75 protein-coding genes, 2 tRNA genes, 4 pseudogenes and 1 riboswitch (2 of these 82 running past the window's edge) are annotated in these 115,343 nt (G+C 66.8%); of the genes and pseudogenes, 50 read left to right on the top strand and 31 right to left on the bottom strand.

Annotated features, from left to right (window positions below):
• The 4 genes in view from LPC10_RS01575 to LPC10_RS25645 are tightly spaced (each overlapping or abutting the next) and all read left to right on the top strand, a layout consistent with a single transcriptional unit that may run on beyond the window.
• Nucleotides 1–2,911 carry the 3' portion of a DEAD/DEAH box helicase gene (locus LPC10_RS01575; RefSeq protein ID WP_231345142.1) on the top strand. The gene continues 2,354 nt to the left of window position 1, outside the view, so the window shows 2,911 of its 5,265 coding nt (coding positions 2,355–5,265); its start codon lies beyond the left edge, outside the window; its stop codon occupies nucleotides 2,909–2,911.
• Nucleotides 2,908–5,667 (top strand): DEAD/DEAH box helicase, encoded by a 2,760-nt coding sequence (locus LPC10_RS01570; protein WP_231345141.1) that lies wholly within the window; start codon nucleotides 2,908–2,910, stop codon nucleotides 5,665–5,667. Before LPC10_RS01575 ends, LPC10_RS01570 begins: the two co-directional genes overlap by 4 nt.
• Nucleotides 5,667–9,662, top strand: a complete 3,996-nt coding sequence (locus LPC10_RS01565; protein ID WP_231345140.1) for an N-6 DNA methylase — start codon at nucleotides 5,667–5,669, stop codon at nucleotides 9,660–9,662. The genes LPC10_RS01570 and LPC10_RS01565 overlap by 1 nt, the downstream gene beginning before the upstream one ends.
• Entirely contained in the window at nucleotides 9,662–10,453 is a 792-nt protein-coding gene (locus LPC10_RS25645) for an HNH endonuclease (RefSeq protein ID WP_370644627.1), read from the top strand. Before LPC10_RS01565 ends, LPC10_RS25645 begins: the two co-directional genes overlap by 1 nt.
• Here LPC10_RS25645 and LPC10_RS01555 read toward each other — a convergent pair.
• The 7 genes and pseudogenes from LPC10_RS01555 to LPC10_RS01525 form a co-directional block, all read right to left on the bottom strand.
• Nucleotides 10,450–11,277, bottom strand: coding sequence for a hypothetical protein (locus LPC10_RS01555; RefSeq protein WP_231346940.1), 828 nt, complete (start codon nucleotides 11,275–11,277; stop codon nucleotides 10,450–10,452). The two genes, LPC10_RS25645 and LPC10_RS01555, sit on opposite strands and share 4 nt — an antisense overlap.
• A gap of 46 nt (nucleotides 11,278–11,323) precedes the next feature.
• Nucleotides 11,324–11,623: pseudogene (locus LPC10_RS01550) on the bottom strand (DUF4113 domain-containing protein); the annotation flags it as partial.
• Between the two features lie 120 nt (nucleotides 11,624–11,743).
• The gene (istB, locus tag LPC10_RS01545; RefSeq protein ID WP_003596510.1) at nucleotides 11,744–12,586 is read right to left on the bottom strand and encodes an IS21-like element ISMdi7 family helper ATPase IstB; all 843 of its coding nucleotides are present in this window, start codon (nucleotides 12,584–12,586) and stop codon (nucleotides 11,744–11,746) included.
• Entirely contained in the window at nucleotides 12,583–14,082 is a 1,500-nt protein-coding gene (istA, locus tag LPC10_RS01540) for an IS21-like element ISMdi7 family transposase (protein WP_012778770.1), read from the bottom strand. Before istA ends, istB begins: the two co-directional genes overlap by 4 nt.
• A 92-nt stretch (nucleotides 14,083–14,174) precedes the next feature.
• Nucleotides 14,175–16,268: a calcium-binding protein gene (locus tag LPC10_RS01535; protein WP_231345139.1), complete on the bottom strand. Its 2,094-nt coding sequence runs from the start codon at nucleotides 16,266–16,268 to the stop codon at nucleotides 14,175–14,177.
• Nucleotides 16,265–18,031: a type I secretion system permease/ATPase gene (locus LPC10_RS01530; RefSeq protein ID WP_231345138.1), complete on the bottom strand. Its 1,767-nt coding sequence runs from the start codon at nucleotides 18,029–18,031 to the stop codon at nucleotides 16,265–16,267. The genes LPC10_RS01535 and LPC10_RS01530 overlap by 4 nt, the downstream gene beginning before the upstream one ends.
• Nucleotides 18,032–18,091: 60 nt before the next feature.
• Nucleotides 18,092–28,771, bottom strand: coding sequence for a peroxidase family protein (locus LPC10_RS01525; protein ID WP_231345137.1), 10,680 nt, complete (start codon nucleotides 28,769–28,771; stop codon nucleotides 18,092–18,094).
• A 660-nt stretch (nucleotides 28,772–29,431) separates the two neighbouring features.
• Here LPC10_RS01525 and LPC10_RS01520 point away from each other — a divergent pair.
• From LPC10_RS01520 to LPC10_RS01510, 3 genes and pseudogenes are all read left to right on the top strand, one after another.
• Nucleotides 29,432–29,746: pseudogene (locus LPC10_RS01520) on the top strand (ArsR/SmtB family transcription factor); the annotation flags it as partial.
• 318 nt (nucleotides 29,747–30,064) lie between these two features.
• Complete coding sequence (locus LPC10_RS01515) at nucleotides 30,065–30,490, top strand: YeeE/YedE family protein (protein ID WP_231345136.1); 426 nt, start codon at nucleotides 30,065–30,067, stop codon at nucleotides 30,488–30,490.
• 3 nt (nucleotides 30,491–30,493) lie between these two features.
• Entirely contained in the window at nucleotides 30,494–30,934 is a 441-nt protein-coding gene (locus tag LPC10_RS01510; protein WP_231345135.1) for a DUF6691 family protein, read from the top strand.
• A gap of 230 nt (nucleotides 30,935–31,164) precedes the next feature.
• Here LPC10_RS01510 and LPC10_RS01505 read toward each other — a convergent pair whose 3' ends face one another.
• From LPC10_RS01505 to LPC10_RS01495, 3 genes are all read right to left on the bottom strand, one after another.
• Nucleotides 31,165–31,839: a hypothetical protein gene (locus LPC10_RS01505; protein ID WP_231345134.1), complete on the bottom strand. Its 675-nt coding sequence runs from the start codon at nucleotides 31,837–31,839 to the stop codon at nucleotides 31,165–31,167.
• A 65-nt stretch (nucleotides 31,840–31,904) separates the two neighbouring features.
• Nucleotides 31,905–32,972, bottom strand: a complete 1,068-nt coding sequence (locus LPC10_RS01500) for a YeiH family protein (protein ID WP_370644711.1) — start codon at nucleotides 32,970–32,972, stop codon at nucleotides 31,905–31,907.
• A 572-nt stretch (nucleotides 32,973–33,544) separates the two neighbouring features.
• Complete coding sequence (locus LPC10_RS01495) at nucleotides 33,545–33,763, bottom strand: hypothetical protein (protein WP_231345132.1); 219 nt, start codon at nucleotides 33,761–33,763, stop codon at nucleotides 33,545–33,547.
• Between the two features lie 484 nt (nucleotides 33,764–34,247).
• On the opposite strand from LPC10_RS01495, the gene LPC10_RS01490 reads away from it, so the two are divergent.
• Nucleotides 34,248–34,790, top strand: a complete 543-nt coding sequence (locus LPC10_RS01490) for a gamma carbonic anhydrase family protein (RefSeq protein ID WP_231345131.1) — start codon at nucleotides 34,248–34,250, stop codon at nucleotides 34,788–34,790.
• A 142-nt stretch (nucleotides 34,791–34,932) separates the two neighbouring features.
• On the opposite strand, the gene LPC10_RS01485 is transcribed toward LPC10_RS01490, so the two are convergent.
• Together LPC10_RS01485 and LPC10_RS01480 are read right to left on the bottom strand one after the other, a co-directional pair.
• Nucleotides 34,933–37,158 (bottom strand): molybdopterin cofactor-binding domain-containing protein, encoded by a 2,226-nt coding sequence (locus tag LPC10_RS01485; protein WP_231345130.1) that lies wholly within the window; start codon nucleotides 37,156–37,158, stop codon nucleotides 34,933–34,935.
• 14 nt (nucleotides 37,159–37,172) lie between these two features.
• The gene (locus LPC10_RS01480; RefSeq protein ID WP_231345129.1) at nucleotides 37,173–37,643 is read right to left on the bottom strand and encodes a (2Fe-2S)-binding protein; all 471 of its coding nucleotides are present in this window, start codon (nucleotides 37,641–37,643) and stop codon (nucleotides 37,173–37,175) included.
• A 136-nt stretch (nucleotides 37,644–37,779) separates the two neighbouring features.
• Here LPC10_RS01480 and LPC10_RS01475 point away from each other — a divergent pair, with 136 nt between their 5' ends.
• From LPC10_RS01475 to LPC10_RS01465, 3 genes are all read left to right on the top strand, one after another.
• Nucleotides 37,780–38,376, top strand: a complete 597-nt coding sequence (locus LPC10_RS01475; protein ID WP_231345127.1) for a hypothetical protein — start codon at nucleotides 37,780–37,782, stop codon at nucleotides 38,374–38,376.
• A gap of 134 nt (nucleotides 38,377–38,510) precedes the next feature.
• Nucleotides 38,511–38,708, top strand: a riboswitch (cobalamin riboswitch).
• 122 nt (nucleotides 38,709–38,830) lie between these two features.
• Nucleotides 38,831–41,047, top strand: a complete 2,217-nt coding sequence (locus tag LPC10_RS01470; protein ID WP_231345126.1) for a TonB-dependent siderophore receptor — start codon at nucleotides 38,831–38,833, stop codon at nucleotides 41,045–41,047.
• 80 nt (nucleotides 41,048–41,127) lie between these two features.
• Entirely contained in the window at nucleotides 41,128–42,591 is a 1,464-nt protein-coding gene (locus LPC10_RS01465; RefSeq protein WP_231345125.1) for a PepSY domain-containing protein, read from the top strand.
• 30 nt (nucleotides 42,592–42,621) lie between these two features.
• Here the strand turns inward: LPC10_RS01465 and LPC10_RS01460 are convergent, their stop codons facing one another.
• Nucleotides 42,622–46,140, bottom strand: a complete 3,519-nt coding sequence (locus LPC10_RS01460) for a PAS domain-containing protein (RefSeq protein ID WP_370644710.1) — start codon at nucleotides 46,138–46,140, stop codon at nucleotides 42,622–42,624.
• Between the two features lie 871 nt (nucleotides 46,141–47,011).
• On the opposite strand from LPC10_RS01460, the gene LPC10_RS01455 reads away from it, so the two are divergent.
• From LPC10_RS01455 to LPC10_RS01445, 3 genes are all read left to right on the top strand, one after another.
• Complete coding sequence (locus LPC10_RS01455) at nucleotides 47,012–47,950, top strand: pirin family protein (protein ID WP_231345123.1); 939 nt, start codon at nucleotides 47,012–47,014, stop codon at nucleotides 47,948–47,950.
• A gap of 117 nt (nucleotides 47,951–48,067) precedes the next feature.
• Nucleotides 48,068–49,834, top strand: coding sequence for a monovalent cation:proton antiporter-2 (CPA2) family protein (locus LPC10_RS01450; protein WP_231345122.1), 1,767 nt, complete (start codon nucleotides 48,068–48,070; stop codon nucleotides 49,832–49,834).
• Between the two features lie 31 nt (nucleotides 49,835–49,865).
• Nucleotides 49,866–50,585, top strand: coding sequence for a cytochrome c biogenesis CcdA family protein (locus tag LPC10_RS01445; RefSeq protein ID WP_231345121.1), 720 nt, complete (start codon nucleotides 49,866–49,868; stop codon nucleotides 50,583–50,585).
• Between the two features lie 43 nt (nucleotides 50,586–50,628).
• Here the strand turns inward: LPC10_RS01445 and LPC10_RS01440 are convergent, their stop codons facing one another.
• From LPC10_RS01440 to LPC10_RS01415, 6 genes are all read right to left on the bottom strand, one after another.
• Nucleotides 50,629–50,898, bottom strand: a complete 270-nt coding sequence (locus LPC10_RS01440; RefSeq protein WP_133088753.1) for a hypothetical protein — start codon at nucleotides 50,896–50,898, stop codon at nucleotides 50,629–50,631.
• On the bottom strand, nucleotides 50,882–51,556 hold the full coding sequence (locus LPC10_RS01435; protein WP_231345120.1) for a hypothetical protein: 675 nt from the start codon (nucleotides 51,554–51,556) through the stop codon (nucleotides 50,882–50,884). The genes LPC10_RS01440 and LPC10_RS01435 overlap by 17 nt, the downstream gene beginning before the upstream one ends.
• A gap of 10 nt (nucleotides 51,557–51,566) precedes the next feature.
• Entirely contained in the window at nucleotides 51,567–53,015 is a 1,449-nt protein-coding gene (locus LPC10_RS01430; RefSeq protein ID WP_231345119.1) for an APC family permease, read from the bottom strand.
• Complete coding sequence (locus LPC10_RS01425; RefSeq protein WP_162940405.1) at nucleotides 53,015–53,185, bottom strand: hypothetical protein; 171 nt, start codon at nucleotides 53,183–53,185, stop codon at nucleotides 53,015–53,017. The genes LPC10_RS01430 and LPC10_RS01425 overlap by 1 nt, the downstream gene beginning before the upstream one ends.
• A gap of 84 nt (nucleotides 53,186–53,269) precedes the next feature.
• Entirely contained in the window at nucleotides 53,270–53,665 is a 396-nt protein-coding gene (locus LPC10_RS01420; protein WP_231345118.1) for a hypothetical protein, read from the bottom strand.
• 1 nt (nucleotide 53,666) lies between these two features.
• The gene (locus LPC10_RS01415; RefSeq protein WP_108938347.1) at nucleotides 53,667–53,960 is read right to left on the bottom strand and encodes a hypothetical protein; all 294 of its coding nucleotides are present in this window, start codon (nucleotides 53,958–53,960) and stop codon (nucleotides 53,667–53,669) included.
• 230 nt (nucleotides 53,961–54,190) lie between these two features.
• Between LPC10_RS01415 and LPC10_RS01410 the strand changes: the two genes are divergently transcribed.
• Nucleotides 54,191–54,805, top strand: coding sequence for a DNA-3-methyladenine glycosylase (locus LPC10_RS01410; protein WP_231345117.1), 615 nt, complete (start codon nucleotides 54,191–54,193; stop codon nucleotides 54,803–54,805).
• Nucleotides 54,806–54,810: 5 nt separating this feature from the next.
• On the opposite strand, the gene LPC10_RS01405 is transcribed toward LPC10_RS01410, so the two are convergent.
• Nucleotides 54,811–55,080 (bottom strand): hypothetical protein, encoded by a 270-nt coding sequence (locus LPC10_RS01405; RefSeq protein WP_231345116.1) that lies wholly within the window; start codon nucleotides 55,078–55,080, stop codon nucleotides 54,811–54,813.
• Between the two features lie 329 nt (nucleotides 55,081–55,409).
• Here LPC10_RS01405 and LPC10_RS01400 point away from each other — a divergent pair, with 329 nt between their 5' ends.
• The gene (locus tag LPC10_RS01400) at nucleotides 55,410–55,628 is read left to right on the top strand and encodes a hypothetical protein (protein WP_231345115.1); all 219 of its coding nucleotides are present in this window, start codon (nucleotides 55,410–55,412) and stop codon (nucleotides 55,626–55,628) included.
• 137 nt (nucleotides 55,629–55,765) lie between these two features.
• On the opposite strand, the gene LPC10_RS01395 is transcribed toward LPC10_RS01400, so the two are convergent.
• Nucleotides 55,766–57,463 (bottom strand): methyl-accepting chemotaxis protein, encoded by a 1,698-nt coding sequence (locus tag LPC10_RS01395; RefSeq protein WP_231345114.1) that lies wholly within the window; start codon nucleotides 57,461–57,463, stop codon nucleotides 55,766–55,768.
• Between the two features lie 380 nt (nucleotides 57,464–57,843).
• On the opposite strand from LPC10_RS01395, the gene LPC10_RS01390 reads away from it, so the two are divergent.
• Nucleotides 57,844–59,466 carry an ABC-F family ATP-binding cassette domain-containing protein gene (locus LPC10_RS01390; RefSeq protein ID WP_231345113.1) on the top strand — a complete coding sequence of 541 codons (1,623 nt, stop codon included), beginning with the start codon at nucleotides 57,844–57,846 and terminating at the stop codon, nucleotides 59,464–59,466.
• 7 nt (nucleotides 59,467–59,473) lie between these two features.
• Here the strand turns inward: LPC10_RS01390 and LPC10_RS01385 are convergent, their stop codons facing one another.
• The 3 genes from LPC10_RS01385 to LPC10_RS01375 form a co-directional block, all read right to left on the bottom strand.
• The gene (locus LPC10_RS01385; RefSeq protein ID WP_231345112.1) at nucleotides 59,474–59,830 is read right to left on the bottom strand and encodes an MmcQ/YjbR family DNA-binding protein; all 357 of its coding nucleotides are present in this window, start codon (nucleotides 59,828–59,830) and stop codon (nucleotides 59,474–59,476) included.
• A 9-nt stretch (nucleotides 59,831–59,839) separates the two neighbouring features.
• A complete protein-coding gene (locus tag LPC10_RS01380) occupies nucleotides 59,840–60,079 on the bottom strand; it encodes a hypothetical protein (RefSeq protein WP_231345111.1) in 240 nt (79 codons plus the stop codon).
• Nucleotides 60,080–60,279: 200 nt separating this feature from the next.
• Nucleotides 60,280–68,670 (bottom strand): ExeM/NucH family extracellular endonuclease, encoded by an 8,391-nt coding sequence (locus tag LPC10_RS01375; RefSeq protein ID WP_231345110.1) that lies wholly within the window; start codon nucleotides 68,668–68,670, stop codon nucleotides 60,280–60,282.
• An 821-nt stretch (nucleotides 68,671–69,491) separates the two neighbouring features.
• Here LPC10_RS01375 and LPC10_RS01370 point away from each other — a divergent pair.
• From LPC10_RS01370 to LPC10_RS01360, 3 genes are all read left to right on the top strand, one after another.
• Complete coding sequence (locus LPC10_RS01370; protein WP_231345109.1) at nucleotides 69,492–71,786, top strand: ATP-binding protein; 2,295 nt, start codon at nucleotides 69,492–69,494, stop codon at nucleotides 71,784–71,786.
• Nucleotide 71,787: 1 nt separating this feature from the next.
• Nucleotides 71,788–72,249, top strand: coding sequence for a response regulator (locus tag LPC10_RS01365; protein WP_231345108.1), 462 nt, complete (start codon nucleotides 71,788–71,790; stop codon nucleotides 72,247–72,249).
• Nucleotides 72,250–72,311: 62 nt separating this feature from the next.
• Nucleotides 72,312–73,970, top strand: coding sequence for a response regulator (locus tag LPC10_RS01360; protein WP_231346939.1), 1,659 nt, complete (start codon nucleotides 72,312–72,314; stop codon nucleotides 73,968–73,970).
• 333 nt (nucleotides 73,971–74,303) lie between these two features.
• Here LPC10_RS01360 and LPC10_RS01355 read toward each other — a convergent pair.
• A pseudogene (locus LPC10_RS01355) lies at nucleotides 74,304–74,429 on the bottom strand (transposase); the annotation flags it as partial.
• Between the two features lie 336 nt (nucleotides 74,430–74,765).
• On the opposite strand from LPC10_RS01355, the gene LPC10_RS01350 reads away from it, so the two are divergent.
• Together LPC10_RS01350 and LPC10_RS01345 are read left to right on the top strand one after the other, a co-directional pair.
• Nucleotides 74,766–75,534, top strand: a protein-coding gene (locus LPC10_RS01350; RefSeq protein ID WP_231346938.1) for an IS5 family transposase whose coding sequence is annotated in 2 segments (ribosomal slippage) — nucleotides 74,766–75,062 and nucleotides 75,064–75,534 — 768 coding nt in all. Because the reading frame shifts where the segments join, the coding sequence is not laid out codon by codon here.
• A gap of 390 nt (nucleotides 75,535–75,924) precedes the next feature.
• Nucleotides 75,925–77,208 (top strand): sodium:proton antiporter, encoded by a 1,284-nt coding sequence (locus LPC10_RS01345; protein WP_231345107.1) that lies wholly within the window; start codon nucleotides 75,925–75,927, stop codon nucleotides 77,206–77,208.
• Nucleotides 77,209–77,594: 386 nt separating this feature from the next.
• On the opposite strand, the gene LPC10_RS01340 is transcribed toward LPC10_RS01345, so the two are convergent.
• A protein-coding gene (locus tag LPC10_RS01340) for an IS3 family transposase (protein WP_231345106.1) occupies nucleotides 77,595–78,946 on the bottom strand; the annotation gives its coding sequence in 2 pieces (ribosomal slippage) (nucleotides 77,595–78,608 and nucleotides 78,611–78,946; 1,350 coding nt in all).
• A gap of 260 nt (nucleotides 78,947–79,206) precedes the next feature.
• Nucleotides 79,207–79,281 (bottom strand) — tRNA-Glu (locus LPC10_RS01335).
• 146 nt (nucleotides 79,282–79,427) lie between these two features.
• Here LPC10_RS01335 and rlmB point away from each other — a divergent pair.
• The 13 genes from rlmB (at nucleotide 79,428) to LPC10_RS25640 (ending at nucleotide 94,200) form a co-directional block, all read left to right on the top strand.
• Complete coding sequence (gene rlmB / locus LPC10_RS01330) at nucleotides 79,428–80,237, top strand: 23S rRNA (guanosine(2251)-2'-O)-methyltransferase RlmB (RefSeq protein WP_231345105.1); 810 nt, start codon at nucleotides 79,428–79,430, stop codon at nucleotides 80,235–80,237.
• Nucleotides 80,238–80,549: 312 nt separating this feature from the next.
• Nucleotides 80,550–82,259, top strand: a complete 1,710-nt coding sequence (gene rpsA, locus LPC10_RS01325; RefSeq protein WP_231345104.1) for a 30S ribosomal protein S1 — start codon at nucleotides 80,550–80,552, stop codon at nucleotides 82,257–82,259.
• A 97-nt stretch (nucleotides 82,260–82,356) separates the two neighbouring features.
• A complete protein-coding gene (locus LPC10_RS01320) occupies nucleotides 82,357–83,679 on the top strand; it encodes a putative sugar O-methyltransferase (protein ID WP_231345103.1) in 1,323 nt (440 codons plus the stop codon).
• Nucleotides 83,680–84,010: 331 nt separating this feature from the next.
• Complete coding sequence (sppA, locus tag LPC10_RS01315) at nucleotides 84,011–84,979, top strand: signal peptide peptidase SppA (protein ID WP_231345102.1); 969 nt, start codon at nucleotides 84,011–84,013, stop codon at nucleotides 84,977–84,979.
• Nucleotides 84,980–85,025: 46 nt separating this feature from the next.
• The gene (gene ihfB / locus LPC10_RS01310; RefSeq protein WP_003600667.1) at nucleotides 85,026–85,334 is read left to right on the top strand and encodes an integration host factor subunit beta; all 309 of its coding nucleotides are present in this window, start codon (nucleotides 85,026–85,028) and stop codon (nucleotides 85,332–85,334) included.
• A gap of 187 nt (nucleotides 85,335–85,521) precedes the next feature.
• On the top strand, nucleotides 85,522–85,887 hold the full coding sequence (locus LPC10_RS01305; protein ID WP_231345101.1) for a LapA family protein: 366 nt from the start codon (nucleotides 85,522–85,524) through the stop codon (nucleotides 85,885–85,887).
• A gap of 22 nt (nucleotides 85,888–85,909) precedes the next feature.
• Complete coding sequence (locus LPC10_RS01300) at nucleotides 85,910–86,557, top strand: phosphoribosylanthranilate isomerase (RefSeq protein WP_231345100.1); 648 nt, start codon at nucleotides 85,910–85,912, stop codon at nucleotides 86,555–86,557.
• 129 nt (nucleotides 86,558–86,686) lie between these two features.
• A complete protein-coding gene (trpB, locus tag LPC10_RS01295) occupies nucleotides 86,687–87,928 on the top strand; it encodes a tryptophan synthase subunit beta (protein ID WP_231345099.1) in 1,242 nt (413 codons plus the stop codon).
• Between the two features lie 103 nt (nucleotides 87,929–88,031).
• Nucleotides 88,032–88,108: transfer RNA gene (locus tag LPC10_RS01290), tRNA-Met, on the top strand.
• 1,114 nt (nucleotides 88,109–89,222) lie between these two features.
• Nucleotides 89,223–90,257, top strand: coding sequence for a nucleoid-associated protein (locus tag LPC10_RS01285; RefSeq protein ID WP_231345098.1), 1,035 nt, complete (start codon nucleotides 89,223–89,225; stop codon nucleotides 90,255–90,257).
• On the top strand, nucleotides 90,223–91,674 hold the full coding sequence (locus LPC10_RS01280; RefSeq protein WP_063988381.1) for a hypothetical protein: 1,452 nt from the start codon (nucleotides 90,223–90,225) through the stop codon (nucleotides 91,672–91,674). The genes LPC10_RS01285 and LPC10_RS01280 overlap by 35 nt, the downstream gene beginning before the upstream one ends.
• Nucleotides 91,675–91,971: 297 nt before the next feature.
• Entirely contained in the window at nucleotides 91,972–93,561 is a 1,590-nt protein-coding gene (locus LPC10_RS01275; RefSeq protein ID WP_063988380.1) for a Fic family protein, read from the top strand.
• Between the two features lie 255 nt (nucleotides 93,562–93,816).
• Nucleotides 93,817–94,200 (top strand): helix-turn-helix transcriptional regulator, encoded by a 384-nt coding sequence (locus LPC10_RS25640; RefSeq protein WP_345968862.1) that lies wholly within the window; start codon nucleotides 93,817–93,819, stop codon nucleotides 94,198–94,200.
• 603 nt (nucleotides 94,201–94,803) lie between these two features.
• On the opposite strand, the gene LPC10_RS01265 is transcribed toward LPC10_RS25640, so the two are convergent.
• Complete coding sequence (locus LPC10_RS01265) at nucleotides 94,804–95,352, bottom strand: hypothetical protein (RefSeq protein WP_165608638.1); 549 nt, start codon at nucleotides 95,350–95,352, stop codon at nucleotides 94,804–94,806.
• A gap of 236 nt (nucleotides 95,353–95,588) precedes the next feature.
• On the opposite strand from LPC10_RS01265, the gene LPC10_RS01260 reads away from it, so the two are divergent.
• The 7 genes from LPC10_RS01260 (at nucleotide 95,589) to LPC10_RS01235 (ending at nucleotide 106,804) form a co-directional block, all read left to right on the top strand.
• Nucleotides 95,589–96,422, top strand: a complete 834-nt coding sequence (locus tag LPC10_RS01260; RefSeq protein ID WP_231345097.1) for a hypothetical protein — start codon at nucleotides 95,589–95,591, stop codon at nucleotides 96,420–96,422.
• A gap of 71 nt (nucleotides 96,423–96,493) precedes the next feature.
• The gene (locus LPC10_RS01255; RefSeq protein ID WP_231345096.1) at nucleotides 96,494–98,566 is read left to right on the top strand and encodes an AAA family ATPase; all 2,073 of its coding nucleotides are present in this window, start codon (nucleotides 96,494–96,496) and stop codon (nucleotides 98,564–98,566) included.
• Complete coding sequence (locus LPC10_RS25635) at nucleotides 98,554–99,456, top strand: DUF6634 family protein (protein WP_370644624.1); 903 nt, start codon at nucleotides 98,554–98,556, stop codon at nucleotides 99,454–99,456. Before LPC10_RS01255 ends, LPC10_RS25635 begins: the two co-directional genes overlap by 13 nt.
• A gap of 78 nt (nucleotides 99,457–99,534) precedes the next feature.
• Nucleotides 99,535–101,574 (top strand): recombinase family protein, encoded by a 2,040-nt coding sequence (locus LPC10_RS01250; RefSeq protein ID WP_231345095.1) that lies wholly within the window; start codon nucleotides 99,535–99,537, stop codon nucleotides 101,572–101,574.
• Nucleotides 101,575–102,007: 433 nt separating this feature from the next.
• Nucleotides 102,008–104,104 carry a recombinase family protein gene (locus LPC10_RS01245; RefSeq protein ID WP_063987225.1) on the top strand — a complete coding sequence of 699 codons (2,097 nt, stop codon included), beginning with the start codon at nucleotides 102,008–102,010 and terminating at the stop codon, nucleotides 104,102–104,104.
• 496 nt (nucleotides 104,105–104,600) lie between these two features.
• The gene (locus LPC10_RS01240) at nucleotides 104,601–105,635 is read left to right on the top strand and encodes a hypothetical protein (RefSeq protein ID WP_063987224.1); all 1,035 of its coding nucleotides are present in this window, start codon (nucleotides 104,601–104,603) and stop codon (nucleotides 105,633–105,635) included.
• Between the two features lie 2 nt (nucleotides 105,636–105,637).
• Nucleotides 105,638–106,804: a hypothetical protein gene (locus LPC10_RS01235; RefSeq protein ID WP_131801306.1), complete on the top strand. Its 1,167-nt coding sequence runs from the start codon at nucleotides 105,638–105,640 to the stop codon at nucleotides 106,802–106,804.
• Here LPC10_RS01235 and LPC10_RS01230 read toward each other — a convergent pair.
• Together LPC10_RS01230 and LPC10_RS01225 are read right to left on the bottom strand one after the other, a co-directional pair.
• Nucleotides 106,772–107,428 carry a hypothetical protein gene (locus tag LPC10_RS01230; protein ID WP_231345094.1) on the bottom strand — a complete coding sequence of 219 codons (657 nt, stop codon included), beginning with the start codon at nucleotides 107,426–107,428 and terminating at the stop codon, nucleotides 106,772–106,774. The genes LPC10_RS01235 and LPC10_RS01230 overlap by 33 nt on opposite strands.
• 535 nt (nucleotides 107,429–107,963) lie before the next feature.
• A complete protein-coding gene (locus LPC10_RS01225; protein WP_231345093.1) occupies nucleotides 107,964–108,149 on the bottom strand; it encodes an ATPase, T2SS/T4P/T4SS family in 186 nt (61 codons plus the stop codon).
• Between the two features lie 195 nt (nucleotides 108,150–108,344).
• On the opposite strand from LPC10_RS01225, the gene LPC10_RS01220 reads away from it, so the two are divergent.
• The 8 genes from LPC10_RS01220 (at nucleotide 108,345) to LPC10_RS01185 (ending at nucleotide 115,140) form a co-directional block, all read left to right on the top strand.
• Nucleotides 108,345–108,653 carry a hypothetical protein gene (locus tag LPC10_RS01220; RefSeq protein ID WP_131801314.1) on the top strand — a complete coding sequence of 103 codons (309 nt, stop codon included), beginning with the start codon at nucleotides 108,345–108,347 and terminating at the stop codon, nucleotides 108,651–108,653.
• Between the two features lie 156 nt (nucleotides 108,654–108,809).
• Nucleotides 108,810–108,890, top strand: a complete 81-nt coding sequence (locus tag LPC10_RS01215) for a hypothetical protein (RefSeq protein WP_231346937.1) — start codon at nucleotides 108,810–108,812, stop codon at nucleotides 108,888–108,890.
• A 452-nt stretch (nucleotides 108,891–109,342) separates the two neighbouring features.
• A complete protein-coding gene (locus LPC10_RS01210; protein ID WP_063987372.1) occupies nucleotides 109,343–109,768 on the top strand; it encodes a helix-turn-helix domain-containing protein in 426 nt (141 codons plus the stop codon).
• Nucleotides 109,765–111,078, top strand: coding sequence for a type II toxin-antitoxin system HipA family toxin (locus LPC10_RS01205; RefSeq protein ID WP_063987395.1), 1,314 nt, complete (start codon nucleotides 109,765–109,767; stop codon nucleotides 111,076–111,078). Before LPC10_RS01210 ends, LPC10_RS01205 begins: the two co-directional genes overlap by 4 nt.
• A gap of 326 nt (nucleotides 111,079–111,404) precedes the next feature.
• A complete protein-coding gene (locus LPC10_RS01200) occupies nucleotides 111,405–112,343 on the top strand; it encodes a LysR substrate-binding domain-containing protein (RefSeq protein WP_063987371.1) in 939 nt (312 codons plus the stop codon).
• Nucleotides 112,344–112,526: 183 nt separating this feature from the next.
• Nucleotides 112,527–113,714 (top strand): MFS transporter, encoded by a 1,188-nt coding sequence (locus LPC10_RS01195; RefSeq protein WP_231345092.1) that lies wholly within the window; start codon nucleotides 112,527–112,529, stop codon nucleotides 113,712–113,714.
• Nucleotides 113,714–114,688 carry a serine aminopeptidase domain-containing protein gene (locus tag LPC10_RS01190; protein ID WP_231345091.1) on the top strand — a complete coding sequence of 325 codons (975 nt, stop codon included), beginning with the start codon at nucleotides 113,714–113,716 and terminating at the stop codon, nucleotides 114,686–114,688. The genes LPC10_RS01195 and LPC10_RS01190 overlap by 1 nt, the downstream gene beginning before the upstream one ends.
• Nucleotides 114,685–115,140, top strand: coding sequence for a cupin domain-containing protein (locus LPC10_RS01185; protein ID WP_063987368.1), 456 nt, complete (start codon nucleotides 114,685–114,687; stop codon nucleotides 115,138–115,140). The genes LPC10_RS01190 and LPC10_RS01185 overlap by 4 nt, the downstream gene beginning before the upstream one ends.
• 4 nt (nucleotides 115,141–115,144) lie before the next feature.
• On the opposite strand, the pseudogene LPC10_RS01180 reads toward LPC10_RS01185, so the two are convergent.
• A pseudogene (locus LPC10_RS01180) lies at nucleotides 115,145–115,343 on the bottom strand (transposase); its annotated part runs 17 nt beyond the window's last position; the annotation flags it as partial.

Here is a 115,343-nt window from a genome sequence, read left to right as displayed (position 1 = left end):
CATGCGCGGGGAACTCGCGGTCGAGAGCGACTTCCTAAAGAAGGCGACGACCGAGAGCCTGGGCCGGTCCTCGCGCGACAACCTGCGCGCGCCTTGGGCCATCTCGGAGCAGGAGGCAGTCTCCAACGCCGGGCTGCTGATCGTCCCGGAGGGGGCGGGCGGCAAGGCTCAGCCGAGTGGACGCGGGCCAGACAGCCGCCTGATCACGGCCGGGCCCAACAGCCGCGTCGGCAAGAAGCTACGGCACGGCCACCTCTGGGGTGGTCGACGCCTCACGGTCCACGAGTACAACGAACTTTTGGAGAGCGTCGTCCGGATCGCCAAGGCGCAGAACTGGGTCCGGGAGGTCTCAGGATACGGGATTACCGGCCTGCGGCTGCTGCCCTCCGCCATTCGGCTCGTCGCCGACGCTCCCAAGACGGACGTGAACACCTACTTCACGCGCCTCTACCGCGAGACCGCGAACATCCTCACAAGCGACGACGACAGCCTGCTCGGCTTCGAGAGCCGTGAGCATACGGCGCAGGTCGACAAGGATCTGCGGCTCTGGCGCGAGGCGCGGTTCCGCTGGGGCGATGCCGGCAAGCGCAACCTCGACGTGATGCGCGCGGATCAGACCAATCCGTTGGAAGCTGACTCCTTCCTGCCGGTGCTGTTCTGCTCGCCGACGATGGAGCTCGGCGTCGACATCTCGGTGCTGAACGCCGTCTACCTGCGGAACGCGCCGCCGACGCCGGCGAACTATGCGCAGCGTTCTGGGCGCGCCGGGCGCTCCGGCCAAGCCGCGCTCATCGTCACCTACTGCGCGGCCCAGAGCCCGCACGACCAATACTACTTCGCGAGGCGCGAGCAGCTCGTCGCCGGCTCCGTGCGACCGCCTGGCATCGATCTCGCCAATCGCGACCTGATCGAGGCGCACCTGAACGCCATCTGGCTGGCGAAAGCCGGAATCGACGGTCGGCTGCGGCAGGAATTGCCCGACGCCATCCCGGACATCCTCGACCTCGATACGCCAAAGCGCACGGTGCGCGCCGAGATCACCGACCGGCTCGCCAATCCAGATCGCGTGGTCGGCGTCGAGGACGACTTCGAGCGGATCCTGGGCAACATCCGCACCTCCATTTCGCCGGCCGTCCTAAACGACCCCGGCAGCGATTGGCTGAAGAACTCCAAGCCGTTTGTGGCCGATGTCGCCAAGACGGCGTCGCAGCGCTTCAATAATGCGTTCGGACGTTGGCGCGATCTCTACAACGCCGCCTTCGCGCAGATGGAGGAGGCCAGCCGACAGATCATGAAGCCTGGCCTGACGAAGCAGGCCCGCGATGCCGCCGAGCGCGCCTTGCGCATCGCCAACAGCCAGATTCGGCTGCTGGAGCACGGCGGCAAGTCGGACAATTCCGACTTCGCCTCGCACCGCTATCTCGCGACCGAGGGCTATCTGCCCGGCTACAATTTCCCGCGGCTGCCGCTCTACGCCTACGTGCCCGAGCAGGGCTCCACCGGACCGCGGGCCGCCTACCTCCAGCGGGCCCGCTTCCTGGCGATCGCCGAGTTCGGACCGGGCTCGCTGATCTACCACGAGGGCCGCGCCTTCAAGGTCGTTCGGGCCAAGATCCCACCAGATGTGCGCGACCCGCAGGGGATGCTGGCCGTGGGCAACCTCGCGGTTTGGCGCGTGTGCCGCACCTGCGGCGCGGGCCACGAGGGTGCCGGACAGAATCTGTGTCACGCCTGCGGCGCACAGATCGGTGGCAACGGTTCAAAACTCATCCAGAAGGTTCTGCGCATCGAGAACGTTGAGACGGTGCCGTCCGAGCGCATCACGGCGAATGAGGAAGCCCGCCGCGGTCGCGGGTTCGAGATCCAGACGACGTTCACGTGGGCCAAGCGAAACGGCCAGAGTGACGTCCTGACTGCGGTCGCCGAGGACGACGACGGCACCGTCCTGGATCTGACCTACGCTCCGCGCGCCCAGATAAGTCGGCTCAACCTCGGTCTCCGCAAGCGTAAGCCTGAGACAGGGTTTGGCTACCCGATCGATCCGCAGAATGGCCAATGGGTCGGGGCTGACCGCGAGCAGGACGATGACGATGCCGATCCGACAGAGCCCGATCGTCCCGGAGCCGTGCGCGTCGTACCCATCGTTCAGGACCACAAGAACGCGGCCCTGCTGAAGCTCTTCGGGCCGGAGGCCCAGGAGACCACGCTCGCCACATTTCAATACGCGATCGCCCGGGGCTTGAGCCTCGTCTTCCAGGTCGAGGAAGGCGAGATCGCCACCGAGGCTGTCCCGGACCGCCGGAAGCGCAAGGCGATCCTCGCCTACGAGTCCAGCGAGGGTGGTGCCGGTGTCCTCCGCCGCCTCGTCAGCGAACCCGAGCGCTTGGCCGAGGTCGCGCATCGCGCCCTAGAGGTCATGCACTTCACGCCGGAGAGCATCCAGGACGCGCTGATTACCCGCGACGCCTCAAAGTTGCAGGATCTTGACAACGCCTTCTGCGTGCGCGGCTGCTATCGCTGCCTGCTGTCGTACTACAACCAGATGGACCACGCCCTCATCGATCGAACGGACGAGAGCGCTCGCACGGCCCTCGTCCGCCTCGCGGCCGGTGTGATCCGGTCGACCTCCGTGGTGTGCACCGTTGCGCCTGCAGCGGCGAGCACGGAGACGTGGCCGCAGGCTATCGGTCGTTGGGGGCTGCCGCCGTGCGACGCCAAGCGGTTGAAGTTCGACGCTGACGGCATCCTAGACGTTTGGCGCAGCCACCACGTCGCGATCGCCTATGCGCCGCCGCCGCAGGACATCGTTGATGAACTCGAAGACGGCGGTTGGACTCTCGTGGTGCTCACCGGAGCCCCCGAGCAAGACCCGCCTTCCACCCTCTCGTCGCTGTTCAAGGTCGCGGCATGACCGTCCAGTTCTCCCCCGGCGACCTCGTACGTGCGCGCGGCCGGGAATGGGTCACGCTGCCCCACGACGATCCGGCTGCACTCCGCTTACGCCCGCTCTCCGGCACTGAGGCCGACGCGCTGACGATCCTGCCGGCTCTGGAGCGGGTGCCGGTCGAGGCTGCCCACTTCGTGCCGCCCGAGGTCGACGTGCGGGGCACGCAGGAAAGTGCCCGCCTTCTGGCAGAGGCGCTCCGCCTGTCCCTGCGTCGTGGCGCGGGCCCATTCCGCTCGTCAGCGCGCGTCAGCTTCGAGCCGCGCGCGTATCAACTCGTGCCGCTGCTGATGGCGATGCGCCTGTCCGTAGTACGCTTGCTCATCGCCGACGACGTCGGCATCGGCAAGACCATCGAGGCCGGCCTCATTCTCCGCGAACTCCTCGATCGCGGTGAGATCGAGCGCTTCTGCGTCTTGTGCCCGCCTCACCTTGTCGAGCAGTGGGTCGGCGAACTACGCGCCAAGTTCGACATTGAGGCTGTCGCCGTCACATCCGCGTCCGCGCCGCGCCTGGAGCGGAAGGTCGTCGGAACTCAGAGCCTGTTCGAGGTCCACCCCTTCACGGTCGTCAGCCTGGACTACATCAAGGCCGAGAAGCGCCGTGAGAGCTTCGCGGCCTCGTGTCCGCCCTGCGTCGTCGTCGACGAGGCTCACGCCTGCGTGGGTACCCACGGCAGCCGCCAGCGTCGCTATCGCCTGTTGCAGCGTCTCGCCAAGGACGCGGCGCGACATATGCTGCTTCTAACCGCGACCCCGCACAGCGGTGACGAGGAGGCCTTCGACCGGTTGCTGAAGCTGCTCGATGAGAGCTTCGCAATGGAAGGCCTCGACACCAATGCCGGCCGTATCGCCCTCGCGCGCCATTTCGTGCAGCGCCGCCGGAAGGATATTCTCGAGCAGAAGTGGGAAGCCGATCAGATCTTCCCGAAACACGAAAAGCTCGATCGCCCGTACTCGCTCGGCTCAGAACATGGAGCGTTTCACGACGCCGTTCTCGACTACTGCCTCGACCGCATCGAGGACGCGGGCGACGGCACGCACCGGCAGCGGCTCACGCTCTGGTCGACGTTGGCGCTGCTTCGCTGCGTCGGGTCATCGCCGGCGGCCGCCCTCAACGCGCTACGCAACCGCCAGGATGGTGATCCGGAGCGCCTGTCGATGCAGGTCCTCGACGAGGAGGATGAGGATACCGAGGCCGTCGACGCCGAGCCGAGCGCCTACCTCGGGACCGATCCGGCGCTCGCCAAGCTGATCCGGCAGGCGGAGGCTCTGGTCGAAAAGCCAGATCCCAAGCTCGCGATGATGATCAAGGAGCTCAAGCCCCTGATCGCCGCTGGCGCGAACCCGGTCGTGTTCTGCCGGTACATCGCCACGGCCGAGTATGTTGCTGCTGCGCTCCGCAAGACCTTCCCGGGCCTCGCCGTTGAGAGCGTCACTGGTCTGCTCGTACCGGACGATCGCCGCGACCGGGTCGAAGGCATGGCCGAGGAGCCGCAACGCCTCTTGGTCGCGACGGACTGTTTGTCCGAAGGCATCAACCTGCAGATGCTGTTCGACGCCGTCGTCCACTACGACCTGTCGTGGAACCCGACACGGCATCAGCAACGCGAAGGGCGTGTCGATCGCTTCGGCCAACCAGCGCCCCTGGTGAAGTCGATGCTGCTTTTCGGATCGGATAGCCTGATCGACAGCGCGGTCCTCAGCGTGATCCTGAGGAAGGCCGAGCGGATCCGGAAAGATCTCGGCGTCATCATCGCCCTGCCCGAGGATCGTCAGGTGATCTCCGGGGCGCTTCTGAACGCGATGTTGGAGCACCGCGGGCGACCTGGTGCGCAGAGACAGTTCGATCTGTTCGCCAAGGAAGCCGATGCCCTCTCAGCATCGTGGCGCGATGCCGAGGAGGGCGAGAAGCGCTCCCGCGCGCGCTACGCACAGAACGCCCTCAAGCCTGCCGAAGTGATGCCTGAATGGGAGAGCTGGCGCGCGATCATCGGCGGACCCGATCGGGTCGAACGGTTCGTCGCCCATGCCATGAACCACTTCAACACGGCGCTGGAGCCCGCACGCGGCGCGACGTACCGCGCCGATCTCGCCAAGCTGCCGCCGGCGATCACCGAGCGTCTGGACGCCAGTGGCGTCAGGGGCGAAGTGCGGATCAGCTTCGAGGCCAAAGCACCAGCCGGTGCCGTCACCGTCGGCCGGGCGCATCCGATCGCCGCGACCTTGGCCGAGAGTCTGCTGGAGACCGCGCTCGACCTCAAAAGCAATACCGGCTTCGAACTCGCCCGAACCGGTGTGTGGAGCACCAGCGCCGTCGAGGTCATGACGACGGTCGTGCTGGTCCGTCTGCGCCATAAGCTCACCGTACACGGACGATCGGATCGAATGCTGCTCGCAGAGGAAGCCGTCACCCTGGCCTTCGCGGGTGCGAGCGCGACGGCCATCGCGGACGGCGAGGCCGCACAGCAGTTGCTCGAGGCACCCGCCAGTGGCGATCTCGCCGAGACCGCACGCCACCGCCTGATCGAGCGGGGGCGCGAGCGCATCTTGAGCATGTCCATGCCCGCGATCGACGCCTACGCCATGCAGCGGGGCGAAGCGCTTGAGGCTGACCACCGCCGCGTCCGTGCCGCAGCCCAGGGCACGCCCCGGGTCACGGTCGAGCCAATCCTGCCTGCCGACATCGTCGGCCTCTACGTCCTCACGCCCGGAGATCTGTGATGGCTCGCCAGCCGAGACCCGCGGCGCGGACTCGTCGCGCGAAGCGCACCCCGGCGATCGTCTTCGACGCGATCACCCTGGAGGGTGGTCTGATCGCACCGGCGATGCTGACGCAGATTGCCCGCATCGAGGCCGACGAGCAGACCCCCGCCGATTACGGCGTCGCCCGCGGGCTGATCCTGCGCGACGAGATCGCGCGCGCATACCGGATCGCTCAGGCGCACTACGAGGACCTCACAGCCCATCCGGAGCCGTCGCTCGCCGCCACGCAACGTTTCACGGAAGCCCTTCTGCGCGACGTCCTGGGCTTCCGAGACCTCGTCCCGGTCGGGCGGCATGATCGCGATGGTGACATCTACCCGGTGACATTCGAGGGCCTCAGTGGACGCGTGCCGGTGGTGGTGGTCCCGCCATCTGACGGCATCGACCGCGTGTGCGCGAGCCTGACGGCGGCAGGGCGGCGTGGGTCCGCGGCCAGCGTAGTGCAAGACTGGCTCAACGCCGAAGACGCCGCCCTCTGGGGGATCGCCTGTTGCGGCACGCGTCTGCGCCTGCTGCGCGACAACCCCAGCCTAACCCGTCCCGCCTACATCGAGGCCGATCTCGACGCGATCTTCACGAACGAAGGCCGGGTCGACTTCGCCGTGCTCTGGCTGCTCCTGCACGAGACCCGCTTCGGCAAGCCGACCGATGCGATCACGGATTGCACCTTGGAGCGTTGGCGGCTCGCCGGACTGAAAGAGGGCGAGGTCGCCCGTGATCGCCTGCGCGATGGTGTCGAGGAAGCGCTCCTCGCCCTCGGGACCGGCTTCCTGAGCCACCCAGCCAATGGGGATTTGCGCAAATTCGTCGGGAGCGGCGTGATCCCAGCCCAGGCCTACTTCGAGCAGTGCCTACACCTCGTCTACCGCCTAATTTTCCTGTTCGTCGCCGAGGATCGCGATCTCTTGCATCCGAGGCAGACGGCAGCGATCAAGCGCCAACGCTACGCTCAAGGCTACAGCGTCGGTGCCCTGCGTCAGGCATCGATCCGACGCAGCGGGTACGACGCCTACAGCGACCGTTGGGAAGCCCTGAAAATCGTCTTCGAGGCGCTTACTGAGGGTCAGGAGGAACTCGGGCTTCCGCCACTCGCCGGCCTGTTCGTGTCGCAGCACATGGACGACCTCGAACAGAACGCCTTGAGCAACCGCGACCTGCTCAAAGCCATCTACCGCCTCGCCTGGCTGAAGACCGACGACGGCGTCATGCCGGTTAACTGGCGCGACATGCAGACCGAGGAGCTCGGCTCCGTCTACGAGAGCCTGCTCGAACTCACGCCGCGTATCACGGCGGACGGGCGAGAGATGCTCTTCGCCGAGGGCTTGGAGACGCGGGGGAACGCGCGCAAGACGACCGGCAGCTATTACACCCCTGACAGCTTGGTTCAGGTCCTTCTCGACACCACCATCGACCCAGTCATGGACCAGGCTGTCGCCGGTGCCGCCGATCCGGTTCGCGCTCTGCTCGGACTACGCGTGATCGATCCGGCCTGCGGGTCCGGGCACTTCCTGCTCGCCGCAGCGCGCCGATTGGCCGCCCGGGTCGCGCGAGCCCGGAACGATGGCGTCGCCTCGGCCGAGCAGTACCGAGACGCCGTGCGCGATGTCGTGCGTCAGTGCATCCATGGTGTCGATCGAAACCCTATGGCCGTCGACCTGACCAAGGTCGCGCTCTGGATCGAGTCCATCGAGCCCGGCAAACCGCTCGGCTTCCTCGACGGCAACATCGTCTGCGGTGACGCGCTCCTCGGCACGTTCGGCTACGGCGAGAAGCTCGACGCGGTTCTTGATGCCGGCATTCCTGAGGAGGCCTACAAGCCCTTGACCGGTGATGATCGGGATGCCTGCCGTCGGTTTGTTCTCGCCGAACGCGACGATCGCACCGGCGCGCTGAACCTCTTCGACCAGAAAGGCTGGAAGCTGCTCGAAGAGCATACGGCCGAACTGATCAGCACCTTCAAGGCGATGGCCGAGGACACGCCCGGCCAGATCAAGGAGCGCCAGGAACTCTGGATCAAGGCCATGAACGACCCCGGCCTCATCGCGAAGAAGCAAGCCGCGGATCTCTACCTTGGAGCCTTCCTGACCCGGAAGGGAGCGGGCGACGACCCCTACCAACGGACACTGGTGCCCCGCACGGCAGATATCATCCACGCTCTGCATCAGGGAAGCGTCAACGCCGAGATGCTGCGTGCCTGCCAGGAGCGCACAGAGGCTGCACGTGTGCTTCACTGGGGACTGACCTTCGGCGATGTGTTCGACCGTGGCGGCTTCGACGTGGTAATCGGTAACCCGCCATGGGAGCGCATCAAGCTGCAGGAACAGGAGTTCTTTGCAAGCCTCGATCCAGAGATTGCAGGCGCGCCGAACGCTGCGGCTCGGGAAGAGTTGATCGAAGAGACAAAGAAGGCAGCGCCCAACACGCGCAAACGCGCGATCTACGAGGCTTATGAGACTGCCAAACGGACATCAGAAGCGGCTTCGCTGTTCATGCGTTTGGCTGAAACAAGGCAGGGTCGCTTCCCATTGACTGGGCGAGGCGACGTCAACACATACGCATTATTCTCAGAGCTGTTTACTCAGCTTCTGTCAGCGAGGGGGCGCGCGGGAATAGTTGTTCCAACTGGAATTGCCACCGAGACTACAACGTCTTCTTTCTTCAATTATCTAACGGACAATCGAAAGTTGGCTGTGCTATTAGATTTCGAAAATAAGGAGGGCATATTCCCGGCCGTAGATAGCCGCTACAAGTTTAGTATCTTAGGCGTTGCAGGTCATATCGATATCACAAGATACGCCTTTTTTCTTACCAGAACGGAGCAGCTGTCCAGTTCAGAACGTCTCTTTTCATTATCATCTGACGACATTGCCCGCATCAATCCGAATACGAAAACTGCACCCGTTTTCCGGACGAAAATGGATGCCGAGATAACGAATAAGATTTATAAATCAACTCCCGTGCTATGGCGCGAATGCGATGGATCAAGCGTCAAATCGTGGAATTTCCGTATTCACACTCGGCTGTGGCATATGGCCGAAGACTCCCGGTGGTTCCGCAATCCGGCCCAGCTTGAGGCAGCAGGGTACAGCCCTGACGGCAACGCTTGGCGCTCTTCTGCTGAAGACGGCAGCCAGCAGTCTTGCTACGTCCCGTTGTACGAAGCCAAGATGATGCACCAGTATGATCACCGTTGGTACTCGTACGCCGACGTGAGCGAACAAGTACCAACTGCGAGTAGGAAAACTGACGCTTGTTACGAGCCGATCCCACGTTACTGGGTTCCAGAAGATGAGGTTGAGGCACGTCTCAATGAACAAAAATGGACGCGTGGCTGGTTGCTGGGGTGGCGGGATATCGCTCGTGCAACAGATGAGCGAACGGCCATTTTCAGCATCATGCCGCGGACTGCGGTTGGCCATACGTGCCCGCTGTTGTTCGTAGACGCCCCGGCAGCACACTGTGCGGCACTTTACGCCAATTTTAATTCACTCGTTTTCGACTTCGTCACGCGGACGAAAGTGGGTGGAACTCACCTAACTGTCGGGTGCCTCAAGCAGCTTCCTGTTCTAGATCCGACATTTTATCAGCCGGACGACATTGATTATATTGTACAGCGTGTTCTCGTACTCACTTATACCAGCCACTCTATGAGACCGTTCGCGCAGGATCTCGGATACGACGGCGAGCCATTCGCCTGGGACGATGATGCGCGTGCGATCCTGCGGGCTGGACTCGACGCGTGGTACGCACGAGCGTACGGATTAAGCCGAGATGAGCTTATCTATGTTCTCGATCCCGCTGAAGCAAAAGGTGCCGATCACCCCTCTGAAACGTTCCGCGTACTCAAGAACAACGACCTATCGCGCCACAGGGCCTATCGTACCAGAGACCTCGTCATTCGGGCCTACGATCAACTTGCTGACGGCAAGTTGGGGCTGATCGCTGCTGAGTGATGTCAGTCGATCATCCCAATTATAATTCGGCTGCGATATGGATCGATATCCGGCAGGCTGCTTACAGGAACGGGTTTCACAGAGGCCTTGATCAGCCTATGATTCAAGACGGCTGGTACCTTCTGCGCTCTGCGACAACACCTTTCCAAGTCCACGTCGCTGCTCACGGTGAAGGCGGGCCATGGGTTTTGTCGTTCAGCGAACCGCGCATCGATGGAGCGATCCTCCCAGGCACCGACTACACCGGTCCTATGCCAGGGCGGAGTGGCCGCGCGCTCGGCAGCCTTGTCGATCTCGGAGACGCTCTTTCTCGAATCTACCACCTCGTTATCGAGCAACTACCGCCATCAGCCTACCAGGAATTTTTGGACGCGGCCCAATCAATGCCTGCGACGACCGACGCTGAAAGGTTGGCCATCGTCCGTACAGCGCAAGGCATCTTTCGACAGCATCTGGACAGATACTGGAACCAGACCTGTGCGATCACAGGGGTGCAGGACCGAGGCCTACTTCGGGCTTCTCACATCAAGCCTTGGGCCGCATCGAACGACTACGAGAGGGTCGACGTCTGCAACGGTCTCTTACTCTCGGCTCTGTGGGACGCTGCCTTCGATCAAGGTCTCGTCAGCTTCAGCGACGATGGCAATCTCCTTGTAAGCCCGAAGCTATCAGACCGAGCGACGGCTGTCCTAACCGATGGGCGGCCGGTCACGGTGTCAGTCAGTGCGGGGCATGCCCCGTATCTCAAGGACCACCGTCTACGGCACGGTTTCGCAGAGCTGGATTTCTAGACCCACTTGCCCGAATGCGGGTGACGCGTACCCAACATGTACACGCCGCTGTGAACATCGATGAGGCTCCAGCCGGGGAGGCCGGCGCAGAGATCCGCTAGGTGCTTGTTGTTCTCATACAGGGACCCGGGCTCAAACGCCTGGTCATCCAATTCGCTGCCGGACGGGGGATCCTTGAGAAGCCCAGCCTTGTGCAGCATCTGCAGGCCCTTGAAGATCGGGCCACCAGGCGGCAGCATAGGCCTCGGTTCGGTCTGTAGGGCAGCCAGTGACGGTTGAGCGAACAGCGCGGCCATGAACATCGCCGTCGCGTTCCAGCTGCCGATGTAGCGCGGCCGATCTGACCCGGTGAGGATCGGGGAGATCCAGCGCTGCTGCGCGGTGTCCAGGCGATCCAGGGTGCTCGGTAATGTCTTCGGAAGGATGACGCGGGCAAAGAGATAATGAGCCCCACGCAGCGACTGTTCGATGGGCTCCGGACCACGCTCCATGTGGAACGACTTCGCCGCGGCGAGATCACCGCTGTTCCAGTTCGCGAGCACGCCGGCCACTGCGCCTGTAAAGTCCACATCCAAGCGCGCCAAGTGTCCCCACGAGAGACCGATCGCGAAGCAGAGGTGCCAAGGGTTCGCATCCGGGTAGGCTGCAAGGTGAGCCTGCGCTTCCGCATGCGCGAGCATATTGAGGCTCTTGCCGTTTGCCCGCAGCACCTCGAGGACCTTGCCACGCGGGGGACCACCACGAGCGCCCCCGCCTAGCTCACACAGACGCAGGAACTCGCGCTGCGTGTCGTTGATCGGCTTCGGGAACCCTTTCGTATCCATCACGTCTGCCCGGCACCTGAGGTTGTCCTTTCCAGGACTCCTACCGCTAAGCTAGGGCAAGCGGTAGGTCCGCAACTCGCGTGGTGTAACAGGGCGTGCGCATCTCGAACTTCGTGTTCCAATCCCGCTTCGTCGTGAGCCCAGCCCGTGCCGGGACGACGGCACCGCGACCCCAGCGCGCGTTGCAGGCATCGAGCGCCGCCATCAGCGGACCCGACCGCTCTCGGTCGAGCCGCCCGATCAGCGCCCGCGGGCTGTCGGCCAGGGCGACGAGATCGGTGGTGATCACCCCGGCCTTGGAGTAGCGCCAGGGCACCTGCCCAGGTTCGCGCCAGGTCTTGGCGTGTAAAGGGCGGACCAATTTTAGGCCGCCGTGGCGGAGTAAAACCAGGCCACGGACTGCGGACAGCCTGAACGATGAAGGGGCCCGATCGGGCCTCTTCATCGTTTGTCGCGGATCGTGAGGTCAGGCTGGCCGGATCTCGCCCGTCGCGGGATCAGGGTCATCAAGGGTGGCCTGGTTTTGCTCCGCCCTGTCTGTGCGGCCCCGCCGGCTGCGGGAGGATCTGAGGCGGTAGCTGTCTCCGTTCAGGCTCAGGATGCTGACGTGATGGGTCAGCCGATCCAGCAGCGCACCGGTCAGCCGCTCCGAGCCCAGGACCGAGGTCCAGTCCTCGAACGGAAGGTTCGAGGTCACCACCGTCGAGCCGCGCTCGTAGCGCTGGGACAGGACCTCGAACAAAAGCTCGGCCCCCGTCGGCGACAGCGGCACGTAGCCGAGTTCATCGACAATCAGCAACTTCACCGCGGCCAGCTCCCTCTGAAGCCGGAGCAGGCGGCGCTCGTCACGCGCCTCCATGAGCTGGTTGACCAGCGAGGCCGCCGTGGTGAACGTGACCGAGAAGCCCTTCTGGCAGGCTGCCAGTCCGAGAGCCAGGGCGATGTGCGTCTTGCCGGTGCCGGAGTTGCCGAGCGCGATGACGTTCTCCCGACCGAGGACGTAGCCGCAGCGCGCCAGCTCCAGCACGAGCATCTTGTTCAGGCTCGGGATGGCGGCGAAGTCGAAGGTGTCGAGGCTCTTCACCGCCGGGAAGCGTGCCGCCCGGATCCGGCGCTCGACCATGCGCCGTTCGCGGTCGATCAGTTCCAGCTCAACCAGCCGCAGCAGATAGCGGGGGTGGTCGAGGCCGCTCCGGGCGCAGTCCCGGGCGACCTTGTCGTACTCGCGCAGGACCGTCGGCAACTTCAACTGCTTGAGGTGATGGGCGAGCAGGACGCCCGGTGTCGTCTCATCGCCGCTCACGCTCATGCCGCCACCTCCGGCACCAGCACCGTGTAGTCGGCGGCCATCGTCGCGCGCACCGCAGGCCGGGGCAGATGCGGGTAGGCCGACAAGTCGAGCCGAGGCGGCCGCCGTTCGAGACGGGCCAGCGCGATCAACTTGACCGCATCGAAGCCAATCGCCCCGAGCCGGATCGCCTCGGTGACGGCCCAGGCCACGAGGTCCTTCGGCATCGCCTCCATCAGGCGCAGCACCTGGATGAACTCGCGCTTGCCGCGGTTGCCCATGCGCGCCTCCAGAAGGTGGCGCAGGTGCTGGAACGCCTCGGGCAGATCCCAGCCCTGGAGTGCCGCGGCTTGGTCGAGGGCGTTCGGCTTGGTCTCGATCAGCGCGAGGTAGTGCAGAGGTTCGGCGACGAAAACGCCGCTGCCGTAGCTGCGCGGGTGCCGGGCGATCTCGACCCCCGCACACAGGATCACGACTTCCTCGACGAAGCCCTTCACCAGCACGTCCCGGAAGCCGTAGGTGGTCGGCACCGAGTAGTCGTTGCCGCGATAGCGCACCAGCGCGGTCGACGAGACGCGCCCGGCCCTCTTCTCGCACGGCTCCAGCGGCACCGCCGGCAGGGCTCGCAGAACCACTCGATCGGCCATGAGCCGCGTTCCGATGCTCTCGGGATGCCGCCCGGCGCACTCGTTCTGCCGAGCTCGGCAGCGGCGCTCCAGGTCAGCGTTCAGCGCCTCGAACGAGGCCGCCTCCGGAGCCGGGGTCATGAAGTGGGACCGGGCGAACTTGACCAGCCCCTCGACCTTGCCCTTGTCGTTGCCCCTGCCCGGACGGCCGAAGCGATCCCGGAACAGGCAGTGGCTCACCAACTCGGTGAAGGCGCGCGTACGCTCACGCTGTCCGTCGCCGCAGATCTTGGCCACTGCGATTTTGGTGTTGTCGTACAGGATCGACAGAGGCACGCCGCCGAAGAAGGCGAAGGCGGCGACATGCCCGTCGAGAAAAGCTTCGGTGGTCTCCCGCGGATACGCCTTCACGAAGCAGGCGTCGGAGTGCGGCAGATCCATGCAGAAGAAATGGATCTTGCGGCGCACGCCAGCGATGGTGGCGACCGCCTCGCCAAAATCGACCTGGGCATGGCCGGGCGGGTGGGCGAGCGGCACGAAAGTCTCCTGCCCCCGTGCTCGGCAGATCCGTACGTGGTCCTTCACCACGGTATAGCCACCGGCATAGCCGTGCTCGTCGCGTAGGCGCTCGAAGATCCGCTTGGCCGTATGGCGTTGCTTGAGCGGTGCAGTCCGGTCCGCCTCAAGGATCGCCGCGATCACTGGCAGAAGAGGCCCGAGCTTCGGCTTCTCGACCGGCTTCGAGCGTGTGTAGCCCGGCGGCAACGAGAACCGACACATCTTGGCGATCGTCTCTCGGCTCAACCCGAAGACCCGAGCCGCCTCACGCCGGGACTGGCCCTCGATGAACACGAACTGCCGAACGGCTGCGTAGACTTCCACGACGAACATCCTCGGCTCCTCTCGAAAGAGAAGCCTCTCCACTGGCCGGCTTTTACACCGCCCGCATCAGCACAAAGCCGACGCTCCAGTGGATGGTTTTGTCACCGCCCTACACAGGTGTCGTCGTGGTCGAGGTCGGCCGAGACGAGCGTGCAGTCCCGGCCTTCGAAACGATCGAACCGGCACAGGATTCCGGTCGGCGCATCGCTCCTGCCCTGCAGCGCATCGGCGAGCGGGCGACCGGCCGTGGTGTCCGTGAACAGGGCGTAGCGGACGAGGTCGATGTAATCCCCGACCGAGAAATCCGTGATCTGCACGACCTGGGTGTCGTCTCGAGGCTCGATAGGCGCGGCGAACGCGAACACGTCGCGCCCGGAACCGCCGGTGAGCACGAGATCCCGGTCGCCGACCACGAAGCGGTCGTCCCCCGATCCGGCGATGATCGCTTCGACCGAGGCGATCCGGTCGAGGCCGAGTTCCCCAGCGGAGACGGTCTCGCTGATCAGGTCGACCACGAGATCGACCGTGGCGTCCGAGAGATCGAGCGTGTCCCGCCCCGAACCGCCTTCGAGAGCGTCCTCCTGACCGTCGAGGACGAGGACGATAAGGTCGTCGCCCTCTCCGCCCAGGACGACGTCCCACCCGGCACCGTCCGAGATCACGTCCGCCCCGTCGCCGCCCTGCAGTCGGTCGTTGCCCGCATCGCCGACGAGCACGTCCGCGCCGGTGCCGCCGGACATATCGTCGTCGCCCGCGGCACCGTAGAGGCGGTCGTCGCCCGCGCCGCCGAGGACGAGATCGTCGCCGTCGCCCCCATCCAGGATGTCGCGTCCCTCGCCGCCGTCGAGCAGGTCGTTCCCCGCCTCACCGAACAGGAGGTCGTCGCCCGCCTCACCGAACAGGCGGTCGTGACCCGCGCCGCCCCAGACGATATCCGCGCCGGTACCTGCGAACACGACGTCGTCGCCCGCGCCGGCCAAGACCGTGTCGGCCCCGCCCCCCGCAATCACGTGGTCGCTGCCGCTGCCGGCCTCGACGAGGTCGTCGCCGCCCCGGGCATCGACGTTGTCGTCGCCTTCGCCGGCCGCGATGTCGTCCGCGCAGGGCGAGCCGAGGATGAGGTCGTCGCCGTCGGTGCCGCCGATCAGGGCCCGTTCGAGGACGGTCAGATGGGCCGTGCGGGCGACCGAGAACTCGCCGTCCGTCACCGCGTAGGTGATCGTGACCGGTCCGGGCGCGTCGGCGTCGAACACCCAGCCCGACCCATCCGCCGTCACGGTACCGGAGGAGACCCGGATGTCGCGGACAGTGAGCGCGTCTCCGTCCGGGTCGCTGGCGCCGCGCAGGAGATCGCTCAGGGCGATGGTCAGGAGCGCGCAGCCCGCGACATCACCGAGCTGGACCGGGCCGTTCACGACGGGCGCGCGGTTGCGTTGAGCGGTCACCCCGTCATCCCGGCCACGCGGCGGCGTCGCCGGATCAGGGGAGGGTAGATCGCCGCCCGGTGTCGAACCGGGGGGCACCCGGACCCCGCCTTCCGGTGGGGCAGGCCCTTGCGGGTTTGATCCACCTTGCCCGTCAGTCCTTTGATCCGTCTTGTCGCCCTTGTCCTCTCCGTGCGGCCCGGGGGGCGCCTTCGTCCCGTCGCCGGGCTCCTGCGGCTCCGGGCGGCTTGCGTCCTGCGGTCGGCCGCTGCCGCTCGTCTGCCCGCCACCGCGCCCGCCCGATCCGGCGGCGAGGGAACCGCCATTGTCATTGATCGGCTGGGGGATGATCGGCGATGCCTTAAAGTCGCTGAGGTCCGGACGCGGGTCGGGCCTGGCGAAACGGAGTCCGCGCGAGAACAGTTCGTGCCCGTCGTCGAACAGGGACATGCCGGATTGCAGAACCGGAGAGGGCGGCTCGGCCAGCGGCCTCGGTGCCTCGGCGGCTTTTCCCGAGACCGGCGCGGCGATCTCCTCGGAATGGACGAGGCGCAGGGCGTCGGCGCGGGCGGCCACGGCCTCCGGCTCCACCTCTTCCGCCAGGGTCGCGCGGGGCAGGAACAGGGATTTGAGGTAGGCCGCCACGGCCGCGACCGCGACGGCCGCGTAGTAGGGGGCGCCCGAGCGCCGGTCGGCGCTGCGCGAGACGTAGCGCTCGGCCCCTTCGGCCGCGTCCCGGCCGGGCTTCGTGCCCTTAATCTCGATGGTCATGCGGGCACCCGCTCCGGCACGGAGCGCTCCCTGTTGTCCTGGGCGGTGTCGAGCCTGGCCGCACTATCGCGGGCAGCCTTGCCGAGGATCGCCTCCTTCGGCCCGAAGGCGGTGAGCTTGCCGTCCTGGATCACCGCGACGAGGTCCACCGCCGCCAGCACGCTAGGCCGGTGAGCGATCACGATCGCGACGCCGCCGCGGGCCCGCACGCCGAGGATCGCCGCGGCGAGCGCCGTCTCGCCCTCAGCATCGAGATTGGCGTTCGGCTCGTCGAGGACGACGAGAAACGGGTTGCCATACAGCGCGCGAGCCAGCGCGATCCGCTGCCGCTGCCCGCCCGAGAGCGCCGTCCCGAGCGGTCCGAGTTCGGTCTTGTACCCGTCGGGCATGCGCAGGATCATCTCGTGCACGCCCGCTGCCTGCGCGGCCGCCACGACCAGTGCCGGATCGCTGTCCTCGGACAAGCGCGCGATGTTCTCCTCGACCGTCGCGTCCATGAGGCAGACTTCCTGGGGCAGGTAGCCGATCATCGCGCCCAGGCTCGCCTCGTCCCATTGCGGCAGGTCGGCCTCGTCGAGCCGCACGCTCCCGCGCAGCAGCGGCCAGATCCCGGTCAGCGCCCGGCCGAGGGTGGTTTTGCCGCCGCCGCTCGGCCCGATGACGCCGAGCGCCTGCCCGGCCTTGAGCTCGAACCCGACATCCGAAAGGAGGACGCGCCCGGTGCCGGGGGCGGCGACCGTGATGTGGCCGACCCTGAGCGAGTGGCGCGCCGGCGGCAGCGGCATCGGCGGCTCGGCCGCGGCCAGGGCAATCACGGTCTCCTTCAGGCGCCGGAAGGCAGTCCGTGCGGCCAGGATCACCTTCCAGTTGCCGATCGCCTGATCGATCGGCGCCATGGCGCGGGCGGAGGTGATCGAGGCGGCAATGATGGCTCCGGCGGAGAGTTCGCCGCCGATGACGAGGTAGGCGCCGAGCCCGAGCACCGCCGATTGCAGGATCATGCGCAGCACGCGCGCGATCGCACCGAAGGTACCGCTGATGTCGGTGGTGCGGGTCTGGAGGTCGAGGTGCTCGTCGTTGGCGCGGCGGTAGCGGTCCACCGCGCGGTCGGCGAAGCCCATCGCCTTGAGCACCTCGGCGCTGCGTGCGTTCGAATCCGCGATCGCGTTGCGGGCCACCACGGCCTGCTGCGTGGCGCCGGTCCAGCGCCGGGTCAGGAGCTCGGCGAGGATCGTCAGCAGGGCGAGGACGACCGCCCCCGCGACGGTGAGCGCGCCGAGATAGGGGTGCAGCATGTAGACGAAGATGAGGAAGACCGGCACCCACGGCAGGTCGAACAGGGCGACGAGGCCGGGGCTGCCGAGGAAGCCGCGGACGGTATCGACATCGCGGCCACGCTCCATCGCCTCCGCGGTCGAGAAGCCGAAGCGCGGCATGTCGATCCCGACCCGCTGCGCCAGCGGGGCGACCCGGCGGTCGAACTGCGCCCCGAGGCGAACCAGGATCTGCGAGCGGAGAACGTCGAACAGGCCCTGCGCCAGGTAGAGGCCGATGGCGAGGATCGACAGCCCGACGAGCGTCGGCAGGCTCCCGCTCGGCAGGGCGCGGTCGTAGACCTGCAGCATGTAGAAGGAGCCGGTCAGCGCCAGGATGTTGATGATCCCGGACATTCCGAACAGGAAGACGAAGGGTCCCCGGATGCTCCGGGTGAGCTGCTCGGCGCACCGTTGCTGAGCGAGCTTCTTCTGATCTCTGGAACGCATGGCAGGCTCTCCCCCTCGTCAGGCAGGTGGGCCGGGCCCCTGGCCGGGGCCCGGCCGGGATCAGAGCGCGAAGTCCGCGGCCGTGGGGGCCGTGTTGCTCTTGATGGACAGCTTGAACTCCGGGGTGGCATCGCCGCCGGTGTTCCCCTGGACGACGACGTAATCCCCGTCGTCCCGCGTCTCCTGCGTCACGAGGAGCTGTCCGACACCCGTGAAAGCCGCGCCGGTGGCGAGCGTGAAGGCTTGGTTCCCGGCCGTCCCGGCATCCGCATCGATCGCGCTGAGGTCGATCTTGTCGCCCGGCCGGAAGCTCTCGATGGTGTCGCCGTCCGCTGCCGCCGCCGAGCCGAAGCGATAGGTGTCGCTGCCCTCGCCGCCATCCATCACGTTCACGGCGTCGCTCGCCGTGATGTCGTCGTTGCCGGAACCGGTGACCACGTTCTCGACGCTCCAGAGCACGTCACGGCCCGATTGGGTGCTCGACGCACTGCCACGCCCGGCCAGACCCGTCCCGAGATTGACCGCGATGTTGGCGGTGATGGCCGACATGTCGAGCGTGTCGCTCCCCACGCCGCCCCCCATCTCGTCGCCCCAGTAGGTGTCGTCGCCGTCGCCCACCTCGGCCACGAACAGGTCGTCGCCTTCGCCGCCGATGATCGTGTCCCGGCCGGCGCCGCCGGTCACGAGGTCGTTGCCGGCCCCGGCGAGGATGCGGTCGTTGCCGCCGTCGCCGTAGACCATGTCGGCGCCGCCACCGGCCAGGACATCGTCATCGCCGGCCCCGGCGAACACCACGTCCCGGCCCTCGCCGGCATCGACGAAGTCGTTGCCCGCTCCGGCTCTCACCACGTCGGCGCCGCCGCCGGCGAGGATGTTGTCGTCGCCGTCCAGGCCGAGGATGGTGTCCGCCCCGGCAGTGCCATTGAGGACGTCCCCGTTCGGCCCCCCGGCGATCACGCCGGGGGCATGATTCACGGGCGGATTGGTGCCGGGATCGGTGCCAGGTCCGTCCTCGCCGTCGTCCTCGCCATCGCCGCCGACAGGGTCGGTCGTCCCGTCGTCGTCTCCTTCCCCGTCATCGTCCCCGCCACCGACAGGGTCCGTCACGCCATCATCGTCGTCATCATCATCGTCGCCACCGCCGACCGGATCGGTCGGGCCGTCGTCCTCGTCATCTTCGTCGCCGCCGCCCACGGGATCGGTGGTGCCGTCGTCGTCATCGTCGTCGCCGGGCTCCGTCCCCGGCCCGTCCTCGTCGGACACCTCGAAGATGTGCTCCGGCAGGACGGTCAGGCCGGTGTTGCGGGCAACGATGTCCGAGAAGCCCTGGCCGTCGATGAAGTTCTCGTAGAAGTCGAAGTTGTCGAAGCGCTCGAGGTAGTAGAAGCGGTCGCCGTCCTGCAGCCGGTCGAACTGCTCGTGCAGCACGACCCAGAAGGTCTGGCCGACGACGCCGTTGTTGATGTGCTTCTCGGCGAGACCGCCGACCCAGAGATCGAGCCTGTCGATCCCCTTCACGACGCCGGTCCCATCGGCCTGCATCGCGATCGCGATGTCGCCGTTGATCGCCCGGAAGGCCGCGATGTCGGCGGCGGCGAGGACGAGGTCCGGATAGGCCTGCCGGAACTGCGCAATCACCGCATCGCTGAGGCCGTTGCGCGCCTGGAAGTCCTCCCAGGAGGCGTAGGGCGAGAGGTCGCCGCCGGCAAAACCCACGGCGTCCCGGATGTAGGGGTTGGTGGAGGCGGCCAAGTCGGCCCGGACCTGGTTGAGGGTGCCGAGGCCTACATCCCAGCCGCGGGCCACGTTGAAGGCGAACAGGTCGGCCCGGATGCGCACGAGGTCGTTGCGGACCGCGTCGACGATGTTGAAGTCCACATCCTCGGCCGCCTGCTCGATCGTGCCGCCGATGATGCCGCCGACGCCGTACTGGGCGTAGCCGGGCTGCGGCACGTAGCCGGGAGGCAGGGGCGCGGTGAACACCGAGGGATCGTTGCTCGGGTTGAGGAAGGCGTCGAATAGGCTGACCGGGATGGTCTGACCGTCCGCTCCCTTGACGTTGAGCGTCTGCCCGATCAGCGAGTGGCCGAAGCGGAACACCGCCGCCGCGAATTCGTGGCTGATCGAGACATCCACGCTCGGGTCGTAAGCCTCGAAGCCGTGCGTGCCGTCGGAGCGCAGGCCGCCGATCAGCGTCTCCAGGTACTCGTCGAAGACGACGCGCTGATACTCGGCCTCGTTCACCATCTTGGCAGCCTGGAACACCTGCTCGGGCGTGCCCTGGAAGCCGGATTCGAGCAGCTTCTCGACGTGGTAGTTGTGGTTGCGCGCCCAGATCGTGTGGATCGAGGTGAGAGCGAAGTTCTCGTTGGCCCGCCCGTCGCCGGCCACGAAGTGGTCGAGGACGCTGATGAAGGGGTTGGTGTCGAGCAGCAGCGGATGGCCCGAGCCCATGAAGTCGCCGACCAGCTTGGTGAGCACCTGTGGGTCGAAGGCGCCGGTCTCCGTATTGAACAGGGTGCCCGTCACTCCCTCGGACAGGGCGAAGTTGGTGTAGTAGGTTCGGAAGCTGATCGGTCCGTTCGGTCCCTCGAAGATCGTGTCGGCCTGCCAGTGGTGGTTGACCAGCTCGCGCAGCGTCGGCAGCAGGTTGAAATCGGGGTTGGACGGGTCCGGTGCCCCCGCCAGGAGCCGCATGCCGACGCCCTGCGCCCCGTCGCTTTCCCGCAGGAACTGGCCGACCATCGCGTTTGAGCCGTAGGCCTGGTTCTGATCGATATAGGGTGACGTCTGATTCTTGTGCTGCGGGATACCGTTGGCGTCGACGGCCATGACGGTGCCGCGGGTGAGGTCGGCCGGGTTGTTGGAGCCCGGCGCCCCGCCGCCGGGCGCGCCGATCACGATCGAGCCGTTGCCGCCCTTGGGCAGGAAGTCCAATCCGTGGTCGATGTACTGGCCCATCGCCATGAAGAAGATGTTGGCGTCGTTGCCGGCCTTGGGCAGGCCGGCCTCCTGCGTGCCGAGGATGTTGCTGATGGTGCGCGCGTCGAGGCCGTTGAAGATCGGGTTGATGGCCCGGTTTCCGTTGGCGTCGGGCGCGCCGTAGCGGGCTTCCGTCAGGCGGATGAAGGCCTGGTCGGCGCTGCCCCAGGTCGCGTGGTCCAGGTTGTTGCCGTGCCCGCTGAGTTCGCGGTAGCCCGTCGGCACGTCGTCGTCGCCCGCATTGGCCGGGCGCTGGCCGCGCACCAGCGCCTCGAGCCCGTCGATGTCGGCCTGCGTGTAGGCGAAGGCACCGGTGACGCCCTCGCCGTCCCCTTCGTCGGAGCCTGCCTCGACCGCGATCCGCGGCATGCCGCCCGCGGCCGAGAAGGTGATGGTGTGCGACCCGTTGGTAAGGGTCGTCATGCCGTTCGCGCCTGCGGTCGTGACGTAGTCGGCCCGGTTCGAGCCGGCCGGCAACTCGATCACGTCCTGCGGCCGCAGCGTGCCGACGATGGTGTCGTGCCCGCCGTTGGAGCGGAAAACGATGCGGTGGGCCGAGGCGAGGGCGGCCATGTCCACGGTGTCGTCACCCGCTGAGCCGTCGATGGTGATGGTGTTGAAGTTCAGGCTGGTGCCGGTGAAGCTGCCGATCACCTGGATCGTGTCGCCGCCATTGGCACCGCCGTTCTGGCCGCCGGGCGACGTCACTTGGAGCGCGTTGACGCGGATCTCCTCGATATTGTCGAGTTCGGCGACGATCGCGGCGGCCCCCGTGCCGTTGCGGGTGATCACAATCTCGGTGCCGGCGGCGAGCTGCGCATCCGTGTTGCCGGCGACCTGCAGCCAGGCCGACCGGCTGTAGATGCGGAAGAGTTCGGACCCCGCGACGCCGTTCAACTGATACGTATCGGTGCCGGTGCCGCCATCGACGCGGTCGCGTCCGTCGGTGCTGACCTGAATGAAGGTATCGTTGCCGCCGCGACCGTTCAGGATGTCGTTGCCGCCGCCGCCGTTCATCGTGTCGTTCGGCTGGATTCCGAAGAGGGCGGTGTCGGCGCCGTTGGCGATGTCGTCGCCGGCCGGGTTTGAGAACAGCTCTTCCGGATTGCCCGCGCCGTCGGTGAAGCTCACGCGCAGCCTCAGCAGGTCCCCGACCTGTGCTTGGCCAGGCGTGTAGTTGAGCGTGCCGGCCGCTGTCCCGGCGATGTCCGTCCAGGTCTGGCCGTTATCGCCCGATTGCTGCCAGCGGAGCGCGAAGGTTCCGAGACCGTCGGCGTCCTGGATCGCCGCGACCAGTGCGCCGAGCGGCTGGCCCTCCGTCGGCGAGACGAGGCCGTTCGTCGGCGTCGCGTCCGTGACCACGGGAGCACCGGTCGCGACGCTGTTGACGATGACCTGCTCGACGTTCTTCAATTCGGCGATGACGACCCCGTTGCGCACGACCACGGTCTGCGTGTCGTCGCGGAACGAGAGGTTCGTGAACTGCGCCCTCGCCTGAGCCAACGTGAGCTGCTGGACGGGACCGGTCCCGTTCATGATCCGGAAGCTGTCCGTGCCGGTGCCGCCATCGACGAAGTCGCGGCCGTCGCCCGTCCGCCACAGGACGTTGTCGTTCCCCGCCCCCGCGAAGACGAGATCGTTGCCCGCCCCGCCGCTGAGCGTGTTGTTGCCGGTGGTCCCGACGACGATGTCGATGGCTGCCGTGCCGTTGGCGCCGAGCGCGTAGGGCGTGACGTCGTTGCCCATCTGGATCTGCTCGATCGTGACGAGGGTGTCGATGCCGTCGCCCTCCGCGCCGAGGTTGTCGCTGACGATGACCTCGCCTGCCGCGTTCCGTTCAAAGCTGTAGGCCGCGATCGGACCTGAGAAGATTGCGGTGTCGGTGCCGGCACCGCCGATCAGGCGGTCGTTGCCGTGTCCGCCGGAGAGCTGATCGTCGTCGTTGCCGCCGTCGAGCGTGTTGTTGCCGGTCCGGCCGATCAGGGTGTCGGCGCCGTCATTGCCGAGGAGGAGGTCGTCGCCTTCGCCGCCATCGACCCGGTCGTCGCCGCTGCCGGCGTAGATGGCATCGTTGCCGACATCGCCCTCGATGTCGTCGTCACCGTCGCGTCCGAGAATGACGTTCGGGCTCGCGGAGCCCAAGATATCCTCGGCCGCCGCATTGCCGACGAAGGCGGTCTGGACGGAGGCCGTCTGCTGCGGGCCGGTGCTGCCGGCAATCGTGCTGGTCCAGTTCGCGACCACCCGGATCTCGACGCCCGTCGCGCCGGTCGGGGTGAAGCGCGTGCCCTGGTTCGTGACCTGACCGTCCGCGCCGGTCACGTTGCGCCACTGCCCGTTGTCGCCGAGGACCTGCCACTGCAGGGTCACGGGGCGGGTGTTCGCGTTGACGCGGTTCACTAGGTTGGCGACGAGTGTCGAGGAATCGTCGCCGTCCAAGTCGAACGGCGTGATGGTGAGGCTGTCGAAGGGCTGGTTGAGAACCAGCCCGACATCGACCGTGCCGTCGGCGAAGCGCAGCTTCTCGATGTTGCGCAGCGTGTCCGTGCCGTCATCGACGGCCGGATTGCTGAGCGTGGTGTGGGCGACCCTCAGCGTGCCGTCCGCGGCACGGGTGACCGTGTAATTGGCCCGGATATCGTTGAACACGGCGGTGTCCACGTCCGCCGCCGAGGCGCCGGTGGTGATGACCTCGCGGACGATGTTCAATTGGGTCGGTTTGATGACCCGGTCGATCATCAGCTCGAACAGCGACTTCCCGGCCCAGCCGCGCGCCTGATTGGCGGCGCTGTCGTCGAAGACGTGCTTCAGGCTGTCGACCGTCGCGATTTCCTGATTGGCATCCGCGGGATTGCGGATGCTGATGCGCACGTTCAGCCAGCGGTCACCGTCGAGGATGTCGTCGCCGCCGTTGCCCTGGAGCGTGTCGCTGCCCGCACCGCCGAGCAGGATGTTACCGGCTTCAAAGAACTGCTGACCCGGCGCGAGCGACACAATCTGGTTGAGACCGGCGATCCGGGCGATGCCGGCCGCGTCGAGGCCGTCGTTGAAGAACACGCCCTCGTTGGTCGCGTTGATCGGCGCGCCGGCGGGCTCCTCGGCATCCGCGTTGGCGGCCGCCGTCCGGTCGTCGCCGATGAGCGTGTCGTTCAGCCGCCAGCCCGAGAGCCCCTCCGTCTTGTCGAAGCGGTTACGCAGGATGTCGGCTTCTTCGGTGGTGAAGATCGGGACCCGCATGTCGGCATTGGCCGCGATCTGGTTGCCCTTGTAGATCGCCCAGTCGAAGCCGAACATGCCCTCGTTGCGCATCACGCTCTCGCCCTGGACCATGATGTCGTCGCCGGACTCGCCGTCGAAATCATGCTCGTCGCCGCCGGCGAACATGACGTCGTGGCCCTTGATGGCCGAGTTGAAGAACAGCTCCGAGTTGTCGCCGGCCGTGGTGTCGAAGCCGCCGCCGCCCTCCATCCAGTCGTCGCCCTCGTTACCCATCAGAAGGTCGGCGTCGTCACCGCCGATCACGAAGTCGTCGCCCTCGCCGGCGAAGACTTCGGTCGCATCGACGCCGACGAAGATCGCGTCCTTGCCGCGCCCGCCCATCAGGATGTCGATGCCGTTGGAGTTGGCGATGACGTCGTTGCCGTCCTCGCCCTTGAGGAAGTCGCCGGTGTCGCCGGAATCGGTGATGATGTCGTCGCCCGCGCCGCCGTTCACGAGATCGACGCCCGCGCCCGCCTCGATGCGGTCGTCGCCCGCGTCGCCCCAAATCCCGTCATCGCCGAAATCGGTGATGATGGTGTCGTTGCCGTCGGTGCCGCCCACCAGCACGTGCTCGCCGCCGGTGAAGCGGAGATAGTGCCCGGTCGAGAACGGCTGGTTGAGCGCGGCCGGATCGACGACGGTTGCGTCGAGGTCGGCGGCCGGGCTGGCGATGGACTGCCCGGTGCGCAGGACGTTGCCCGCCCCATCGCGCACGAACGGATCGGCGGCCGGATCGTAGCCGGGCGTCTGCGCCGGGGTCAGATCGGACCGGTAGGCCGGCGCCGTCCGCACGAGCTCGACATCGTCCACGAGGATCTGCGCGTCGCCGCTGCCGGTGTTGCGGATCTCGAGCCGGAGCTGAAGGCCCGCGAGCGCCGCCGGGATGACGCCCGTGCCAAGGGTGAACGTGCCCCACTGCCCGTCGGCCGGCTCCGTGAGCGTCAGCGTGCCGAGGGTCACCGGGTTCGCCCCGCCGACCGCCACCAGGCGCGCCTCGGCGCCCGGCCAAGTGAAGTCGGTGCGGTCCCCGACCTTGAAGCTGTAGGTGTAGCCGACGCCGGCCTGGAGGGAGGGGCCCTCCTCCTGCGAGAGCGTGGCGCCGCCGCGCAGCCACACGACATTGGCGCCGTCGCGGCCGGCCGGATCGATGATCGTGTCGGCCGGCGCGTAGAGGCCGCCGATACCCCCGGCGATGGTCCAGCCGGCCGGGCTCGTGGTGGTGTAGTTGCCGTTGCCGTCGAGGATCACCCCCTCCTGGCCGGCCACCAGTGCCAAGCCCTCAAAGCTGCCGTTGGCGACCACCACCGCCTGGGGCACGGACGAGCCGGGCGCGAAGGCGAGGCGCCCATCGGCGCCGATCCGCAGCATCGGCGCGTCCAGCATGTCGGCCTGGGTCAGGGCGATGCCGAGCCCCGCCGCGTTCGCCTTGAGGTCGGCCCAGGTCACCGGGCTGCCGGCGGCGCCGACGCCGTCCTCGCTGCCGTCCACGAGCGCGCCGGTCGGGGTGCCGTCCGCGCCGTAGCGCCGGACCAGGGCGTTGATCGAGGCATGGAAGCCGCTCGCGCCCTCGTCGGCGGCGGTGCCGGGGTCGTCGCGCACGACCTTGCCGAGGCCCATCGCCTCCAGCACGGGATCGTTTCCGGTCGGGTCACGGCCGGGGTCGGTGCCGTTCTGGTCGAGCTGGTTGGCGGCGTTCACCTCCAGCTCGAAATCGTAATCGGCGAAGGCGTCGACGCCGATATGGCGCGGAACGATGTCGTCGGCCGTGCCGCGGATGCCGTCTGGCCCCGGCAGCGACAGGCTCGAATTGGCGAGCATGATCTTCGAAAAGGAGTTCTGCTCCAGCTCGTTGAGGAAGTTCTGCCCCTGGACGCGGGTGAGATAGTAGAAGCGGTCAGCGTCCTGCAGGTTCTCCATCTGGGCTTCGAAGATGGCGTTGAAGGTCGAGCCCAGCATGCCGCCGAACGGCATCTGCTTCTCGGCCAGGCCGCCGATCCAGAGATCGACGGCGTTGAAGCCCGTCTCCCGTCCGGCCCAGCTGCCGCGCGAATTGAGGTAGTCGAGGCGGTCCGCCGGCGCGCCCGCGCCGCCGAAGACCAGCGCCATGGCTGCGTCGCGCTTGGCGTCGAGCGTCGTCGCGGCGGCAAGGGTGGCGTGGGTGCCGTAGGCAGCGATGAAGTTCACCACCGAGAGCGGGTTCTTCAAGTTGGCCGCCATCTCCACCCAGCTCGTGTAGGGGGTGAGGAAGGTCGAACCGGTCGCCGCGTAGAGCTGGGTCCGCGCCTCGTTGAGCGTCGGCGTGCCGGTATCGCGGCCGCGGGCGATGTTGATCGCGGCGAGATCGAGCGGCAGGCCGAGCAGATTGTTGCGCAGGGCGCCGACGACGAACTCGTCGATCTCGCTGCCGCGCTCGATCGTCATGCCGCGCATGATCGCGGCCGCGCTCTCGTCGTGGGTCATCCCGCCGTCGTTGTCGAACGCCACCGGGTTGAGGAAGGCCTCGATCAGGCCGAGATCGGCGTCGAGCGCCTGCCCGTCGGCTCCGAGCCGCGGCATGTTCTCGGTCAGCATCGAGTGACCGAAGCGGTAGACCGTGTTGGCGAACTCAGCGAAGATCGACGGGTCGATCTCGGTCACCGAATTGAACACGAAGGGATCGACCAGCGGTTGGATCTTGCGGGCGAATTCTTCGAAGACAAGGTGCTGGTACTGCATCTCGGTGGCGAAGCGCGCCGCCTGGAACAGCCGTTCCCCGTCCCAGGACAGCGTGTTGGCGTAGGCGAGCTGGGCCAGCGGCGTCATCTGCGCGAAATTGGCCGGCAAAGCCGCGATGTCGGTCGCCAGCCAATCGTTGATGAAGGCGAGATTGCCGGACTGCAGGATCGTCAGCTTCTGAGCATCGACCTGGCGGTTGTGCTCGGAATGGAAGATGTGGTGGACGGCCGTGAGGCCGATGTTCTCGTTGCCGCGCCCGTCGCCGGTGACGAAGTGCCGGTCTAGCAATTCGTTGTCGTATTCGAGATTCCGCCCGGTCTGGCCTACCGGAACCGCATTCCCGGTAAGCGCGTCGGCATCGGGCCGGAGCACGCCGTTGACGACAACAGGCACCGCGTTGTGGGCGATGTCGTCGAGGAAGGCGTTGAGGGTGCGGGCCGCCGCGACCGTCTCGCCCGCTTCGATGACGTTCTGGGTATTGCTGGGTCCCAACAGCACCGTGCCGACGGGAAGCTGGATCGCTGCGAGCTTGAGCGGCTCGGCCAGACTGCCGCTGGCATAGACGGCCTGCCCTCCGGGCCCGATGCCGACCATCACCTGCGGCAGGCCGTTGGCACCACGGACGAACTCGCCATAGGCGTCCACCAACAATTGCGGGACGGCGGAGACATCGGCGTCGGTCAGCTCGATGCCGAGCTTCGTCCGCGCCTGAAGCTTGACGTCGGCCCAGGTCGCGAGGCCCCCGTCCGCGCCGCCGAGCAGCCGTCCGGTCGCGATCGGCCGTCCATCCACCAGCGCGTATTCCCGCAGGAACACTTGGTGCGAGGCGTTCGACGTGTAGGTCTGGTTCTGGTCGACGAAGGGCGTCGTCACATTGCGCTGCGAGCCCTCGACGGTCGTGGCGCGCGTCAGCGTCATGAAACGCAGATGCGGCGCGAGATCGTCGGCGGTGCCGGCGACGCCGTCCTGTCCGAGTACGAGCGGATCGTCGGCGGCGAGCGGGACGTAGACGGTGCCGTTTCCGCCCTTGGAGATCAGGTCGAGGCCATGGTCGAAGAACTGGCCGAAGAAGGTCATCCAGGCGTTGAAGGGCTTCGACAGGCCCTCGTCCGGCGAGACGTTGAGGACGTCAATGGAGCCGTTGGTGACGGTGACGCCGGTCTGCTCCAGCAGCGTATCGAGGTTCGCTTGCAGGGTCGTGTGGTCGCCCGCCGGGTTCGCCGCCTTGGCGGCCTTCAGGGCCTCGTGCGCGGCCGTGATCGCGCGCTGATCGGCGATGACGTTCTCCGAACCGGCGATCCGCAGCGCGGCGGCGATGGCGGCCGGGTTGTCGAGGCTCGCATCGACCACGAGGTTCGAGATGATGCGCGGGTCGGCATCGGCGACGGACCCGGGCGTCCCATAGTTGTTGTTCGTGATGACCGGCGCGCCCGGCCCGAGCGGCATCGTGTCCCCGTCCGGGTCGTTGAGGTAGGTCGGATCGAACAGTTGCGGCATCGGCTGGCCGGACGAGCCCCAGGTCTCGCGGCCGGGCACGATGTTGTTGAAGGTGCCGTCGACCGTCCGCAGCCCGTACGGCACGTGCGGATCCGGGATCGCCTTCGGCGCCGCGGTCGCGCCGAGCCAGTTTCCGGCCCCGTCGTAGAGCGCGCGATCCGTGAGAAGCGTGCCGGCGGCATCGACGCGCAGCTCCGTCAGCTTGATGCCGCTCGCATGCGCCTCGGCGATCTTGATCTGCTTGAGGATGAAGGTCAGATCCTGGAGATTGAGCTTAACGGCCATGGCCACCTCCCGAATGTGCACACCGGCGAGCAGCAGCCGGCCTGGTGAAGGGTCGAGCGCCCCTTGTGACCGGGGACGGCTCGGAACTGGCCACAGCATTCCACCAGCCGCGCGGATTGGCTGGAGTTAAAAAATACCTAACGAGACGGGAAAAACTCTCGCGTGAGGGTTTTTCCTTCACACGCAGAGGGGAGACAGAATAATAGATTCAAATTATTACAATACTTTGCAAATCGGTATATTTGGTCGATTGTTTATGTATTATTTTCCCCTCAAACATTAAGATAAATTGCTGATCAGTTTCCTGGAGAGTATTTCATAAGTAAATACAAAATCACATTGCTTATAAATTATTGCAGAACTTTTTGCGTTCACCTTGTGTTATCATTGCTCGCCGCTCAAGATAATGTTAAAACAGGGCCACTCCAGCGATCGCTTCAAGCCGTTTCGGTCGACGAGTGCTGAGTAAAGCGAGCGCGTACTGTCCTCACGAGTGCCAAGCTTGGTCCAGGGCATCGAGCAGGAAGTCTGCCGGGGCTGGACATCCTGGCCGGCCGCAACCGAAGCGCGCGTCATGAACCGGGCGCAGCGGGACGGCCCTCTCGAAACATATTAGAATTACCTAAATAAGAGGGACCGACCACTTTGGGATGCGGTCCGATGGATGCCCTGACGCCGACCGACCTTCTGCGCCTTGAGGACAAGGCCGCCGACGCGGCGCGCTTGCTGCGGCTCCTCGCGAACGAAAAGCGCCTGCTCATCCTGTGCCTGCTGGTCGCCCATGGTGAGAAGGACGTCTCGAGCCTGGCCGAGGCGGTCGAGCTCAGCCAATCGGCCCTGTCGCAGCACCTCGCCAAGCTACGCGAAGACGATCTGGTCGCTTTCCGACGCGAGAGCCAGACCCTGTACTACCGATTGGCGGACCCAAGGGCCGCGCGTGTTCTCGCCACCTTGAAGGATATCTTCTGCCCCGACGACAACGGGGCGGATGAGGCCGTGGCCCGCGGTGAACCGACTCGCTCGGAGCGAGATCGACTTCGGAGAACGCCCGACGAGCGATGACCCGGAGCGAGGTCGGCCTTGATGCAGCGGTCGAAGCGCGAGCCGAAGCCGATCTCGCTCCGCCCGTCAGGGAACAGCCGGCACGCTTGCGTTGAAGATCGATTTAGATAATTCTAATTGAGAAGTATCTAATTCAACGATAACGAGTGCGTACTCCATCGCCCGCCCAAGCCGAGCGAGGGGCGCATGGTGTCTACGGATGCGGCGGGGTCGCAATTCAGGAGTGATCCGATGGACGGCTTTACACCCCTCAGCGCCACGCTCGGCGGCCTTATGATCGGCGCGTCCGCCGCTCTGCTGCTGCTGCTCAACGGGCGCATCGCCGGGATCAGCGGAATCCTCGATGGGTTGCTTGCCCCTGCCGCGGGCGGGATCGGCTGGCGGATCGCTTTCCTGGCCGGCCTGATCCTGGCTCCGCCGGCCTATGCCGTTCTGGGAGGAAGCCTGCCACCGGTGACCGTCGAAGCCTCGTTCCCACTCCTGGCGGTCGCCGGCCTCCTTGTCGGCTTCGGCGCCCGGCTCGGGGCGGGCTGCACCAGTGGCCACGGGGTTTGCGGCATCGGGCGCGGTTCGCCCCGCTCACTCGTCGCGACCCTCATGTTCATGGTCACCGCGATCTTGACCGTCCTCGTCACACATCGTCTGCTCGGAGCCTGAGCCATGGCCGCGATCGCATCCGCCTTCGCCGTCGGCCTGCTGTTCGGGCTCGGTCTGATCGTCTCGGGCATGGCCAATCCCGCCAAGGTCCTCGCCTTCCTCGACGTGACCGGACGCTGGGATCCGAGCCTCGCCTTCGTCATGGCAGGCGCTGTGGCCGTCTCGGCTGTCGGCTATCGCGTCGCGCAGCGGCGTGGCCGGCCGGGGCTCGCGACTCGGCTCGACCTTCCGACCCGGCGCAACATCGATCCGCGCCTCATCGCCGGCGCCGCGGTCTTCGGCCTCGGCTGGGGGCTGGTCGGGCTGTGCCCCGGCCCGGCGCTGACCCTCCTCACGGTGCTGCCGGCGCAAGCCGCGACCTTCGTGGCCGCCATGATCGTCGGCATGTTGCTGTTTCGCCGCGTACCCGCCGCGGACGCGGCGGCTCAGCGAGCCGATGCTTGATCGCGACTTTTCCGGAGAGTGCGGAGCCCTGGATCGCCACGGCTTCGCCTCGCAATGACGAGAGAACAGACCGCGGTCATCACGCGGATACCGTATGATGCCTACCCGCATCACCGCTCGCTGGATCGTCGGCTCGTCTCGGGCCGGCGGTGCGCTCGATGAGGATGGGGCATCTCGCGTCGCACCCGGCTTCGCGACAACCGGTAGCGCGCCCACCGCCTGACTTGGTCTCATAGTGCCCGACGGGATAACGCGCGCCTCTCAGGCGCCGCCTCGTCCCACTCGCGGTCTCGCTCACGCACGAGTTCGGCCTCTGTCTTCGCAATGTCCATCCCGCACGGCGTGTCGCCCTCGCGCAGCGTCCGGGGCGACGGCATGCTTCGCGGATCTGGCCGAACGGCGCGGACGAGAGCGGAGACGATTCCGTCGACATCCGCGCCCGAGACGCCGAGCGCCCTCGCGACCTCGATGCGCCGCAGCGCCGCGAGATCGGCCCAACCGGGCCCGTTTGAACCGAACCGTTCGATAAGAGCCGGGACGAGACCAAGCGCGCCCACGGGCACGGTGCGCAATCGGTCCAGGCGGCGCCAATCCGTCGTGTCTCGATCGTGCATCGCTCGCGCCTCTGGGAGGAACCGGGCCAATTCATCGAGGATATGGGCTCGGATCGCGCCGACACGGACCGGACCGACCTTGCGCAAAGCCATCAGGCCAGCCGGCGTCGCGAGCGCCAGCGCCCCCATATGCGCGAAGCCGCCTTTGCGGAGGCGGGCCCGCAGCGAGGCCGTGAGCAGCCCGCGCCCGAAGCCGCCGACAGCGAGACGATCGACGGTCGCATCGCTCAGGTCGTCGAAGAGCGGCAGATGCGCCGATGCCTCGTCGAAGAGTGTCGGATGGGGCGCCATGATGGGCGGTTATGGGATGGATTGTCGGGGAGGTCGAGATTGAGAGCGGCGTCTGCGGACCGGGCTCAGCCGAGCCGGAGCAGATGGATCAGCCCGAGGCTCACCAGCAGCAGCAGCGCGAGCGACAACGTCACCGCCGCCGTGACGCGCCCGCCGACACGTCCGATCACCCGCACATCGACGCCGAGTCCGAGGGCGGCCATCGAGATCACGGTGAGGATGCCGGCGGTCCGCGTGACCGGGCCGAGCGCGACATCGGGCACGAGCCCGAGCGAGCGGAACGCGGCCAGCACGAGGAAGCCGACGATGAACCACGGCACCAGCCTGAACGGATCGATCCGGCGCGTTCCGCCGGCTTCCGCGGTCGCGTCGAAGCGCGGAGCCAGGAGCGAGAGGCCGACGACGACGGGGCCGAGCATGAGCACGCGCACGAGCTTGACCAGCGTGCCGATCTGCGTCGCGGCGAGCCCGGCCGGCACGGTGGCGGCGAGAACCTGCGGCACCGCGTAGACCGTGAGGCCGGCCAAGATTCCGTACTGGCCAGCGCCGAGGCCGAGCAGTGGGATCAGCAGCGGCAAGCCGAGCACCATCAGCACGCCGAGGATGGCGGTGAAGGAGATCGAGGAGGCAACGTCGTCGCTGTCGGCGCCGATCACGGGGGCGACCGCCGCGATGGCCGAATTTCCGCAGATCGCGTTGCCGCAGGCGATGAGGATCGAGATCCGCTCGCCCAGTCCGAGCAGACGGCTGATCGCATAGCTGGCGGCGATCGTCATGACCACGGTGGCGACGACTGCCGCGAGCAGGACCGGCCCGGAAGCGACGATCGCCGCGAAGCTGATAGAGGCACCGAGCAGCATCACCGCGACTTCGAGAAGCTGCTTGGCGCTGAAGGCGATGCCGGAGCGCCACAGCGGGCTCGGTGCCCAGAAGGTTCGGATCGCCATGCCGAGCAGGATCGCGATCACCAGTGCCTCGATGTAGGGGTGCTCGAAGGCGCTCTCTTCGAGGTTCTGCAAACCGATCGAGACCAGCGTCACCGCGAGACACAGCGCGATGCCGGGCGCCAGCTCCTTCAGGCGCGACGCGGAAAAGCGGAGCTCCGGCGGCCTCGAGAGGCGGTTCATCTGCAGCATCGTCGTCCCTTGATGCCGAATTTCGGCATCGCTTTCACGCCGGCTTCATAGAAGAATTTCTCTGTCCTGCGCGGGGTGTAAAGAGATACCTCCTACACGCAATCGATGCCGCCGAGCGCTCTTTGAGATGTCCCGATCGAAGGTTCGGGCTTGAGCCTTTTCCGCACCAGCACGCCGGCCGCTCACCGCAGACGGGTGTGCGGGCGGCCTTAAGCCCTGCGCTCGAAATGTCGGGCGTCGGCTTGGCCGGGCGACCGATGCCCCGGATCGGCGGCTCAAGCCCTTCCTGCCCGGACCGCGTTGGACGGTGTTATGCCATGTCTGGTTGATCGCTTCGGTTTTTGCTCGACGCCGTCATCGCGAGGCGAAGCCGAGGCGATCCAAGATGCGACATCTCCGAAGAGTACGGAACCCTGGATTGCCACGGCTTCGCCTCGCAATGACGAAGAGACACCGAAGCGATCGAGCGGAGACCGTATCACCGGCGGGATGCCGCACAGAAAAAGGCGCTGCGGAGAGCCCGCGGCGCCTTCATGTCCGATCAATCAGAGCTGTTTGCGGCAGGCTGGTCAGACCCCGACGACGGTCTTGATAAGCGCGGCCACGCTACCGAACCGCTCCGCCAGCGCCGGATCGAAATAGATCGCACGCGCGGCGACGATGGCTACCACCGCCGCCCAGAACAGGCCGACGCCGGTCCGCAAGGCAATCCGCGACGCCGTGGTGGGCTGTTCGTCGACCGCTTGAGCGACAGGTTCGCCGAAAGAATCGAATTGGACGGGACGCATGGCAACCAATGGATTGGCAGACGGCGGTTTGCGGATAGACCAGGATATGCCTTGAAAGATTGGTCGAGCCTAGCCCGGAAGCAATGGTGAGGTTTTTCGTATTTCCGGCGCCTTCGAGAGACTTCTTCTCTCGCTTGATCGCGAGGCAGAAGTTTTCTCCCAAGTCGATCACGACCCGGCTTCGCGCGGGCAACGACTCGCGGATGCCGACACTACCATCAGGTTCGAGACCCAATCGTCCACCGAGCGTTCCGGGATAGCGGCATACGCTCGCACCGGGACGTGCCCCGAGGCGGTCGCGCCGCCGTTCGAGACCGCGGATGCCGAGCGAGCGCCGCGTCCGCCCGCGCCTCGCCATCATCGCAAGGGGATTGGCTTGGGCACGGGCGTTGGCAGAACCCGCGACTTCCGTCCGGTTGATAGTGATATCCTGCGCCGCCCGCACCGGTCAGGTTGCGGCGAACACGGTTGGAAAGGACGGAGCATGGCGCTCTATCGCCTGGGCGAGCACGCCCCGCACGTCGCGGACGCGACCCGAATCTGGGTCGCGCCCGGCGCCCACGTCATCGGACGGGTACGGATCGGTCTCGACGTCGGCATCTGGTTCGGAGCGGTGATCCGCGGCGACAACGATCCGATCGAGATCGGTGACCGCACCAACATCCAGGACGGAGCGGTGCTGCACGCCGATCCCGGCTTTCCGCTCACGATCGGGGAGGGGGTGACCGTCGGGCACGGCGCCATTGTCCACGGCTGCACCATCGGCGCCGACACCCTGATCGGCATGGGCGCCACGGTGCTCAACGGCGCCCGCATCGGCCGAGGCTGCATCGTCGGCGCGAACGCCCTGGTCCGCGAGGGCGCCGAATTCCCGGACGGCAGCCTCATCGTCGGGGTGCCCGCCAAGGCCGTGCCGACCCGCGATATGGACATCACCGCGATGACGCGCATGGCGGCCGAGCAGTATGTCCGCAACGGCCAGCGCTTCCTGAAGGATTTGGAGCCCGTCGATCCGGGCCGTCTATGAGGCGCCTCATACCGATGTCCCGACCGGTCGAGGTGAACTGCGGCACCGTCTTGTCCCGGCCCCGAACGGATCACGTCGAGGCGAGCGCCTGCTGCGCGAGGCGACAGGCGCTCCGGGGCCGGCGGTGGCGGCCGCTGGCCCGTCAGCTCGCCTGCAGGGCCGCCTTCACCTTGGCCGGCGTGAACGGCACCGAGCGCAGGCGGACGCCCGACGCATCGAAGATCGCGTTCGACACCGCCGACGGAACGATGGCCGCCGAGGGCTCCCCCGCACCCCACGGCTTTTCGGTCGGTCGATCGATCAGGTCGATTACCACGTTGGGCACGTCGGGGAAGGTCAGGATCGGGTAGCTCGCCCAGTCGAGGCTGGTCACCGCGCCGCGGTCGAAGGTGACCTCCTCCAGCAGGACGCGGCTCACCGTCTGGATGACGTTGCCGTCGAGCTGGTTGCGCACGCCGTCCGGGTTGATGATCTGTCCGCAATCCTGAACCACGAAGAAGCGCGGCACGCGTACGCGCCCGGTGCGGCGATCGACTTCAACCTCGGCCACGCCGGCCACGTAGGTCCGGTTCAACTCGTACTTCACGTAGGAGATGCCACGGCCCCGCAGCACGTCGCCGGAGACGTCCCTGACCGGCGAGGGGCGAGCCTCCCATTGCGCGATCTCGGCGGCTCGCTTCAGCACCTCGATGCCGCGCGGATCCTTGAGCGCGCGCAGGCGATAGTCCAGCGGATCGATCCCCGCGGCCGCCGCGCACTCATCGAGGAAGGCCTCGTTGGCATAGGTATTCTGCATCCGCCCCGGCGTCCGGATCCACGATGGCCGGAACGGCGTCGTGGCCAGCCGGTGGCAGACGGTGCGCACATTCGGGAAGGCATAGGGCAGGGCCGAGTTCTGGATGATGTTGCCCGGCGACATCGCGGTCTCGTGCGGCAGGCCGGCGAGGTCGGCCGCCACCAGCGGCACGTTGCCGGCCGCGCCCTCCGGCACATGGAACTGCGAGGACCACGCGGCGACGTTGCCCTCGCCGTCGAGCCCCGCCTTCAGGTCGATCAGCGTCGGCGGTCCCTTCGGGTCCCAGCCGTGCTCGTCGGCGCGCGACCATTGCACCCGCACCGGCCGGCCGACCGCGCGGGCGAGCAGCGCCGCGTCGCCCGCCGCGTCCTCGTGGCCGTTGCGGCCATAGCAGCCCGACCCCTCGATGTAGATGCAGCGCACCGCCTCCGGCGCGAGACCGGTCATCGCCGCAAGCTGCTTGCGCAGCGCGTGCGTCATTTGCGAGGCGGTCCAGCAGGTGAGCAGCCCGTCCTTGAACTCGGCGATGGCGCAGGAGGGCCCGATCGAGCCATGGGTGTGGATGGCGAAGTCGTAGCTCGCTTCCAGAACGCGGGCGGCCCGCCCCAGAGCCGCCTCGGCATCGCCGGTGCTGCTGGTGACGTCGTCCTTCGTCACCTTCGTGGCGCGCACGTGCTGCCAGAGCTTGTCCTGTTCGGGCAGGCCCTCCCATCGCGACCATGTCGCCTTGAGCTGTCCGGCCGCCTTCACCGCCGCCCATTCCCGCTCGGCGACGACCGCGAGGAAGTTGCCCTGCCGGACGACGCGGATCAGGCCGGGAATTCCCGCGACCGAAGCCTCGTCCACGCCCTGCAGTTCCGCGCCGATGGCGGGCGGGCGGACCACGCGGGCATGCACCATGCCGGGCACGCGATAATCCTGCATGTAGGTGAAGCGGCCGGTGATCTTGTCGGGGATGTCGATCCGCGCCACCGAGGTGCCCACGAGGGCGAAGGCCGACGGGTCCTTGGTTTTGATAGCGGGATCGACCTTGAGGTCGAGGCGTCCGTCCTTGACGAGTTCGCCGTAGGTGACGCCCGCTCCGCCCGCCTTCGGCCGCACGGTGCCGTTCTCGCTCACCAGCGCGTCGGCGGATAGGCCGAGCCGTTCGCCGGCAAGCTGAAGGAGCCGGGCGCGGGCGGTCGCGGCCGCTTGTCGGATCTCGACGCCGCCCTTCTGGATCGAGAGGCTGCCGTAGGTCGGGCCCTGGTCGGGGGTGAGCGCGGTGTCGCCCTGCACGACCGTCACGCGGTCGAGGAGCAGGTCGAGCTCCTCCGCGGCGATCTGGGCCATCGCGGTCCTGATGCCGGTGCCGAGATCGACCTTGCCGGAGAAGATCGTGGCGCGGCCGTCGGCGCCGAGCGCCAGGAAGCTGTCGACTTGGTCCGGCGCGACCGGCTTCGAGAAGCCGTTGGTGGTCACCGGCGCGAAGACCGTCTGCGCGACGGCTCTGCCTCCGGAGAGCGAGAAGCCGACGACCAGGGCGCCGCCCTGGAGAAGCAGATTGCGGCGGGAGAGGGTGGGCGCGTTCATGGCGTCAGCCTCCCTCACAGCGTGCCGGCGGCGCGCTGAACAGCGCGCACGATCCGCAGATGAGTGCCGCATCGGCAGAGGTTCTGCGCCAGCGCCTGCCGGATCGCCGCCTCGTCGGGCTTCGGTGTCTTGTTAAGAAGGGCGGCCGACTGCATGATCATGCCGTTGATGCAGTAGCCACACTGCGCCGCCTGCTCCTCAATGAAGGCGGCCTGCACCGGGTGGAGCTTGTCGGGCCCGCCGAGGCCTTCGAGCGTCACGATCTTCGCCCCCGGCTTCAGGCCGGAGACCGGCGTGACGCAGGAGCGCACGGCCTGCCCGTCGATATGCACCGTGCAGGAACCGCACTGGCCCAGCCCGCAGCCGAAGCGCGGGCCGTGCAAGCCGAGATCGTCGCGCAGCACGTAGAGCAGCGGCGTTTCGGGGTCGTCCACGGTCACGGACGTCGCGCGCCCGTTCACGTCCAGCGACATCGGCTGCGCCATGGGGCGTCTCCCTGGAACCATTCTTATAGAGAGGGCCTATACCCAGCGCAGGGCCGGGGCAACGCGACTCCTTTGCGGCAACCCTCTCATCGCCGCGTGCGATCCCGATCCGGCCCGGCGTCATCAGGGAGGTTCCATGTCCCCGTCCGGCTCCTGCCGCTTCGCCCTCGCCGTCGCGCTCGTCCTCACAGCCGGCGGCGCCGGCGCCGCCGAACCGATCGCGGCGGACTGGCCGGAGCCCGCTCGCAAGGCCGCGGCAGCGATTGCGGAGAAGTACGGCCCGCCGCAGGAGCAGACGGCGACCCTGCTGATCTGGCACCGAAACGGGCCGTGGATCCGAACCGTGGTGCACAAGGTCGGGGCCGAGCACGACTTCCCGGCCAAGCACAGCGACGTTGTGGAACAAAGCCTGCCCTACAAGGTGCCGCTCAACCTCTTCAGCGCAGTGGCGACCTTCAACGGCAGCGTGATTCCGGATCGGACGCGGGGCACGCTTACGGCCTACGGCGCGGACGAGGCCGAGAACGTGCTGAGCCTGAATCTCGCCCGTGCTGTGGTGCGCGGCGAGCTGACGCCGGAACAGGCCCGCGAACAGCAGGTTGCGGCGACCCAGGAGCGGGCGGGAGGCAAGACGCCCGAACTCGCTGCGAAGCTGACGGTCGAGCCGCAGCAGCAGGGTGACGTCACGGACCCGGACACGGCGATGATCCTGCCGCCCGGCCGCAGTCGGTGACCGACGTCACCGATCCGCAGCCTCCCGCTGTCGAGGCGTTGCGGGCGAAGCCCGACCCAGCGACGGCTGCACCGTTAGCCACATCGATCGAACACCGAGTTCCATGATCGGAATTGACACTCCCTGCCGGCGCCGAATAGCTAGGCTTCGACGGTTCCCCTCGGGGATCAAAAGGGAACGCGGTGAGGACGTCAGTCCGATGCCGCGGCTGCCCCCGCAACTGTAAGCGGCGAGCCTTCCGCCACCATGTCACTGGGCAGCCTCGCCCGGGAAGACGGTGAGAGGGCAGCGACCCGCGAGCCAGGAGACCTGCCGTCAGTCGTGGTCACACGCGAAACGCGTCGGGCGGGGTGTCCTGACGGGTGTCGAAGGCGCGCCACTCCCGTGGGGAGATGCGGCCCGAGGCCTCGTTCGCGGTGACGTGCCACTGCCGTTGCCCGAGGCCGCTCGTCCCATGTCGTCCGTTGATCGCCCCCACTCGCCTGCCGAGTACCTGCCGGCCGCCCTGCTGCTCTCGGCCGGCGCCCTCATTCTGCATGCGACCTCCCTGGCGGCTCAGGACCGCACGGATGTTGCCAGCGAATCGCACGCCGTCGCTCTGGAGGAGCTTGCCGTGCAGGGAGCCGGATCCGGCACGCGGCTGCTGGCGCGGACGCCCTACACGGCGGCGCCGACCGGGCTCAATCTCACCGCGCCGAACCGCAGCGGCAGCCGTCTCGATCTCTCGCCGCTGCAGACGCCGGCCAGCATCGAGGTGATACCGGGCCAGAAGATCCGCGAGCGCGGTCAGGAAACCGTGCAGGAGGCGATCACCCAGAACGCGGCCGGCATCACGACGATCGGCGCGCCCGGCAACGGTCTGGGCGCCTACACCTCCCGCGGCTTTGCCGGTGTCAACTCGGTGATGCAGCTCTACGACGGCACCCGGCTCTATGTCGGCGCCGGAACGATCACCTATCCCTTCGACACATGGAACGTCGATCGGATCGAGGTGCTGCGCGGACCGGCCTCGGTCTTGTACGGGGACGGTGCCATCGGCGGCGTCATCAACGTCGTGCCCAAGAAGCCGACGGCCGTCCCGATCAACGCGGCTCGCGCCGCTCTCGGATCGGATGGCGTGAAGCGCCTCGCCTTCGACAGCGGCGGTCCAGTCGGCGAGAGCGTATTCTACCGCCTCAACGTCAGCGCCAATCAGGCCGATGGCTGGCTGCGCCAGAACGGCGATTTCGCCAATCTTGCGGTCTCGGGGGCCGTGCTCTTCCAGGCGACGCCCGACCTCGCCTTCACCCTGTCGCACGATTACGGCTACCAGGAGCCCCTGCGCTACTTCGGGACGCCGCTGATCGGTGGCCGGATCGATCCGCGAACTCGATTCAACAACTACAACGTCAACGACAGCCGCATCGTCTTCAAGGACAACTGGACACAGTTCAAGACCGAGTGGACGCCGACTGCCGACATCACGATCCGCAACACGGCCTACCGTCTCGTGTCGGATCGGCACTGGCGCAACGTCGAGACCTATGGCTTCGTGCCGAATACCGGCCTGATCCGCCGAACCAGCCCGATCGAGATCTTCCACGATCAGGAGCAGATCGGCAATCGCTTCGACGCCGCCTTCAAGGGCGAGCTGTTCGGCTTACGCAACGAATTTGTCGCCGGCTTCGACATCAACCACATCCGGTTCAAGCACACCAACAACGCGCCCTACCGCGGCGAGAGCAGCGTCGATCCGTTCGTCTTCAGCCCGGGCGTCTTCACCAGCCTTGATCCGACCACGCTCGGCTATCTCACGAGTTCCAATCAGTACTCGCTGTTTGCTGAGAATCGCCTCGTCCTATCCGATCAGCTCTCGCTGATCGCCGGCGCGCGCTACGATGCGCCCACCGTCCGCCGGGAGGATCCGCGCAATCCTTCGGCCGGCTTCACCAAGGATTTCAGCGCGGTGAGCTATCGCTTCGGTGCGGTCTACAACCCGACGCCCGACAGCGCGCTCTACGCAAGCTACGCCACCGCCGTCGATCCGGTGAACTCTCTCATCACGCTGACGCTGGCGCAGAAGGATTTCCAACTCTCGACCGGCGAGCAGATCGAGATCGGCTACAAGCAGTCGTTCTGGGAAGGCCGCGGCGAGTTCACCTTGGCCGGCTACCGGATCAAGAAGGACAACCTGCTGACGGTGGATCCGCTGCGCCCGTCCGTGTCGGTCCAGGTCGGCAGCCAATCCTCGCACGGCGTCGAGGCGTTCGCCTCGCTCGGCCTATGGGAGAATTGGCGGGTGGAGGGCAACATCGCCCTGCTGCATGCCCAGTACGACGATTTCCAGCAGGCCGTCGCCGGCGTCGCCGTCAACTTCGCCGGCAACCAGCCGGTCAACGTGCCCGAGCGCGTCGCCAATCTCTGGCTGAGCTGGGCGTTCGCGCCGCGATGGGAGGCGCGCGCCGGCGTGCAGTTCGTCGGCGAGACCTTCAGCGACTTCGCCAACACGGCCCGCCGGCCAGCCTATGAGGTCGTCAATGCGAGCGTGGATTACCGTGTGAGCGAGACCTCGCATTTCAGCCTGCGCGCCTACAACCTGCTCGACAAGGTCTACCCCGTGACGGGGAGTTCGGCGGCGTGGCTGCTGGGTCGGCCTCGCTCGGTCGAGGTCGCCTATAACATCGCCTTCTGAGGGCGCGTGTCGATGTGTTTCGCAAAAGGGGAGCGGCCCCGGCTCGGCAGTCGCAACGACCGGCGGCCGGTGGATCGATCATGAGGCGTGCGCTCCTCAAGCGCGGCAAGCGCTGGCTCTATCTCGCCCATCGCTGGCTCGGCATCCTCACCTGCCTCCTGTTCGTGACGTGGTTCGTGTCCGGCCTCGTCATGATGTATGTCGGCTTTCCCAGCTTGACCGAGGCGGAGCGACGTGGCGGCCTGCCGCGCCTCGCCTGGGACCGGGTGGTGGTGACGCCGAGCGAGGCACTCGAAGCCGCCGGCCAGACCCGCTTTCCGCGGGACCTGCGCCTTGCCATGCTCGATGGGGATCCGGTCTACCGCATCGTCGGTTGGGATGGCGGGCATGCGACGGTCTTGGCAAGCGGACGGCGCCTGATCACCGGCATCGATCCTGGGCAGGCGCTCGCCATCGCCCGCCACGACCGGCGCGCGACGCGGCCCCGGCTCCTCGGCGAGATCGACCGCGATCAGTGGTCCGTGACGGCGCGCTACGACCCGTTGCGGCCGTTCCATCTCATCGCCCTCGGCGATCCTGAGGATACCCGCCTCTACGTCTCCGCCCGCACGGGCGAGGTGGCTCTCGACACCACGAGGCGGGAGCGGTTCTGGAACTGGTTCGGCGCCATCCCGCACTGGATCTACCTGACACCCCTGCGGGCGCAGGCCGCTCTGTGGCGGGATGTCGTTCTCTGGGTTTCCGGCGTCGCCGTTGCCGGTGCGGTGACCGGTTTATGGGTCGGGCTGCTGCGTGTCCGGCTGCGGCAGCGCTACGCATCAGGCTCGGTTTCGCCCTATCGCGGCTGGGCGGCGTGGCACCATGTCGGCGGTCTTGTCGGCGGCCTGACCCTACTGACCTTCGTCGCCAGCGGCTGGCTGTCGATGAACCCGAACCGTTGGTTCGGCGCGAGGACGCCGAGCCAAGCCATGATTGAACGCTATGCCGGCGTGACGGAGGCCCGCTGGGGGCAGGATCTCGCCGTCCTCCGCGCCGCAGCCTGCCCCGACGCCGTCGAGGCGCGGTTCGGCTGGCTCGGCGGCGAACCGCGGGCCATCCTGGCCTGCCGGGATGGCTCGACATCGGCAGGGGCGGCCCCGACGATCGCCGGATTGGTGAAGGCGGCCGGCCGGCTCCTGCCCGATGCCACGATCCGCGAAGCGGTGCTCCTGACCGAGGAGGATGCCTATTGGTATTCCCATCACCAACAGCGGCGCCTGCCGGTCCTGCGGGTGAAGTTCAGTGATGCGGACGCGACGTGGTTCCATCTCGACCCGGAGACGGGTGAGGTTCTCAACCGAGCCGACCGTTCCGCGCGGACCTATCGCTGGCTGTTCAACGCTCCGCACAGTCTCGACTTCCGCCTGCTGGTGCAGAACCGCCCGGCCTGGGACGCCGTGCTCTGGCTCCTCTCCGCCGCCGGATTGATCATCTCCGTGTCGGGCGTCGTGATCGGCTGGAAACGTCTCGGATTGCGCCGCATCCGGCGCAGCGGCGCACACTGAAGCCCGCCCAAAGCGAGGGGGGAGGCGCTGTCAGGTGCGCCGTGCCATCACACGTTGCAGGATTCTCGAGAGTTGTTCAGCCGAGTACGGCTTCTGCAGAAGCTCGAAACCGTGACTGCCTTCCTGGGCCAGCACGTGGCTGTAGCCCGAGGTCAACACGACGGGCAGGTCCGGGAAGCGCTTGCTGATCTCGTGGGCCAGCGCGACCCCGTTCATGCCGGGCATCACCACATCCGAGAACACGGCGTCGAACGCAGGCCCCCGCTCGGTCAGACAGGCCAGCGCCGCATCGGCATTCGCCGCCCAGGTCGTGACGTAGCCGAGATCCTCCAGGATCTGCGTGGCGAAGCGTCCGACCTCGATGTTGTCCTCGACGACGAGAACCTGCTGCCCGAAGCCACCGGGCTCGATCGAACCCGGCCTGCCACGCTCCTCGCCGGCCGTCGCCTCGGGCTCGACCTCGGGCAGGTAGAGCGTGAAGGTGGTGCCGCGGCCAGGCGCGCTGTCGACGGCGACGTCACCGCCCGATTGCTTGGCGAAGCCGAAAACCTGGGAGAGGCCGAGGCCGGTTCCCTTGCCGACATCCTTCGTGGTGAAGAACGGCTCGAAGATATGGGCCAGCACCTCCGGCGCGATGCCTGCGCCGGTATCGTGCAGCGAGACCGCCGCGAACGGCCCCGGCGCGCCGGCATGGCCCCGGATGGTGGGCAGCGACTGTCCGCAATCGAGGCGCAGCGTCAGGGTGCCTTCGCCCTCCATCGCGTCGCGGGCGTTGACCGCCATATTGACCAGAGCGGTCTCGAACTGGCTGAGGTCCACCTTGACGAAGCAGGGCCGGTCCGGAAGCGCGGTGACGACCCGAATGCGGGCGCCCGTCACCGTATCGATCAGATCGGCCACGCTGCGCAGGCGGGCGCCGACATCGATCGTCTCGGGCTTCAGGGCCTGCCGCCGCGCGAAAGCAAGGAGCTGACCGGTCAGCTTGGCCGCTCGGTCCACAGTCTCCGAGACCGCGGCGAGGTAGCGGTTCCTGCGCTCCTCGGGCAAATCGGGGCGGCACAGAAAGTCGACCGAGGAGCGGATGATCGTCAGCAGATTGTTGAAGTCGTGGGCCACGCCGCCGGTCAACTGGCCGATGGCCTCCAGCTTCTGCGACTGGCGCAAAGCCTCTTCGGCTTGCCGCAGCGCCTCGCCCTGCGCCTTCTCGGCGGTGACGTCGCGCCCGTAGGCATAGACCAGATCGCCTTCGATCGCGGTGCGCCAGGAGATCCAGCGCGAGGTCCCGTCCTTGTGGCGGTAGCGGTTCTCGAAATCGGTGAGCGGACCGGTGCGTACGGCGCTCTCGAGAGCGGCATGGGTCGCTTCGACGTCGTCAAGCCAGATGAAATCCGCGAAGTGGCGGCCCACGATTTCCGTGGGGCCATAACCGAGGATGGCCTCCCAAGCCGGGTTCGCGGCGCGGAAGATGCCGTCGGCGCCGACCACCACCAACAGATCGCGCGAGTTGCGCCAGACCCGGTCGTGCTCGGCCGTGCGCTCGGCGACGCGCCGCTCCAGGGCCTCGTTGAAGCGCAGGAGGTCGGCCATCACCTGCTTCTGGTCGTCGATATCGGTGCTGGTGCCGACCCAGCGCAGCACCGCACCGTCGGCCGCCACCACGGGCTGTCCCCGGCCCAGGAACCAGCGGTAGACCCCATCCGCCCGCCTCAGTCGGTACTCGCTCTGGTAGCTGACGACGGCGGCCACCGCGGCGAGCCATTCGCGGGCCACACGGTCGCGATCATCGGGATGGACGATGGCCCGCCAGCCTTCGGCATCGAGCGCACCCGGACTGAGCCCGGCATAGGCGTAGACGCGCTCGTTGAACCAAGTGGCCCGCCCGTTCGCGTCGGTGGCCCATACGAAGTTGGGCATCACCTGCGAGAGGACTCGAAACTGCTCCTCGCTCTCCCGCAGAGCCGCTTCGGCGCGGACACGGTCGGTGATGTCCACGCTGACAGCCAGCATGGCGGCGATCGTGCCCTCGCCGAGGCGCACCGCGGAGACGCTGTTGCGCACCCAGACGATCTCGCCGTCGGGACGGATGTACCGCTTCTCGATGTCGAACGCCGTCCCGTCGCGAGCCGCTGCCGCGAAGGCGGACGCATTGCGCCCGCGATCGGCCGGATGCGTGATCTCGATCATGCGAGATCCGAGCACCTGTTCGCGCGAGCGCCCGACGATGCTGCAATAGGTCTCGTTCACGTCCGTGAAGCGGCCCTCCAGATCCGACAGGGCGAGGCCCGCGCCGGCCTGCGCGAAGACGGCCTTGAGGCGTGCCTCGCGATCCAGCAGCGCGGCTTCCGCCTGTTTGCGCGCCGTGATGTCGATGGCCGTGCCGACCATGCGCAAGCAGCGCCCGCCCTCGAAGATGCCCCGGCCTTTGGCGGCGACCCAGCGCACGACGCCGTCTTCCTTGCCGACCGTGCGGTACTCGACGTCGTAGACGGCGCGCCGGTCCGGATCCGCCGCGGCGGCGTAGGCGGCGCTGGTGGACTCGCGGTCTTCCGGGTGCAGGCCGGCATAGTAGTCGGCCATCGTCACAGGCACGTCCGGCGATATCCCGAACATCGCCTTCACCCGCGCCGGCCAGAACAGGGTTCCCTTGACCTCGTCAACGTCCCAGAGCCCGATCTCGGCCGCCTCGGTCGCCAGCCGCAAGCGCCGCTCGCTCTCGCGCAGTTGCTCCTCGATCTGCCGTCTCGCCGTGTCGTCGAGGTGGAGCCCGTCCCAGATCAGATGGTCGCCGACGGGGCGCGGCGCGGAGACGATGCGCGTCCAGCGGATGCCGCCGTCGGGACGGCGCATCGGCACCTCGACATCGAAGGGTGCGACGTCGCGGATCGCCACCGCCTCGGCCTCGGCGAGGCGGTGGCGATGCTCCGGCAGGAAGAGGTCGTAGGCCGCGGCGGGATCGGCGAGCACCGCCTCCGCCGGCAGGCCGGTCATGCGCTCGAAACCCTGCGACACGTAGAGGAACCGGCGCTCCGATCCGTCGCGGGGCGTGGCAATCTGGTAGACGTAGCCGCCCGGCAGATGGTCGGCGAGGGCGCGCTGGCGCGCCTCCGCCTCGCGCAGACCGAGCTCGGCGCGGACGCGCCCGGTCGTCTCGGTGCAAGCGCAGAACATGCCGGCGACCCGGCCCTCCTCGTCGCGTACCGGCGAGTAGGAGAAGGTGAACCACGTCTGCTCGTCGTGGCCACGCCGGTTCATGGTCAGCGGCATGTCCTCGGACCAGGTCGACTCGCCGGACAGCGCCCGCTCGACGAGCGGCACGATATCGGGCCAGATCTCCGGCCAGACCTCGCGGAATCGCCGGCCGAGCGCCTGCGGATGCTTGTCGCCCAGGATCTCGCCGTAGGCATCGTTGTAGAGGAAGCCGAGTTCGGCTCCGAACGCCACGAACATCGGGAAGCGTGAGCCCAGCATCAGGCTGACGGTCGATCGCAGACAGGGAGGCCAGGACTCCGGATGGCCGAGTGGCGAGCGCGACCACGCATTTGAGCGCATCATCGCGCCCAGTTGCCCGCCTCCTGCGAGGAAGGGAAAAGCCGTGGCCGTCGCGCTCTCGAACATCAGACCGGGGTCATCTCGACCATTGCCGGGCGCTCCCCGCCGTTCGATCCGGCTCAGGTTCAGCGCACCGGCGGGACACCTGAAGGCAGAACCGAGAGCTTGGCAAGGCAGAGCCAGCGGTGTTGATCGGCGCCATGCTGCCGTTTTGCGCTGTCGCCCCGCGAGACAACCTGCCGTTACGCTTCGCAGGTCCGGTTCCACTCGGCACGTCGTACCGGCCTGGATTCGTCAAGATTGGCAAGCCCCGTGTGGGTCTCACCGGAAGTGCCGATCTCTCACCTGGACGCAATAAGCCGCGCGGTCTGCCGCTGTCGATCAAGGATTGCGCGGCGGGGGAATGGTTGATGTAGACCGAGCACAGGCCGGAGAGCGTGGGCGTCGGGCTGTTCGCCGGGCCGGATTCCAGCTCCGTCACTTCTGGCGGGGGAACATCGTGTGTGAGACGGGCGAGGACCGGCCCCTGGCACGCGAATTGAGAAAGGCGTCCAGCGGCAGCTGACCGGAATGCATACCGCGGATGCCGCGCCTCTCAATCGGTTGGGAATATCGGCTGATCCGTCGCGCTGGCCCCCTGCGCAATTGCCGGCAGGCGTTGTGGACAAGACAGTCGATCGAAGGCGCCTGATCTGCCGGCCTGGCCTCGGTGGGTCGCATTTTAAGAAACGATGCATTTCGTTCGTTTCTGTTTTCGATCTATCTCCTTTGCCTCATAAGTCTCCCCGGCGACGCGCGGTATGGTGGCGCCGTCCCTCATGGCGGAGGCCTCCGCGCCCCGCCGTTCCGCGAACACGATGGGAGGAGAGCGATGAGCTGGCACAGTGCGGACGATCCGGTTCCCGGCGACCATTTCAGTTGCGATGCGATCCAGACCCTGATCGTGCCGCGATCGCGCGACCTCGGGTCCTTCGCCGTGCGCCGCGCCCTTCCGTCCACCGAGTGCCGGATGGTGGGCCCGTTCATCTTCTTCGATCAGATGGGCCCCTCCGAGTTCCTGCTCGGCCAGGGCATGGACGTGCGCCCCCACCCGCATATCGGCCTCTCGACGGTGACCTACCTGTTCGACGGCGAGATCATGCACCGTGACAGCCTCGGCACGGAGCTGCCGATCCGGCCGGGCGAGTTGAACTGGATGACCGCCGGACGCGGCATCACCCACTCGGAGCGCACCGCCCCGATGCTGCGCCGGACCGGCTCGCGGCTGTTCGGAATCCAGAGCTGGGTCGCCCTGACGGCCCGGGACGAGGAGAACGCCCCGGCCTTCGAGCACTACGAGGCGGAAGCGCTTCCGGTTCTCACCGGCGAGGGCAAGACCGTCCGCCTGATCGCGGGCGAGGCCTTCGGGGCGCGTTCGCCGGTCCGCACGTCGAGCCCGATGGTCTACGCCGACGTGATGCTGGAGGCAGGCGCCGTCCTGCCGCTCGATCCGACCTACGACGAGCGCGCGATCTACACCGTCGCGGGGGCGATCGAGATCGCCGGAGACGGCTTCGGTCCCGGCCAGCTCTTGGTGTTCCGGCCGGGCGACCGCATCAGTATTCGTGCGACGGAAAGCGCCCGATTCATGGTTCTGGGCGGCGAGCCGATGGACGGCCCGCGTCATCTCTGGTGGAACTTCGTATCGTCGCGGCCGGAGCGGATCGCCCAGGCCAAAGAGGATTGGCGCCAGGGCCGCTTCGATACGGTGCCCAACGATGCCGAGTTCATCCCGTTGCCGGAAGAGCCGCAGCCGGTCCGCTATCCTTGAGCAACAGCGCGCGGGTCTGCCATAGACCCGCGCACCCGCTGACGACCAATACGGCGGCCCCCGGTCGGCGGCGCCGTGCCCCACGTCCGAAGTTCGACCAAGAGGCTCGTCCAGATCATGGCTGTTGAAGCAACCGGGGCCGCGAGCGAGCTTGTTCAGGTCGTCGCCCTCCTCGCCGCCGGCGTCGTCGCCGTGCCCCTATTCAAGCGGTTGGGGCTCGGCTCGGTCCTGGGCTACCTCGTGGCGGGGCTTGCCATCGGACCGTTCGGGCTGGGCCTGTTCACCGACGCCCACGCGATCCTCCACGTGGCCGAACTCGGCGTCGTCATGTTCCTGTTCATCATCGGATTGGAGATGGAGCCCTCGCGGCTCTGGGGCATGCGGCGCGAGATCTTCGGGCTCGGCCTCGCGCAGGTCGGCGCCTGCATCGCCGCCCTGACGCTGGTTGGCGTCGCCATGGGATTCTCGCTCGTCGTCGCCTTCGTCGCCGGCACCGGCTTCGTGCTCACTTCGACTGCCATCGTCATGCAATTGCTCGATGAGCGCGGTGCGCTCTCGACCCCGAAGGGCCAGCGGATCGTCGCCATCCTGCTGCTTGAGGATCTGGCCATCGTGCCGCTTCTGGCCGCCGTCGCCCTGTTGGCGCCGGGCGGTGCCGATACGAGCGGGATGGAGCGCGCGACCGCCATCGTGATCGCGCTCGTCTCCGTCGCCGCGCTGGTGGCAGCCGGCCGCTGGTTGCTCAACCCGCTGTTCCGGCTCCTCGCCGCGGCCAAGGCGCGGGAGGTCATGACGGCGGCGGCGCTCCTTGTCGTGCTCGGCTCGGCGCTGGCAATGCAGCTCGGCGGTCTCTCAATGGCGATGGGCGCCTTCTTGGCCGGCGTCCTGCTCTCGGAATCGAGCTTCCGTCACCAGCTCGAGGCCGATATCGAGCCGTTCCGCGGCATCCTGCTCGGCCTGTTCTTCCTCGGCGTCGGCATGTCCCTCGACCTCGCCGTGATCGCCGCGAACTGGGCCCTGATCCTGATGAGCGTCGCCGCCTACATGGCGGTGAAGAGCCTGGTGATCTACGCCATCGCCCGCCTCCTTCGGGCGGGACATGCCGAGGCGCTGGAGCGCACCACCTTGATGGCGCAGGGCGGCGAGTTCGCCTTTGTCCTCTATGCGGCGGCTGCGAGCGCCGGCATCATCGACGGCACGACCAACGCGGTCCTGACTGCCACCGTCATCCTGTCGATGGCGCTGACGCCGCTCACCGTCATCGCGCTTGATCGCTTCGGCCCGAAGGCGTCCGCCTCCACGGACGGCGTCGAGGCGCCGGAAGATCTCGTCGGCAGCGCCCTGATCATCGGCTTCGGCCGCTTCGGGCAGATCGTCAGCCAGCCGCTGATCTCGCGCGGGTGCTCGGTCTCGATCATCGACACGAATGCCGACAACATCCGCCTCGCGGAAGGGTTCGGCTTCAAGGTCTATTACGGCGACGGCGCCCGTCTCGACATTCTCCGCGCGGCCGGTGCGGCGACGGCGCGGGCGATCCTGATCTGCATCGACGACCGCGCGATGGCCAACCGCATCGCCGAACTGGCGAAGGCGGAATTCCCGCTGGTGCCGGTCCTGGCCCGCGCCCGTGACCGCGAGCACGCGGTCGAGCTGATCGAGGCGGGCGTCGCCTACCAGATTCGCGAGACGCTCGAATCAGCCTTCGCCTTCGGCCAGCAGGCTCTCGTGACCATCGGTTCGGAGCCGGAGGCGGCCGGGGAGATCATGGAAGAGGTTCGTCGGCGCGACGCTGAGCGTCTCGACCTTCAGGTCGTCGGCGGCATTTATGCCGGTCGCGAGCTGATCCGCGGCAACGCCGCCCAGCCGGCCCACGGGCACGGCTGAGCCGAATCGGGGGAGGGGGTTCGCGCGCATCATGGCCATGCAGCTCGGCCTCGCCAGCCTCGCCGGCCTGCTCTCGGTACTCTCGCCCTGCGTCCTGCCGCTGCTGCCTCTCGTGCTCGGCGCGGCTGCGACGGAGCATCGCCTCGGGCCGGTAGCGCTCGCCGCCGGCCTCGCGCTCGCCTTCGTCGCGATCGGCCTGTTCGTGGCGACGATCGGCTTCGCCATCGGTCTCGACGGCGAGCTGTTCCGCAAAGCCGCGGCTGCGATGCTCATGGTGCTCGGCCTCGTCCTGCTCGTGCCGGCGGCGCAGACCCGGCTCGCCGCCGCGGGCGGGCCGGTGAGCGATTGGGCGGAGCGGCGGTTCGGCGGCGTCTCCACCGCCGGCCTGCCGGGCCAGTTCGCCGTCGGCCTACTGCTCGGCGCCGTCTGGAGCCCCTGTGTCGGCCCGACCCTTGGGGCTGCCTCGCTCTTAGCCGCTCAGGGACGCGATCTCGGCAGCGTTGCAATGACCATGCTGCTGTTCGGGCTCGGAGCGGCCCTGCCGCTCGTCGCCCTCGGGATGCTGTCGCGTGAGATCCTGATGCGCTGGCGCGAGCGGATGCTCGGCCTCGGCCGCGGGCTGAAGGCGGCTCTCGGTGCCGTCCTCGTCGTCTCGAGCGGATTGATCCTCTCAGGGTATGACCGGGCGCTGGAAACGGCACTGGTGAACGCCTCGCCGGACTGGCTCACGGCCCTCACGACCCGCTTCTGACGGGTCGCCAAGGCTACCTCCGAATCTGTTTCCCGAATCGGCGTCAGTGTGGGGCCCGCTCCGCCCAAGCTCGATCGAGGCGGGCACCGCGATAGGCGTCCGGAATGGACAAAGCCCAAACGAAGAAGCCGCCGGCATGACGCCCGACGAGGCTCGCATCGGGCGCGGCGAAGCGGGCGGTGAGCCAGCCGCCGAGGAGCGCGAACAGGGCGAAGCCGAGCCCGCGCGCGGCGCGCCCCGTCCAGACATGGCCCATGCCTGGCAGGAGGGCCGCGACGAGCAGGACGCGGGTGGGATCAGGCAGCGCGCGCATGCCACGTCTCCGAAGATGGTTCGGACAGGATCCGAGCGAGATCGAGGCCGTCGCGTAGCGTGCCGCCGAGCTGATCCGGGGCGAGGCGCGACAGGGGGAAGCGGCTGCCGCGCAGGAGCAGGTAGGCGCCCCGGGAGCCCTGGCTTGCCTGCACCGTGAGCCGCAGGCCGTCGGGCGTCACCAGAACCTCCTTCACCGTCGGATCGGTGAGAAGGCGGCTCAGCGCGGGGCCAATGCGGGCAAGCAGCGCCTCGGCGCCCGCCGTCCCGCGCACCAGGGTATCGACCGGCCATGCCTCGGGGACGGGAAGGCGCAGCGGAAGCCGATCGGGGGCGTAGAATTCCGCGCCGGCCGGACGGCGCAGCACATCGAGGGTTGCCCCGGTCGGGAGCGGCGTCCGCAGGGTAACGTGGAGCCAGAGCTGCGGCAGCCTCCGATGCACCAGGGTGTCGGGGATGAAGCGAATATCGACCGCGGCCGGCCCGAGGCGGCCGCGCAGCGTCGCGAAGCCGGCCCGGTCGCGCCCGAGGCAAGGCGTTGCGACCTGCCCGACGCAGTCGTCGAGGAGACTGCCCCGCCACGCCGCCTCCCGCCGATGCTGGCGCAGGCAGACCACCGCGCTCGACAGGAGGATCAGAAGGCTCAGGCCGATCAGCATCGCCGCGCCTTCAGTATCCGCGGGGCTTCGGCCAGGGCATCGTGAATTGGTCGCCGCGGCGGACATACTTGTAGCGGTGCAGCACGAACCAAGCCGAGGCGGTGATGTAGAAGGCCATCATCGCCAGAAGCTGCGTGCCGTAGCCGAGGAAGACCGCGAGGTAGGTGACCACGCACAGGACGAGCAGCAGCACGGCCGGCAGCGGATGGAGCGGATGCACGTAGCCGCGCTGGATCGAGCCGAGCGGCCATTTGCGGCGGAATAGCACGATCGACAGCGCCATCAGCGTGTAGCCGAGCAGCCCCGACAGGATCGAGAAGGTGATGGTCTGGTCGAGCGGGGTCGAGACGGCGAACAGGATCGCGATCGGCACGAAGAAGACGATGGCGCGGTAAGGCGTGCGATAGGTCGGATGAACCGCGCCGAACCAGACCGGCATGTAGCGGTCCCGGCCCATGGCGAACCACGCCCGCGAGGCGTCGTTGATGCAGCCGTTGGCTGAGGCGACCGTGGCGAACAGCGTGCCGAGGAACAGGAAGAGCTCCAGCCAACGGCTGCCCGTGAGCCGGGCCGCGTCGTAGAGCGGCGTCACCGCCTGGCCGAGATATTCCCACGGCATCAGGCCGGAGCAGACGTACCACGTCAGCGTCGCGGCGATCAGCAGGGTCATCATGCCGGTCATGGTGCCGAGCGGCAGGGCGCGGGCCGGGGAGCGGACCTCCTCGGCGGCCTGGGTCGTGCCCTCGATGCCGAGATAGAACCACAGCCCGAAATGCATCGCCGCGAGGATGCCGAGAGAGCCGTAGGGCAGGGCGCCCAGCAGCGCCTCGTGTTTCAGCACCGCGCCGGGGGCCCAGGGCTGGGTCGCGACGAACAGCACCACGATCGCGGCGAAGGCGGCGGAGGTGATGACGAGGTTGAGCGTCAGCGTGGCGAGCACGCCGCGATAGTTGAGGAAGGCGAGCGCCACGACGGTGAGCACCATGAAGGCGCGCTTGTCGACCGTCCCCTCAAGCCCAAGGCTCTGGGCGAAGGCCTCGATCAGGTCGCCCGTGACGATGGCGTTCGACACCTCCAGCATGGTGTAGGCCATGACGAGGTAGAGGCCGACATTGAAGGCCGCCAGCGGCCCGATGATGTGCTTGGCCTGGGCATACTGTCCGCCGGCGGCGGCGACCGTCGAGGTGATCTCGGAATCGATCATCGCGACGCAGGTGTAGAGGATGCCGGCGAGCCAGCAGGCGGCCAGCGCCGCGACCGCCCCACCTTTCCCCACCGCGAAGTTCCAGCCCATGAACTCGCCGACGAGGACGATGCCGACGCCGAGCGCCCAGACATGGCCGGGCCCGAGCACGCGCAGCAGCGCGACCTTCCGGGGGGCGGTCGGCGCCGGGGCCGTGCTCGCTTCGGCGGGCGGCTGAGCGGCGACCCGCTCCGCGATCGGTTGACCCGTCGTCATCACGACCTCGCCGCCGTCTCGCCGACCTCGGAATCGACGATCTCACCCTCCTCCGAGGAGAGGAGGAAGCTCTCGTCGTAGGTTCGATTGGTGCGAAGGAGGTCGAACCCCATCCAGAGGGCGAGGGCGGTCGCGGCCGCCCAGGCGCCCCAATTCATCACGGACACCATGACGTGTTTCCCCCGATCTGCAGGACGATGGGGCCGACGACCTCGGCGGCTTAGGAAGGCGGATCGAGCGGCGGACCGTTCGCGTTAGGCCTTCGGCGCGCCGTCGAAACGCTCGGCGATGACTTCGCGGTACTCGCGATCCGAGTACCGGAACATGAAGATGAAGTAGCCGACGATGATCGCGGCGGTGAGCGCCACGAGACCCCAGTTGAAGGCGTAGTCGAAGCGGGTGCCGATGATCCCGGCCGCCTTCTCCGGCGTGAAGCCGAGCTTCTCCCACTGGCCCGCCATGGTCGGGTTCTGGCCGAGCGACTCCCAGGTCGGGTTCGGCGTCGTGGTTGTCGTTGTGCCGCCGCCGGCGAGCTTGAACAGGAGCGGCAGGTAGAGGGTGATGAAGACCAGAACCAGCATCAGGACGGCGTCGACGATCTGGCCGACCACGGACTGGACCGGTGGTTCGTAGGGCGTGCGGCCGGCCATCTCAGGCCTCCCCCGCCCGGCGCATCTCCCGGAGGCGATCGAGGTAGTAGAGGTCCGTGCCGTAGATCGCGTCGCGATCCTCGCGGTAATGCCGGATCATCGCGGCGATCGCCGCCGTGTTGAGCAGCACGACGCAGGCGCCGACGCCGAGGACGAGAAACGTCACCCCGCAGGCATCGCAGGCCTGCCGCATCGTCCAGAAGGTGAAGGCGTAGACGAGCCAGACCATCCCAACCGCGAAGATGGCCGCCGCTCGATCCCGACCGAACATGGCTGCGACGCGCGCATCCTGCATGGCACATCTCCTCCCGGAGAATCGTTCTTGAAAGGAATTCTGGCTTCCTTTCGAGAAATATCCTGCCGTTTCAAACGTGCGTCAAGCAAAATTCGCCGCCGCATTGCAGCATACTGCCGACGCTTCGCCCAGAATGTCTCATGATCGGGCGGGAGCCGAACCATGAACGGATTTGGCACCGGAAAGCGCGTCCGGGTGTTTCCCACCCTGTCGTCACGACCGGAGGACGGATGCTCGACGCTGCGATCTACGACCGGCTGATCGGCACGGCCGCCACAATCTCGGAGCCGCTGCGGGCCGCGATCGCGGCTGTGGGCCTGATCGAGATCGCGCCGCCATCCCACGCGAGCCTGGCCGAGCGCCTGTTCGTCGAGGTCGTCAACCAGCAGCTCTCGACGAAGGCCGCTCTCTCGATCTGGACGCGCGTCGAGGCGGCAGCCGCCGCGCAGGCCGTCGCGCCGCGCGATCTTTTCGTGACGGGCTACGAGGATCTGCTGCGCGGCTGCGGTGTGTCAGCAAACAAAGTGCGCGCGCTGCAGGCCATCCGCGAAGCGGAGGAGGCCGGACGTCTCGGTGCGGATCTCGCTGCGCTCCAGCATGCCGAGCGCTCGGCCGTCCTGTGCCGCATCCGCGGCGTCGGGCCCTGGACCGCCGACATGGCCGGCATCTTCCATTTTCTCGACCCCGACATCTGGCCCGTCGGCGACGTGGCCGCCGTCGGTGTCCTGCGGCGTCTCACCGGGCGCGACGATACGGTCGAGACGGCCACCCGTTTCGCGCCCTACCGCTCGATCCTGGCCCGCTACATGTGGCGCAGCCGAGATGCCGCCTCCGCCGCCACGTGATTGCGTCAGCGGCTGGCTTCGAAGAAGGTCCGGAAGTTTTCCAGCCATTCGCGAAGCCACAGGCCGGCGGCCTGCTTGGCCCCGTCAGCATCCTGGGCATGGCCCCAGATGTCCTCGGAGAGTGGGCTCCACCATGTCCAGAGGCGGTTCGATCCGTCGAACTCGACGGTGGCCACCTCGATCGCGCCGACCTGGCCGGTGAAGCGCTGCAGGGGCACCTCGGAGATCCCGTCCTGGGTCCAGGCGATCCTGCCGTTCGGTGTAACGTCTGACATGGATTCCGACATGGTTTCTTAACGGTCAACGAGCCGCCCGATCGGTAGCGGGCTCGAGGGTGAGATCGCGATGCGACGCCTGCGTCCATTCACAGCGCGCATCCCGGTTCGGGCTTGACCGAATCGAACTCTTCCGGCAAGCGCGCGTTGTCTGCCCATCGCCGCCGCGCGCGTGATGTGCGGCTCCACAGGAACTTCCGACCCCCATGCCCGACGACAGTAGTCGATCGACCACGCCGCCTTCGGCCAACCGCGTGATCTGCGCCTGATCGTCTGATCCGGCTCACCCGCGACCGGCCTTTGGCGGCTGGTCCGACAAGAGGTGAGCCATGACTGACTCCACCACCATTTCCCGGCGTGCTCGCTCTCGCGCGGCGAAGTCTGGCCGCAACAGCAGCGTCGTGCTCGTCGTCGCGCTGATGATGGCCCTCGTCTTCGTACCCGTCCTGGCCCTTCACGCGGCCGCGCTCTCCGGTGCCGTCGCCGGGGACGAGGTGCGGCCGGACGAGGTCGCGACCGCCGTGACCCATAAGAAGGTGCCGGGTTAGAACCTCGTCCCGAAAGACGGTTTCCGGCTTTCGAAACAGGGCGAAATCCTGAACCTGGAGCATCACCGCGCATGCTCGGTGACTAAAAAAGGGGGCGCTCGCGGCGCCCCCTTTTTTCTTGCCGGGTGATGAATGGCTCAGGCGGCGCGCACCGTCGAGAGGAAGCGGGCGACCTCCGCGCGCAGATGCTCGGATTGCCGCGACAGCTCGGAGGCGGATGCCAGCACCTGGGTGGCGGCCGCGCCAGTCTCCTCCGAAGCCTGGGCCACGCCCGCGATGTTGCTCGTCACCTCGCCCGCGCCGACCGCCGCCTGGGAGACGTTCCGGACGATCTCCTGGGTCGCCGCGCCCTGCTCCTCCACCGCCGCCGCGATCGTCGCGGTGACGGCGTTGATCTCGCGGATGCGTCCGGTGATGCCGCCGATCGCCGTCACCGCCTGCCCGGTGGCACCCTGGATCTGCGCGATCTGGCCGGAGATCTCCTCCGTGGCCCGCGAGGTTTGCGCGGCCAGTTCCTTCACCTCGTTTGCCACCACGGCGAAGCCGCGGCCGGCGTCTCCGGCGCGGGCCGCCTCGATCGTCGCGTTGAGCGCCAGCAGGTTGGTCTGGCTCGCAATGTTGGCGATGAGGTTGACCACATCGCCGATCCGGGACGCAGCCTGGCTCAGTTCGTGGACGAGGCTGGCGCTCTGATCCGCCTCGCCGACCGCGAGTTGCGCCATGTCGGCCGAGCTGCCGACCTGTCGTCCGATCTCGTGCACGGAGGCACCCAGTTCCTCGGCCGCAGCGGCGACGGTGCTGACGTTGGAGGCAGCCTCTTCGGCCGCCGCCGCGACGGTGGTCGATTGGCTCGCCGTTTCCGTGGCCGTGGCGGTCATTTGCTGCGCGGTGGCCTGCAATTCGGTGGCCGAAGAGGACACCATCCCGACGACGCCGCCCACGGCGCGCTCGAAGCCGTCGGCCAGCTCGATCATGGTGCGGCGGCGCTCGATCGCAGCCGCCTCGTCCGCCACGCGCTTGAGTTCGGCCTGCTCGGCGGCCTTGCGCGCGACCAGGGCCTTGATCCCCTCGACCGCACGGGCGACGGCACCGATCTCGTCGCCGCGGCGCGCCTCGGTGATCTCGGCCTCGATCTCGCCGTCGGCCATCCGCTGAAGCACGCGGACCAAGCGGTTGATCGGCCGGGCGACGCCGACGATGGCGATCAGACCGAGCAGGGCGAAGGCGAGGAGCAGGCCGACCGCCGCGATCACGGTCAGGGCGAGCGTCGCGGACCGACCGACCTCGCTGGCCTGGCGCTTTGCCGCTTCGAGGTCGCTGATATTGGCGGTGACGCGCTTCTCGATCGCTTCGATCGCCTTCGTGCGAACCGGGCGGACCACCTCGAAAGAGAGCTTCGCCGCCTCCGCGTTCTGGTTCTTCATGCCCAACTCAATCGAGTGCTCCACCGTCGTGAAGAAGACGGAGACCGTGGCCTTAACCTCGCCGAGCATCGTACGGCGCGCATCGGATTCCGCCATGGCGATCAGGCGATCCATGCCGCCGACGGCCCGGTCGCGCGCCTCCTCGAAGCGCTTGCGATGCGCGGCCAGGGCCGGTCCATCGGTCTCGATGATGATGTTCTTCTCGCTGATGACCGCCTCGTCGATAGCGAGTGCGGTTTGCAGCGCGGTGATGACCCGCGCCGCGCGGACATCCACGACCTCCTGAGTCGTGTGCTCCAGGCGCTCGAGCGTATCACGCGCGAGAACGACGATTCCGGTAGCGACGAGCGCGACCAGGGCGGCGGGAATGGCAAGCTTTCCGAGGAGCTTGAGATTGGTAAACCAGCGCATCTGTCTGCGTCGCGGGACTTTGAGAGAAGCATCCGCCGGCCGCCCCGGCCGCTTCGGATCACGATTATGTGAGCCAGGGACGGTTAACAAGAAGCAACTGTTAGCATGTGAATGAACTATATTAGTTCATAACTTATGTTGTCGGTGAAACACCGTCATCTAGACATGTTTCGAGGTGTTAGAATTTTTGGAAAAGATATTTTTACAATCGCTGACGACAAGCGCCATCGCGGACTGTGAGCGGACTGGAGCGATCACCGACCGCGCCGCTCTTCTGCCCTGCGGCCGCGTCGCCTTCCGATCGGGTCGAGCATGGCGTAAGGCCCGTCGCAACCTCCTCGGCAGCCCGCCACCCCATTCTCATCAGGCCTCGCGGACGCATGATTCGCCTCGACAAGATCGGCAAGCAGAACGGTCGGCAGATCGTCTTCATCGAAGCGTCGGCTGCCCTGCAGAAGGGTGAGAAAGCCGGTCTCGTCGGTCCGAACGGCGCCGGCAAGACCACGCTCTTCCGCCTGTTGACCGGCCAGGAGCAGCCCGACGAGGGCCAAGTCTCGTCGGAGCGCGGCATCACCATCGGCTATTTCAGCCAGGATGTCGGGGAGATGGCCGGACGCACGGTCGTCGCCGAGGTGATGGACGGGGCCGGCCCCGTCAGCGTCGTCGCGGCCGAGCTGAAGGAGTTGGAGGCGGGGCTCGCCGACCCTGACCGGGCCGACGAGATGGACGCCCTGGTCGAGCGCTACGGCGAGGTGCAGGCCCGCTTCGAGGAACTCGACGGCTACGCTCTGGAGGGGCGCGCCTACGAGGTGCTGGCCGGTCTCGGCTTCTCGCAGGAGATGATGGACGGCGATGTCGGCCGGCTCTCGGGCGGCTGGAAGATGCGCGTGGCTCTGGCCCGCATCCTCCTGATGCGGCCCGACGTGATGCTTCTCGACGAGCCGAGCAACCACCTCGACCTGGAGAGCCTGATCTGGCTCGAATCCTTCCTCAAGGGCTATGACGGCGCGCTGATGATGACCTCGCACGACCGCGAGTTCATGAACCGCATCGTCTCCAAGGTGATCGAGATCGACGGGGGTACGCTCACCACCTATTCCGGCGATTACGCCTTCTACGAGCAGCAGCGGGCCTTGAACGAGCAGCATCAACAGGCGCAGTTCGAGCGCCAGCAGGCGATGCTCGCCAAGGAGATCAAATTCATCGAGCGCTTCAAGGCCCGTGCCAGCCACGCGGCGCAGGTCCAGAGCCGAGTGAAGAAGCTCGACAAGATCGAGCGGGTGGAGCCGCCGCGCCGCCGCCAGACCGTCGCCTTCGAGTTCCAGCCGGCGCCGCGCTCGGGCGACGACGTCGCGATGCTCAAGGGCGTGCACAAGCGCTACGGCAGCCGCATCATCTACGAGGGGCTCGACTTCTCGATCCGGCGCAAGGAGCGCTGGTGCGTGATGGGCATCAACGGCGCCGGCAAATCGACGCTGCTGAAGCTCGTCACCGGTACGGCCCAGCCCGATGCCGGCACGATCGCCGTCGGCGGCAGCGTCAAGCTCGGCTACTTCGCCCAGCACGCTATGGATCTCCTCGATGGCGACCTCACCGTGTTCGAGGATCTGGAGAGCAGCTTTCCGCAGGCGGGTCAGGGCTCGTTGCGGGCGCTGGCCGGCTGCTTCGGCTTCTCCGGCGACGACGTGGAGAAGCCCTGCCGGGTGCTCTCAGGCGGCGAGAAGGCGCGGCTGGTCATGGCCAAGATGCTCTACGACCCGCCGAACTTCCTCGTCCTCGACGAGCCGACCAACCACCTCGACATCGCCACCAAGGCGATGCTGATCGAGGCCCTCTCCGGTTTCGAGGGAACGATGCTGTTCGTCAGCCACGACCGGCACTTCCTCGCCGCCCTGTCGAACCGAGTGCTCGAAGTGACGGGCGAGGGCATCCGCCAGTACGGCGGCGGCTACTCGGAATACGTGGCGAGCACCGGCCAGGAAGCGCCGGGCCTGAGAAGTTGAGCCTCGGTCAGGGATCGAGCGCGAGACCTTCGTAACGTGCGACGAGACCGGGCGGCGCGACGATCCGCCAAGCGGTCAGCAGCGCCTCGCGGAGGATTTCCTCCTCGGCGCTGTCGAGGTCGAGGCTGGTCCAGCCGCGGGCGCCCCAGCCACCCGGCACGGGCTCGAACACGTCCGGCTCGGCCTCCACCCGCTGCGCCTGCGCCTCGGGCGTCAGTTTGACAACCACCCGCGCCTCGTCGGTCCAGAGCGTTGCGAAGATGCGCCCACCGACCCGGAAATCGGGATGGCCCTGATGCGCGCCCTCGACCGCCTCTGGCAGCAGGAGCGCGAGGGCCCGCACATCCTCGGGCAGGCAGGCCATGGCGGCGCACTATGCCCGGCTCGACGGCGCCTGCCACGCGGTGCCGGGATGCTCGCGCACGTCGCCGTTGCGGGTTCCGGTGTCGCTGTCGCTCACCCACTCGCCGGGCTCGGCGATCTCGACGACCTCGTCCTCCGGATAGGCCGCCTCCACAAACAGGCGGGCCTCCCCCTCGGCGGCAGCCCGCACGGTCACAAGCGGGCGCTCCCCGCTCGCGCCGCGCACCCGCGCGATGAAAAGCTTCGTCATGGGCGAGATCCTCCAGCCGCTGTCCCAGGACCGGGTCAACGCCCGCGCGGCGGAAGGGATCACCGCGTTTTCGGCCGATCGCGTCGGCCTACACGACAGAAGCCGTGGACCGATAAGCCGGCACTTAAAAAGCGTTCGGACCGCGCGAGCCGCGCGGTCCGATCCAATCAGCCGAAACAGGTTGGCAGAGACGAGGTCGTCTAGACGAGGGTGCCGAACCGGAAGCCGCCGTCGGCGAAGTCGGACCGCCCCTCGTAGAGACCGTATTGCAGGAAGTGCTGCATCGGATCGAGCTGGGCGGCGGCTACGTCCTTGTAGGTCGAGAGGTAGGTCGACGTGTCGAACGAGGCGGACGGGTCGCGGCCCTCCTTCCAGCCGTACTGGTCGTAATGGGTGAGCGGGTTGATGCCCGCCGCCTTCACGTCGCCATAGGCGGCGAGGTAGCCCTTGGTGTCGAACACCGCGTTCGGGTTGCGGCCTTCCTTCCAACCGTACTGCTCGAAATGCTGGACGGCGAAGGCGAAGGTGTTGCCGGTGCCTGCCGCCTGGGCCACGTCGGCATTGGCCAGCAGGTAGAACTCGGCGTCGAAGCCGCCGCGGATGTCGCTTGCTCGGCCGACCGCCTCGTGGATCGCCCGGCCCTCGCTTTGACCGTACTGGAGGTAGTGCGCGAGCGGGTTCAGTCCGGCGGCCTTCACGTCCGGGTTGGCCGCCAGGTAGAACTCGTTGTCGAAGCGGGCACCCGGATCGCGGCCTTCCTTCCAGCCGGCCTGCTCGTACTGTTCGAGCGGGTTGACCCCGGAGGCCCGCACGTCGGGATTGGCCGCGAGATAGCCCTTCGTCGAGAAGAAGGCGTTCGGGTCGCGGCCTTCGCGGGCACCATACTGAGCGAAGTGCGTGTCGGCGTCCTGGCCCGCCTGGAACACGTCCTTGTTCCCGGCGAGATAGTAGAGGTCATCAACGAGCGGCTTGCCGTCGTTCACCACGATGGTGGCGTCCGAGAACAAGAAGCGCTCGAAGCCCTCCACGAGGTCGAGGCCTTCCGGGCCAGTGATGGCGGTGAAGCGCCCGGCCTCCGTGACGGTGACGTTGGCAAACGACGCGTTGAACACGAGCGTGTCCGTGCCGCTCCCTCCCGAGAGGATGTCGTTGCCCGCGCTATTGGTGATGATGTCGTCGCCCAGGCCGCCGGAGAGGCGATCGGCGAAGGCTGTTCCCTGCAGCACGTCGTTGCCGCTGGTTCCGGGCTGGCTCACGCCACGGGCCAGGACGCTGTCGCCGCGCACGGCCAGGTTCTGGATCCGCGTGTCGGCAGCGGGGCCGGTATCGGCTTGGCCGAAGGGCGTCACGCTGTAGAACGCTTTGAGATACTCGGCGATGGCGTCCTGCTCGGTGCCCTGCGCCGCGAAGGTTTCGGTGTTGGGCAGGGACGTCGGCGTGGCACTGCTCAACGCCACGCGGCTCTCGCCGTAGGCCGGGAAGGGATAGTTGTCGCCGCCCAGGCCCGGCGCCGCGCTTGATCCCGTCGTGAGGAAGTCGAGGGTAACGGCGCGGATGCCCCGGCTCGCATCGCCGACGAGCTGGCCGTTCTGCACCAGGGTGTCCACGAGGAAGCCATCGGCATCGACGATCGCCGCCGAGGTGATCCGCTGCCCCTCGCGGGTGACGTTGCCGTTGGCGTCGAGCGTCTGCGCCTGCTTCGTCGCGTCGAACGAGAAGCTGATTCCGCCGATCTGCGGGAAGGCGCCGGGCGTCGCGCCCGGAGCGACCGAGGAGACGGCGTGTTCGAGCACCCGCTCCAGTTCGGCCGCCGTGACGGTGACCATGGCGAGCGCGTTGTTGAAGCGCAGCGAGTTGGTGACGTCGAGCTGGGAGATGTCTCCCGCCGCCTTGCCCGCCGACGGGTTGGCAGCCGGGGGTAGCTCCGCGGTGCCGCCGCCAGCCGTCGAGAACGAGCCGATCGAGTCGCGGATGCCGCCGCCGTTCTTGATCGAGACCGTGACCGTGCCGTCGTACTGCTTGGCGTACCAGAGGTTTGCGTCGGCAGTGAGATTGCCGAGGTTGGTCTCCTCGGTGCGGACCTCGCCGCGGCGGCCTTCGAGGTACACGCTGGTGCGGCCGAGGATGTTGCCGTCTTGCTGGCGGATGATGTCGGCGACGCCCGCGGTCTCCTGGATGCCATCGTTGTTGGCGTCCAGGCCCTCCATCACCTCGCGCACGAGGTAGCCCTTCGAGCCGGGGGTGAAGGCTGCTGCCTTCGAGCCCCACAATTGAGCGACCGAGGCGTCATCGACCGCCACCGCGCCGGAATTTTCCGGCGTGATCGAGTTGCGGATCACGTTGCCCTGATCGTCGAAAGTAACGTTGAGCCGGCCGACATAGGAGTATTCGGAGGCGGTGTTCACCAGGGCCAGGGTCTGGCCCGAGGCATTGGTGAAGAATTGCGGGTAGGCGCCGGCCGCCTTGTCGCCGGGCAGGGGGCGATCGTTGCCGTCGGCCAGCAGGGTGTGCGAGCCGCCGCCGATCAGCACGTCAACGTTGCGCAGGAGCGGGGCGAGCGCCTGCTCGTTGGCGAGCTGCTGCAGGTGCGTGCCGACGATCACCTTGTTGAGGCCCGGATTGGCCGCGAGCACGCGATCGACTTCGGCGTTGATCTGGCTGGCCAGGAGCGCGATCTCGTCGCGGCCGGTGAAACCGTCCACCGTGACGTTGCCGAGCGTCGTCAGCAGCGGCTCGAGCTGCGTGGTCGCGCCGATGAAGGCGATCCGCTCGCCGTTCTCGACGAGGATGGTCGACTTGGCGATCTTGTCCGCGCCAGTGCCGGTCTGGGTCGAGGCCGGGCCGGTCTGCGCGAAGGTGGCAAGGTCGCCGTCGCGATGGACGAGGCCCGACAAAGCGGCCTCGCGGGAGAAGTTCAGGTTCGTCGAGAGGTAGGGGAATTGCGCGCCAACCCAGGTGTCGTCGGCGGCCCCTGCCGCGCTGCCGAGATTGGCGCCGATGATGTTGGCGACCTCGTTGGGGCCCGCATCGAATTCGTGGTTGCCGAACACCGCCGCCTGGACGCCGATGATGTTCTGGATGGTGATGTCGGCCCGGCCGGGCGAGGCGGCGAGACGGCCGTAGGCGGCTGCGCCCGAGAGCCCGTAGAGCTGGTTGTAGACCCCGTTATAGGTCGCAGCCATCTGCGGGTCGGCGCCCGCGATGTAGAACGGGCTCGGGATCCAGCCGTCGCCGGTCGAGAGCGTGATCGAGTTCGGCGTTGCGTCCTCGAGCCGATCGACGATGGCGGCGAAGTTGGCGGCCCGCTCGGTTGCGAGCAATCCGCCCTCCCAGTCCGAGGCGTGCAGGATCTGAAGCGTGTAGGTCATGGGGGTGGCCTGCTCCGTGGTGAAATCGAGGCTGTCTCGGGCGATGCCGGCGAAGGCGTTGCCTGCGGTGTCAGTGAAGGCGCCCGCCGGCACGATCAGGTCGTAGGCGGTGCCGGGCCGCAGGTCGGCGCTCGGGTTGATCGTCACCGTGTCGCCGCTGACACGGACCTGGGCGGTGTCGGAGACCAAGAGGGTACGGGTGTCGCCCGCGCCGTCGGTGAGGGTGATGCTGCCGGCGCCGGCCCGCACCGCCTCGCTGAAGCGCAGGACGATGTCGGCGCCGGGCGCCACTTTGGCGGCATTGTCGGCGGGCGTCGCGGCGAGGAGCGTCGGCGCGGTCTGGTCGAGGCGCAGGCCGACGAGGACCGGATCGTGGTCGGATTCGCGCGCGGGCGAGCGGCCGTCGAAGTAGCTGGCCGGGCGGCCGAAATCGAGATTGTAGTCGATCGCGTCCGCCTCGTCGGCGTTGACGTGCCACTCGGTGACGCCGGTCAACTGCCGGTTCAGGCTCGCGCTGGCCAGCGCGTGGTCGAGGGCGCCGTAGGCCCCGTCGAACACGTAGGAATAGGGATTGGCGAGCCGATCCTCGGCGAGGTTGGTGAAGCCTGCCGCCTTGAGGATGTCGAGCGCATCCTCCTTGATGTAGGCGTTGAAGTCGCCGAGCAGGATCGTGTCGCTGTCCCCGGTCCCCGTCGGGTGCAGGGCGAGCCACTGGGCCAGCGCCGTCGCCGCCAGTTCGCGCTGCTGCTGCCACGCGCCCTGGCCGTCGCCCTGGTCGGCATCCGCGCCGGTGCCGGTGCCGCCCTTCGACTTGAAGTGGTTGATGACCGCGGTGAAGGTCTCGTTCGTAGCGATCTCGTTGAAGGTCACCGCGAGCGAGGCGCGGCTGGTATTGGCGCCGTTGAAGATGTGGCCGATCGTGCTCTGCTGCAGCAGGGCGGCGTTGAAGGCCGCTACGTCGGTGTCGTCGAGCCGCTCGATCGTGGTGTTCATCGCCACGCTGACCTTGCTCGGCTTGTAGATGAAGCCGACCGCGATCGCGTCGCCGCCGAGGAACTGGCCCTGGTCGAGTTGCGCGCCCGGATTGACGTAAGCGTAGGTGCCGGCGCCCGCGCGCAGGTTGAGCTGCCCGACCAGGAATTCGAGCGCGTTTCCGGGGTCGCCTGGACGGAACTGGTTCTCCAGTTCGGTGAGGCCGAGCACGTCGGCGCCGGTGCCGATCAGGGTCGTGACGAGCTTCTCGGTCTGGCGCGCGAGTTCGCCGGCGCTGTTGGCGCCCCGCGGCTGCTGGCCGATCGCTGTGCGCGCGGAGGAGCCGGGGTCCAGGGTGGTGAAGTAGTTGAGGACGTTGAGGCTGCCGACCTTGAGCGTACCGCCGACCGGATCGGGCTCGGCATGCCGCGGGTTGGCGACCGCGAAGCGATTGTCGCCGTCGTCGATCGCGCGCACCCGGTAGGCGCCGGTGGGGCCGAAGCCGAGCGTGCCGGTCAGCCCCGTGAGGGTGTCACCCATGCGCGGCGCGCTCGCGGTGCCGTAGGCCGGACCGAAGCCGTCGAGGTTCTCCACCGGGAGGTTCTGGGCATTCTGCCCGTCGTCGTAGGTGATCGTGCGCGCCGCCGTCTGGGCGAGGTAGGCGGCGTAGGCCGCCGTGTTCGGCTCGAACGCGTTGGTGAAAGTCTCGGTCCGTCCGCCGGCGGCGAGGCGGATCTCGTTGAAGCGGTCGAGGTTGAACTGCTCTGTGATCGACAGCGTCTGGGGGAAGCGGACCAGCATGCCCTCGTAGCGTTCGAGGTCGGGCTGCGCCGTCGTGCCGGTGCCGATCGTCCCGGCCGCCGGCAGTTCGACGGCAACCGCCGAGGCCTTGACCTGCTCGGGCGTCAGTGCGCCGGTCGTCACGACCTGGATCGCCGCGGCGTTCCGGACGGTGATCTGCGTCTCGCCGTTGAATTCGGCGACGGTGCCGGTGACGCGAACGCGGTCACCCTCGGCGACATCGACGAGGCGGTTGCCGGTACCCTCGAAGACGAAGACGCCTTCCGAGGTCAGCGGGTTGCCGTCCTGATCGGTCGCCTCTTCCTGCAGGTAGAAGCCGCCGAGATTGCGCTTGGCGTCGGCGTCGGCGTTCTGGAAGTCGCCGACGACGATGGCCTCGATCGTGACGGTGCGTCCGACAAGCGGGCTCGCCGTCCCCGCACCCTGCACCGCCGAGATCAGGCTGGCGTCGTCGTTGACGATCGTGCCGGTCGCGGTGGCGGCGCTGCCGCGCACGGCGGCCGTGATGCCGGCCTGGTCCGAGGCGGCCGAGCGCAGGGTGAGGGCGAAGGTCTCGTCGGCCTCGGGCAGGACGTCGGCCCGGACCGTCACACTGACCTGCGCCGTGGCGGCGCCGGCGGGGATCGTGCCCACGACCGTCAGGGGCAGGCCCGGCGCGCCGGCGAAATCGGCGCTGTCGGCCGCGCTGGCGCCGCTGCCCGTCAGCTCGGCGGTGAAGGAGACAGCACCCAGCGTGCCGTTGCTGCGCTCCACCGTGAAGGTGAACACGCTCTCGCCCGCATTGCCCTCCGCCTTGCTGACGGTGAGGGCGTTCGCGGCGAAGCCGACTTCCTGCGTGAAGCCCTGGGGCAGGGCGGCGTAGAGCACGGCGCCGCCGTTGGCGACCTCGTTGGCGCTGACCAGCAGGGGGGTGCCGGTCGGGTTGCGGTCGGCGGCGATGAAGGTCAGCACCTCCGGGCCGAGATCGGTCGTGGCACCGGGAAGCGGCGGGACGTAGGAGACGTAGGCGGCATTGGCCGGATCGGTCACGTCGTAGACGATGACGCCGCTCTGCCGCTCCAGGCCGACGAAGGCGTAGATCCGGCCGTTGACGGTGCCGATGGTGATGCCCTCGGGCTCGGGCCCCTTGTTGTCCGAGCGATCGTCCGGCGTGTTGGCGAGCCCCTGATCGTTGTTGAAGCGCTCCGGCGCGCTCTGGGCGAAGATCTTCTCGAACTCGCCGCCGGTCTCGCGCACCTTGGTGAGCGTGCCGTCGGCATTCTGGCGGAAGATCGAGATCCCGCGCCCGCCGAGCGTATGGAGCTGGTCGATCACGCCGTCGCCGTCGGTATCGCCCGTGCGCTGCAGAACGTTGAGGCGGGCATAGGCCGGATCGGCCTTCAGGAGCTGGAGTTCAGGCGTCAGCCGGCTGTTGGGGATGTTGCTCAGGCGGGCGACGTCGCCGGTATCGTCGGCGCCGCCGATCACCCGCTGGTCGCCCTCGTTGGCGGTGACGAAGTAGGTCGCACCGCCGGTGGCGAACGAGGCCACGGCATCAGGCTGGAGCAGGCCGTAGATCGGTGTGTTGGCCGGGGTTGCCGCAATGCGGATCGAGGCGGTGCCGACGCCCTGCGCGTTGGCGGGCCCGTCTCGGTCGGAGGCGTCGAACTCGTTGCCGGCGAGCGAATGGTTGACCGCGCCGAGCGGCTGGATCGCGATCGGCGCCGTACCGGGATTGGCGAGATCGATGATGGCGACGCCGTTCACCTCCTGCAGGGTGACGTAGGCGAAGCGGTTGTCGGGCGAGATCGCGATGTATTCCGGCTCGATATCGGCCGCCGCGCTCTTGCCCGGCGTGATGGCAAGACCGCGGGCGCGCAGGGCCGCCTCGCTGCCGTCGAGCCCTTCGAAGCCGACGGTGGCCGTGACGGCCGCGTTGGCCGCACCGCCCGAGACGTCGATGATCGAGATTCCGCCGATCGGGTTGCTGCCGGCGCTCGCCTGCTCGCCCTCGTTGGCCACGAGAAGGCGGCTGCCGTCACGGGTGAAGACGATCTGATCCGGCCCGACGCCGACCGTGAGCGAGCGCAGCAGGGTTCCGTCGGCGTTGAACAAGGCGACCCGCCCCGGCGCATCGCCGGTCGCGTTGGCATAGGCGACGGCCACGAGGCCGTTGAAGACCGCCACCGAGTTGACCGCGCCGTACTGCTCCAGCCCGGCGAGCCCGATCGCGCCGGACTTGTTCAGCGCGCCGGTGGCGTCGAGCGTGACGATCTCGATGCGGTTCTCGTTGGTGTTCTGGATGTAGAGGCGGCTCGTGGTCGAATCGTAGGCCACCACCTCGGCGTTGGGAGCCGCCTGGGTCGCCGGATCGTTGGTAGTGGCGTAAGCGCCAAGTCGTACGAGCTGGAGTGCATTCGTCGCGACTGGCGCCGCCGTCGCCGTGGCGCCGGAAAGCCCCTGAAGCGAGGGCGCCGCGTCGAAGACCGTGATGCCGTTGATGCGGATGCCGATGTCGTCGGTGAGGATCGTGCCGGTGCCCTGGCCGTCCGCCACCGTCGCCCCGCGGACGTTCGTGACCGCGACCGTGAAGGTCTCGGTCGGCTCGATTATAGTGTCGCCGAGGATGTCCAGGGCGAAGGTCGTGCTGGTCTGGCCCGCCGCGATGGTCTGGCCGGTGAGCGCCCGAGCGAGGTAGTCGCTGCCGGCCGAAGCGCTGCCGTCGGCCGTTGCGATATCGAAGCTCACGCCGCCCGCGGGCGCGGGCGCATTCAGCGAGACGGTTAAGACGAGCTGCTTCCCCCCCGAATCGCCCTCGCTGACCTGCACGTCGTCGATCGACAGGGCGGGAGCGACTGCATTGGCGGTCACCGTGAAGGCGCCGTAGCTGCCGGCTCCGATGCGGGCAGCATTGTCCTGGCTCCAGGATCCGGCCGTGCCGATCGCCGCCAGGAGCTGATCGCGAGTGCCCGAGACGGTGCCGGTGTAGCGGCCGTTATCGGCGCCGAGCGCCAAGGCGGTCTGCCCGAGGATCAGTCCAGGCGGAAGCGCCGAGGTGTTGGCATTGCTGCCGTTGGCCGCGAAGGTTCCGCTGCCGTCGGCGAAATTGATCGCGTACAGGAAGGTCGGGTTCGCCGCAGGGCCCTGATAGGCGAGGATCTGATCGCCACTCGTGCTGAATGAGAATCGTGGGGCGTCAGCGTCCGTAAAGACGGGCGTGTTCGCTCCCCCGGCTGTGGCGTCTTTGGTGAGGTGGATCACCGTTCCGGCCGTGAGCGCCGTCGGCGCCGTGTAGGTGTAGCTGCCCTCGGCGGTCCGAAGGGCGCTGTCGGTGCTGTTCCAGCCGTTATCGGTGAAGGTGATGCTGGTGCCGGCCTCGATGTCGCGCAGGAGAACAAAGGCGAAGTCGTCCGGATCGTCGGCATCGAATCCGACAAGAGCGATGTCGCCGACGGCGAGGCTCGTGGCCATGTCACTCTCCAGGCAGCCGAGCAGGCCGGGTGTCTTGTTCGCCCGGTGCAAAGCCAAGGGTTGATCCTCGGCCGGATGCGAGAAGCCGCAGCGGTCATGGACGCCCCACCACAGCGGGACGTTCACGGCACGCAGACCGCGTTTCGATCAAAGCCAGCCGCAATCTCCGCTAGCGGCGTTCCGCAACAGTACTGTGAAGCCTGGATGTCCCGGCACGGGTTGGCATCGGCCGGCCGATCATCGTGCTGGATATCCGATCCGGCACGATGCTCCGTGACGTTGTTTCCGCATCGTCATCATCCAAAACCCGTGCACAGGCGTTCGAGATGATGCTCTCGCGGTCGAAGACCGATTCGTGCCTCGCCGAGAGACGGCCGGTCCCGACGGCTGTCCTGCGCCGCGACGGGTGAATCAGGACGTGAACCGAACTCGCACACGGGGTTGCATCAGGCTTACACGCGACTGCGCATCGATCCTCGAACCGGAATGCAAGGGGAGGGACGGACGCGCGAGCAAGACTGGGGCTGCACGTGGCTCGTCGTCGATGCGGTCCCTCGCCCAAGTGGAAGGACGGGTGCGTCAAGGTAGGCCGGGCCGTTTTCATGATTACGCACGGCATCGATGCGGTGATCGATCTCGGTCACCGTCGCGGACGAGTCACCGGCTTGGTGAGGCTGATTCTCTCAGTACCTGAAGTCGGATTGGAACTGAGGGCCGGCCCGTGACGCTCGCCTTCGCTGCGGCAAAATCCGGCAGGTGGGTCGCGCTTGCAAGCCTGTCGCTGTAAGATCCCGCTCCACTCCGACGAGATGGGAGACCCTATGATCCGTTCCGGCGCTCCGTCGCCTGGAGCAGCAGATCTGACTGCGTGCGACAGAGAACCCATTCATCTTCTCGGAACGCTTCAGCCGCATGGCTTCCTTCTCGTGCTGGAAGGGCCGGATCTTCGGATCGTTCAAGCAAGCGCGAACCTCCCCGATCGTCCCGGCCGCCCGGCGGCAGAGAGACTGGAGGAGGTCCTCGGACAGTCGATCCGCACGGCCTTCCCAGAGGCTGTTCCGGCGCTGGAGTCCTACGTTGCGCAAGCCCAGCCGTCCGAGGGGGCGGCCTACCTGACCACCCTGGTCCTGGAATGCGGGGAGGGGCCCGGCTCCTACGATCTGGCGGCCCACCGGGTCGGTGATCTCGTCGTTCTGGAGTTCGAGGCGGTGGCGAGCGAAGCCGCCTCCATCCAGAGCCTCGATGCGCTCTATCCGCGCCTGAACGCGTTCGTGGAAGGCCTTCACGCAGCCGGCTCCGTGGCCGACCTCTGCGCCCTGCTCGCCTCGGATGTCCGCCACATTACCGGCTTCGACCGCGCTCTGGTCTACCGGTTCGACCGTGACTGGCACGGAACCGTCGTGGCCGAGGCCGGCAACGGACGGCTGCCCTCCTATCTCGACCTGCGCTTTCCCGCCTCCGACATCCCGGCTCAGGCGCGCGAACTCTACCGGCGAAACCGCCTGCGCATCATTCCCGATGCGGGCTACGAGCCGGTTCCGATCCTCCCGTCGCACACGCCCTCGACCGGCACGCCGCTCGATCTCAGTCAATCGGTCCTGCGCTCGGTCTCCCCCGTCCATGTCGAGTACATGCGCAACATGGGCACGATGGCCTCGATGTCCGTGTCGATCCTTGTCGATGGCGCGCTCTGGGGCCTGATCTCCTGCCACAACAAGGCACCGCACCGCGTGCCGCTTCAAGCCCGCAACGCCTGCGACTTCCTCACCCGCATCTTCGCCCTGCAGCTAGCCGCCAGGGAACGGGGGGCGCTGGCCGAGCAGCGCATCCGGCTCGGCATGATCCAGGCGCGCCTCCTCGGCTACATGGCCGAAGAAGAGCAGTTCATCGACGGCCTGCTGAACCATCCCGACGACGTGCTGGCGCTCGTCGATGCGGCGGGCGCCGCCGTCGTCACCGCCGACAGCTGCCGGCTGCTCGGTGCGACACCGGCTGCCGACGAAATTCGGGCCCTCCACGCATGGGTGTCGAGTCGGCCGATCCGAGACGGCGTCTTCGTCACCGACAGTCTCGGGGAAGACTACCCGCCGGCACGCGCCTTCGCCAAGCGTGCCAGCGGCCTTCTCGCCATCTCGATTTCGCAGCGATACGCGAGCTACGTTCTCTGGTTCCGACCGGAAGTCGTGCAGACCGTGCGCTGGGGCGGCAATCCGAGCAAGCCGGCGACTCCCGATCCGGCGGGCGGACCGGACCGGCTGCATCCGCGCAAGTCGTTCGAGACGTGGAAGGAGACCGTGCAGGGCCGGTCGCTGCCCTGGTCCGGCCCCGAGATCGACGCCGCCAAGGACCTGCGCGCGGCCGTGCTCGGCATCGTGCTGCGCCGGGCCGAGGAGCTCGCGGCCCTGAGCGAGGAGCTGCAACGCTCGAACAAGGAGCTGGAGGCCTTCTCCTACTCCGTCAGTCACGACCTCCGAGCTCCGTTCCGCCACATCGTGGGCTACTCCGAACTCCTGCGCTCGCGCGAGGGCGCAAACTTGAGCGAGACGGGACGGCGCTACGTCGACACCATCGCCGAGGCGGCCCTGTCGGCAGGCAAGCTCGTCGACAACCTCCTCAACTTCTCGCAGATGGGGCGGAACGCGCTCAACCGCGTCTCCGGCGACATGAACCAGCTCGTCGAGGAGGTTCGCCGCAAGACCCTGCGAGACGTTCCGTCGGGCCGGGCCATCCGCTGGCAGGTCGGCGCGCTCGGACGCGTCCATGCCGACCCGGTCATGCTGCGCCTCGTCATCGAGAATTTGCTCTCGAACGCGGTGAAATACACCCGCGACAGGCCCGAGGCCTTGATCGAGATCGGGCGCGAGCCCGATCAGGATGGAGAGGCGGTGTTCTACGTGCGCGACAACGGCGTCGGCTTCGACATGGCCTATGTCGGCAAGCTGTTCGGTGTCTTTCAGCGCCTGCACCGGGTCGAGGAATTCGAGGGCACCGGCATCGGCCTCGCCAATGTCCGCCGCATCGTCGAGCGGCATGGCGGCCGGACCTGGGCCGAGGGCGCTCTCGGCCGGGGCGCAACCTTCCACTTCACGCTACCGTTGCGCGAGGGGGCGCGCTGACATGGCCGATCTGAAGCCGATCCTTCTCGTCGAGGACAATCCGAACGACATCGAGCTGACGCTCGCGGCCTTGGAGCAGAGCCAGCTCGCCAACGAGATCGTGATCTGCCGCGACGGAGCCGAGGCTCTGGACTACCTCCAGCAGCGCGGCATCTACGATCGTCCCGACGTGTCGGATCCGGCCGTGGTGTTGCTCGATCTCAAGCTGCCGAAAGTCGATGGGCTGGAGGTGCTTGCGACGGTGAAGGGTGACCCGCGGACCCGCGCGATTCCGGTCGTGATGCTGACCTCGTCGAGGGAAGAGAGCGACCTCGTCCGCTCCTACGAACTCGGCGTGAACGCTTTTGTCGTCAAGCCCGTTGGGTTCAAGGAATTCTTCGATGCGATCCAGGACCTCGGTGTGTTCTGGGCCGTGCTGAACGAACCGCCACCGCATCGGGGAGGCTGGCCATCGAATACCTAACGGATGGCGCGTCGCGCGGCGCCGAGACACCGCTGGACATCCTACTGCTCGAAGACAGCGATCTGGACTCGGAGCTTCTCACCGTCGTCCTCGACGGCACGGGCCTCGCCTATCGGCTCGATCGCACCATGACGCGCGAGGCCTTCACGGCCGCCGCCGTCGAGTGCCGTCACGACCTGATTTTGGCCGACTACGTCCTTCCGACCTTCGACGGCCTCAGCGCGCTGGCCATCGCCCGCGAACACTGCCCCGAAACCCCATTCGTGTTCGTCTCGGGGACGCTCGGTGAGGACATCGCCGTCGAAGCGCTCAAGAACGGCGCGACGGACTACGTCACCAAGCAGCGTCTCGACCGCTTGCCGAGGGTAATCGTCCGCGCCCTTGCGGAGGCGCGGGCTCACTCCAAGCGCCGCGCCGCCGAGCAGGCTCTCCGCGCGCTCAACGAGACGCTGGAGACGCGCGTCTCCGAGCGCACACGGGAACTTGCCGACGCGAATGACGCACTGCGGCGGCAGATCGTCGAGCGCGAGCGCGTCGAGGAAGCCCTGCGGCAGGCCCAACGCCTGGAGGCGGTCGGGCAGCTCACGAGCGGCGTCGCCCACGATTTCAACAATCTTCTCACCGTCATCGCCGGCAACATCGAGTTTTTGGCACGCGCGGTCAGCGACGAGCGTTCGCAGCGGCGCCTGGAGATGATGCGCGGCGCGGCCGAGCGGGGCGCCCGTCTGACCGCCCAGTTGCTGGCCTTCTCGCGGCGCCAGCGCCTCGATCCGGTCCCCGTGCGGCTTAACGAGACGGCCGCCTCCATGCGCGACCTGCTTCAAAGCTCCATCGGCGGTGCCGTGCGCATCGAGATGACGTTGCAGCCAGACCTGTGGCCGGCCCTCGTCGACGCGACGCAGATCGAGCTGATCATCCTCAACCTGGCCATCAATGCCCGCGATGCGATGGCCGTCGGCGGCTGCCTGACGATCGAGACCGCCAACGTCCGTCTGAGTGGGGCACCGTCGCGCCCGGAGGAGCCGCCTCCGGGCGAATATGCCATGATCGCCGTCAGCGATACGGGGTCCGGTATTCCGCCGGATGTGCTTCAGCGGGTGTTCGAACCATTCTTCACGACCAAGGAAGTCGGGAAGGGCTCGGGCCTCGGTCTGGCCCAGGTCTACGGCTTCGCCAAGCAATCGGGCGGCGGGGTACGGATCGAGACGAAGCTCGGCGAGGGCACCACGGTCCGGGTCTACCTTCCGCGGGTCGCGGCGGAGGCCTGCTCCGAGCCGACCGCCCCGAGCGAGCTCGATTGCGCAGCTTTGCGCAAGCCCGGCGACAAGCCGGTCCTCCTCGTCGTGGACGACGACAGCGCCGTCCGGGAGATCACCGCGACCAAGCTCTCCGAGGCCGGCTACGTGACAAGGGAGGCGGGTTCGGGGCTAGCAGCCATCCATATCCTCGAGCACGATCCCTGCTTCGACCTCGTCGTGGTGGATTTCGCCATGCCCGGCATGAATGGCGTCGAGGTCGCCGCCGAGATCCGTCGAAGCTGGCCGACGATCCCCGTGATCTTCGTGACCGGTTACGCCGATCAGACCGCGCTGACCCGCGGCGGCATCGGCGAGGACCGAATCGTCCAGAAGCCGTTCCTCGACGGGGAGCTCGAGCGCAAGGTCGCAGCGGCGCTCCATGCGCAGCACGCGCCGGGCCTGAAGCTCGTGTCGAGCCGCTGAACCGTCTCGTAACGCGGTCGCTCGGCTGAGACGGGTCAGGCGCTGATGCGGCCGCGCGGCCGCCTCAGAGCCTCCCTCTCATTCCATCTCGCCTCGCGATAACCGACGACTGGACGGTGGCCTGCGAGCCTCGCTGGCGGCGATGATGGGGAAGCCGCGCGCCCCGGCGGCAGTCAATGCGCGTGGCGCGCCAGCTCGAATAAAAATGCGAACACGTATGTACTTGAAATAATGCGATAAATTTGAGCCTGCACCGTGTCTGTGGTTCGCAGTCGCCAAGGCTCGTCCGCTCGCTTGCTTCGCTGGCATCAAAACGGAAGGCTGGACGTCGGTCTTCCAGCGGTAGAACGTCGGCTCGGACACGCCCATCTTCCGGCAGACCTCGTCCACCGTTGCACCGTTCTCCGCCTGCCGCAGGGCAAAGGCGATCTGCTCGTTCGTGAAGCGTTTGCGAGGCATGGCATCCACCCTCCTTCAGGGTTCAGGATGCCCGAAAAAACTTGCGCTCGGCGCGGACCAGTTTGCTGGGTCAGGGTCAGGTCGCAGCACCTCATCGCCTGCTCGGCGCAAGACGACGGCCCGCTCTGGACGGCGTTGGTCGGGCACGGCGGATCGGCTGGTGGGCGGATCTGGCCTGCTGCCGGTTTCACGGACACCCTGTTTAGAACCTATCTCGCTAGGCGCTGAGGCTCGGCGCCCTAGTTTGTCGGGATGACCGAGCCTCGCAAGCGCCGCCCGAGCAAGCCGTCAGTTCTGGACGACGGCTATCGCCTGCCCGACGATCTGTGGGCGCGGATGGAGCGCTTGCTGCCTCCACGTCCGCCTCATCCTCTGGGCTGTCACAACCCGCGGACGCCCGATCGCAAGGCGATGGACGCGATCCTGTTCGTGCTGCGCACCGGATGCCAGTGGAACGCCCTGACCGCCACCGGGATCTGCACCTCTTCCTCGGCCCATCGCCGGTTCCAGGAGTGGACGCAGGCCGGGGTGTTCGAGGCGTTCTGGCGGGAGGGCCTGCTGGCCTACGACGATCTGGTCGGGATCGACTGGACGTGGTTGTCGCTGGATGCAGCCATGGGCAAGGCGCCCCTGGGTGGGGGAAAAAACCGGCCCCAACCCGACCGACCGCGGCAAGCGCGGGGTCAAGCGCTCGGTGCTCACTGACGGACGCGGCGTCCCGATCAGCGTCGTCATCGCGGGCGCCAACGTCAACGACCATCTTCTCATGGGTGAGACCTTGGACGCCGTACCCGTCGCCCGGCCCAAACCGACCAGACGCTCGCCCCTGCACCTGTGCCTCGACAAGGGATACGACTACGCCACCTCCCGGACCTTGGTCGAGGAGCGCGGCTTCACCCTCCACCTGCGCCGCCGAGGCGAGGAGATCCACGCCAAACGCCACCGCGGGGCCAAGGCGCGCAGATGGGTCGTCGAGCGCGCCCACGCTTGGCTCAACCGCTTCCGTGGCATCCTCATCCGCTGGCCCAAAAAGCCCCGGAACTACCGAGCCCTCGTCCACTTCGCCTGCGGGATCATCGCCGCTCAACAAACCCTACCGGAATAGGTTCTTAGCGCCTGCCGGCCCAATGTCTGTCGCGGCATGAGCGGGCGGCGCGCTGGACGCGAGAAATGTAGCTGGTGTGAGGACACAGAAGATCACTTGCTGTGGCCCGCACGGAACACCCGAGTTTGCCGTCCGGTTGCCCTTGCGAGGCTTCACTCAAGGCTGGCCGCCGGCTGCCGCACGGGCGACGTGCCGCCCCGGCACTTGAGCGGTTTAATCGCGCAGACGGTTCCGGCGGAGGGACTTGCAGCCGGCGACGGGAACAGGTCCGACTCTCGGCTCAACGGACGGACGCGCCGCAAGCAGGTCCACGAGGTGCCTGAGCGCACCGCTGACCTTTCCCGACCGGGCAGCTCGTGAGGCTGACCCTCCACCGATGCGAGGGCCACCATGATTTCGATCTTCGACCTCGCCGCCCTGCTGCTGACGCTCTCGGCCCTGTTCAGCTGGCTCAACCGGCGCTTCCTGCCGCTCCCGCACGCCATTGGCCTCCTCATCCTGGGGCTGCTCGCGTCGCTGGTGCTCGTTGCAGTCGACCTCGCCTTCCCGCAGCGGCACCTCTACGACGCGCTCACGACGGCGCTCCAGCAGATCGACTTCACCGAGGTCGTGATGAACGGCATGCTGGCCTTCCTGCTGTTCGCCGGCGCGCTTAATCTCAACCTGCAGGCGCTGCGAGAGCGGGCTTGGCCGGTCGCGACCCTGGCGCTGGTCGGTACGGCGGTCTCGACCGCGGTGGTGGGGCTCGCTGTCTGGGGCGTGAGTCAGGCACTCGGCCACGCCCTACCGCTCGTCTGGGCCTTAGTCTTCGGCGCTCTGATCAGTCCGACCGACCCGGTCGCGGTGCTTGCCACGCTCAAGAACGTGCAGGTGCCGCAGGCCTTGGAGGTCGAAATGCAGGGGGAGGCGCTGTTCAACGACGGCGTCGGCGTGGTGCTGTTCACCGCACTCCTTGGGTTTGCTGCTGGAGGCGGCGGCGAGCGAGGCGCGCTCGGCATCGTCGAGTTGCTGTTGGTGGAGGCGGGTGGTGGCATCCTGCTCGGCCTCGTCACCGGCTACATCGCTTACCGGGCCATGCGTGCCATCGACGACTTTTCCGTCGAGGTGCTGATCACGCTCGCGCTCGTGACCGGCACCTACGCACTGGCGCAGAAGCTCGGCACCAGCGGACCGCTCGCCGTGGTCGCTGCCGGGTTGCTGGTGGGAGAGCGGGGCCCTCGCGACGCGATGAGCAAGCGCACCCAAGGCTACGTCTCTGCGCTATGGACGCTCATCGACGAGGTGCTCAACTCGGTGCTGTTCTTGCTGATCGGAATGGAGGTGCTCGTCCTGCGCTTCGATGCATCGGCGCTCTGGCTGGCCGCTGCCGCCGTACCCCTCGTCATCCTCGGGCGCGGCGTAGCGGTCTCGGTGTCCCTGCTCCTGCTTCGTTGGAGCGACGACCGCCTCTCGGCGCGGAACGTGCCATTCCTGACCTGGGCGGGCGTGCGCGGCGGCGTCTCGGTGGCGTTAGCGCTCACCGTGCCTGAGGGCGAGCACAAGCCGGCGCTGCTCGCCGCGACCTATGCCGTCGTGCTGTTCTCGATCATCGTTCAGGGCTTGACCCTTGGCATCGTCGCCCGTCGCACGGTCAATGGTGCGAGAGGCAGTCACAACACACCAACGCCTTTATGACCGATAGGTTAATGTCCGCAGCATCAACATCCGCTGCGCCGGCAGGAGTGGATCTCAAATAATTTGAAATCGAACGTACAGCCGAGCAACCGACGAGCTAACTCCTGCCCCGTTGCGAACATTCGGCCCATTTTTGGCGAAGGTTCGGATGGGGTCGAGAGCGGCGGTTCTGCGCGTGTCAGCCGGAGGTCAGCTCATGGCGCATTGCTGTACAGGCGGGCGAACTTCTGATCAGCCCACTCCTCATCGGAGGCGTCGGACGGGTAGGCGCGGCGATCGGCGAGCATCAACCACAACGCCAAACCGATCAATTGTCCGTTGTCAGATGATTTGAGACGCTTTGAGGTGCTCAGGAACGGAGGCTCTGGTCCACCTGGGTTGAGAGGTTAGGCAGCCTGCGCGTAATGGCGCAAGCGGCGATCCATGAGGGTCTGACGCTTGATCCGCGCCCGTTCACGCAAGATCGTCTCGCCGCGGCCGAAGTAGACGTCGGCAGGGGTGAGGTTGCCCAGGCTCTCGTGAGCCCGGAGATGGTTATAGTGCTCGACGAAGGCGGCCACACGCGCCTCGAGTTCGCCGGGCAGGTAAGCGTGTTCGAGTAGAATGCGGTTCTTGAGCGTCTGGTGCCAGCGCTCGATCTTGCCCTGCGTCTGCGGATGGCGCGGGGCACCGCGGATGTGGGTCATACCCCGGCTGCCGAGCCAGTCGGCCAGATCACCCGCGACGTAGCTCGATCCGTTGTCGGTGAGCAGCCGTGGCCGATGCGCCACCTGCACATGGTCGAGCCCGGCCGCCGCCAGCGCAAGGTCGAGCGTGGCGGTGACGTCGCCAACCTGCATCGTCGTGCACAGCTTCCACGCCACGATGTAGCGCGAGAAGTCGTCGAGCACGGTCGAGAGGTAGTACCACCCCCATCCCACGACCTTCAGGTAGGTGAAGTCCGTCTGCCAGAGCTGGTTGGGTGCGGTCGTCTTGTCGTGGAACGCATCGGCGGCTTTGACGACGATGTAGGCCGGGCTGGTGATCAGGTCCTGGGCTTTGAGCAGGCGGTAGACGGTTGCCTCCGAGACGAAGTAGCGCCGCTCGTCGGTGAAGCGCACCGCCAGCTCGCGCGGGCTGAGCTCTGGCTCCTCCAGTGCGAGGGCGACGATCTGCTCGCGGATCTCTGTCGGCAGACGGTTCCAGACCCGGCTGGGCCGCGAGGGACGATCCGCCAATGCCTCGGGGCCGCCGCACTGGAAGGCGTCATACCAGCGGTAGAAGGTGGCGCGCGGGATGGCGAGCTTCTCCAGGGTAGCGCGCACCGGCAGGTGAGACTGCTCGACCAACTGGATGATCTCCAGCTTCTCAGAGGCCGGGTACCTCATGCCTCGTCGCCCCCAGCCGCGGTCATGCTTTTTTTCAGCAGGCGGTTCTCCAGGACGAGGTCGGCCACGACTTCCTTCAGCGCACCCGCCTCGCGGCGCAGATCTTGGACCTCATCAGCGGTCGCGGCGCGGGCCGTGTCGCCGGCCAGCCGCTTCTTGCCGGCCTCCAAGAACTCCTTGGACCAGCCGTAGTACATCGAGCTGGCGATGCCCTCACGCCGGCACAGCTCGGCGATGCTGTCTTCACCGCGCAGGCCTTCCAGCACGATGCGGATCTTCTCCTCGGCCGAGAACTGCCGGCGTGTCGCGCGGCGGATGTCCTTGATCACGGCTTCTGCCGGCTTCCGTACCGGCCCGGACGTCTGTTTCATCTTCGCTCCTGGAGGCGACGATGAACCAGCCATCCTCCGTTCGTGAAGACCCTCAGTATGTCTCAGGAGTGCTGACGGCGGACAAAGGGGCGCAGCTCCGCGGGGATCACTCTGCGGAAGTAGTACGTGCCCAGCCCATCACGGATGAGATACGACATCAGCGCCATGGCCCGTTTGCACCGCCTGTTTGTACGACTGGCGGCGGCCTAAGGTGCTGATTTATGCAGAAATTCCGGCCGGTGAAGGGCTTAGGAAAAAAATGGCGCGCCCTGCGGGAATCGAACCCGCCTTTTCAGCGTGAAAGGCTGACGTCCTAACCGATAGACGAAGGGCGCTGTCCGACGGCGCCCGGTCTATAGTCGGGTTCTCCGCCGACGGCAACGGTCTTGCCGCATGATTCCGCCGCTTGACGCGGGACGGTCGCATCGGCTTCTCGGACGCGAGAGACACTGCCCCCTTACCTGCTGCGAAAGATCCGCCCATGACCCCGCCGCGCGACCGCCCGGCCAAGCCTTACGGCTTCCGGCCCCGCCCGCGAACGCAGCAACCGCCCGGGCCGACGGCTCGCGAGGGGAGGGACCATGTCGTGCTCTACGGCTGGCATCCGGTGTCGCAGGCGCTCAGCAATGCCGGCCGCCACTTCCACCGGCTGCTTGCCACCGAGAATGCGTTGGCGCGCCTCAACGAGGCCGGGGTGACGCTGCCGATCGAGCCCGAGATTGTCCGCCCGAGCGCGATCGACAAACTGCTCGGACCGGACGCGGTGCATCAGGGCCTCTACGCCGAAGCCGAGCCGCTTGCCGCGCCCGAACTCGACGCGATGCCGGACGACGCGCTTCTGCTCGCCCTCGACCAGATCACCGATCCGCACAATGTCGGCGCCATCGTCCGCACGGCGGCAGCCTTCGGCGTGACCGCGATCGTCACCACGGCGCGCCACTCGCCGAACGCGACCGGCGTCCTGGCGAAATCCGCCTCGGGCGGCCTCGAACACGTTCCGCTGGTGATCGTGCGCAACCTCGCCGAGGCGCTGATCACGCTGGGCGAGCGCGGCTTCACCCGGATCGGGCTCGATTCGGATGCCGGAACCTCGCTCGATGCCGTCGGCCCGCGCCGCCCCGCCGTGCTCGTGCTCGGCGCCGAGGGAAAGGGCCTGCGCCAGCGCACCACCGAGTGCTGCGACCTGCTGGTGCGCATCGACGCGACGGGCGCCATTCGCAGCCTCAACGTCTCGAATGCGGCGGCGATCACGCTTTACGCTCTGACCCGTCCGGCCGGGCCCACGGGCTGAGAGCCGGCGCCGTCGCATCAGGGCGCCGCGGGCCGGCCGATCGTGAACCAGCGCAAGACGTTGCGTCGGCGACGCGGATCCGGTATCGGTCGCACCGATTTCCTCATCGGTATCGTCATGATCCGGGTCTCGTGCCCGGCGGCCGCATCGCCGGGGAGATCGGCCCTCGACCATCGCTTACAGCATGCGTCGGCCCTCCGAGAGGAGGCGAGCCCGGCCGGATCGTCCATCCGGCGGGCGGCGGTGACGGGGGCATTTCGCAACACGAGCCGCCGGCGCGGCCTCACGAAATGAGGCCATTCAGGAGAAAGAATGTCTGCTGGTCTGAACGCAAGCTCCGCGGCCCGCGAGGATTTCGCGGCCCTGCTCGAGGAATCCTTCCTCCAGCACGAGATCACCGAGGGTTCGGTCGTCAAGGGCACTGTCGTCGGCATCGAGAAGGATGTCGCCGTCATCGATATCGGTGCCAAGACCGAGGGGCGTGTCCCCCTCAAGGAATTCACCGGCCCGGGCCGCGAGGGCGAGCTCAAGGTCGGCGATGAGGTCGAAGTCTACGTCGACCGCATCGAGAACGCGCTGGGCGAGGCCGTCATCTCGCGCGACAAGGCGCGCCGCGAGGAGTCGTGGGTCAAGCTCGAGAAGGCTTTTGAAGCCAACGAGCGCGTCACCGGCACGATCTTCAACCAAGTCAAGGGCGGCTACACCGTCGATCTCGACGGCGCCGTGGCGTTCCTGCCGCGCTCGCAGGTCGATATCCGCCCGGTGCGCGATGTGACCCCGCTGCTCGGCACGCCCCAGCCGTTCCAGATCCTCAAGATGGATCGCCGCCGCGGCAACATCGTCGTGTCGCGCCGCACCGTGCTCGAAGAGAGCCGCGCCGAGCAGCGCTCGGAGCTGGTGGCCAACCTTGAGGAAGGTCAGGTCATCGACGGCGTCGTCAAGAACATCACCGAGTACGGCGCCTTCGTCGATCTCGGCGGCATCGACGGCCTGCTGCACGTCACCGACATGGCGTGGCGCCGCGTGAACCACCCGTCCGAGGTCGTGACCATCGGCCAGACGGTGAAGGTCAAGATCATCAAGATCAACCACGAGACGCACCGGATCTCGCTCGGCATCAAGCAGCTCCTGGCCGATCCGTGGGAGGGCATCGCCGCCCGCTACCCCGAGGGCGCCAAGCTCAAGGGCCGGGTGACCAACATCACCGATTACGGCGCCTTCGTGGAGCTGGAGCCGGGGATCGAGGGCCTGATCCACGTCTCCGAAATGAGCTGGACCAAGAAGAACGTCCATCCGGGCAAGATCGTCTCCACCTCCCAGGAGGTCGAGGTGCAGATCCTGGAAGTCGATTCGGTCAAGCGCCGCATCTCGCTCGGCCTCAAGCAGACCCTGCAGAACCCCTGGGAAGCCTTCGCGGAGAAGCACCCGGTCGGCTCCGAGGTCGAGGGCGAGGTCAAGAACAAGACCGAGTTCGGCCTGTTCATCGGCCTCGAGGGCGATGTCGACGGCATGGTCCACCTGTCGGATCTCGACTGGAACCGTCCCGGCGAGCAGGTCATCGAAGAGTTCAAGAAGGGCGACATGGTGCGCGCTCAGGTTCTCGACGTCGATGTCGAGAAGGAGCGCATCTCGCTCGGCGTGAAGCAGCTCGGCGGCGATCCCTTCGCGGAAGCCGGCGAGGTCAAGAAGGGTCAGGTCGTGACCTGCGAGGTCGTCGAGGTGAAGGATTCCGGCCTGGAGGTGAAGCTCGTCGACACCGACATGCAGACCTTCATCCGCCGCGCCGAACTCGCCCGTGACCGCGGCGACCAGCGTCCCGAGCGTTTCGCCGCCGGCGAGAAGTTCGACGCTCGCGTGATCCAGTTCGACCGCAAGGCCCGCCGTGTGCAGGTCTCGATCAAGGCGCTGGAAGTCGCCGAGGAGCGTGAGGCGATGGCCCAGTTCGGCTCGGCCGATTCCGGTGCCTCGCTCGGCGACATCCTCGGTGCCGCCTTCAACAAGAAGAAGGGCGACGACGAGTAAGACTCGCCTCGCCTGTTCACGCTGCCTCGGGGCCGGCTCTGCCGGCCCCGAACTTTTTTGAATTCCGATTGTTCGAAGCGTCTTGAGGCGAAGCGCGATGGCAGACCGCCTCCCGGGCTTGGATGCCGGCTTGAGATGGTTGAGGGGCAAGCCCGGACGACGGCAGCCCGACTCGCTCCCCCCCGATTTTGCCGCCGAGGCCTATCTCGATCTGAATGCCGACGTGGCGATGGCGATCGAGGCCGGCCACATCGCCTCCGCCGAAGAGCATTACCGCGTCTTCGGCCGCCGCGAGGGCCGTCCCTACCGCGCGCCGGCCGCAAGTGCCGAACTCGGCGGCGGGATCGCCGGGCCCTGGACCTATCGCTATCCCTACCGCACTTGGCCGGATCTGCCGGAGATCGCCTTCGCCCCGCCCCGCCCCGGCCCTGAGGATGAGGCGATCGCGCGCCGGCTCATCGCCGCGTGGCGCTCCAGTGCCGAACGGTCGCCTGGTGAGGCCGAGAGCGCCGGCATGTGGGCGGCCCGAACGCAGGGCTTCTCCGCCTTCCATCACGCGCTGCGAAGCGGCGATGCTGCCGCGCTCGCCCACCAGCTGAACAACCTGTTCCAATCCCATCTCTCACACGGCATCGCGATGGGACGCACGATGGCGACCCTGGCCCGTCACGCTCCCACGCCATTCGCCGCGAGCTGGTGCGACCGGATGCTGCGGCTCTCCGAAGCCCTCGGCCTCGTCCCCGTCCGCTCGCCGGAGCAGGGCGATTTTGCGGCTTCCCTCAACGGTTCCGCCTTCTACCCGGAGCCGACACGTGTCGAAGCCGAACTTGGCTTCCCCCTGACCTTCCCCGAGGTCGGCGCGCCGTTCGGCGTGCATTTCGGCGCCGGCCTCCTGCCCGAGCACGCCTTCAGCCATGCCTACGCCGCGTGGCGAATCGGGCAGATCGGCGTATTCGAGCGCATCGTCGAAATCGGCGGCGGCTTCGGCGGCCTCGCCTGGTTCCTTCGCCGCCCGGACCGTCGCTACACGATCCTCGATCTGCCCTTCACCAACGTTCTTCAGGGCTGGTTTCTGCTGAAGGCGGGCCTCGACGTGTCCCTGGCCGGGGAGCCCGAGGCTGCGATTCGCGTGCTGCCGTGGTGGGAAATCGAACGGGACGAGCGTTACGACCTGGTGATCAACCAGGATTCTCTTCCCGAGATGCCTCCGGAGACGGCGGCCATGTACCTTTCACGTATTCGCACGATCGCTCCCCTGTTCTACTCGATCAATCAGGAAGCAGCCGCACCGAACACGGATGAGTTTCGGCAGGTTATCGTTCCCGAACTCATGGGGCGCGACGGCGGCTATCAACGTTTGAGTCGCAACCTGTTCTGGTTGCGCGACGGCTACGTCGAGGAAGTCTACGCTCGGCGCTGAGTCCGTCGCTGCCTGACAACATCGCTTTCGGCGACGACGAGTGCCGGTTGTCCGGGCTGGGACGGAACAGGCTCTTGCCCGTCTGCCTCGGGCAGCGTTAAACACGGTCCCGGACTCGGCAGGCGCGATCGAATTCAAGTCCATCAAGGACTTGGCCGGCATCCGGATCGACGGGCTGCACCGGCTTCGGGATACCTTATGGGATCGACCCGTCTCGGTGAGGCGAGCCGATCCACGGATCGGTCGAGGGTGCGTTCGGGCAGGACGCGGCCGGGCGATCCCAACAGAACAACGGTCCGGCTGGACCGCTCGGAGAGGAGTTGATCGTCGGATGGCCGCAGACGCCGAGTTTCTCATCGACCGCCGCCGTCTGCGCCGCAAGCTGACGCTGTGGCGGATGCTCGGCATCGGGGCCGCCATCATCGCCGTAGGCGCGCTGGGCTACCGCGCGCGGGTCGGCGAGGGCCGGCTGTTTCCGGCAACCGAGAACCAGATCGCCCGGATCTCGATCGGCGGCTTCATCGCCGGCAGCGAATCGACCCGCAAGTTGATCGAGCGCGTCGGCGAGTCGAACGCGGTCAAGGGCGTGGTGATCTCCATCTCCTCGCCCGGCGGCACCACGACGGGCTCGGAGGAACTCTACCGCAATCTGCGTGCGCTGGCGGCGAAGAAGCCGATGGTTGCCTTCGTGGACGGGACCGCCGCCTCCGGCGCCTACATCACCGCGATTGCGGCCGATCATATCGTCGCCCGCGAGACCGCGCTCGTGGGTTCGATCGGCGTGCTGTTCCAGTATCCGGACGTCTCCGGCCTTCTCGACAAGGTCGGCGTGAAGGTGGAATCCGTGAAGTCCTCCCCGCTGAAGGCGGAGCCGTCGGGCTTCAGCCCGACCTCGCCGGAGGCTCGCGCGGCCCTGTCCTCGATCGTTCTCGATACCTACGGCTGGTTCAAGGGCCTCGTGGCGGAGCGCCGCGGCATGAACGAGAGCGAGATCTCCACCGTTGCGGACGGGCGCGTCTTCAGTGGCCGCCAGAGCGTGCCCCTGAAGCTCGTCGACGAGCTCGGTGGCGAGCGCCAGGCCGTGACGTGGTTGGAGAAGGAGAAGCAGGTTCCGGCCAACCTTCCGGTGAAGGATTGGAAGCCGAAGGCCGAGGGCGGGTTCAAGCTCTGGTCGGCCCTTGGTGTCGGCGCGGACCTTCTCGGTCTCGATGGGCTCGCCACCCGCCTCCGCGCCGTCGAGGACGAGGCCGCGGGTGTCGCCCGTGGCGGGCTCCTCGCTGTCTGGCGCCCGGCGCCCTGAGGTTTCGCACCGTGCCGCGACCGCCCCGCATCCGGAAGAGAGCCGCATGATCAAGTCGGAACTCGTGCTCAAGATCGCCGAGCAGAATCCTCACCTCTATCAGCGCGACGTCGAGACCCTCGTCAACGCGATCCTCGACACCATTGCTGACGCGCTCGCCCAGGGGGACCGGGTGGAGCTGCGCGGCTTCGGAGCCTTCTCGGTCAAGCGCCGCGAGGCACGGCGCGGCCGCAACCCCCGCACCGGCGAGTCCGTGGCGGTGTCGGAGAAGGCGATTCCGGTCTTCAAGACCGGAAAGGAGATGCGCCTGCGCCTCAACCGGGCCGGCATCGGCGACGAACAGCCGAGCGCCTGATCGTATCGGTCGCTCTCTCGTCCTCGTCCCCCGGTTCGATGATCTCTCGCGCCGAGCCGCCATCCCCATCGTCGCCTTGCGCTCTAGTTCTGCGGTCTGAGCCGCGAAAGGCGCCCACTCGAACGCCGTTTGCGGCACCGGGCGGAGCCGGCCGCAGGCTCCTGCCGTCCCGTCGGAGATCCGTTGCATGATCCGTTTTCTGAAGGCGCTGGTTCTGCTGCCGATCGCGGTGGTGGTCGTCCTGCTTGCGGTCGCCAACCGCGAGCCCGTGACGCTCTCCTTCGATCCGTTCTCGCCGGAGCCGGTGTTCAGTCTCGTCCTGCCGCTCTATGCCGTGCTGTTCGGCGCGGTGGCGCTCGGCATCCTGGTCGGGGGCATCGGCAGCTGGCTCGGACAGGCCGGAACCCGCCAGCGCGCGCGCTACCACCGCCGCGAGGCCGACCGCCTCGCCAAGGAGGCCGCGGAACTGAAGACGTTCGGCACGCCTGGTTTCGAGCCGGGCTACGCCGGCGCCGGCACGCACGCCGCGCTTCCGGCCCCGGCGGCGCGCTGAGGTCGCGGAGCATTCCTCTGTGATGGCCGAGGTGCACGTCAAGATCTGCGGTCTGAGCACCGAGGCCACCCTCGACGCGGCACTCGACGCGGGGGCCGACCTCGTCGGCTTCGTTCATTTCCCCAAGAGCCCACGCCACGTCAGCCTGGAGCAGGGCCGCAATCTCGCGCGGCGGGTGCGGGGGAGGGCGCAGCGCGTCGTGCTGCTGGTCGATCCCGACGACGCGCTCCTTGCCGCCGTCACTGAGGCGCTCGATCCGGACTGGATCCAGCTTCACGGCAAGGAGAGCCCGCAGCGCGTCGCGGCAATCCGCGCGCGGACCGGGCGGCCCGTCCTGAAGGCGGTCGGCGTCGCGGCCGCCGCCGATCTTGTCGCACTCGGCGACTACGCCACGATCGCCGACCGGCTTCTGCTCGACGCCAAGCCGCCTCCCGGCGCCGACCTGCCCGGCGGCAACGGACGCAGCTTCGACTGGGACATCCTGCGCGGCGTGGCCCTGCCCGCGGGCACGATGCTGTCGGGCGGCCTTGATGCCGAGAATGTCGGGACCGCTTTGTCCCGCACGGGGCTCGCGGCCGTCGATGTCTCGTCGGGCGTCGAGATTCGTCCGGGCGAGAAGGATCCGGCTCGAATCACAGCTTTCATCGCCGCCGCGCGCCGCCGGGTCTGACTGCCGGCCTCCCATTTCGCCCCCACTCCGGGACGGTCCGGCGGGTTGCCCGGCTGTGACGCATTGCAGCCGTCGTCCCATGGGTCTAGCACGCGAACCGACAATCGATTTTCGCGAAGGACCGTCCCCGTGACGCTGAACCCCGCTCCCAATTCCTTCCGCACCGGGCCGGACGAGCGCGGTCGCTTCGGCATCTTCGGCGGCCGCTTCGTGGCCGAGACGCTGATGCCGCTGATCCTCGACCTGGAGAAGGCCTACGCCGACGCCAAGGCCGACCCGTCGTTCAAGGCGGATATGGAGTCTTACGGCACGCATTATATCGGCCGTCCGAGCCCGCTCTACTACGCTGAACGCCTCACCGAGTACCTGCGCGCCGGGGCGCCGGCGGGCAAGGGCGCGAAGATTTTCTTCAAGCGCGAGGAGCTGAATCACACCGGCTCGCACAAGGTGAACAACGTGCTCGGCCAGATCCTGCTCGCTCGCCGCATGGGCAAGCCGCGGATCATCGCCGAGACCGGCGCGGGCCAGCACGGTGTCGCCACGGCGACGCTTTGCGCCCGCTTCGGCCTGAAATGCGTGGTCTATATGGGCGCCGTCGATGTCGAGCGGCAGGCGCCGAACGTGTTCCGCATGAAGATGCTGGGCGCCGAGGTGGTGCCGGTGCAATCGGGCACGCGGACCCTAAAGGATGCGATGAACGAGGCCCTGCGCGATTGGGTCACGAACGTCGCCGATACCTTCTACTGCATCGGCACGGTCGCCGGCCCGCACCCCTATCCGGCGATGGTGCGTGACTTTCAGTCGGTCATCGGCATCGAGACGAAACAGCAGATGCTGGAGATGGAGGGCCGCCTGCCGGACTCGCTCGTCGCCTGCATCGGCGGCGGCTCGAACGCCATGGGACTGTTCCACCCCTTCCTCGATGATCGCGAGGTCGAGATCTACGGCGTCGAGGCGGCCGGCCACGGCGTGCAGAGCGGCCTCCACGCTGCCTCGCTCACCGGCGGCAAGCCCGGCGTGCTGCACGGCAACCGCACCTATCTCCTCATGAACGAGGACGGACAGATCGCCGACGCGCACTCGATCTCGGCAGGTCTCGATTATCCGGGCATCGGCCCCGAGCACGCGTGGCTGCACGAGATGGGCCGCGTCACCTACCTGTCGGCGACCGATTCGGAGACGCTGGAGGCGTTCAAGCTGTGCTCGATGCTGGAAGGCATCATCCCGGCGCTCGAGCCCGCCCATGCCCTGTCGAAGGTGCTCGAACTCGCGCCGACCAAGCCGGCCGAGCACCTGATGGTGATGAACCTGTCCGGGCGCGGCGACAAGGACATCCCGCAGGTCGCCCAGATCTTCGGACAGACGCTCTGAGCGGAAGAATGGGTGCAGCGGTCGCAACAGACCGTTGACACCGCCACGCCCTTCTCCATATACCGCGCCCACCGAACGACGCCGCAGCGCCGTTCGCGGTTGTGGCGGGGTAGCTCAGCTGGTTAGAGCAGAGGAATCATAATCCTTGTGTCGGGGGTTCAAATCCCTCCCTCGCTACCAACTACTTCAGTGACTTAGCTCCAATACTTAACTCAGAATATCAACTACCCATGACCTGGGTCGCAAATGGGTCGCACAAGGGTTGAGACCCGCTAGGTCGCGGATACGCATCGCGATCTGACATTCTATGGGTATCGCTCCTTCGCACCAGCGAATCGATTGGTGTCGCATGAAGGAATGAGCCTCGCTTGACACATGGTGTGTTGAACGCTTCCCGAGGGTGAGCGCGGACGCGTTGCTGTCCGCTCTTCTGGACGCCAACCGCGAATGCGCCGCCCGTCTCGGTCCCCCGATCACGCGGAGTACACTCGGCCGCCGCTTTCGGGGACATCGAGGTCCAGGACGAGCTCTTCTGCCCGCCCACGACTGCCGGCAGCGCCTCGGTTGCCGAGGGTGTGCAATCCTCGGCTCCCGAACCTACGTCCGGCCGAAACGTGGAGAACACTGCCATTTGGCGGCGTGTGATGACCGAGATCGTCAGGATCCTCGGTCGTTAGAGGGCGCTCACGGCGGTCGAGATCGTCAACCTTTTGTCCCTAGTGACCATCGCCGAGGCATAAAGGTTTGAGGAGATCCGGCCGGGCAAGCTCGCCGAGAAGATGCGGGTCAGGATCAAGGCCAGGAAGCACTTCGTCGAGGTTGAAGAGGGGAGGTTCGGATTGCGGGACGACGAAGGTCTCGATGTCGAGGAAGGGACTCCCGCGGCGCAACGCCGAGACCGGTGCGTTACGGCCCCCGGATCCCGGGTTGTCAGGCATGCGGTTCGTGGATTTCTGGGCCCGTTCCCAGCCTACCTGAACCCGCGCGTACCGGAAATCCAGCAGCGCAATGGGTCTTGGCTGGAGACCGCCGCGAACGAGATCGGCGGCCCTGCCCCCAGACTCATTTGACAAAGCAGGGCGAGCCTAATGTTCGCTCTTTGTTCTTGACGCACTGCCCGCGAGACTACACTGTTACCGTCGGGGCTGCCTCTCGTCGCCCGCGTGCGGCGGTGGGCGTTTTCCGGTGGGTTCGTTCTAGATTGCGCTTATCGGAACTGTGTTCTCTGGTGCTATAAAGCTAAGATTCGGTTTTTCCAGTCCAGAAGCGGGTCCGGCAAGGCACCATGAGTTTTTTGACGGATGAGGAAAAGGACGCGCTCACAATCAGGCGCATGATCTTCCATGTTGTTGGGAAGTCACTTGAAGACCCTATTCTTCTGGATGAAATTACGCCGCCGCAGCACCAGGATTTCTTCCTGGAACGGGTGAAGTCATCCTTGCGGGGCAATCTGTTTGCTTTTCGCGACCGATCCACGACGGAGGACATCCTGCGCGAGATCGCGACGGGCGGGGGCAACTTCACAGAGCGCACGCAGGCGCTGGCCCTGGATTTCCAGTCGCGTCACAAGAAGACGATGAGCGTGGGGGTGTTCTTCATCTTCGAGCTCGGTGCGGGCGACGGCGCCACGATCTACGCACTGGTGAAGTACGACAACGAGGACGTCGTCCGCTACGTGCTGGAGGCAGGCGGATCATCCGTACCGAAGCTAGAGCGTTTTCAGGAGTCGTTCGTGAGGAAGCCGGAGGCGATGCAGAAGATCGCGCTGGTCCGGTTGGACGACGGCGCCGGCGGCCGGATCATGGTCCGCGACCGCAGCAACACGGCGCACATCTCGGACTACTTCGAGGGCTTCCTCCAGGCGCGGCGGGTCAACGCGGCGACGGACATGAGCGAGAAGCTGATGGGGGCCCTGAAGGACACCTTCAAGGCCAACCGGGACAGCCTGCCGGAGGAGATCAAGAAGAGCGGCGTGAATCGGATCTACGAGGTGCTCCGCCAGGGGCCGCGGTTCGACCCCGAAGATTGCGAGCCGCTGGTGACGGCCTGCTTCGGGGTTCAGCCTGAGAACTCGAAGGTGCGCCGGGACCTCGTGCGCAACCTGCGCAACCGCGGGGTCTCCGAAGAGACCTTTGACGTCAGCCCCGAGCGCATCCAGAAGCCGCGGCGGCACCGGATGGAGACCGTGGAGGGCGTCCAGATCTCCTACGACGAGGAGAACAGGCCCGCGGTCCACGGCCGTGAGGACGGAAGGCAGGAGATCGTGATCGTGACGGCCGGCCTGACGAGGGACGATGCTGAGATCGAGACAGGTTCACGCCGCGGTTGAGCTCAGCCGGGCGGCGCCCGACTGCTCGATCAGCGAGGACGCGGGTCACCTGCGGGTGTCCGGCTGCCTAAGCCGCGACGCGCTCGCGGCCTGGCAGGCGGTCGCGCGCGAGGGCGGCTGGCTGCGCCTGACCTGCGTAGACCCGTCCGACGACGTCGTGGATCCCGAGGATGTTAGGGACGGCGACCGGGCTCGGATCACGGTCCAGTTCAAGCCGGCCGACCATGCCGCCCACGTCTTCACCGTGGAGGGGTGGCGTTCGTTCCTGCACGGCAAGGTAGCCCCCTATCAGGCCAGCGTCGTCCGGCTCGCCTTCGAAGCCGCCGCGTTCGCCACGGAGGCCTTCTGCGTGGAGCCCTGGGCTGAGGAGCCGGCAGCCGCCGAGCCACCGCCCGAGCGATCCGATATGGGGCCTCGGCGCCAGGTGCGATGCCAGTCCTCCGAGTTGATGGCGCCGCGCGCCATCCATCCCTGGGTTCTCCTGGGGGAGGGGGTAGAGGGCTCGACGGCGTTCGGGTGCTGGCAAGAGGTCGCGGCGGCGATGATCGTGCGCTCCCTGCCCACTGAGCTCTACCGGGACGGCACCGCGTCTCGCGTTGCGCTAGCCGGGCAGCCCCCGCGGCGGATCGACCTTGGTGAAGCTCCGACCGTGGCCCCAGCATTCGCCGTCCTGCAGCGGGCCGCCCGCTGGATCTACCTTGAAGGCACGGACATCGAGGTCCGGCACACCTTCCTGACGGCGGAACTCGCCCGGGAGTGGAAGCCGGAAAGGACCTTCGGCGATGGCCTCGCGGAGCGGCTGGAGCCGGCCCTCGACTCGGCGTCGCTGGTCTACAAGGCACACCTGCGCAGCGGCAGCAAGGACACCCTGAAGGCACTGGCCGACCTCAGGAAGACCTTAGCCGACGAGGTCCAGAAGCTGATGCAGCAGGCCCGCGACCTCTCCGCCGGGGTCTGGCGCGACGTCGCCATCGTGATCGGCCTCCAGGCCGTCCGCGTTACGACGGACCTGACCAAGACTGGAATAGACGGCTCGAAGCTCGCCTTGGTCTACGTGGCGGTGGCGGCTTACGTCGGGTTTTCGTACCTCATGACGGTGCGGACGAATTGGAAGTTCCTGCAACTGGTCGAGGCATCACGGGACACCTGGCGGACCAAGCTCTACGCGTTTCTCGACGACGCAGACTACAACGCCCTCGCCAAGCAGCCGTTGGACGACGCCATCACTGCCTACCGGCGCACGCAGTGGTGGACGGCCGCGGTTGTCGTGTTCGTGATCGCTGGAATTCTGACCATCGCGGCAGCGGATGCTGGCCTACTGACGCGGTCGACTACGGCGCCGGTGGACCTGACTGGCAGCCCCGCTTGGTATGGCGAAATGGCTCCCGTTGGTTGGGCTCCGCCTCTGCCTCGCTAAAGGCGGATCACGCGGTCCGGCACGAACCCCGACCGCTCGTTGGAATGGCCGCGCCGGTTGCAGACCACCCTCGTACGGGCGACCTGGTAGTCGGCAGCCCGATGGACGCGGCCGTGGGCCCAGAGGTCCGGTTCGCGCTCCACTAAGCGCGTTTCGCACGAGATGACAGGAGCGGCGCAGCAAAAGGTGATAAACTCGGCGTCGCATCGGATGATAAAAATGGCGACGCATCACTTGATAAATTTCACGACGCAGCGAATGATAAGTCTGGATGCACGGTGCGCGTGGTAGCCTACGATGCCCACTTTGAACGAGAAGATTGCCGCCTCCCTGGAGCATCTGCGCGCGGCAGGCGCGGACAGAGCTTGCGTGCTTCGCTCATCGGCCCTGTCGCGTACCGACCAGGAACGCTTGGTCGAGCATGGCTACCTCCGGCAGATCATGCCCGGGTGGCTCATGGTCGTAGACCCGAACTCGTGCGCCGGCGACAGCACCCCGTATTATGCGAACTTCTGGACCTTCCTGTCCATGTATTGCGACGACCGCTTCGCCGGCCGGTGGGTCGCCGATGCTCAGACGTCGTTGCGGCTCCATGCCGGGGAGCACACCGTGCCGCGGCAGGTGGTGGTCATCAGTCCTGGCGCGAACAACCGGTCCCAGGACTTCCCGTTCAAGACCTCGCTGTTCACCATGCGGGCCAACCTACCCTCCTCGGAGCTGAGGAGCGGGATGCGCGTCATGCCCCTGGGCGAGGCGCTCGTGAGAGCGCCGCCAACCTTCTTCGAGCAGGAACAGACCGTCGCCCTGGCCGCCTTGGCCTCGCTCGGCTCGGCGTCCGAAGTGGTCGCGCCGCTTCTCGCGGGCGGGCACTCGGTCGTCGCAGGCCGCTTGGCCGCAGCCTTCAGGTTCATCGGTAGGACCGGCGTGGCGGACGAGATCATGGGGGCGATGACCGCCAGCGGACACCGCGTATCCGAGCGAGAGAACCCGCTCCAGGGGGTGCCGCCAGATCTCTCGTTCCGCCGGCGCGTATCGCCGGTGGCGGCACGCGTGACCGCGCTCTGGGCATCGCTTCGGCCCGGCGTGCTGGAAGCCTTCGCCGAGGAGCCGCGGCAGGTCGAGGATGCCGGGCGCTACCTCGATGACGTCGACGAGCGCTACGTGGCGGATGCCTACCACTCGCTGTCCATCGAGGGGTACCAAGTCACGCCGGAGTTGATCGAGAAGATCAGACGCGGCGACTGGAAGCCCGAGGACTCGGGCGTCGACCGCGATCACCGCAACGCCCTGGCGGCGAAAGGTTACGCGGAATGCTTCAAGCTGGTGCGCGGAGCCGTCGCGGACATCCTGGCGGGCGAGGATGCCGCCCAAATTGTCCAAGACAGACATATGACCTGGTTCAGGGCGATGTTCCAGCCCTCGGTCGCGTCGGGCCTGTTCCTGTCCGAGCGGCTCGCCGGCTATCGTGGCCACTTCATCTATCTCGACGGCTCAAGATACGTGCCGGTGGCGCACGCATCCGTGCAGGACGCGATGGATGCCTACTTCGACTGTCTCGAGGCGGAGGCCGACCCGCGGGTTTGTGCGATCCTAGGCCACTTCATCTTCACCTACATCCACCCGCTCCCCGACGGGAATGGACGGATCGGCCGGTTCATCATGAATACGCAACTCGCGTCCGGCGGGTATCCGTGGACCATTGTCCCAGTCGACGAGCGAACTCGGTACATGCGCTCGCTGGATGCCGCGAGCCTCGAACACGACGTGCGCCCGTTCGCAGGCCTCGTTTCGGAACTCATCCACCGTGAACCGCCGCCGCCAAGGAAACGTGCGCCGGGCGAGGAGCCGGCTCTGCGGGAAGAGCAGGGAGCGGTCTACAGGCCGTAGGCGACCTGCCGGACACAGCAGGCGGTACACGGTAGTTTCCAATGCGAAGTATCGCCACTCATCGGTAGTGCGCACCGGCAACTCGTCGCGCGCTGAGCTCCAGTTCTCCCAGCGCCAAGGTGTGTTGCTCAAGCTTCTCGAGGTGCTGGGCGAGGGAGAGTAGGCGGTCGCCGTAGCAGGGGAGCACGACGTTTTCGGCAGCTATCGGCAACTCGAGTTGCGATTGACGCACTCGTCGCCGCCTCAGTCCGGGCAATGAACTCGACCAGCTACGCCGGCACTCGTGCTTCGTGCTCCGGAAGCACTAGGCGGCGCTCCGGTTGCGGTCAGGCAGGCTCCAATGGCGATTGTGACTTAAAGTCCGTCGCCTTATCGTCCACAGCCGCGCTCGATGCGCGGGTGAAACGTACGCATCCAGGTGCTCTCCGTGAGATCCTCGCGACGAACCTGCGACGGATCCGAGCCGAGAAGGGGCTCAGCCAGGACGCGCTTGCGGACCTGTGCGAGATCGATCGCACATACATCAGCGGTGTCGAGCGCGGTCTGAGGAACGTCTCGATCGATACCCTGGAACGGTTGGCCACAGGACTCCGGCTCGAGCCTTGGCTGCTCATAAGGCGACCGGACGCCGACCGCTGACCCTGGTCCGCAGACGCTCGGCCCGGCCAGCACCGCGGCGTAACGGTGCACGGTCCGCACCGGTCTGCGTGTTCGCATCGATCAGACTGATCTCGCCGTCCGCATTGCAGGCGAATCTTATCCCTCCTGCCTGAAGTGCCGCCAGCACCGCTCGGACGTTGCGAGACTGGGTTCGGCATCCTCCTGCCTCCAGCATGACGATGGTCCGCCGCACGACGCGAGCGTTCCGGGCGAGTTCGTCCTGGGTCCAATCCAGAAGAACCCGTGCGGCGCGGAAGTGCCGCGCGCTCAGAAAATCGAAAGTTTCGCTTGCATTGCAGCCAATGTGCATTATCGTCTACAAGACTAGGCGAGTGATTCGGCACAATCGATCTTGCGCCGAAAACTGACCTCCGAGGCCGGCGGGATCGGATCGACATCCGATACCTTCAAGATCGGCTGCATACGCGGCTTCGTCAAGCGAGACGACCCGCGTCGTTCCTTCGAATAAAGGAACGCGCTCGCCTTGCACGGCAACGTGCGGCGTAGCGGAGCCCATCCGATCGACATCCGCAGATGCGCGGCCGTCCTTCGACGGCCGAAATCGACGGTCGCCGCATGACCTCACGTCGTCCGATCCCACGCCGGCGTGCCCGGCCCCTGCTTCCGTTCAGCTGGCAGACGTGGCGTCGCTGTGCCGACGCCAAACGCCTCGGCTACGAGGCATCCGTGCTCGCGTCGGTCCACGGTGCCACGCGCCTCGGTCTCGATCAGGAACTCTGTCTTCTGCTCGCGCGAGCCGGACTGGGGGAAGACGCGGTCGCCGCGGTCCGCCTCCGCGGGGCGGGCCGCGATTACGGCGTGATTCTTCCGACCCGTCGCACCTGGAGGCACTCGCAGCTGCGTGGCCTCGTCCATGCGGTCGGCGTCCGGGCAATCGCAGGCGGTCATCGGGTCCTGATCGTTCCGCCCGACGACGTGCAGCGGGAGCCGCGATTGGCCAACGCCCATCACATCTTCCAGAGGAAGCTGGTTCCCTCTTGCGGCGACTTGGAGGTGGTCGCCCGGCACGTCGAGGAGCTCGGCGGCGAGGCCTCGCTCGCCACCTGCGAAGGCGCGCTGGCGAGTCCCCTCGCCGAGGAGCGAATCTTCGGTCTCGTCTTCGCGGGCCATCTGGAGATCGATCTCTCGATCGCTTTGACGGAACGAAGCGTCGTCCGCCTCAGGCAACCCGGCTGGACGTTCGATTGGGCTGCGCTCGGTTGGGGGCTTCTTCGGAGCGACGGGGGCGATCCCGTCGCGTCGTCCGAAGCCGCCGCGGCATCCCGTCGGCGCTAGCGCGCGGCAGCCACCCCCAACGGCATCACTCCCGCCTTCTCGTCGGAACCGTCCTCAATGGAGCCTACGCCATGGTCGGCAGCGGCATCGTCGTAGAGTTTCCCTCGGGTCGTCCCGTCGTCGCAGGGTCGTCGCGCGGCGCCCCGAACCGTAGCGTCGCCAGGATGGTGCGGAGGCTTTCCGGCATCGGGCGCGCGGATACCTGCCCCGAGCCGGACGCGCCTTTCCCGATCAGACTTCGTGAACTGGCCGGGGTGAACGACGAAACCGTCGACTGCCTCGCCGGTCTCGTCCGGAAGGGCATCGTTACGCCGACCTCGGCAGCGAGACTCGCCATGCGGCATGCGGACGAGTGCAGCCCCCGGCGGCCGGTAGGTCGGCCGATTGCGACTGGTGCGGCATGCTACGAGCTGAAGCTCGCAGGCGATCCGTTTGGGCAGTTCGCTCTCCATCTGCAGGGACGGAGCACCTGGATCGTGTTCGCGCCCGCGAGAGGCCTCGGCTACCTGGCGGAACTCTCCGTCAGCCTTCGGAGTCAGGCCTGTCTCCTGATCGGCAGCGATGCCGGTCGCCGCATCACCGTCAGGCTCCTCGATCCTGCCACTTGGCGCCGGTGCATCGGCGATCTCTCCGCCGGCGGCGCTCGATGCGGGAGCCGACACGTCCTGCTGATCGGCGGATTGCCCTGCCGGGAGCCGGAGAGATCCTGCGCTCTGATCGAGATCGAGCACGCCATCCGTCGGGGTGGCAACACCGTCCTGATCTCATCGAACCTGAGGAAGGCCGGCAATGCCGGCTATCCGGCTCCTGTTCCGGAATCCGCGCGCGAGTTGATGACCATGATCGAACTGACCTTTCCGGGGCTGATCGAGGCCGACGCTTCCATCGGAGGCCACGCGCGATGAAGGGGCCGGCGAAACCACGCGAACCGGGTGCGAAACGTCGATCTCGCGCGATCCCGCGAAGCGGACCCGACGTGGTCCGCCATCTGCTTCAGCGGTTGCAGGAGCAATCGGCGGCCGAATCGGGGTTTCTCGAGTTCTGCGAGGAGCCGGAGCGGTTCGGACCCGAGGTGGCCGGTGCGGCCGTCCTGTTCGGGTTCGCCCTGGCGTCGCGCGAAGGCCTTCTCCAGCGGCTGGAGAACGCTGCGCCGGTCGTGATCGTCGAGGTCCCGCATGCGGAGTGGATCGAGCCGATGGGGATGGCACTGGAGGCCTGCTTCGGGTCGGCGCCGACGCGACCCGGGAATTGGCGGAAGGATCGACCGAAGCTCCAGGAGGGGCGAAGGGCGATCGTCGTCGAAGCGGTGGCCGGACGCATCCATCCGGTATCGAGAAGCGACGGCGGCACGGCGAAGGCGTTCCGCGAGCACAGGCCGCTGATCGGAGTCCTGGCAGGTCAGCATACCGGATTGCCGGTCGATCTTCTCGAGACCTGCGAGGAGCGGATCGTCGTCGGCGACCTCGACCCGGAAGGTGTGGAGTTCGTCGTCGACCATGTGGTCGGCGGCATCGCGAGGCGGCGCCTGACGGCCGGCACGGCCGCCGCGGTCGGACCCCGCGATCTGCGAGCCGCGATCCACCGGGCGAGGGGCGCGGACGGATCGATCGATCGGCTCGCCGCGATGGTGGAGCGGCGCCTCGAGCGCTGCCGCGCTGCGGACGGGCTACGCCTGCAGGATCTCGCGGGGTACGGGCCGGCCGCGGATTGGGGCTTGGCGGCGGCAGCGGATCTGTCGGCATACTCTCGGAATAGGATTTCCTGGTCTGCGTGCGAGCCGGGAGTTCTGCTGGCGGGCAAACCCGGAACGGGAAAGACATCCTTCGCTCGGGCGCTTGCCTGTCAGGCGGGCGTTCCTCTCCTCGCCGGATCGCTCGCACAATGGCAGTCGGCCGGCGAGGCCCATCTGGGCACCACGCTGGCGGCGATGCGCGGGTTCTTCGAGACAGCCAGGAAAGCGTCACCCTGCGTCGCCCTGATCGACGAGCTCGACTCCTTCGGCGACAGGCGGCATTTCTCCGGCCACAATCGTGCCTACTCGGTCCAGGTGGTGAACGGCCTTCTGGAATGCCTGGACGGAGCGGGCGGGCATGCCGGAGTTCTCCTCGTAGGGACTACGAACCACCCGGATCGGATCGATCCGGCCATCTTGCGGTCGGGACGGTTCGATCGCTGCTTCACCATCCCTCTTCCGACGATTTCCGACCTCTCCGCGATCTTGCGCCAGCATCTCGGCACGGATCTCGCGGATGCCGATCTGACGGATGTGGCGAGACGCGCGCTGGGCGGTACCGGTGCCGACTGCGCCGCCTGGGTCCGCCGTGCCAGAGGCAGGGCGCGCAGGGCGGACAGAATGCTCGCGCTCGGGGATCTCCTGTTCGAGATCGACGCATCCGCGCCGTCGCGTGGAGAAGCGGAAGATGCGCGCCTCGCGACGCACGAGAGCGGACACGCGGTGGTGGCACATGCTCTCGGATTCGAACTGCAGGCCATCGTTCTGCACAGGTCTGCGGAGGGAGGAGGTTCGACGAGCTTCCGTTTTCCCGACCGCTACGCCACGCGCGCGAACTTGCTCGACCTTCTCGCAGTCTATCTCGCCGGACGAGCCGCCGAGGTGCTGGTCCACGGCGCTGCGAGCACCGGGGCTGCGGCCGACCTCTCTGATGCGACGGCGATCTGCAGACACATGCACTGCAGCTGGGGCTTGGGAAGCCGGATCGCGGTGTCACCGCCAGCATTGATGCCGGCGAAGGTTTCGGCCTTGGTCGAACGGGATCTCCGCAGAGCGTCCGATGCCGCGACGTGCATCCTCGTCGAGCGGCGTCGCTGTCTCGACGCGCTCGCATCGACGCTGACGCAGCGACGCTCTCTCGACAGTGCCGAGATGGAAGCGATCCTGCAGCCGCCGGTCGAATCCGCGGGGGCGGGCACGGCGGTTCCCGACAATGAGAGTACCGTCGGCCTTTCGCGGAGGCCGAAGCCCGGGCGCGGCAAGGTCGTGTCCGCCCGGATGCACGCGGACGGCGGAGCATCGCCATGCCGATCCTGAACCGCGGGCCCGGCCCGTTCCCGCACCTCGCGCGTCTCGCATGCAAGCTCTCTGCCCTCGCGGAAGATCTCCAGCAGATAGCGCGCGGGGAGCACCCGACCGAACGGGTCCTTCGCGAGGCTCCCATCCTGATGGACTGGCGCGTCTCCCTCTCCCCCATGCCTCACTTGGTCGGAACGGTCGTCGGACATCCGGAGATCGCTGATGGACGGATCTGCAGAACGAGCGAACTCGTCACCTTCGACCCTGTCTCGGGGTACGCCCGGACGTTCTCGAGGTTTTACCGCCTCGGGCCGTGGACTGCGGAGCGGGACCGGAGCCGGGAAGGCCGTGCCCCGCGCACAGCGGAGCCTCTCCGCGGAGACGTCCGCCGCAGCCGGGCCTCCGGGCCGCCGCGAGTCGGTCGCAGGTTCGGAACCTCGCCGGATCATCGGAGGACGGGGCCGCCCGGATCGTGCGTCCGGAGGCAGCGACGAACCGGGCAGGCCACGATCCGAAAAGGGCACACCGGGCGGCCCCGATCCTGCGGCACCGATGTCGGAATCCTACGTGGCGTTCGTGTGCGCTCTGGCCAATTGGGCGGCCGCGGGTCTTCTGCGGGAAGGATCGCGGCACGATGTGAAGGTCAACCGCGGAGCTCGGCCGTCTCCAGCGAGTCGAACCTACGACCTCGAAACCGTGGATTACAGGTTCGAGGACTAGCCGACGGCGTCTTACCTGCGCGTCCGATTCGCTCGCGACAATCAAGACCTTTCGAGAAAATATATATCTTGCCCCATGCGCACGATCGTATGATCAAAGGGGTGTCGATCCGACGCGAAAGGCCAATCGATGCTTTTCCATGCCCACAGAACCGCGAAATATCAGTTCGACCTCACTGCCCGAGTTAGAAGCATGCATTCTCCATCGCCCCGATCGATTTACATGCAGCGAGCGTTGCCTCGCCTGCTCACGAAAGACCTTTCGTCGTGCTCGAAGAATACGATTCCGAGGACAGCAACCCGCTAGACCGTCTGATCCGCGATTGGATCGCACGGCACGAGGGCACGCCGGAGCCGCCTCCTGCTACCGCACCCTCCATAGCGTTCTATCTGCGCAGATCCTCCGCCGATCCCCTCTACTTCAGCATCGGCGCACAACTGAACGCCTGCATGGCCCACGCCCAATCCCTGGGCCCGGAATTCGATCGGGAGCGTCTGCTGTACGTCGACCGCCACCGGTCCGGCAGCACGACCGTCGGCCGCGAGGGATTGGCGGAGATGCTGGCCGCGGCTCGTGCCGGCAAGTTCCGCATATTGGCCGTGCGTAGCATCGACAGGCTGACGCGAAGCGCCACCGACGCCGCCCGTCTGTACGAAATCCTGTCCAGCTACGGCGTGTCGATCCACGTGGCCGGTAAGGGCGAAGTCCAACTCTTCGAGATCCTCATGCTCGCCCTATCGGCACAGCGCGAGCGCGAACGCATGCTCGAAGCGATCGCAGACGGAAGACGCAGAGCAGCGTCGAGAGGCGGCCTGTTCGGGACGTGGTCAACCTACGGATACGACCGGATCGAAGGTCCGGACTGGCGGATCAATCCGGAGCAGGCTGCCATCCTGCTCCGCTGCTTCCAGGAACTGAACTCCGGCAAGAAGCCGAGCGAACTCTGCAGATCGCTGAACGCCGAACGCATCCCGGCGCCGGGTGGCGGCCTGTGGGAAGCGAAATCGTTGTTCAGGCGCGGCTGGGGAGCGTTGGACAGGCCGATTCTGAAGGGGCTGTTCGTCTGGGGCATCCAATCAAAAAAACCCGTCGTCCTGCGCAGGCCCGACCTCTCGATCGTCGAGGCGGACGTATTCGACGCCGTCAACGAACGTGCCGGAGTGACGTCGCGTATGCGGAAGCCCAGGACGAGAGCGCCATTTCTCCTCGGTCTCGTGCGATGCGCCTGCGGCGTCAAAATGAGAGTCACTGAGGATTTCGCGGTGGGAAACATGTACTGCCACGTCGCGCGCCTCGGCGGCCACTGCGATCGGAAGAAGGGTCTGCAGTTCAGCGTTCTCGCGCGGCAGGTGCTGGTCTTTTTCCGCGACGAGATTCTCGACGCAGACCGTGGTCCGATGTTGGAGGAGATCCGTAGGGCCGAGTGGCAGGAGTTAGTCGAGGAGGTCGCCTCCCAACGCGACGGGATCGCCGCCGAGATCGAGCGCATCGGGCGCGAACTCGACGCACTCTCGCCCGAGGACGCCGAGGAGATCGATCCGTCGGTCTCCGCTGCATGCTGCGAACTCGAGTTGGAGCATCACAGGCTCTCGGAGAGATCGAAGAAGCTCGTCGCGCCGGCCTTCCGCGCGCTGACTCGGGAGGACGCCGAGACCGACCGGGCGAGTATCCTGAGGATCATGGAGCGCCTCCCCAGGATCTCGCGATCGGAGGAGGATCTTCGTGTAATCGGCCTCGTCCGCAGCATCTTGAGCGAGATCGAGCTGGACATCCAAGAGGACGGCTGCCGGATGCGGCTGTGGTTCGGCGTTCCCGAAGCCCCGAGCGGCTTGCCGTCGTGCGGGAGATCGGCGGAGCGCTCTCCGGAACGATGGTTCCCCCATCCGCCCAAGGGTCCCATGCGGTATCCCGAGGTCGTCCTCGGCCACCACAGACGCGCCGAAGCGGGAGCCTTCTCGCTCGACGACGACGATTGGGCGGCAGTCCAGCCCGTCTTCGACGACGTTCCGCAACTTCGTGCAGGTGGCCGGCTCGCGGCGGAGGCCATCCTGTTCGTGGGAGCGACGGGGCTCGGGCCGAGATATCTTCCGGAACGCTACGCGCCGTACGCCTCCAGCATGATGGGTGCTCCGGGGCCCGATACGATGTGGCGCCGTGTCTTTCCGATCCTGAAGGCGCGCCATTCGCCTATCGTGGCCGACATCGGCCCAGCGAATCCGACTGGAAAACGCCCGTACCAGCGTAAACTCGCACATCCGGTGCCTCCGCTCGACGACCCCGGTCCCTGGTCGGGGCCTGCCGCCTGAGTTCAACCCGTCCGGCCCGAGGCCGGACTGGGGCACAGCCGAAACCCTCTTTCGACTCGAAGGAGAGATCCTTGCAACCATCCCGATGCGCGCTCGCGATCGCGAGCGTGTACTCCGGCCTTTGCCGCCGCGTGGCTCCGAGACTTGGCCGGATGCCGAATGGGATCGTTCACGGCGCTCCGCTTCGCGTGCGCAGTTCGGACACGCGCCGGACCGGGGATTCCGTCGAACGTCGGCTGGCCCTCTGCCGGGATGCCCTCGCCGACCGATCGAGGCGTCCGACCGCTTCCGATCGGTGACCGGTCAGATTCAGGCCGCCGGGTTCCGACCAAACTGACCGACCTCTCTCCGTCCGGTCCGGGAGCGTCCGCGACCAATTCCTTCGCCGTCCCCGGTCGCACCCGCGATCGGGCGGCTCACCGATACCGAACCCATGAACAAGTCGACCGATCCCGACGATTTTCCGGCCGAGCTGCAGTCGATCCGCAAATGGATGCGCCGCTTCGAGGCGGAGGCGGAAGTCGCCCCCGCCTCCGCCGAATGCGTGATCTACGCACGCTTTTCCGGGCGCGCGCAGAAGGAAGCCAGCATCGAACGCCAAGCCGAGGTGTGCACCGGATACGCGGCGCAAATGGACTTCGAGCTGCGTTCCGAGCATCTGTTCGCGGACCGGGGCAAGACCGGCGACTCGCTGGACGACCGCACCGCCCTCGAAGAGATCCGTCGGCTTGCGCGCAGCAAAGCGTTCGGAAGGCTCCTGTTGTACGGCTGGGATCGCCTGTCGCGCCGTTCCGCCGACGGGATGATGCTCTTCGACGAGTTCACGGCGCTCGGCATCGAGATCCACGTGGCCACGGGCAGCGCTACGGGACGCGTCGATCTCGTGAAGGCCACCTTCCTCAGCCTATGCGCGATGGAGGAGAGGGAGCGCTTCCTTCGCACCACGAACTACGCGCAGTGGGTGGCTGCGGGAAAAGGTACGAACATCGGTGCCGTTCCCTACGGCTTTCGCACGGGACGTGGACGCGGCGAGATCGTCGTCGAGGAAGAGGAGATGAAGGTGGTGATCCGCATCTTCACCCTCTTCGTCGTCCACCGCATCAGTCCGCGCAAGATCGCCTACATCCTCAACAAGGAGGGAATCCAGGCTCCACGCGGCGGACTTTGGTCGCAGGAAGCGATCGCCGGATCGCGCATTCGCTGCGGCGGCATCCTGCGCAATCCCAAGTACATCGGCTGGCTGATCTACGGCCGCATGATGAGGGTGCGGACCCCGGGTAGGGCCAAGACGGTCACCCGGGTTCGGTCTTCGACACACTGGAAGAAGGTGTACAGGCCCGAGTTGGCCCGTGTGGATCCGGAGCTCTGGCGCAAGGCGAACGCTCTTCTCGACGAGACTGCGTGCGACGATCGCGACGAACCGAGGGAGCGTCGCAGCAGAAGCGTGCTGGTCTTTCATGGCAGCTACCGGTGTGTCTGCGGGCAGAAGATGTTGCTCGGCGGCCAGGGTGTCTCGGGCGTGCGCAGACTGGTTTGTGCGGCCGCGCTCAAACACGGCACGTGCGATCGCAGAGGCAGCACGAGTTCGCTGTTCGTGGAGGCGGAGATACTCAGGGAGATCCGGGACAACATCCTTTCGGATCGGGCGGTCGAACTGTTCGAGGCCGAGTTCGTCGTCGCCGTGCAGCGTGCACGCGACGAGGCGTTGCGCACCCGTGCCGTTCTGACCGAACGGGTCGGCCAGATCGACCGTTGGTTCGATGCCAGCGTCGACAGGTCCGTTTTAGCCGGTCTGACCAGCGATCAGGAGATCGGACAGCGCAAGCGCTTGAACGACGAGAGAGAGCGGCTCGCGAAGGAACTCGCGAACGTGCATGTGCCCGATAGTACGGTCGACTTGGCGCAGATCGCCATCCCGAAGATGCGGGACGAGATGAACAGGCTGATCATGCGCATGCCGCTGAAGGACCCGACCGAAGCGGATCTGAAGCTCGTGTCCGCCCTGCGGAGGCTGATCGATCGAGTGGCGATCGACAGAATGCCGGGACAGGAGGGATACACGCTGATGATCGACGCTTCGCTCGTCGGTCTGTCGGCGTGTCAGACGACAGCATCGCGCGGCTTGGCCATGCAGAGGTTCGTCCGCGCCTGCGCTGCCCCCTGCTCGGGGCGGGTGCGGACGCCCGAACTCATGGATCACCTCGCCGGGAAGGCGAAGACGAACGATTGGAGCACGAGCGAGGAGGACTGGTCCGTCGTCGCGCCCGCCTGGAGCGGATGGGAGCATCCGAAGAAGCGGTTGTACCTCGACGCGACCCTGTTCTATCTGCGCAGCGAGATCCTGAGTCTGAGTACGCTTCCGCCGCCGTACGACGACGAGTCGATCGAGTACGGCGTGAAGGTGATGATCGCGAAGGGGCACTGGGCGTCCGCCTTGGCGGCCTTGGAGCAGGTCTGCTCGCCGGCCGTGGCGAACCTCGATACGTCGCGGCTCGCCGCGAAGACGAGGAGGCTCGCGGCCGCTCGTTGACGGCGTACGAAGCGGCGATCGCAGAGGTCGTGTCCCGAAACGAATCGTCGGCTCGGCCTGCCCTGCGCTTCCGACTCCGACTTCGATCCCCACTCCTGTTGCGCCCCTGATGCCGGCCTCACGACGCAAGCAGGGGAGTAGCCCTCGGTGGAGGTGTAGCGGACCGCCGGACGAGCGAAATGCGCAGTATCGCATTAAGTGCCTGCGAACGGACCCGCGGTAGAGGGATGAAGCCGTAGCTCCTTCCTCCACCTGCGCCGTGCACCCGCTGTCCGGCCAACCCGGATCGGGCCGAATCTTCGGCCGGCGCACCGACATGGCTGACACGAGAGTTCTGCGGCTGTGCCCGATCCAGATTTCCTTGAGGGACGTCGGGCCCTTCGCGACCCCCGATTTCGTCGTGATCCCCTTTCTGGGGCCCCACCGGACGAGCGGACAGCACGATAGGGGGCGACATCGGAGCGGGGAAGCCCGCAGCCCCGAACTCAGTCGCCCCTTGCGCCTTCCCACACCGGACGAACGCGCCCGTTCGCTCGCCAATCTCTGCTTCTTCCACGAGGTGACCGGGTCCGGGATCACCACCGTCCTCGACTGCATCTTTGCCCTCTGGGATCTGACGTCTCCGACCGGCGCACGGCCCGGTCGCGCGGCATCGAAGCTCGGAATCCGTCCGGGATCGGAGGTTCAACTCGATCTGCTGGCGACCTGCGACTTCGAAGGCCGCCGCATCGAATGCGTGTTGAGCCTTTGGATCGGAGGCACTTCTCCTCCCCTGGCGTGGAGCGACTCGCTCGCTTCGGAGAAGCCTTGGGGTGCGACCGAATGGGCGGCAATCGCATTCGATCCGATCGGACTGGAGCCGAACGAAGGAACGAACCTGTTCGGCCGGGTGCTGCTCGAAGCGGTGCGCGCAGCGGAAGGCATGGCTGCGGAGGACGAAACACCATCGCGGACGTATCCGGGTGCGGCGGACGGCTGCCGCCATATGCTGCCGACCGTTCTGCGGTTCGGTCGCGGTGCCCTGGACCGGGGTGGAGGATATGCCGTTGCGCGGTCGCTGTCGCTCGAACCGCCCATGGACGAGCAGTTCGAACGCTCGCTGCGTGGCATGCCCGAGGCTGAGCGGGAAAGCTTCCTCCTCGAACTCTCGGATGCCGTACTCGTAGATGGCGAGGACGCCCCGCCACGCTTCCTACTCGCGGAGGACGGTTCCGGTCTCGCCCTGGCTCACGGTGGCAGACTTCATTCCCTGTCCACGCTGAACGCACCGGAGCGCACGCTCCTGGCACTTCATGCAGCGGTCCTGCTGCATCGAACACGGAGCACCATCGTGCTGATTGAAGGTATCGACGGCGACTTCCATGCGGACGATCTGGATTACCTGCACCAATCGCTCGCCCGGATTATCGAACAGGATCTGGGATCGATCGTCATGGTTGCGGCGAGATCGCCCGAGGCATTCATGTCCTTCGTCGAGCATCCGTTCGGAGACCGGATCGTCATCGGCGGCGCCAGGACGTCGGGGTTCTGAACGTGGTTCAGGACATTCACGACTATACTTGGCGCGCTCGCTCGAAATGGCACGAAGGTGAGCGCATCGTCATCTACGTGGAAGGAACTGACGACGCCACCTTCTACGAGCGAATGGCCGGCCCGACGTTGAGCCAGTACATCCAATTCCGTGCTGCGCTTGGCCCGGAGGGGCAGCGGGGCGGCTATCACGCTTGGAAGGCGATGAAGGCCCAAAGGGCGGCGCACGGAGGCGGCGCGCTGTCGGCGACTCTCAATCGAGCCTACTGCCTCCTCGACGGCGAAGAAGCGTATCACGCCGGCTGCCTCGACATGTACCGATATAGCCGTCATTTGATTCTAAATGCGACACGGGATTGGATGCCGATCGACGACGAAAAATATCGCACAATAGATGATTTGGACGGTGTTCTGTTCCTGGCGTGCTACGAGATGGAAAATCTCTACCTGCTGCACGCAGATTTGCTGCGCACCATGTCGATGAGTTGGCCGGAGAGAATCCAGCTGTTCGGAGAGACTGTTGAGGTCGATCAAGCATGGAAGATACTTCAGCGTACTTTGGTGCTGTCTGAGCTGACAGCTTTCGCAAAATTTTATAACGTAGAGGAGAGCGAATTCAGCAAAATCATCGGCGCACTCAAACGGAATTCGCAGAGACTGGAGCCGCTTCTCTCCAAAGCTCTCGAGTGCCTGGAAAACTGCCGTCAGTCAGGAAAGCCGAAGGAACGGATCGTACCAAGAAATGTCTTGCGAGCCGGAACATCTCTGCTCCGCCAAAGGATACAAAAAATAATGAGCGAAGACGAGAGGATAAAGAGCTTTCATCCATACCTCCTTACGCGGTGCGACGGAAAGACTTTTAGGAATTTAGCGCTCCCCAACACTGGGAATCTGACGGAGTACTTTCGATCGCAGTTGGTCGGCAATGGATTTGCCACATACTTCCAGATGAGTGTCGTCGATGCGCTGCAAGGCCGAAGGACGTGGAATCGAAGGTATGAGCCATTCGGCGAAGGTGGTTCGAGCGACGTGGCGAGACCAGACCCTTGGGCAGGGCCCGGCGACGAGGTATCGTTTGGCCGCGGACGGTTCAGCATGACCGCGAGGCGGCGCTCGTGGAGGGCGGCGCCACCGCGCCTACCTGCCGAAAACGACGACGGGCCGCGATAGCTCGGCCCAGACATGTTTTTCCCACATGCAGAAGCGCCGGATGGCTTTCTCCTCGATGAGGCGAACGCATTCGGCGTAATCATCAGTCCATCTATGCCCCCAATCACTCCAAAATAGATTGCCGTCCCGGTCCCTGTAGGACTCGATGTACCACCGTTTGCCATCCTCTTCGTCGGCAAGTATGATTGGAAATCCTCGGGGTATCGTCTCCAAGAATTCGAAGTCGAGACTCTGTAGATGAGCCTTCGGCCAGCCTGTGCATGTTTCAACAGGAAGCTCCAGGAGGGTTCCACCGCCCGGCCACCACACGGCTCGAAACGTCTCGTCGGCCTTCTCCTCTACATCGTAGTCCATTGAAGAGTATTTGAACTGAAGAAGAGCTGACATCAGCAGGCTAAGTGCCTCCTGGGCCGCCTGGAGGTCGGCGGTTTCATCTCCCACGATGCCGAGATGACCATCTGCTCCACGCATACGCACGGCGTACACCAGCGCGCCCGTTGCATCGTTGAAACTCACGATGTGGGGGTAGCCACATGGGAAGCGGTAGATCGCTTCGGCGTCGCTAGTAGAAGCTGGTACGGGCAGGCCGGGTGAGATCGGAGCAGTAATCCAGGAACGCTTCACCGCGGGCCGATCGCCGAGTGAAACTTGCATCATTGCACCCTCCAGGTCGTCGGTCAGGTTCGGTATTATGTCCTAACAAAATGAGCGCCGCAGACGAAAATTGCAACTCTTGTTCGAGTGCCCTTCTGTGGGCCTTGAATGGTGTTTGTGGCAGCGTGAGTGCCGCTTACTCCTGCCTTAAACACCATGTTGAAATCAAAGAACGTCCCGCAAATAAGCCAATATTTATCAGAATGTTATGTTGCTTGCGGGGTGGCTCAAGCCCACATGCGAGCGATCGGGGTGCAGGTTACTCCCATACAAGAAGCAGGCTTGCGAGCCGTAAGGCCGTATCAATCACTGACTACTTTAGGTTGAATTTCTGCCTAAAAAAGAAGCCCCTGCATATGATGGTTTTCCTATTACATTGAGCTGACTTTGCGCTTACCGTGGTTGGCCGGTCAGCCCCCGGTGGAAGTTCTACGTGTTCCTTTCGGTGAGAACGCGTTAGCGGTTTGAACGGGCCAGACCCCGCATTGCGCAGCCAGCGCGTACCCTAGGTGAGTTCCTTGAGGGCGGCGTAAAGCGTGGTGGTCTTACCCGATCCGGTCGGACCGGTGACGAGGATCAGGCCATGGGGGCCGAGAGTGCTCGACGCAGGGCAGCGACGACAGAGTCGATAGCCCGAGTGCTTCGAACTCAAGCGCGACGGCGGAGCGGTCGAGGACGCGCAGAACGACACCCTCGCCGTGGGCGTGAGGCATGGTGGCGACGCGCAGATTGCAAGGGCGGACGGGATTGAACGGTCGGCTTCGAATCAGCCTGAAGCGTAACAAGTTCGTGCAGTCAATAGTAATGTTGTCGAAAGCAGCACACTGCCACCTCTTGTGTGAGCTTGCGTTCGTCTTATTTCATAGTTGTTAAGCTGGAGCAAAGCATGACTGGTTTTTTCCGCACCGATATCTCGGGTGGCGGCGGCTCGTACTCGGGCGCTGCTGCAATCGTCAACGGCAAGATTGCTGGCCTGGACAATGGAGGCGGGCAACTACGTGGCACCTACGAGGAAAAGGACGGTAAGTTTGTCGGCTCCATCAAGGTCAGCGTTCCCGGTGGTGGCACGCTCGCATCCGGTGCACAGGTCGGGGCCGGGCAGTCTGTGGACGTTCCCTTCAATGTCCCCGCCTCGGCGCTCGACGGCCATCAGTTCAGCCTGACTGTTGGGGGCGTCCGATATCGGTGCGCCTGAAGAAGCTCGCCGATCTCTGACCTTTGCCGGCGTAGATGCTCAGTGACATGGCCCCGTCCGGCTTCGGCTGGGCGGGGCTTTTCGCGTCTCGGGCCGTCTGGCACCTGCCCTTCAGCGTGAACGCTGCAACTCGGCTACGGGTCGACGTCAGCGTTCGTGTACGCCTTCCGCACCCAGTTCGGGTGCAGTCCACAAGCCTACATGCGCGAGCAGGTCGCGAAATGGCCCAGCCCATAGCGAACGCTTTCAGTGCCTCCGTGTGAGGACGGTGTACGAGAGGCCTTGTCCCGACGCGACTTGACCACGTCTGCCAAGGAGGCGCAGGTTTGCCTGCGCAGCAGCCGGGAGCGGCTGCCGGGTACCGACGATGCCTGCCAGCGCGGCGTTGCGGGGCCATGTGGAAGAGGCTCCGGTGATCGCGCTTCCGGCCGCCCTTGAGGTTGGGTACCTGCTCGGTCTGCACTTCCGGGGCGGGAGTGAGCCATCCATGGGCGGCCCCGGTCTGCGCCTCGATCTCACCCCTCACGTACAATCCTCGCACCATCCGGGAATTCGCCATATAAGGCGAGATGTGCCCGTTTAGTGGGATAACTCGCCATTCTAGGCGAATAATCCCGTATCGGCATTGAATCGTCATAAGAGGCGAATTATCTGTGTTTCCTCCACCAATTCGCCGGATGTGACGAGTCATGCATCTATCCCCCCTCCTGACCGACGATGCCACGCTCGGCGAGATCGGCAATCGGTTCATGCAGAGGCGCCTGCAGCGGAACCTCACTCAGGCCGAGCTGGCCGCTCGGGCGGGCGTGTCCAAGAGGACGATCGAGCGCCTTGAGGAGGGCGGGTCGAGCCAGTTCGCGAACGTGGTCAAGGTGATCCGCGCCCTCGACCTGTTCGACGGCCTCGACCGGCTCGTGCCCGAGGTCGGCCCGAGCCCGATCCAGCAGGCCAAGCTCCAAGGGCGCCAGCGCAAACGCGCGTCCGGCACCGCGGCCAAGGCGGTGGCCAAGGGGGGGGCGGCCGCCGTGGGCGCCGGTAAGCCCCGGGTCGCCTCGCGCACCAAGACGGCGGCCAAGGGCTCCGGCAAGGCGTGGTCCTGGGGCGACGCGCGGTGACCGTCGCCACCGTCCGCCTCTGGGGCACCGACATCGGTGCCGTCTCGCTCGACGCCCAAGGTGGCGTCGCCGCCTTCCAGTACGACCCCGACTTCGTCGCCGCTCCAATCGACGTCGAGCTCTCCCCATTCAAGATGCCGCGCGGGGAGGCGCCGTTCTCGTTTCCCGAACTCGACCGGAAGGCATTCCACGGGCTGCCGGGCATGCTCGCGGACAGCCTGCCCGATAAGTACGGCAACGCCGTCATCGACGCGTGGCTCGCCTCGCAGGGCCGCGCCCCGGAAAGCTTCGACGCCGTCGAGCGCCTCTGCTACATCGGAACCCGCGGCATGGGCGCCCTGGAGTTCGCGCCTGTGAAGGGACCCTCTTCAGGCAAGTCGCAGACCGTCCACCTCGATGCGCTCGTCCAGCTCGCCTCCGACGTGCTCTCCAATCGCGCGGCTCTGGCCCAATCGTTCGCGGAAGGGTCGCGCGAGGCCGCGCTGCGCGAGATCCTGCTCATCGGGACCTCGGCCGGCGGAGCCCGGGCCAAGGCGGTCATTGCCTGGAACCCGGACACGAACGAAGTGCGATCGGGCCAAGCCGTGGCCGAGCCGGGCTTCGGCTACTGGCTCCTGAAGTTCGACGGTGTGGCCGGCAACGGCGACAAGGACCTGCGCGACCCGCAAGGCTACGGGGCCATCGAGTACGCCTACTCGTTGATGGCCCAGGCGGCGGGCGTCGCCATGGGCGACACCCGCATCCTCGAGGAGAACGGACGGCGGCACTTCATGACCCGCCGCTTCGACCGGGAGGACGGCGGCGGCAAGCTGCACATGCAGTCGCTGGCGGCGTTGGCGCACCTCGACTTCAACCAGCCGCGCACGCACTCCTACGACCAAGCGTTCCTCGCCATCCGACAACTCGATCTCGGCATGGACGCGGTCGAGGAGCAATTCCGCCGGATGGCCTTCAACGTCGTCGGGCGTAACCAGGACGACCACGTCAAGAACATCGCCTTCCTGATGGATCGAGACGGCACGTGGAGCCTGTCCCCAGCCTACGACATCACGTGGTCGTACAACCCGCTCGGGGACTGGACCTCGAAGCACCAGATGTCGGTCAACGGCAAGTGGGACGGCTTCGCCGTCGAAGACTTCCGAGAGACCGGGCGCCGTGTATCCCTGAGGCGCGGCCGCGCGGTGGCCATCTTCGACGAGGTCGTGCAGGCGGTCCGGCGATGGCCGGAATTCGCCGCAGAGGCCGGCGTGTCCGATTTCCACCGGGAGCAGGTGGCGAAGTCGCTGCGGCTCGCCCTGCCGGACAAATGAGGCGGCCTTCTTTCGCACGGGGCGGCACGCGCGAGGCCTGGACGGCGATTGCGCGGCCTCGTCCCACGGCCGAACGCCGAGGCGGACGCGAGGGCCTATCTTCTTGAGACTTGACCCGCCTCCCGATTCAGATCGTTTCCCGACTTGCGCGAGCCCTCCCGCTGCATGCCCCTGACCCGATCCGCCGACCACAGCTTCCGACGCAGCTAGAGCAGGTCGGGCGCCCGCCAGATAACAGACCCAAGCGCGCGGTGCCTCTTCGAGGCTGGTGTCGGAAGCTGAACACCTGCTACGCTTAGCTCGTCTCACGCCGCCCCGGAGGACGTATGCGAATACGTACCCCACCGCTCTCGACCCTCAGGCTATTCGATGCCGCCGGTCGCCATCTGAGTTTCACGCGGGCAGCGGCCGAACTGAACGTGACGCCAAGCGCCGTCAGCCATGGCATCGTCGGCCTGGAAGACTCTCTGGGCGTCAAGCTGTTCCTGCGGGAGGCGGGCAAGCTCTCGCTGACACGTGAAGGGGCAGACTACCTCACCTATGTGTCCGAGGCCTTGTCGCTCATCATCGTCGGGACAAAGCGACTGCCGACTCCGCATTCCGGCAGATCCATCGCGATCAGCTCTGCGCCGACCGTCGCCTCGCGGTGGCTTTTGCCGCGGCTCTATGAGTTCCGGTCTAGGTATCCCAGGATCGCGATCACGATGGACACCTCGCACCGACAGGTCGGCTTTCCCGTCGACGGCTTCGACTTCGCCATTCGCATGAGTCGTATCCCGGTTTCGACAAGGCACTGGACGCGCTTGTTCGGAGAATGGCTGGTTCCCGTCTGCAGCCCACGCTATCGCGAAGCCGTCGCCGATACGGAAGACGGGATCGACTTGGCCCGCGCCACGACACTCCACGTCAACTCCCTCAGCGAGGACTGGCAGGCTTGGCTCGACGCCTCGGGAGCAGCCGAGCTCTCCCCGAACGGAACCATGCACTTCGATACAATTCAGCTTTCGCTCGAGGCGGCTGCCGCGGGCCTGGGCGTTAGCCTCGGGCGAACTGCGCTCATGGAGCGCGAACTTCGTGACGGGATACTCGTCAAAGTCGGGAAGGCCGTCCCAGCCGCGACGACCTATTGGCTCGTCAGCTCGGACAGGGTCGAGCATGACCAGGATCTCCGCAGTTTCAAGGACTGGCTGCTGGCGAAGGCCGAAGCCTTCGCGTCGGATCAAGCTGAGCACTCGTCTCCGGCCGCGCATCCCTCCGTCGGCTAAGCTCGGCCCGGCTGCCGCGACGAGGCTCCGCCCCCTCGTGAACGTTGCTCATCGGTGGTGGAAATCTTCTCGTTTGCCGCGCCGGCACCCGCTTGCGACCTTTCCCGCCGGAGGAGCCGTCCGATGGCAGAGTTTCCAAGCAGGTGGATGTCACCGAGACGCAGGCGAAGCACGAGGCTCGTCGTGGCGGCCGCAGCCCTGGTTCTGAGCGGCGCGATGGGGATCCGGCAGACCTTCGGCTTGTTCCTCGGGCCTTTCTCTTTCGACCAAGGGATCCCGGTGGCGACGGTCGCCCTCGCAATCGCTCTCCACAATCTCGTCTGGGGTTTCGCCCAGCCCTTTGCGGGGGCGGCGGCGGACCGCTACGGCGTCGCACCGGTCGTCGCCCTCGGCGCCCTCGTCTTCGCGGGCGGCCTCGCGCTCGCCGCCCTAGCGCCGTCGGGCCCGATGCTGCTGCTGGGGATGGGTCTGATGGTCGGCATCGGCATCAGCTGCACGAGCTTCGGGGTCGTGCTGACGGCGGTCGGGCAGGCGGCTTCGCCCGCGGAGCGAAGCTCGGCATTGGGATTGGCGAGCGCGGGCGGCTCGGTGGGTCAGGTTCTGCTCGTGCCCTTCGCCGAGACGATGACGTCGGCCGCAGGCATGACGGCAGCCCTTCTCGCCCTTGCCGGCATCATCCTCGCGGTCGCCCCCCTCGGCGTCTGGCTCGGCCGCGGCGGCCGTCGATCGGCGGCCGACGTCGAGGCGACGGACGGCCATCTGTCCGACGTGCTCGTGCAGGCCTGCCGAAACCCCGGCTACCAGCTTCTCACGCTCGGCTTCTTCACCTGCGGCTTCCAGCTCGCCTTCATCGCGACGCACCTGCCGGGCTACCTCTCCCTCTGCCACATGCCGGCGGGTCTGAGCGCGACGGCGCTCGCCCTGATCGGCCTCTTCAACATGGCGGGAAGCTGGGGCTGCGGCTGGCTCGGCGACCGCTTCCGTCAGCAGCACGTCCTCGGATGGCTCTACCTGATCCGCGGTGCCGTGATCGGTGCCTTCGCCCTTGCGCCCAAGTCCGAAGCCGTCGTCTTGCTCTTCGCTGCTGCCATGGGCCTGACCTGGCTCGGCACCGTCCCGCTGACGAGCGGTCTCGTGGCGAAGGTGTTCGGAGTCCGCCATCTCGGCACGCTCTTCGGCATCGTCTTCTTGAGCCACCAGATCGGATCGTTCCTCGGCGCGTGGCTCGGTGGGGTCGTACTGGATGCGACCGGTTCCTACGGCCCGGTCTGGGCCGCCACAGCTCTCGCGGGCCTGATCGCTGCCCTGCTTCACTTCCCGATCGACGACCGGCCGGTCCCCGCCACGCCGCCCATGCCGGCGCGAGCGTGATGACGCCGGTGATCGACGCCGCCGGCACCGTCGGACGCGTCCTCGCCGAGGCGGTCGCGATCCGGTGCCGGGACGGCTACCTGCTGCACGGCCACCTTTGGCGCGCCGACCCGCGGCGGGAGCCGATCCCGGGCGTAGTCGTCGTCAATCCGGCCACCGGGGTCCTTGCGCGCTACTATCACGCCTACGCACGCTTCCTCGCCGGACACGGCTTCGACGTTCTGACCTACGACTACCGCGGAATCGGCGCATCTCGACCGGCCACCCTGAAGGCGCGCGGCATCCGCTGGCGGGATTGGGGCGAGCTGGACTTCGATGCCGTCGTCAGATGGGCGAACGGATGCCGGGGCGGGCCGCTGTCCGTCGTCGGACACAGCATCGGCGGCTTCCTTCCCGGCTTCGCGGAAGCCGCCGACCGCGTGGACCGCTTCCTCACCGTCGGCGCCCAGTTCGCCTACTGGCCCGACTACGCCGCTGGCAGCCGGCTCCGCATGGTGGCGAAGTGGCATCTCGCGATGCCGGCCGTGACGGCCCTCGCGGGCTACTTCCCGGGGCGCCGGCTCGGCTGGCTCGAAGATCTCCCAGCCGGCGTGGCGTACGAGTGGAGTTTCCGTCGTGCCCGCATGGAGCTGAGCTATCCGCCGGGCCAGCGTGAGGCGATCCTCGCCCGCTTAGCGGCCGTCGGAGCTCCGATACTGGCCGTCGGAACCACGGACGACGAGTTCGGGACGCCATCGGCGATCCGTCGGGGACTCGGCTACTACACCTCCAGTCCGCGGACGCAGGTCCAGCTGACGCCGGCAGAGCTGGGTGCGACGGCGAGCATCGGCCACTTCGGCCTTTTCCATGCCAGCTGGAGCGGCACGTTCTGGACAAACGCGTTGGGCTGGCTGCGCGACGGCAGAAATCCTTGGCCGGAAGCGGTCGTCCATGCCACGCCTCCGTGCCGCTGCGACACGGAGGCTTCGCGATGACCAACGACTGTCCGGCCATCTTCGCCGCCAATGCCCCGGTCCGGGACAAGCCGAGCAACTACCCCGAGCTCTTCACCTCACGAATGGAGGGACGGATCAAGCAGCCGCTGGGTGACCTGTTCGGCCTCAGGAACTTCGGGGTGAACCTCACACGGCTGCGGCCAGGCGCGGTGTCGGCTCTCCACCACCGCCACTCGCGCCAGGACGAACTCATCTACATCCTCGAAGGTGAGCCGACGCTGTTCACGGACGCCGACGAGATGCAATTGCGGCCGGGCATGGTGGCAGGCTTCCCTGCAAATGGGACGGCCCACCATCTCGAGAACCGCACCGATCGCGACTGCCTCATCCTCGAGATCGGGGACCCTAGCCGCGGAGACGTGGCGAGCTATCCGCAGGACGACCTCCAAGCCTTGATTGACCTGACCGGTATTTTGGACCGAGCCGAGTGAGAGGCTACTGCATGGCCGCTGCCAAGGGTAGGCGGAAGGCCAGATCGGGAAAGCTGACAGGCGCGGGCGGCCGGTAGCCCAAGGACGAGTGCGGTCGGACACGGTTGTAGGTGGTCTGCCAGAGGGCGATCACAGTCTGGGCTTCCTTGAGCGAGTAGAAGATCTCCTGCCTCAGGCACTCGTCGCGCAGTTTGCCGTTGAAG

Origin of the sequence: Methylorubrum sp. B1-46, assembly GCF_021117295.1 — a bacterium.
GTDB lineage: Bacteria > Pseudomonadota > Alphaproteobacteria > Rhizobiales > Beijerinckiaceae > Methylobacterium.
The sequence above is the reverse complement of the archived record's forward strand: the minus strand, read 5'-3'. Positions and strand labels throughout refer to the sequence as shown.

What these genes read in the sequence shown, in the direction of transcription:
- LPC10_RS25645 (WP_370644627.1), top strand. Translation starts at nt 9,662, where the DNA reads ATGTCAGTCGATCATCCCAATTATAATTCGGCTGCGATATGGATCGAT.
- LPC10_RS01280 (WP_063988381.1), top strand. Translation starts at nt 90,223, where the DNA reads ATGCTGAGATCGAGACAGGTTCACGCCGCGGTTGAGCTCAGCCGGGCG.
- LPC10_RS01200 (WP_063987371.1), top strand. Translation starts at nt 111,405, where the DNA reads ATGCGAATACGTACCCCACCGCTCTCGACCCTCAGGCTATTCGATGCC.
- LPC10_RS01265 (WP_165608638.1), bottom strand. Translation starts at nt 95,352, where the DNA reads ATGGCCCGCGAAGACGAGACCGAAGATTCGCTCCTCGGCGAGGGGACT.
- LPC10_RS01495 (WP_231345132.1), bottom strand. Translation starts at nt 33,763, where the DNA reads ATGCGTCCCGTCCAATTCGATTCTTTCGGCGAACCTGTCGCTCAAGCG.
- LPC10_RS01185 (WP_063987368.1), top strand. Translation starts at nt 114,685, where the DNA reads ATGACCAACGACTGTCCGGCCATCTTCGCCGCCAATGCCCCGGTCCGG.
- LPC10_RS25640 (WP_345968862.1), top strand. Translation starts at nt 93,817, where the DNA reads ATGAACTCGACCAGCTACGCCGGCACTCGTGCTTCGTGCTCCGGAAGC.
- LPC10_RS01440 (WP_133088753.1), bottom strand. Translation starts at nt 50,898, where the DNA reads ATGCGCGCGCTGCCTGATCCCACCCGCGTCCTGCTCGTCGCGGCCCTC.
- LPC10_RS01210 (WP_063987372.1), top strand. Translation starts at nt 109,343, where the DNA reads ATGCATCTATCCCCCCTCCTGACCGACGATGCCACGCTCGGCGAGATC.
- LPC10_RS01395 (WP_231345114.1), bottom strand. Translation starts at nt 57,463, where the DNA reads ATGCGCTGGTTTACCAATCTCAAGCTCCTCGGAAAGCTTGCCATTCCC.
- LPC10_RS01515 (WP_231345136.1), top strand. Translation starts at nt 30,065, where the DNA reads ATGGACGGCTTTACACCCCTCAGCGCCACGCTCGGCGGCCTTATGATC.
- LPC10_RS01245 (WP_063987225.1), top strand. Translation starts at nt 102,008, where the DNA reads ATGAACAAGTCGACCGATCCCGACGATTTTCCGGCCGAGCTGCAGTCG.
- LPC10_RS01425 (WP_162940405.1), bottom strand. Translation starts at nt 53,185, where the DNA reads ATGGTGTCCGTGATGAATTGGGGCGCCTGGGCGGCCGCGACCGCCCTC.
- LPC10_RS01410 (WP_231345117.1), top strand. Translation starts at nt 54,191, where the DNA reads ATGCTCGACGCTGCGATCTACGACCGGCTGATCGGCACGGCCGCCACA.
- LPC10_RS01485 (WP_231345130.1), bottom strand. Translation starts at nt 37,158, where the DNA reads ATGAACGCGCCCACCCTCTCCCGCCGCAATCTGCTTCTCCAGGGCGGC.
- rpsA (WP_231345104.1), top strand. Translation starts at nt 80,550, where the DNA reads ATGTCTGCTGGTCTGAACGCAAGCTCCGCGGCCCGCGAGGATTTCGCG.
- istB (WP_003596510.1), bottom strand. Translation starts at nt 12,586, where the DNA reads ATGAGCGTGAGCGGCGATGAGACGACACCGGGCGTCCTGCTCGCCCAT.
- LPC10_RS01570 (WP_231345141.1), top strand. Translation starts at nt 2,908, where the DNA reads ATGACCGTCCAGTTCTCCCCCGGCGACCTCGTACGTGCGCGCGGCCGG.
- LPC10_RS01400 (WP_231345115.1), top strand. Translation starts at nt 55,410, where the DNA reads ATGACTGACTCCACCACCATTTCCCGGCGTGCTCGCTCTCGCGCGGCG.
- LPC10_RS01420 (WP_231345118.1), bottom strand. Translation starts at nt 53,665, where the DNA reads ATGGCCGGCCGCACGCCCTACGAACCACCGGTCCAGTCCGTGGTCGGC.
- LPC10_RS01275 (WP_063988380.1), top strand. Translation starts at nt 91,972, where the DNA reads ATGCCCACTTTGAACGAGAAGATTGCCGCCTCCCTGGAGCATCTGCGC.
- LPC10_RS01565 (WP_231345140.1), top strand. Translation starts at nt 5,667, where the DNA reads ATGGCTCGCCAGCCGAGACCCGCGGCGCGGACTCGTCGCGCGAAGCGC.
- LPC10_RS01380 (WP_231345111.1), bottom strand. Translation starts at nt 60,079, where the DNA reads ATGACGAAGCTTTTCATCGCGCGGGTGCGCGGCGCGAGCGGGGAGCGC.
- LPC10_RS01525 (WP_231345137.1), bottom strand. Translation starts at nt 28,771, where the DNA reads ATGGCCGTTAAGCTCAATCTCCAGGATCTGACCTTCATCCTCAAGCAG.
- LPC10_RS01365 (WP_231345108.1), top strand. Translation starts at nt 71,788, where the DNA reads ATGGCCGATCTGAAGCCGATCCTTCTCGTCGAGGACAATCCGAACGAC.
- LPC10_RS01465 (WP_231345125.1), top strand. Translation starts at nt 41,128, where the DNA reads ATGAGGCGTGCGCTCCTCAAGCGCGGCAAGCGCTGGCTCTATCTCGCC.
- LPC10_RS01510 (WP_231345135.1), top strand. Translation starts at nt 30,494, where the DNA reads ATGGCCGCGATCGCATCCGCCTTCGCCGTCGGCCTGCTGTTCGGGCTC.
- LPC10_RS01470 (WP_231345126.1), top strand. Translation starts at nt 38,831, where the DNA reads ATGTCGTCCGTTGATCGCCCCCACTCGCCTGCCGAGTACCTGCCGGCC.
- LPC10_RS01460 (WP_370644710.1), bottom strand. Translation starts at nt 46,140, where the DNA reads ATGCGCTCAAATGCGTGGTCGCGCTCGCCACTCGGCCATCCGGAGTCC.
- LPC10_RS01490 (WP_231345131.1), top strand. Translation starts at nt 34,248, where the DNA reads ATGGCGCTCTATCGCCTGGGCGAGCACGCCCCGCACGTCGCGGACGCG.
- LPC10_RS01405 (WP_231345116.1), bottom strand. Translation starts at nt 55,080, where the DNA reads ATGTCAGACGTTACACCGAACGGCAGGATCGCCTGGACCCAGGACGGG.
- LPC10_RS01435 (WP_231345120.1), bottom strand. Translation starts at nt 51,556, where the DNA reads ATGCTGATCGGCCTGAGCCTTCTGATCCTCCTGTCGAGCGCGGTGGTC.
- LPC10_RS01475 (WP_231345127.1), top strand. Translation starts at nt 37,780, where the DNA reads ATGTCCCCGTCCGGCTCCTGCCGCTTCGCCCTCGCCGTCGCGCTCGTC.
- LPC10_RS01190 (WP_231345091.1), top strand. Translation starts at nt 113,714, where the DNA reads ATGACGCCGGTGATCGACGCCGCCGGCACCGTCGGACGCGTCCTCGCC.
- LPC10_RS25635 (WP_370644624.1), top strand. Translation starts at nt 98,554, where the DNA reads ATGCCGATCCTGAACCGCGGGCCCGGCCCGTTCCCGCACCTCGCGCGT.
- LPC10_RS01300 (WP_231345100.1), top strand. Translation starts at nt 85,910, where the DNA reads ATGGCCGAGGTGCACGTCAAGATCTGCGGTCTGAGCACCGAGGCCACC.
- LPC10_RS01430 (WP_231345119.1), bottom strand. Translation starts at nt 53,015, where the DNA reads ATGACGACGGGTCAACCGATCGCGGAGCGGGTCGCCGCTCAGCCGCCC.
- LPC10_RS01390 (WP_231345113.1), top strand. Translation starts at nt 57,844, where the DNA reads ATGATTCGCCTCGACAAGATCGGCAAGCAGAACGGTCGGCAGATCGTC.
- LPC10_RS01555 (WP_231346940.1), bottom strand. Translation starts at nt 11,277, where the DNA reads ATGGATACGAAAGGGTTCCCGAAGCCGATCAACGACACGCAGCGCGAG.
- LPC10_RS01370 (WP_231345109.1), top strand. Translation starts at nt 69,492, where the DNA reads ATGATCCGTTCCGGCGCTCCGTCGCCTGGAGCAGCAGATCTGACTGCG.
- LPC10_RS01535 (WP_231345139.1), bottom strand. Translation starts at nt 16,268, where the DNA reads ATGACCATCGAGATTAAGGGCACGAAGCCCGGCCGGGACGCGGCCGAA.
- LPC10_RS01375 (WP_231345110.1), bottom strand. Translation starts at nt 68,670, where the DNA reads ATGGCCACGAGCCTCGCCGTCGGCGACATCGCTCTTGTCGGATTCGAT.
- istA (WP_012778770.1), bottom strand. Translation starts at nt 14,082, where the DNA reads ATGTTCGTCGTGGAAGTCTACGCAGCCGTTCGGCAGTTCGTGTTCATC.
- rlmB (WP_231345105.1), top strand. Translation starts at nt 79,428, where the DNA reads ATGACCCCGCCGCGCGACCGCCCGGCCAAGCCTTACGGCTTCCGGCCC.
- LPC10_RS01505 (WP_231345134.1), bottom strand. Translation starts at nt 31,839, where the DNA reads ATGGCGCCCCATCCGACACTCTTCGACGAGGCATCGGCGCATCTGCCG.
- LPC10_RS01530 (WP_231345138.1), bottom strand. Translation starts at nt 18,031, where the DNA reads ATGCGTTCCAGAGATCAGAAGAAGCTCGCTCAGCAACGGTGCGCCGAG.
- LPC10_RS01260 (WP_231345097.1), top strand. Translation starts at nt 95,589, where the DNA reads ATGGTCGGCAGCGGCATCGTCGTAGAGTTTCCCTCGGGTCGTCCCGTC.
- LPC10_RS01220 (WP_131801314.1), top strand. Translation starts at nt 108,345, where the DNA reads ATGACTGGTTTTTTCCGCACCGATATCTCGGGTGGCGGCGGCTCGTAC.
- LPC10_RS01445 (WP_231345121.1), top strand. Translation starts at nt 49,866, where the DNA reads ATGGCCATGCAGCTCGGCCTCGCCAGCCTCGCCGGCCTGCTCTCGGTA.
- LPC10_RS01305 (WP_231345101.1), top strand. Translation starts at nt 85,522, where the DNA reads ATGATCCGTTTTCTGAAGGCGCTGGTTCTGCTGCCGATCGCGGTGGTG.
- LPC10_RS01320 (WP_231345103.1), top strand. Translation starts at nt 82,357, where the DNA reads ATGGCAGACCGCCTCCCGGGCTTGGATGCCGGCTTGAGATGGTTGAGG.
- LPC10_RS01385 (WP_231345112.1), bottom strand. Translation starts at nt 59,830, where the DNA reads ATGGCCTGCCTGCCCGAGGATGTGCGGGCCCTCGCGCTCCTGCTGCCA.
- ihfB (WP_003600667.1), top strand. Translation starts at nt 85,026, where the DNA reads ATGATCAAGTCGGAACTCGTGCTCAAGATCGCCGAGCAGAATCCTCAC.
- LPC10_RS01480 (WP_231345129.1), bottom strand. Translation starts at nt 37,643, where the DNA reads ATGGCGCAGCCGATGTCGCTGGACGTGAACGGGCGCGCGACGTCCGTG.
- LPC10_RS01415 (WP_108938347.1), bottom strand. Translation starts at nt 53,960, where the DNA reads ATGCAGGATGCGCGCGTCGCAGCCATGTTCGGTCGGGATCGAGCGGCG.
- sppA (WP_231345102.1), top strand. Translation starts at nt 84,011, where the DNA reads ATGGCCGCAGACGCCGAGTTTCTCATCGACCGCCGCCGTCTGCGCCGC.
- LPC10_RS01345 (WP_231345107.1), top strand. Translation starts at nt 75,925, where the DNA reads ATGATTTCGATCTTCGACCTCGCCGCCCTGCTGCTGACGCTCTCGGCC.
- LPC10_RS01450 (WP_231345122.1), top strand. Translation starts at nt 48,068, where the DNA reads ATGGCTGTTGAAGCAACCGGGGCCGCGAGCGAGCTTGTTCAGGTCGTC.
- LPC10_RS01455 (WP_231345123.1), top strand. Translation starts at nt 47,012, where the DNA reads ATGAGCTGGCACAGTGCGGACGATCCGGTTCCCGGCGACCATTTCAGT.